Consider the following 108,397-nt stretch of genomic DNA (forward strand, 5'->3'; position numbering starts at 1 on the left):
ACGCGCGGACATGGTCCTAAAGGTCAAGGAGCCGGTCGCCGCGGAGTACCACCGCTTCCGCAAGGGCCTCATCCTCTTCACCTACCTCCACCTCGCGGCGGAACCCGAGCTGACCCGCGCCCTGGTGGACGCCGGCGTCACCGCGATCGCCTACGAGACCGTCCAAGACGGGCGCGCCCTGCCCCTGCTCGCCCCGATGTCCGAGGTGGCCGGGCGCCTGTCAGTCCAGGTCGGCGCCCAGGTCATGACCGCGCCTGCCGGCGGCCCCGGCCTGCTGCTCGGCGGCGTGGCCGGGGTCCGCCCCGCCAAGGTCGTTGTCCTCGGGGCCGGCGTCGCGGGCACCAATGCGACGGCGATGGCGGTCGGAACAGGAGCCGAGGTCACCATCCTCGACATCAACATCGCCCGGCTGCGGGAGATCGACGCCCTGTACGCCGGGCGCGTCAAGACCGTCGCCTCGAACTCCCTGGAGATCGAGACCTCGGTCCTCGAGGCGGACCTGGTGATCGGATCCGTCCTGATCCCCGGCGCCCGGGCCCCGAAGCTCGTCACGAACGATCTCGTCGCCCGGATGAAGCCGGGCAGCGTCCTCGTGGACATCGCGGTGGACCAGGGCGGGTGCTTCGAGGACTCCCGCGTCACCACGCACGAGGACCCCACCTTCACGGTGCACGGATCACTTTTCTACTGCGTGGGCAACATGCCCGGCGCCGTCCCGAACACGTCGACCTACGCGCTGACCAATGTGACGCTGCGGTACGCCGTGGCGCTGGCCGACCGCGGCGTCCGCGCCGCCTTCGACGCCGATCCGTCCCTGGCCCGCGGGCTGAATGTCGCGTCGGGGCGGGTCGCACACCACTCGGTGTCCGAGGCGCACGGCCTGGAGCTGGCGAAGGACTGGTCGGCGCTCGTCTAGTGCTGCAGGGCACCCGGCCCGCCCGGTCAGGTGCCCTGCGGCCGGGACGGGTACGCGGCGTGGACCTGTTCGATCAACCGCACGACGTCGAGGGCGTCGTCCACCTGGACGGGCGGCGGCCCGTCGCCGTGGATCGCCGCGACGAGCCCCGAGTAGAAGTCCGGGTACCGGCCGGGGCCGACGGCGAGCACCTCGGTGTCGCCGTCGCGCCCCATCAGAGCCCGGGGCGGCACCATCAGGGCACCGGCTGCGTCGGCGAGGCCGTCCGGCCTCACCCCCGCCGTGAGCAGTGCCTCCTGCGGGTCCGAGCCCGTGATCGTCAGTCCGCTCCGCGCGCCGGTGAGGTGGAAGCGGGGTCGGGCGAGCGGTGCGAGGGTCCCGGCGTGCAGCCGGCTGGTGACTCCGCCGTCGTGGCGCAGGACGAGGAACGCCGAGTCCTCGGCCGCGCCCCCGCGGTCGTTGCGTAGTTCGGCATACACGGGGGCGGCCGGTCCGAAGAGGGTGAGCGCCTGATCGATCAGGTGTGAGCCGAGGTCGTAGAGCACTCCCCCGCCGTCCGTCGGGCCGGCGTCGCGCTTCCACGGCTTGCTGATGGACGGCTTCCACGATTCCATCGCCGATTCGAAGATCCGCACTCCGCCCAGGGATCCCGACCGGACCACGGTCTGCACCGTCAGGAAGTCCCCGTCCCACCGTCGGTTGTGGAACGGGACGAGGAGCTTGCCGACCGCGCGTGCTGCGTCGATGAGTCGCTTGCCGTCGTCCACGTGCACCACGAAGGGCTTGTCGACGACGACGTGCAGGCCCCGCCCGAGGGCTGCGGCGGCCAGCGGCGCGTGCGAGGCGTGAGGGGTGGCGATGACGGCGAGGCCGAGGTCCGGCACGGCCCGGAGCGCGTCGTCGAGGGTGGCAGCCACCTGCGCGGCCGGATAGGCGGTCCGTGCGGCGTCCCGACGTCCGGGGCTCGGCGTGACGACGACGGCGAGGTCCAATCCGGGATCGTGCTGGATCAGCGGTGCATGGAAGACGCTGCCGCCGTGGCCGAAGCCGATCAGCACCGTCCGGATGGGCCGGTGCGGCATCGGACCCACGGGCGTCAGGAGGGCTCGAAGTGGGCGCGGGGAACGGTGCCGTTCAACCCGGCGACCATGCCCGCGGCGAGCACCCGGAGCTTCACGTTGCGGGAGTTGGAGGCCCGGCGCATCTTGTCGAACGCATCCTTCTGCGAGCAGTTGTCCTGGCCCATGATGATCCCGACGGCGAGGTCTATCTCGGTGCGGGTCTGCAGCACGGCGTGGAGGTCCTCCGCCGTGGCGGCATGCTGCGCGACGCGCACGGCGAGCTTCAGGGCCTGCGACGCCTGCACCGTGAAGGCGCGGGCGACCCGCCGGTAGTCCTCGCTGAAGACGGAGACGTCCTCGGCGTAGAGGTTGAGGGCCGCACGCGCCGAGCCCTCGAGGTCCAGGGGAAGGCAGAACATGGCGCCGACGCCGTTCCGCGTGATGTGTTCCATGAACTCGGGCCAACGGGCTTCGGTACGGGCATCCGCGATGAACACCTCGTCGTGCACACGCAGGGCGTGCAGGCATGGGCCGTCATCGTGCTCGTACTGCACCTCGTCCATGGCTTTGGCCTTCTCCCCGCTGCTGCCCACGGTGAGCTGCTCGTGGACCGAACGCTGCAGGGTGATGCCGCAGTAGGTATCGCCCTCGGTGCCGAGCGTCTCGGCGGTGAACTCGGCCAGTTCCTGCAGGAAGGTCTGCACGTCGGGGTGGTCCACCAGGAGGTCCTGGAGCCGCGCGGCGGCGGTCTCGGGGGAAGGGAGGTCGACGTCGTCGGCCACGAGGTGGAGGCGCGGGCCGCCCATTGCCTCGTCCTCGACTGCTTCATGGGAGTCGGACATCTGCTCGGGTACCTCCTCCACGCTCCACCAACTTCACTCGACGGCCGGCAGGGCGCCGGCGCCTGCCAGTCTACAAGGGCCCGCGCTCGGTATGGCTGCGGTCGGCTTCCGACGCGAGGGCGGAGACCAGGGCGCACCATGCCCCGGCCAGGCGGGCGTTCGACATGCCGCGGTGCTCCTGCAGGTGCAGCAGCAGTCCCGCGTTCAGGAACGCCGACAACTGGTAGGCGCCCAGTTCCGGATCGGGAACGTGCAGGCCGCGCAGCAGCATGGCCAGGTGCAGCCGTGTGAGCTGCTGCGTCGGGTGTTCGAGGTCCGGCCCGCCCTGCTGCTCGGCCGCCCGGAGGATCTGCCCGTCGAACCGCATGCGCTCGATACTCGCCTCGCCGAAGGCGATCAGCCGTTCGAGGGGTGGCGCCCCCGGCCCCAGGGGAGGAGGGCCTGCCATGAAGGCGTGCTGGAAGGAGCGCCCTGCCTCGTCCGCGAGCGCGTGCATGAGGCCTGCCCTGTTGCCGAACCTCCGAAAGACCGTGCCCTTGCCCACTCCCGCGCGCCGCGCGACGGCGTCCGTGGTCAGCCGTTCGGGACCGCAGGTCGCGACGATCTCGGCCGCGGCGTCGAGGATGAGGCGGCGGTTGCGCGCCGCATCGGTCCGCTCTCCGTCGTCGCCCGTGACCCGGAGCAATTCCTCGCCCTGCATGCCGCAACTATAGCGGCGGAATAAAGCGGACTGTAGTCCGCTTGTAGGAGGGGATGCATCTGTCGCAGTACCGAACACCCGGGCCGTACGGCCCCACAGCCTTGGAGGAAACCATGTCCACCACGATCCTCACCCTCGTCGGAAGCCTGCGCGAGGGTTCCATCAATCGCCAGCTCGCGGAAGCGGCCGCTACCCATGCCCCCGAGGCCGTCGACGTCGTCACGTTCGATGCGCTGAACGACGTGCCGTTCTACAACGAGGACATCGACAACGACACCGACCGCCCCCAGTCCGTCGATGCCCTCCGGGCCGCGGCAGCCGATGCGGATGCCGTCCTGCTCATCTCCCCCGAGTACAACGGCAGCATGCCGGCGGTGCTGAAGAACGCCATCGACTGGCTCTCCCGTCCCTACGGCGCCGGCGCGCTCTCGAGCAAGCCCGCAGCCGTCATCGGTTCGGCGTTCGGCCAGTACGGCGGGGTGTGGGCCCATGACGAGGCCCGCCGCTCCCTCGGCGTCGCAGGCGCCACGGTGCTCGATGAGGCCCGGCTCTCCATCGGCAGCTCGATCACGCGCTTCGCGGAGCTGCACCCGAAGGACGACGCCGAGGTCTCCGGCCTGGTCACCGGGGTACTGATGGCCCTCGCCGGGGCGGCCACCCCGATCGCGGCCTGATCCCCAGCATCCGCCCACGCAGCACCGATAGCAGCGCGGGGACGACAGGACGCCGGCGCATTCCGCGCCGGCGTCCTGTCGTTCGGCTGCGTTCGAGGTCCCCTCAGTGCCAGAGGTTGTCTGCCCAGGCGGCATCCCTCAAATAGTCCCGCGCCGGGCCGATCTCCCAGAGCTGGCCCTGCGGTGCGAGGACGCCGTCGTTCTGCATCGACTCGACTTCCTCCGACGAACAGCCGAGGGCCTCGGAGAGGTCGGCGTCGTCCATGGCCAGCACGATGGTGGTCCTCGCGTTCATGGTGCAGTCCTTCGGTCGATGGGTGGGCCGGTCTGTGGGGCGGTGCGTGAGGCTCGGGCCGGGGCGGCCAGCGGCTTCCAGCTCCGCGCGTACAACCCCAGTGCCGCCTCCTCCCGGGCGGCGAAACCGAGGCGGTTCAGCGCCATGTGCGCCTGGTACACGGTCAGGTGCTGGGCGCTGCGGCTGACGCGGACCTTGTCCGCCCGGTACAGATAGGTGTCGAGTGCGCGGAACCAGCGCCGCCGCCAGTTCTGCACGGCGGATTCCGCGGCCGTGGCCGCCATGAGCGCATGGAACCCGGGGGCTTTCGCGGCCACCTGCGCGGCCATCGCCTCACGGACCCCCGGGGCGCGCGGGCCGAGGTCGGCGGTGCACGTGCGGAGGTGGCTGTCCCAGTAGAAGTCCCAGGAGAGTCTGCGGCGGTCCGGCCATCCCGCGGAATGGGGGCCGCGCATCATGCTCTGCGCGGAGTCGAAGAGGATCAAAGCCCCGAGCGCCGAGCGGCTCTGCATGCGGGGGAAGCGCTGATAGCCCCAGAGGGCGAGCTCGGAGCCGAGTTCGAAGACCTCTTCCGCGAGGTGCAGGCCCTCGACCCCGCCGTATCTGACGAGGTTGGCCTCGAGCTGTGGATCGGCCATCTCCCGGCCGCCCGAGTAGTAGGTGTTGCTGGCGGGAGCGGTGAAATGCTGGCGGACCACCAGCAGGGGCATGCTCCGTGCACTACGGGCCTGGAGTGCCCGCTCGAAGGTGCGCAGGGGTTCCAGGACGCGGGGGTGGGCGTGGATGCTGAGCTTGACCTGGCCCACGAGGCCCGTCGACGGATCCTCGCACCGGGTGAAGTACCAGCGCTTGGCCCCCAGTGCCCGGGCCTGCGCCACCAGCGGGGTGACCAGTTCTTCGATGATGCCGTCCGCTACATCGAAGCCACCCGTCGAGAGGGAGAGATGCCACCACTGAGTGCTGACGGCTGTCCGTGAGGCGGTACGAACGGCGGTCAGCTGGCTCATGGCTCTCTCCTTCAGGGTCTGTGATCACCCCCGCTGGGGCGGGCTCCGGGGGCGCCCTCCGGACTCCGGTCCGGGGGCACCTGTTACTTCGGCCAGTCCCAGCTCGCCGCTGTGGGCTGACCCTTCGGCCAGTCCCAGCTACCCGCGCTGATGGACTGGCCTGCCGGCAGAACAGCTCCCACCACGATCAACAGGCCTGCAGTTGCGCCGAATACCTTCTTCATGGCGATCCTTCCTTGCCCGTGTCCGGGTGGTCGAGCTGTCCCCACACTGCCGATCGGCAGTGCCCGATCCGTTGCGGGAAGGCCCCCCTCGGGACTTCCACTGGATCGGCTTCATCAGAATGTCCGCCGCCGACAGGTAGTGTCCAGCAGTAGAGGTGGCCGTTTGCGGACATGGCGCGATCAGGACGCGGCGGCGCTCCGTGACGATCCGAGACAGCGGTGTCCCGGGCTCAGAATCGCGGAATCACGCGGATCCCGGCGTTGACGGGACGGCTGGATTGCCACCGTCCCCGCTGTGTCATTAACTGGACATGTCATCTTTTTTGCACGCGATTCGCCGCTGGTACCAGTGGCCGGACAAGGAGCTCTCATGCTGGGTGCGACGTCGATCGAGGTGTACCGGTACGCCGTCGGACACCCGGGCTGGACGCGTTCCGAGGCCTCCGAGGCCCTGGGCCTGACGCTGCGCCGCATCGACGATGCCGTCTTCGAGTTGTCCGAGCGCCGACTCCTCAGCCCGCAGGCCGGCAGCCCGGACGGGCTCGTGGCGGTCTCCCCCGACGTCGCCCTCGCGGACCTCGTCGACGCGGACGAACGCGCCATGCAGGAACTCAAGGCGCGCATCAGCGCCCAGCGGCGCGAACTGTCCAGCCTCCTGCCCACCTTCCTGGACGCGCGCAAACACGTCCTCGCCAGCACGTCGGTGGAGACCCTGGAGGACCCGCACCTCATCCACCGGGTCCTCATCGACTACGGGCGCGACGTCACCGAGAAGGTGTACATCGCGCAGCCCGGTCAGGGCTCGACGGCGGACGTCCACGAGGAGAGCGTCCGCAAGGATCTGGAGCTCCTGGGGAACGGGGTGCGACGGCGGACCCTGTACGACACGAGTACGCGCGACCACGTGCCGACCCGCAAGGCCGTGGAGGCGATCGCTGCGGGTGGCGGGGAGTTCGGCGTCCTCCCGTTCATCCCCCTCCGCATGCTCATCTTCGACGAGAAACTGGCCCTGGTGGGCCGCCAGCTCTCGCGCGACGACAAGGCCGCCCTGGTCATCAGGGACCACAGCCTCATCAACATCTTCACGCACCTGTTCGAGATCGCGTGGGAGATCAGCGAGTCCTTCCTCTCCCCGCAGCAGGTCGGGTCACCCCTGAGCGCGATGCAGCGTTCCATCATCCAGGGCCTCGCGAACGGGCTGTCCGACGAGTCGATCGCGCGGCGCCTGGATATCAATGTGAGGACCTGCCGCCGGCACATCGCCTGGATGCTGGACACGCTGCGGGCGGACAGCCGCTTCCAGGCAGCCCTGAAGGCGCGCGAGGCGGGATGGATCTGAGCAGCACCGCTGGGCAACACCTGTTGCCTGATAGTGAACCCGCGCCTAGACTCTGGGCGTGACGTCCTCCAGCGAGACCCCGACCGACTTCCTGCCCGCCGAGACCGAGGCAGCCCTCGAACGCGCCGTCGATTCCGCCGCGCGCCACGACCGGCTCTTCTCCCTGCGCGCGGCCAACATCAAGCAGTCGGCGGTGCGCGATGTCTTCGACATCTCCATCCGTCCGGGCCTCGTGTCCCTCGCGGGCGGGAGCCCGTACCTGAAATCCCTTCCCCTCGAGGACCTCGGCCGGACCGCCCAGAAGATCATCGCCGAGCGCGGGCTCGAGGCCCTGCAGTACGGCGGCGGTCAGGGCATGGACGAACTCCGGCGGCTCGTCTGCGACGTGATGGCGGCTGAGGGCATCGAGGGCGCGAGCCCCGATGACATCGTGATCACCACCGGCTCGCAATCGGCGCAGGACGTCGCGGCGAAGGTTTTCTGCGATCCCGGGGACGTGATCCTCTGCGAGGACCCCACCTACGTGGGCGCCCTCAACACGTTCGAGGCGTACGAGGTCGACGTCGTCACCATCCCGATGGACGACGCCGGGCTGATCCCCGAGGAGCTCGAACGGGTCATCGCCGAACTCCGGGCGCAAGGCCGCGCGATCAAGCTGCTGTACACGATCCCCAGCTTCAACAACCCGAGCGGCATCACGATGGCCGCCGACCGCCGCCAGCGGGTCGTCGACATCTGCCGTGCCCACAACATCCTCGTCCTGGAGGACAACCCCTACGGCATGCTGCGCTTCGACGGCGAGCCCCTGAAGCCCATGCGCGCGGACAACCCCGACGACGTCATCTACCTCGGCTCCTTCTCGAAGATCTTCGCGCCCGGCGTGCGGCTCGGCTGGGCCCTCGTACCCAGGCACCTCTACCGCCGGTTCTATCTCGCCTGCGAGGCCGTGGTGCTGTGCCCGTCCCCGCTCACGCAGATGCTCGTGAGCGCGTACCTCACCGAGTACGACTGGCGCGGGCACCTGGACTCGATGCGCAGCCTCTACCGCGAGCGATGCGACGCCATGCTCGGCGCCCTCGCCGAGGAATTCCCCGAGGGCGTCCACTGGACCACGCCGGACGGCGGCTTCTTCGTCTGGGTCACCCTGCCGGAGGGCATCGACACCTATCCGCTGCTCTACACGGCGATCGACGCCGGCGTCGTGTTCATCCCCGGCGCTGCCTTCACGCCGTCGGACGAGCCCTCGAACAAGCTCCGGCTGGCCTTCAGCGCCGTCTCACCCGAGGACATCGTCGAGGGCGTCCGGCGCCTCGCGCCGATCCTGCGCGGCGCGATCGAGCAGAACCGGTAGCCCACCGGCCGGGCCACGCCTACTGCGGCGGCCGCTTCTGCTGGCGGAGCGTCACCGCGATGGAGATGAGTGCGGCGACGATCACGAGGATGGACAGCCGCGCCACCGCGCCGAGGTCGGGGAAGACCCACTGGAGGATGGTCGACGCGAGGAAGCCGATGAGCACCACCAGCAGGAGCCTGCTCAGGGGGTAGCGCGGTCGCGGGCTGCGGCTCGTTCCCCCGCCGGGTAGCTGCTGGTCCATGGCCCCACCCTAGTCGAGCAGCAGGGCGGGCTCCTCGAGGATCGAGGCGACGTCGGCCATGAAGCGTGCGCTGAGGTCGCCGTCGACCACCCGGTGGTCGAACGATCCGCCGAGCGTGGTGATCCAGCGCGGGATCACCTCTCCGTCGAGCACCCAGGGCTTCTGCTTGATCGTGCCGAAGGCCACGATCGCCACCTCCCACGGATTGATGATGGGTGTCCCGGTATCGATGCCCAGCGCCCCGATGTTGGTGATGGTGAGCGTGCCGCCCTGCATCTGGGCCGGTTGGGTCCTTCCGGCGCGGGCCGTGGTCGCGAGGTCGTTGAGGGCGAGGGCCAGTTCCTTCAGCGAGAGGTCCTGGGCGTCCTTGATGTTGGGCACCATGAGCCCCCGCGGTGTCGCGGCGGCGATGCCGAGGTTCATGAAGTGCTTGACGAGGATCTCGTCCTCGGCCCAGGTGGCGTTGACCGACGGGTTCCGCGCCGCCGCCCAGATGACGGCCTTCGCCAGAATGAGCAGCGGCGAGACCCGGATACCCTCGAAGTCCCGGGACGCCTTGAGCCGCTTGACGAACTCCATGGTCCGGGAGGCGTCGACGTCCACGAAGATGCTCACGTGGGGTGCCGTGAACGCGCTCTGCACCATGGCCTTCGCCGTCGCCTTGCGGACCCCCTTGACCGGGATGCGTTCGATGCGGCCGCCCCCGAGGAGCTTGCGGTCCGACCAGAAGGAGTCCGCGCCGTCCTGCTCGGCGTCACGCTGGGACTGGTAGCTCATGAGGTCCTGCTTGGTGACCTCGCCCGCGGAGCCGGTGGCCGGGACGTCCGCGAGATCGATACCGAGGTCCCGCGCGGCCTTGCGGACCGGCGGCTTCGCGAGCACGCGGCTGATGAGCTGGTTCAGCGGGTTGGTCCGGACGGGTGTCTCGGCGGGACGGCCCGTGCGCGTCCCCGTCGGAGCGGGTGCCGCCTGTGCGGGAGACGTAGGGACGGGCGACGTAGGGACGGGCGACTCCGGCGCGACGGCCGGTGCGATCGGTGCCGCCTGCGCCGCGGCAGGTGCGGCGGGTGTCCCCTGCGTGGACGGCGTCCTGCGTGGCCGGCGCTTCACGGCGTCGGCCTTCGGTCCGGTGCCCACCAGCGGACCGGGCGTGGGCTCGGGGTCCGCGGCCCCGGGACCGGTGGCATCGACCCCGTCCTGTCGTGCCCCGGCGAGCTCCCCGGGCATCTCGGGCACAGGGACCGGGGCGTCGCCGGTCGGGGCATCGCCCGTCTGAGCAGCCGATCCGCCCGCGGCCGCACCGGGGGCCGCACCATCACCGACATGATCGCCGGCATGATCTGCGCGATCGGTACCGCCCGCAGCCGTGTCCGGGACACTGCCGTCCCCATCCGGGGCGACGCCATCCTCGACCGCGAAGATCGGCGTCCCGACCTCGATGGTCTCGCCCTCCGCGACGAGCAGCTCGGACACGATTCCCGCGTAGGGGGAGGAGAGTTCGACGAGCGACTTGGCGGTCTCGATCTCGCAGATGATGTCGTTGACCGCCACCGGAGCCCCGGGGGCCACCTTCCACTGCACGATCTCCGCCTCGGTGAGGCCTTCACCGACGTCGGGCAGGTTGAACGTCTTGAGCGTCATGATGGTCCTTCAGTATGCGAAGGCACGGTCGAGTGCCTCGAGGATGCGGTCGATGTCCGGCAGGTAATGCTCCTCAACGCGGGCCACGGGGTAGGGCATGTGGAACCCGCCGACGCGGATGACGGGGGCCTCGAGCGACAGGAAGGCGCGTTCGGAGATCCGTGCGGCGATCTCCCCGCCGATACCGCCGAACGTCGGCGCCTCGTGGGCGACGATCAGGCGGCCCGTGCGGGTGACCGATTCGGTGACGGTGTCGAAGTCGATCGGCGAGATGGAGCGCAGGTCGATCACCTCGACGCTGCGGCCATCCTCCGCCGCCGCCGAGGCCGCGGCGAGGGCGACGGGCACGAGCGGGCCGTAGGCGACGATGGTGGCGTCCGTCCCCGCGCGCAGGACGTGGGCGGAGAACGGGTCACCGGCGGGCGCCGAGGTGTCCACCTCGCCCTTGAGCCAGTAGCGGCGCTTCGGTTCGAACACGATCACCGGATCCTCGCAGCTGACGGCCTGCTGGATCATCCAGTAGGCGTCCTGCGGGTTGGACGGCGTGATGATCCGGAGCCCGGCGGTGTGCGCGAAGAGCGCCTCGGGGGACTCCGAGTGGTGCTCGACACTGCCGATGCCGCCACCGTAGGGGATGCGGATCACCACGGGTGCGCTCAGCATACCGTCGCTGCGCGTGCGCAGCTTGGCGAGCTGGGTGGTGATCTGGTTGAACCCGGGGAAGACGAAGCCGTCGAACTGGATCTCGCAGATGGGCCGGTACCCGCGCAGGGCGAGCCCGATCGCGGTGCCGATGATGCCGGATTCGGCGAGCGGGGAGTCGACGACGCGCAGGGCCCCGAAGTCCCTCTTCAGGCCGTCGGTCACACGGTAGACACCCCCGAGCTCACCGATGTCCTCGCCCATCAGCAGGGTCTTCGGGTCCTGGGTCAGGGAGGCGCGGAGGCCCTCGTTGATCGCCTTCGCGATGGTCATCGTCGCCATCAGGCGTGCTTCCCCTCGTCGACGAACCCGGCCTCGTACTGCTGGAAGAAGCGGAGTTCCTCCTGCACCAGCGGGTGCGGCTCGGCATACACGGTCGCGAAACGGCTCTCCATGTCCGGCACCGTCATGGACAGCACGGCATCGCGGAGCGCGGTGGCCATGGCCCGGGCCTCCGCGGCGAGCTCGTCGAAGAACCCGTCATCGGCCAGGCCCTGCGACCGCAGGTGGGCCTCCAGGCGGACCAGCGGGTCGCGCGGCTGCCACTCCTGCTCGTCCCCGGATAACCGGTACTTCGTGGGATCGTCGGCGGTTGTGTGCGCACTCATCCGGTAGGTGTAGGCCTCGATCAGGACCGGTCCCTTCCCGGACCGGGCATGGTCGAGCGCCCAGCGCGTGACGGCTTCCACGGCGACGACGTCGTTGCCGTCCACGCGGACGCCCGGGAACCCGTATCCCTCGGCACGCCGCGCGAGGGGCACCCTGGTCTGGACGGCCGCAGGGACGGAGATGGCCCACTGGTTGTTCTGGCAGAAGAACACCACGGGAGCGTTGAACGACGCCGCGAACACCATGGACTCGTGGATGTCCCCCTCGGAGCTCGCGCCGTCACCGAAGTAGGCGACCGAGGCCGCTTCCGGCAGCGAGGGGTCCGCGAGCTGGTCCCGCTGGATGCCCATCGCGTAGCCGACGGCGTGCAGGGACTGAGCCGCGAGGACGAGCGTGTAGAGGTGGAAGTTCCGCTCGCGGGGATCCCACCCGCCGTTCGTCACCCCCCGGAAGAGGCGGAGGATCTCCGCCGGCTCGACGCCGCGGGTCAGGGCCACGCCGTGCTCCCGGTAGGTCGGGAACGCGTAGTCCTGGGGCTGCAGGGCGCGTCCGGAGCCGATCTGCGCGGCTTCCTGGCCCGTCAGGGGCACCCAGAGCGCCAGTTGGCCCTGGCGTTGCAGGGCCGTGGACTCCTGGTCGAAGCGCCGGACCAGGAACATGTCCCGGTAGAGCGAGCGCAGATGGGCGGCGTCCGCTGCGGCGAGGTAGGGCGAGAAGTCGACGGGCTCGCCGTCGATCTCCGCGGTCAGGCCGCCGGCCATCGTTCCGTCGGGGGCGAGCACCTGCAGCATGTCCACGGCGGCCTCCTGCCGCCCGCCGATCGCGGAGTGGGCGGCGCGCAGGACCTCCTCGACCTCGAACTCCGCTGCAGGCACACGACTGCCGCTCATGATCACTCCTCACGTGACGCACTACATTCCGCTTGAGGAATGTATGCAGTAAGTCATACACGGGACAACATATGTTCCCGGGACGTACTGATCAAGACTAGTCAGCGCCGACCCGAGGGCCTATTTAAGACCGCTTCTCCCCCTGCGGGGCGGTGCGTGTACTCTCCGCACAGCTCGAGGAAACGGGTGTTGGCGGCCTCCTCCCCGATCGACACGCGGACGCCCTCCGACCCGAAGGCCCGGACGGACAGGGCCCGCTCCGCTGCCTTCGCCGCGAAGTCCTGGGTGTGCTCGCCGAGCGCCAGCCAGACGAAGTTCCCCTCGGCCTCCGGGATACGCCAACCCAGCTCGCGCAGCCCTTCGACGACGCGGACGCGCTCGTCGACGATCGACTCGACCCGGGCTTCGACCTCCTCGATGTGCCGGAGCGACGTCACGGCAGCGTGCTCGGCGATCTGCGACACGGCGAACGGGACGGCGCTGACACGCAGGTGCTCGGTGAGCGCCTGCTGGGACACCGAGTAGCCCACCCGGAGGCCGGCGAGGCCGTGGGCCTTGGAGAAGGTCCGCAGCACGATCACGTTCGCATGCTCCCGGTACAGCTCGATGCCGTCGACGGCGTCCGGGCGCCGCACGAACTCCTGGTACGCCTCGTCGATGACGACCACCACGTGCGAGGGCACCTTCGCCAGGAAGCCGACCACCTGGTCCCGCGTGAGGATGGGCCCGGTGGGGTTGTTGGGGGTGCAGAGCAGGACGACGCGCGTGCGGTCGGTGATCGCCGCGGCCATCGCGTCGAGGTCATGCGTGCCGTCCTCCCGGACCGGGACCTGCACACCCGCAGCACCCGCGAGGCCCACGCTGATGGGGTAGGCCTCGAACGAGCGCCAGGCGTAGATCACCTCGTCGGGTGCGTCGAAGTCGTTCTGGCCGGCGAAGGTGGCGAGGATCTGGTTCAGGGCGCCGAGGCTGCCCGCGCCCGTGACGATGTCCGTCGCAGGAACGCCGAGGTAGCCCGCCAGTTCGGTCCGCAGCGCCGTCGTCATGGGATCCGGGTAACGGTTGATCGACGTCTCGGCGGCGATCGCGGCCAGGACCGCGGGCAGGGGCGGCAGCGGGTTCTCGTTCGAGGACAGCTTGAAGCTCTCCAGTCCCTCGACCACCACGGGCGGTTTCCCGGCCGCATAGCGGGGAAGCCTGCCGAGGACCCCACGCGGGCGGATCCCGGCGGCCTCGGAAGCTGCGGCCGCGGGGCCTGGAGATGGTGCCGGACGGTCCTCGATCGATGTCATGGCCATAGCCTAGACCGGCCGTCCGCCTCGCGGCGCCTGCTCCCGGACGGCGGAGTGCGGCCGGTCGGCTCGACGCGTGGCCGCGAAGGAGTAGCGGCGCGCCACGCCGCCGGCGCCGGCGGTGGCCAGGAGCGCGGCCGCGGGGGCGAGCGACGGCGCGTCCCCGGCATCGACGAGACGCGCACCCCGCGCATAGTTCTCGAGTTTGTGGGCCGGACCGAAGCCCCGCGGTTCGGCCGAGCCATCGGGCCCTCGACCCGGCTCCGGCACCGGGGTGGCGAGGGTGACGGTGGTCGTGTGGCGGTCGTCGGCGTTCGGCGAGGAGTCGAGATCGGGGACCACGTCCTCCTCGTGCTCCAGGTGCAGGTACTCCCTGGCGCCGGTCGCGGACCATCCGGTGGGTGACCCGACGGTCAGGACCAGCCGGACGTCGTAGCGGCCGCCCACGCCTGCCGACTCCGCGAGATTGACGGCGTGCAGGCCGCCCTGGCTGTACCCCGCGACGAGGAGTGCGTCCCCCTCCTGCGCGCCGGCCCGATCGAGGGCCCGCAGGACGGCCTCCTCCGTGAAGCGGCTGTCCTCCGCGAGGGCCTCCGCGATGCCCGACGCGTCGAAGGGATTGCTCCCCGCCTGCCCCTCGGGGCTCCCCGCTTGGGTGCCGGGCAGGACGACGACGTAGACGGGCTCGTCGTCGGACCCCGCCCGCAGCACCTCGAAGGTGCCGGGAGCATCACCTTCGACCGCGGCCAACCGCTCCAGCACGCCGCCGACCGTCCCGTCGAACCGCACGGCCGCCCCCGTTTCGGCTGCGGTCAGCTCGACGGGGCCGACGGTCAGGACGCCGTGGTCGATCGCCGCACGCGCGAGGCTCCGGGCCGCATCCTCGGACGCCCGGCGTGCGGCCTCGGTCGCGGCGAGCGCGACGTCGTCGGCCAGGCGGTAGGCGAGTAGACCGGCACGGAGCCGCGCCTCCGCCGAGGCGAGCGCCCGGGCGTTCGCCAGGGCGGCGGTCCACGCTTCGTCGAGCTGTGCCAGGGCCGCCTGGTACTGCGGTCCGGCCACGCCGCCGGGGAGGTGGAGGTGCATGACGCGCCACGGGAGCTCGCTGACGTCGCGATGCAGGAACCCCAAGCCGACGGCGACGTCCCCCGCGTCCGCGGCGAGGAGGGCCAGCACGCGGGCGGCCTCCTCCAGCTCCTCCCACTGGAACCGGATCCCGCCGACGCCTCCGCGCACGGCCATCCGACCGTCGTCGCCCACGACGGGTTGCAGCCCGTCCGTCACGGCCCCACCCCGTGTTGCCGTTCCTCGGCGTCCCGCACCAGGCGGGCGAAGGCGCCCAGGTCCTGTGCGGCGCACTCGAGCAGGTCCATGGTGCGGTTCAATTCCTCGCAGCGGTCCGCCAGATAGGCGCGGAAATTGCTGCCGGCGGGAGATTCCCAGGAGAGCAGGCCGACCGACAGCGCATGCGTGCGGATGTCCCCCAGCTGCCCTGCATGCCACCGGAGCCGGGCAGCCATTCCAGCCACCTCGGAGCTCACGACCGCCCACGGTTCGCCCGACCCTCCGCCGTCCACGCCGGCGTCCATGGCCACTCCTCTCCTCCGCCCGTCCGTCAACGCTAGGAGTGGAGCGGGAGAGTCCGGACGGCGGGGCCGGTATGTGGACAGGGACGACGACGGGTCAAGGGCGCGGGACGCCCCGCGGCGGGTGAGACCCGCCGTCGGCACCGTGAAAGGATGGGGGAATGGCTGACTCCGCGCTCCCCCGGGTTGAATTCGCTGCTCTGTCCAAAGGGGAGGGGACATCCCTGACGCTCGGTCCGCTCGACGGCCGGTATCGCGAGGCCGTCGCCCCGCTCGTCGACTTCCTCTCGGAGGCGGCACTCAACCGGGACCGCGTCCACGTCGAGGTCGAATGGCTGATCCACCTCACACGGCACTCCGTGCTGCCCGGGACCGGTCCCCTCGACGCCGACCATGAGGCACGGCTGCGCGCGATCGTCACGTCCTTCGACGCGGGGGCCGTGGCGGAGCTCGGCGAGATCGAGGCCGTCACGGTGCACGACGTCAAGGCGGTGGAGTACTTCATCGGTCGGAGGCTGGACGGGATCGGGATCGGCCACCTGAAGCCGCTGGTCCACTTCGGCTGCACGTCGGAGGACATCAACAACCTCTCCTACGCCCTCGGCGTGAAGGGTGCCGTCCTGGACGTCTGGTTGCCGGCCGCCCGGGCGCTCGTCGCGTCGATCGCGGACCTGGCGCGCACGTCACGGGACACCCCGATGCTCTCGCGCACACACGGCCAGCCCGCGACCCCCACCACGCTCGGCAAGGAGATGGCCGTCGTCGTGCACCGCCTGACGCGACAGCTCGACCGCATCGCGGCCACGGAGTTCCTCGGGAAGATCAACGGGGCCACCGGCACGTACGCCGCCCACTACGCGTCCGTCCCGCAGGCGGACTGGCAGGACGTCGCGCGGTCCTTCGTGGAGGGCCTCGGCCTGACCTGGAACCCCCTCACCACGCAGATCGAGTCGCACGACTGGCAGGCGGAGCTGTATTCCGACGTCGCCCGCTTCAACCGGATCCTCCACAACTTCTGCACGGACGTGTGGAGCTACATCTCGATCGGGTACTTCGCCCAGATCCCGGTGGCGGGCGCCACGGGATCCTCGACGATGCCGCACAAGGTCAACCCGATCCGTTTCGAGAACGCGGAAGCCAACCTGGAGATCTCCTCCGGCCTGCTCGACGTCCTGGCGTCGACGCTAGTGACCTCCCGGTGGCAGCGCGACCTGACCGACTCGTCGAGCCAGCGCAACATCGGGGTCGCCCTCGGGCATTCGCTGCTGGCCGTCTCGAACGTCGTGAAGGGCCTCGCCCGGCTGGACGTGGCCGAGGACGTCCTCGCGGCGGACCTCGACGGCAACTGGGAGGTCCTCGGAGAAGCGGTGCAGATGGTCATGCGCGCCGAGGCGATCGCCGGCGTGCCGGGCCTCGACGACCCGTACGAGCGGCTCAAGGATCTGACCCGCGGGCACCGCGTGGATGCCGGACGCATGCGCGAGTTCGTCGGCGGCCTCGGCCTCAGCGCGGAGGCCGAGCAGCGGCTCCTCGCCCTGACGCCCGCACGGTACACGGGGATCGCGGCGGACCTGGTGGACCACCTCGGCTGACCGGGCGCCGGCGTAGCGCCGGGCAGCAGCCGCCATGCACGTGCCGCACCGGAAGGGCTCCATGCCACGAACACCCGCAGCATCGCCGTCACCCGCCCTGATCAGGACCGGCCGCCATTCCCTCCACGTGATGAGCTTCAACATCCGGTACGACCGCCCGGCGACGCAGCCCGACGACGTGGACTACTGGCCGGACAGGATCGCACCCCTGCAGGACCTGCTGCGCCGGGAGGTGCCGACGGTCCTCGGGGTGCAGGAGGCCCTCCACCACCAGCTGACGGTGATCGAGGCGGCCCTGCCGCCGCGGTACCGCATGATCGGTGCAGGCAGGGACGGTGGCAGCCGCGGCGAGTACTCGGCGATCTTCTACGACGCCCGGCGCCTGCGGCTCATCGAATGGGACCAGTTCTGGCTGTCGGACACCCCCAAGCTCATCGGCTCGTCCACCTGGGGCAACGGCGTGACGCGCATCGTGACATGGGGCCGCTTCCACGACGGCGGGACCGACCGGGAGATCCTCCTCGTGAACACGCACTTCGACCACGAGTCCGACGACGCGCGGGTCCGCAGCGCCGCCGCGGTGCTCGACCTCGTGCGCTTCTTCCGCCCCGCCCTGCCCGCCATCGTGATGGGCGACTTCAATGCCGACGCCGGACCGTCCTCCGCGTACCGCCGATTCCTCGACTCGGGAGTCCTCGTCGATGCGTGGGCCCGCGCCGACGAGCGCCTGACGCCCGCGTACGGCACCTACCCCCGCTACAGCCGTCCCGTGGACGGCGGTGCGCGGATCGACTGGATCCTCACCACACCCGATGTGCTGGTCCGCCAGGCGGCCGTGAACACCGCCACTCTGGACGGCAGGTACGCGAGCGACCATGCCGCGGTGCAGGCACTCGTCGACCTCCCGCCCCGACGCCGCGAGTCGGGTCCCCCGGAGCCGATCAGCTAGCAGGACGGCAGGATCCGAGGCCGCAGACCTCGGGGTCGAAACGCCCTTGACGCCCCCTCGCCGGGGGCCGGACGCTGAGGGATGGAGTGGGTCGCCGGCGTCCTCGCCGCCGAGGACTACGAGGTGGGGCGGCAGATCGCGCAGCGCGGAGTCGCCGCCGTGTACCTCATCGCGTTCCTGTCCGCCGTCGCCCAGTTCCCGGCCCTCCTCGGCGAGAAGGGCCTGCTGCCGGTCCCCGTGTTCCTCGAACGGGCCGGCACCCGGGCCGGTCCGTCGCTCTTCCGCCGGGGCTACACGGACCGCCGCCTGCGGGCCGTGGCCTGGACCGGCGCGGCCGTCTCCGCCCTGCTCGTCCTCGGCATCCCGCAGGCCGGACCGCCGTGGGTCCCCCTGATGGCCTTCCTCCTGATCTGGTGGCTGTACACGTCGATCGTGAACGTGGGTCAGGCGTTCTACGGTTTCGGCTGGGAGAGCCTCCTGCTGGAGGCGGGGTTCATCGTCGCGTTCCTGGGGTCCACGGAGATCGCACCGCCGTTCCTGGTCCTGCTGATGATCCGCTGGCTCGTGTTCCGGCTCGAATTCGGGGCCGGGATGATCAAGATGCGCGGTGACCGCTCCTGGCGTGACCTGACGGCCCTGAACTACCACCACGAGACCCAGCCCATGCCGAACCCGGCCAGCCGGTTCTTCCACCTGTTGCCGAAACCGCTGCACCGCCTCGAGGTGGCCGGGAACCACGTCACGCAGCTGGCCGTCCCGTTCCTCCTCTTCACGCCGCAGCCGGTGGCGGGCTTCGCGGCGCTGGTCATCATCGTCACGCAGGGCTGGCTCGTGCTCTCCGGCAACTTCGCCTGGCTCAACACCCTGACGATCATCCTGACCTTCGCCGCGGTGCCCGATTCCTTCTACGAGGCGGTGGTCCCGGCCCTCGACGTGTCCGGCGCCTACCGGCCGACGCCGCTGTACGTGACCGTCGTCGTCGTCCCCGCGATGCTCCTGCTCGCCTACCTGAGTTGGCCGGCGCTGCTGAACCTGTTCGCCCGGCGGCAGCTCATGAACGCGAGCTTCAACCGGTGGCACCTCGGCAACGCCTACGGGGCGTTCGGGAGCGTGACGAAGGTGCGGTACGAGGTGATCGTGGAGGGGACGCTCGACGACGTGGGTCCCGGTGCACGCTGGCGTGAGTACGAGTTCAAGGGCAAGCCCGGCGACCCGTCGCGGATGCCGCGCCAGTTCGCGCCGTACCACCTGCGGCTGGACTGGATGATGTGGTTCCTCGCCCTGGGCTCGGAGCGGGGCTGGTTCACCCCGTTCCTGGTGAAGCTCCTCGAGGCGGACCCGCTGATCCTGAAGCTGCTACGGAAGGACCCGTTCGACGGCGCGCGGCCCCGCTACATCCGGGCCCGCATCTTCATCTACCGCTTCTCCACCCGGGAGGAGAAACGGGCCACCGGGCTGTGGTGGATCCGCGAGCCGCAGGGCGTTCTGGTGCACCCGGCCTCACTGCGGGCCGAGGCCTCCTGAGTGCGGGACTGATGCGGCCGTGGTGAGGTCAGCCCATGGTCGCTGCTGCAACATGTCCCGCTTCTGGACCCGGCAGCGACGAGTGCGTCGAGTTGCAGCCGCGCGTCCTCGGTCGGTGCGCTCACGCGGGTGTATCCGAGATGCCTCAGTCGACCAATGTGCCTCAGAAAGTCCTAATGAGACGGCGACTGAGACCGTTTGTGGTAAGACGAATTTCCGAGACAGGACGTGCCCCGGATTTCCGCGGAACTTCTCGAGCTCAGGGGACGCCGGCCGAGTGCCTCAGAAAACTGTAGTTTTAAGAGACACACCAAGCACTCGCTAAGTCAGAACCAGCGTTTCACTTGAGGCAGCCGTGCGCCCGTTCTCATCACCCCGGCTATACGCCCCTCCCCCGTCCGACGGGGCTGACCGACCTTTGAGGCACAGCAGGAAATGAGAACGACCCGCATCAGCACCAAGGCCTCAGGGACTGTGGCGACCTGGCTAGGAGTTTGAAGGACTGAAACCCGCAGCCAATCCTGCCCAATCTGGATAAATTGTTTCCCGAGTGAAACCAAAGTGATTCTTGAGCATGGTGCGTAACATTGGCTTAACAGCTGAGGGAATCCGTATGCCCATTAGGTTTGGGTACTGAATCTGAATTCTTCCCCTCTGCTCGGTGAGCTGCTCGTTGCCCATAGTTCTATTGAGCTTATCCGCTGTCCATTGAGCGGGCCGCGAAACGGGGAATAGCTCGCATTCAGGTGCTTCCTCTTCTGAAAGTGGGGAAGTCGAAAACATGAACTCGCCGCGTTGCGCAGCAATACGAGGGTCAATGGGAGGCGTTGCGATGACCATCGCAGCTAAGGGTTTGTTTAGCATTTTCTCATACGAACCTTCGACCCAAGGCTTGCTGACTGGTGTTAGCGTGTCCCCCCTCACGGCGATGAGTACGCCATCTACCTGATCCGTGCTTTTCTCGGCCACTTCGTCACACAACATGAAAAGCGCGACGAACGGGTCTGTTGTAATGTCGATGAGTCTGGTGGCTGCACCATTATGGCGATAGCGAGCCAAAATCTCCCAATCTCCTGAGTGCTGAGCGTTGGTCACCCCGATGCGCCGAGCCGTGTCAATCATATTTAGTTCGTGTTCTTTAAGGTTGTCACCTAATATCCCTGCCCGTGTCGCGCCGGAATCTAGGCGCCATTCAATATTGGCCTGCCCGCGCCAGCGCACTCCCTTTGGCGGACCCAGGACACTTACACCACCGATAGCGTTGATGACCGACCGGCAGATGTCCTGCTGAACCTTTTTTTGGTGCATATTGGCAGTAGACGGATCGAAAATAAGATCGTCTGCCCATCGCTTCGATGATGTGGCAGGTGGCGGGGAGATTTTCGAACCATTACTTACGAGAGGTTTGCTCATGCACTTGATCCTGCCATGAGACCTTCTGCACGAATAAGTGACTCACCGCTGCTCTCAACACATGTGTCCGCGGATGTGTGTTGCAACCGGTGGGTTGCAAGACGCTAGGACGAGACACTAACCCTCCTCCACCAGTACTGCTTCTCATGTGTCTTGCTACCCTGTCTTATAAGCAGGGGTGATATTTCGTGACAGTGAGGTTGGTTGCGAGACATTCTTCGGGGTGATTCGCGTGGAGGAGTGGCATGGGCAAGTTGATCGGGTATGCGAGGGTGTCGACGCGTGCTCAGGACACGGATCGGCAGATCGCGGACTTGCTTGCCGCCGGTATTCGCCGTGATGATCTGTACGTCGACCATGGAGTCAGCGGTGCTCATGCTCGGCGTCCGCAGTTCGGCAAAGCACTCGAGGCCTTGCATGAGGGTGACACTTTGATTGTCACGACCCTCGACCGGCTCGGTCGCTCGACGTCGAACATGCTCGCCCTGGCTGATGAGCTCCGACTTCGCCAAGTGAATCTCCGGGTGCTGAACCTCGGTGGAGGAAATGTCGACACCGGCACTCCGATGGGATCTATGGTCTTCACGGTCATGGCGTCCCTCGCCCAAATGGAACTTGAGATCAAACGTGAACGCGTTAACGACTCCACCAAACGACGCGAAGCCGGCATGGACCTCGGCGGCCGACGCCCCGTCTTCTCCGATAGCCAGATCGCCAACGCCCGCCAGCTCATCGAACAGGGCCAACCCGCGTCCCATGTTGCCCGGGACCTCGGCATGTCTCGGGCGACCCTCTATCGGCGCATCGCGAACCTTGACGCAAAGCAGTGGATCACCGCCCATTCCGGTTCCACAAATCTCTAGGAAACCAGCGCAACCCGGGTTCATGCGCAAGAAGTAGTTACGCCCTCCGGTCTTCTCCGGGCTCTTCTGGGAGAACGTCGTAGGGGAGGTCTCCGGGAAGCAGCCACCAGTATTGCGTGCCTGATTCGGTTCCTGCTGCTTCTAGGAGGACGTGATTCCGGAACCAGCTTTTCATCCGACTCACCATGCTGCTGCCTTCGTTAGAGGGGCGTTGGTCTGCGGCGGGGTAGTTCATTCTTCGCCGGTGACTGTCGTAGTGGACAGCTAAGCGGCGTCTTCATGGACGCCCTCGTGAACAAGTTCGGAAATCTCCCGCTTGAGCACGTTGAACTCGGAAGAGGTTACGTCCCGGTTCTGGCCGAGGTTGATGTCGATGATCGACTTGATGTGTCCGGGAACGCCATGTGATGCCCCTCCGGCCATGACAACCACTCGGTCAGCCAGGAACACAGCTTCCTCGATGCTGTGGGTGATGAAAAGGACGGTGGTTCCGACCTGGCGGTGGATTCGGGAGAGTTCTGCCTGCAGTTGAGACCGGGTGAGTGCGTCCAGGGCTCCGAAGGGTTCATCCATGAGGAGGACCGATGGCTGGTTCGCCAGGACCCGTGCGATGGCGACCCTTTGCTGCATGCCGCCTGACAGTTCGTGGGGGAACTTGTCGGCAAAGCGTGTGAGCCCAACGACGTCAGTGAATTTGTCGGTTCTTGCCTTGACTGTGGAGGAGGGGTAGCGGTGTTGTTTGGGTCCGTAGGCGATGTTTTCCCTGACCGTCAGCCAGGGGAAGAGACCGTAGTCCTGGAAGACCACCCCCCTGTCTGGGCCGGGACCTTGCACAGGCTGGCTCTCGACGAGCACTTCTCCGGTGGAAGGTTTCTCAAATCCTGCGAGGATCCGAAGCAGAGTACTTTTTCCGCATCCGCTGGCGCCGACGATAGCGACGAATTCACCGGAGGTGATGTCTAGGTTGACGTCTTTCATGGCCGCGATGCTTCTGCCGTAGTTCTTGCTCAGCCCGGTGATCGAGATGGATCCCGCTCGTGCCGCATGGGGGAAGGGTTCGATTCGCATGTTCGTTCCTTGGGTCGGTGCGCTCATGGTCAGGCGTGTGTGGCGAAGATGGGTCGTCTGCCGGAGAAGATTTTGACGAGTCCTACGAGGATCCTGTCGGTGAGGAATCCCATGAAGCCGATGAAGATCATCCCGGCGACGATGAGGTCGGTCTTTGATACTTCCTGGGCTTCATTGATCATTGCGCCCAGGCCGATGCGAATACCGGTGGTTTCGCCGACTACGAGGATGACCCAGGACAGTCCAAGCGCGATCCGCAGGCCGCTGATGATGCCTGGGGCGGCGGCCGGGATCACGATTCTGTACAGTTCGTGGCCAGGGCGAGTGCCGAGCATGGCGGCCGCTTCGAGGAGCCGGTTTGGGACCTGATGGACGGCTGCGATGGTGTTGAGCAGGGTGGGAAAGAACGCGGCAAGGAAGACCAGGAAGATTGTCGACCTATCTCCGATTCCGATGATGATCAGGGCCAAGGGGACCCATGCTGTCACCGGGATGGGGCGAACAAGGTTGATGGTGGGATCGAGCAGCGAAGAGAGCAGTTTCGACCTGCCCATGAGAACACCTACGGGGATCGCGACTGCGGCTGCGATGGCGAACCCTGTCAGCACTCGCACCGTGCTTGCCCACGTGTGCCTTGCCAGTTGCCCGGAGAAGGGGTCGTTGATGATGCCGCCAAAGGCGATATCTATGAGCCGGCGGCCTACTTCCAGTGGCGCCGGCACCTGGGACATCCTGATGTCGAAGGGCAGGGTCCACCCCTGGCGAACGCCCAGGTCCCAGAACAGGATGATCAGAAGGGGCACCGGGAGGCCGAGGAGGAACTTGCGAGTGATCCCCGACATCCTCTCCCTCCTGGCGGTTAAAGGTCCGTGGGCGGTGTTGGTGCTGCGGAGGGCGCCCTTGCTCTTGCTTTGCTTTGGGATACTTTGCGAGGTGACGGCCATGGTTACTGCTCGCTGGCTTCGATGAAGGTGGTGTCGAAGATCTTGTCTGCGTCCGGTTCCACCTCGAGGGTTCCGAGGTCGAGCATCTGACCGCCGAGTTCGGTGACCTGACTTGTGTAGTCCTCGCCGATTTCGGTGCGTAACCAGATGTTGTTCAGGGCCTGGGCCAGCACCTCGTCGTCGAAGCTGAAGTTGGCCTGGACACCGGACGCCCACGCTTCCTTGTCTTCGAGGAGGTGAGTAGTTGCCTGAACGTGGGTGTCGACGATGCGCTGTACGAGTTCGGGATCGGATTCGATCAGAGCGCTGGTGGTGGCCAGACCGATATTGACCTTTCCGATCGGAGTCTCATAGGGGGAGACGATGCTGTGGGCGCCGTTGAGGATGGCGATGGATGGTCCTACCTCGGCGCTGGAGAATGCGTCGATGTCTCCTCGCTCGAGTGCATCGGGCATGTCGGCGAATCCGATGTTCACCAGTTCGATGTCGGTGTCGGCGTCCATCCCTGCCTGCGCGAGTGTCTGGCGCAGCAGGATCTCCTGGGAAGACCCGGGCACGTAGCCAATCTTTTTTCCTGCCAGTCCTTCGACACCTTGGATATCTTCGCTGCCGACGATCCCGGTTCCCCCGTCTGCCGCTGACGCGATGATCTTGATGTCCTCGTCCTGGGAGATACCTGCCAGGACCGAAGGCACACCGAGGACACCGAATTCGACGTCGCCGTTCACGACGGCGTTCTTGATCGCGGTCGAGTCGGCCATGGGTACCACCTCGATGGTCGTTCCTTCCGGGACGAAGTCCTGGTACACGTACGGGGCGAAGAGGTGCGGTTGACGGAGAGTGGCGATCTGGATGATCTCGCCCTCCTCTGCCTGCGCAGATGTTTCGCCGGTGCAGCCGGTGAGTGCGAGGGCGAGGCCGACTGACGAAACGGCTAGAGCCTGCTTGAGAAAACGTACCTGTGGCATGACGGTGTTCCTTTCGAGTGCGGTTCTAGTTGTGGATCAGGCGGGAGCCGGCGAAGGCTCTCCACCCGCCGAAATCGGTGATGTCGGTAGCTGCAGCGGCCACCGTGCTGTCGCAGAGGAACGCGGGTATCTCGACGCCGTCGTCGGTGAGGACTTTGCCCAGGGACTGCGGTCGTTGCACGGCGTCCAATAGCTTTCCCAGACCCGCCGCGCTCAGGCGCCACAGTTCACCGTCGAGTGCTCGCCCGTCCTCCGAAGGGGTAAGTGCCATTTTGGTCACCGCGGTTTCCGTGGTGAGCGCTAGCAGGCGATATGCGGGGGCGGTCCTGATATCTCTCGTGTAGGTGGCGCCAAACCCGAGTAGTTGCCCGTTGAGCGGCTCACCGCGCATGTGGGCTCCGAAGACTGCGATGTCGTAGCTGGGATACACGGGCAGGGAGGGGGCAGCCTGCCCTGTGAACCGGCTGGTGAGATCAACAAGCACCTCATCCTCGAAAGCACGTCCGATGAAGGACAACCCGAAGGTTTCCTCATCCGGTGAGGGGAAGGCGATGGCGGCCATATCCAGAACATTCAGGAACGTCGTGAAGACACCCAACTGGCTATTGACGCCCATCGGATCGGAGCTGACTGCGGTGATGCTGGGATGGAAAGGAGCTGTAGGCAGGAGCAGAGCGTCCGTACCGGCGAGCAACTCCGCTGCGCGCGCCCGGTACTCCAGAACCTTTGCCTGGTCCGAGACCAACGCTGAAGCACTGTGCTTGCCTGCGTTCACGATGATGTCCGCGACTGTCGGATCAAGGTCGAGGCCGCCGCCCTCAACGAAGGCACCCACCGCTGCGTGTCTTTCTGCCACGAGTGCCCCCGTATAGAGCAGCGCGCCGGCATCAAGGAAATCCGTGATGTCCACGGTCCGCGTCGTCCAGCCCAAAGCTTCGATCCGGGCGACCGCGGTGCTGTATGCGTCCCTCCAGCGTGACTGGAGCTGAGGCATCTGGTCGAGGGATGCGACAGCGATGACCGGGGCAGGACGTGCCGCAAGAGGATAAGTGGCAGGCAAGGCTCGGGCGTTCCCGGAACCTGAGGCTCCCATCACCGCGGTGATGTCGCCGGCAAGGCTGAGGGTCTGGGCGAACACGTTGAGACAGTCATAGGACGCACAGGCGGGCACCACACCGGTCAGGGACGCGTAGCCGACCGTGGCCTTGACACTGTAGAGCCTGTTGAACGCGGCCGGGATCCGTCCGGAGCCGGCGGTGTCGGTTCCCAGCGCCGCGTCCACCAGTCCCAGGGCAACCGCTACAGCCGACCCGGAACTGGACCCCCCAGACACCAGCGCGGGGTCATGAGCGTTGCGGACGGCGCCATGCGGGCTTCGGGTACCCACTAGGCCGGTCGCGAACTGGTCGAGATTCGTCTTGCCGACCACGATGGCTCCGGCATCCAGCAGAAGCTGAACGGCGGGGGCACTGGAGCGAGGTTCATAGGAGTAGCTGGGGCACCCCGCCGTGGTGGGCATTCCGGCGATGTCGATATTGTCCTTGACGGCGACAAGCACCCCGAACAACGGTGGTGTGGGCCGGCCTTCGAAGGCTTTCTTCACCGATTGGGCTTCAGCGATGACCGCTGACTCCGGGCGTAAATAGATCCATACTTCTGGTCGGTTCGCGGCGTTGATGTTGCGGTAGGCCTGTCGGACGCGTTCAACCGGATCGATCGTGAGCGGGGGAAGCTGGAAAGTCATCGATTGTCCTCTCGTGACATGGTGATGAGGGTGAGATTGGCGAGAGCCTGGGAGGCGCGCTCCATCACTACGTCCTGGGAAGCACCGATGTGGTCCCGCAGGGCCACGTAGGCCGGGACCAGCTTGCGTTGCAAAAGGAGCTCCAGGATGTGGAGGTGTTCCTGGATGGTGGAGGTGATCCTGTCGGCCGTCAGGTAGTCGTACATCCGCAGCGCCCGGATCTTGTCATTGACCGTCACCAGCGCCGCCGTCAATGCCGGATTGCCTGCGGCTCCGAGAAGCACCACATGGAATTGCTCGTCCTGTGCGACGAATCGCGGAGTAGGTTTCGGGTTCGCTTCCGCCAGGCCGGACCAGCGCTGGAGCTCGTCCTCGAGGATGGTCGCATCGTGCCCATTGGAGCGCTCATCGATGGCCCGCTGGATGCCGCGAAGCTCCAACGTCACCCTCAGCTCATACAGGCCCGCCAGCTCTTCAAAGCTCGGCAGCGCCATATAGATACCGCCATTGCGCCGCTCCAGGATTCCTTCCGAGACCAACCGGGTCAAAGCCTCACGCACCGGTGTACGTGAAACCCCGAACCTCTGGGCCAGTGGTTCCTCTGAGAGGCGGTCCCAACCCGTCACACGACCAGAGCGCAACTCTGCCTGCAGAGCGTTGTACACCTCGACACCGGAACGACGGGAAGACGGGGCACCTTTAGTGTGGACCGCCCCTCCCGTATCCACCGGTGTATACATTCCTGTGTGCATGAGAGAGACCCTACGAGGCCCATGTTTCAGGCCATCGCAGGATTCGCGTCAGTAATTTCGGGGATGTAAAACGAACAAAGCCGGCATGTTTCGTGCCGCCGAGCCCCCATCAACAACCCCCTATTTGCCTCGCCCGCTTCGCCCCAACCAGGCCCGCGCATACTGATTCTTGATGAGGGTCGCCGACCATCTGGCGGACAGATCCGGGTGTCCCCGTCAGGTTTCTTGCTGCGGAACCGGGTTCCAACGCTCCTGAGATAGGCGCTTCACACGGTGATGTCATGACACGTAGCCCGCAGCTTCAATCCTTGGCCGATAGTGCGCGGTGACGTTATATCAAGGTGACCGATAATCGAATATTCATCAGTTTGTTCAAGGCACGTCGAACTGGTTCCGATCTGGGGCCGGTGGCGAGGGATGGAACAGGCAAAGGGGAGGGACGCGTATGGCTGCTTGGTACCCGAATGAGGTTCGTCTGGCCGGCCGGGAGAACCTGGATGTGGAACATGTCGCCCGGTACGACGCCAAGATGGACTCCCGGGCGGAGGACGAGGTCGCGCTGCTCCGGCAGTACGGGCTGACCGTCGGGTCGCGGATCGTCGAGTTCGGGGCGGGGACCGGACAGTTCACGGCAGCGGCTTCACGAGCGGGCGCGCATGTCACCGCGGTGGATGTCTCGGAACCGATGCTCGAGCACCTACGCCGGAAAATCGAACACGGGCATCTGGAGAACGTCGAGCTGGTCCACGCTGGGTTCCTCAGCTTCGTCCCTAATGGGCAACCGGCCGATGTCGTGTACTCGCGGTACGCGCTGCATCACCTTCCCGATTTCTGGAAAGCAATCGCCCTCGTGCGCATGGGGCAACTCCTGCGGCCGGGCGGCATCCTTCGCCTCTGGGACGTCGTCTACGACTTCGACCCGATCGATGCGGACCAGCGCATCGAAGCCTGGTGCGCCCACGGCGGAACCGACGTCGACGGTCAGTGGAGCCGGTCCGAGTTCGAGGAGCACGTCCGCGACGAGCACTCCACGTTCCGCTGGATCCTGGAGCCCATGATCCTGAAAGCAGGATTCACGATTCTGAACTACACCTACTCGCCGGAAACCTTCGATGCGCAGTACGTCCTGCAGCGGACGGCTCCCTAAGCCTCAGTCAGTATGCGCGTCTGATTGAGCGATCTGGTGGTGCAGGGCGAACTTCACGGTGGGCCATTCGTCGTCGATGATCGAATACACGACGGTGTCGCGGATCGTGCCGTTTTCGAAGACGGTGTGCTTGCGCAGCACCCCGTCCTGCTTGGCGCCGAGGCGTTCGATGGCAGCCCGTGATTGCCGATTGTGCCAGTGTGCCCGGAACTCGACCGCGATGCAGCCGAGCTCCTCGAACGCACGCGTAAGCAGGAGCAGTTTCGTTCCCGTGTTGATCCCCGTCCGCTGCGCATCTTTCCCCAACCAGGTCGATCCGACCTCCAGCCGCCGATTGGCCGGGTCGAGATTGCAGTACGTCGTCATACCGACGGCCCGGCCCGATCGGGCGTCGATGATGGCCCACGGCGCCATCCGTCCCTCGTGCTGCAGGGCAAGCCGACGGTCGATCTCATCGCTCATCGTTTCCGGAGAGGGTACGTGTGTGTACCAGGTGCGCCACAAATCTTGAACCGATACCGCTTCAGCAAGATCATTCCGGTGGTCACAGTGGAGCGGCTCCAAGACCACGTCACTACCCTTCAATACCGGAGTTGTCGCAAAGTCCATCCGGCAACACTACGTCCCACCCATTGTCCAAGCCGACCCGAGAAACTTATCGGGATCGCACCAACTCGCTCTTGTGCCACTCGCCCCTGGTCGGTGACGACCCAAACGCAGCCCGCTGTGCGGGGCGCTGCAGGCCGCAGGTCGCAGACACTTCCCGTCCCGATGCCCTCAAGTCCCATCAAAGGCCCACTCTCCCCTTGTTGGGAACAGTCGATCTGAGACACGTTGCTAAGACACGACACCGACGCGAAACACTCCGCCGATGCTGAGGTTCGGTGACCCGCTGTCGACCCTGCCCGTCGTCCTGTCAAAGGATCCCTCGACAAGACCTCCTTCGTTGCCCATAAACCTCGAGGGGTGGTGCGGAATCGGCTTGGGGGCGAGGAGGACTACGAGGGTGCACTGAGACCCTTTGTCCGCGGCGTCATCGACTATGTTGCTTCGGCCAGTTAGGGCCGGGGTTGTCAGCACTGCCGGCTGTGACCTGTTGCCGGAACGAGATGAAGAAGTCCTCATCCGATCTTCATGAATGCCTCACGTGCGCACGTCACAGTAGATAGTGATCGTTCCTGATCATGACTCGCACCGGATCACCGCTAGGAAAAACGTTATGGCTCTCGCGTCTCGTATCATCGCCGCAGCAGGTCTGCTCGCGGTTCCCGCACTCCTCGCGGTTGGTAGCCAGGCCCTGAGTCGCCCCGCGGACATCCCGCTGGTAGAACCTCAGACTGTCGTAGTGGACCTCGCACCGGCAGGGACCGCCGAGGTCGGCACGGCCGAAAACCGCGTCACTATCGACCCGTCCCCGCCTGCTGTACCCGGGCATTCGGTGCACCCGGTGGGCGTCGGGTGGCAAACAGGTTCGTGGACGGCCGACGATGGGATCCGCCCGATCGACGACGGTCACTACGAGCTTTCCTGGGGGCTGGGAGGGGGCGCACTGTTGGTGCATGGGGGCGGTCATAATCCTGTTTATCCGGGCTTGCACGAAGTCACCTGTTACTAGACTCGGTTCCAACCCGGCTCCCACACAGGTTTTCAAGCCGAATTGCACTGCATACCTGCCGCCATCCTTAAGCGCCGATGATTTCATTGGGACAGGCTCGTCCATGGAGTAGTGAAGGCTGTTCGGCCTGCTTCACCCCATTCGATGTCAGGAGTACTCATCATGGCTGCACCCCTTGTTTACATCAGCTTCCCCGGAACCGCGAGGGAAGCGCTCGAGTTCTACGCCGATGTTTTCGGAGGCGACTTGTCCCTGCATTCCTACGACGATCATGGGAGGACCGACGGCCCACCGGACGCCGTCGCTCATGGGGTCCTGGACGGTGTCGTCTCCCTCGCCGGCTCTGACACGCCGGAAGGAGAGCCGTCCGTGCGGCGCGAAGGTTTGATGCTCTCACTGCTGGGAACCGCGGAGCCGGCGGTCCTGCATGAGTGGTTCGACAGGCTCTGCGTCGGCGGATCAGCAATCTATCCCCTGGTCCAACGGCCGTGGGACGGCGCGGACGGACAGGTCACCGACCGTCACGGGCTTCGCTGGCTCATCGGCTACGAGTCCAAGGCGTGAGCGATGCCCAGTTGCTCGCCCAACTGGCGATCGAGCGTGCCCACGTACTGAGCGCCGTCGAGGGACTCACCGAAGCGCAGATCAGCACAGCACATGTCCCGTCGGGCTGGACCGTGACGGGCCTGCTGAACCACCTCGCCTTCGACGACGAAATGTTCTGGATCTCGGCCGTCCTCGGCGGAAACCAGGCCGCAATCGAAGCCCTCCACGACGGATGGCACTCCACACCGATGACCGGTGCCGATGCGGTGAACATCTATAGGGAGCAGATCACCAGCAGCGACAAGGTACTCGCCGAGGCCGACCTGGATGCCCCTCCCCGCTGGTGGCCCCCGGCCAGTGAGTTCGTCCACCCTCCCATGGCAACTGCGCGTGAGGTCGTGTTCCGGGTGCTCATCGAGACATCGGTCCATGCCGGCCACCTCGACATCGTGCGTGAACTCATCGACGGACACCAAAACCTCGTCGTGGACTAACCAAGACCCCACCTGCACCTGCAAGGACTGATCACCCCACCGAAAGGCCAACTGATGCCCGACTTCGCCATCCTCATCTACGCGGACGAGTCCCTCCATGCCCTCGAAGCGGCTGACGCCGACCTGGAGGAAAACGACCAATACGCTCGAGACCTCGAAGCCTCCGGGTCGATGTCCCTGGCTTACGCCCTGACACCCAGGGCCAGTGCAGTTTCTGTCCGACACGACGACACGACGGTGGGCCCTTTTGTGCAGGCCGACCAGTTCGTCGCAGGCTTCTACGTCATCGAAGCCCGAGATCTCGACGCCGCTATCGCCGTCGCCCGCCTGAATCCAGCAGTCCGCACAGGCACAGGCGGAGTCGAAGTTCGACCCGTACATAGCGGAGGAATCATCGCCAAGAACCAGTAGAGCGGCACACGAATAAGGATTCTGTTCCGAGCCATCACCGACCCGTCATCAGATGTTGCTGGCGATCCGGTCAAAGGATTCTTTGCTTGGACCGCCTTGCGGGCACCGCAAGGACGAGACAAGCACTACATTCGGTGAGTGTCTCTCATCATGTTTCCCGTAGTCGCGGCGGTTCTGTTGTCAATACTGATCCCCGCGATCGTCGGGGCTGCCGTCCGCCGAGGTGACCGGAACGGTAGTCCGGTGGCTGGCCCTAACGCAGGCACGGGGGCACTGTTCGTCGTGAAGAATCGTCGCTGGCAGTCCGTCCTTTTCCGTGTGGTGGGCATCGTCTTCCTGGTTATCGGCGGTTTTTTCACGCTCGTCGCGGTCGTGGAATCCGAGGAGATGGATGGGCCGGGTCTCCTTATCGCTGCGGGCGGGATCTCGGTGGGCGGAGCGCTCTTCGTCGTCCTCGCCATGGGGATCCGTCGGTTCCGGGTCGACGCGTTCGACAGCCACCTGACGGTCCGCCCCTGGTTTCGAGAGACGCGGGTCGTCGCACTGGCGGAGATCGGGTCGGTCCGTCCGTCGCTCAACCGGTACGGCGGAGTCGATGTGAGAGACGTGAACGGCAGAAAGCTCTTCACTGCGACCACGATCAGCATCGGCTACGACGACATCGTCGCCTATCTGCAGGAGCGATTCCCCCGGCAGCAGACCATCACCCCCGCCGTGCCTGGCGACGTCGCGTCCTGGCAGGGCGCGACCCTTCGAGCCGAGTGGTCCCCGCTTCCACGCGGGCGCAAAGGCACCTTGGAGTCGGGAGTTCTCCTCACTGCCGGAAAAGTAGCCGGGCATATGTATACGAGCGAGGTCATCAACCTGCTCAATCACCGCGTCGGCATCGTGGAGTCCACCAACTCGGACCCCCTCGTCTTCCTGTGCTGGCCCGACGCGGGATCGCCTACGTCGATCGTTTGGGAGTCCACGAAGGATCTACCGGCCGAATCGCTGGCCCTCCTCGCCGACCCCATGGACAGCGGCGCCGCCGCCGTGCTAACCAGGACCGAGCTCACCGACTTCTCGGCCTGGATCACGACCCTTCCCCGCCAGCCCGCAGCGGGTGGGACGCGGTCCATTCGATGAGACGCGGCTCGGTGGCTCAGGGAGGTTGGTCTGCGTCGGCTTGCATATGCCAGAAAGCCCTCGGCATTAGCACGCAGCACTAAGCGCAATTGAGAGAACACACGGCGGGTGTTGCCTGCACACAAGGCCTGGATCTGCCACTCGGTTGATCAGGATGAGGATGCGGCAGGGCTGGATGGCAGGGCTGCTTTGCGGGGCCACATGGTGTAGCTGATCGCCCAGATGAACTCGACGGTGACGACGATTCCGAGGATGCGATTCCATCCAGTGAGTGCTTCGGTGCGGTTCGGGTCGTCGATCCACCAGATCATGGCGGCGAGAATTCCTGCCGCGATAAGTGCAGCGCCAAGCGTCCTTACGAAGTCACCCCAGCACCGCTGAGTGTACTGCCGCCCTGTTGCTTTCGATGGCGCCGGTCCGCCGGCGAATCGGTGGGCGAACCGCGTGTCCGCCCAGGCGATCATTCGGTGACCGTAGGTCACCGAGAACCCGATATAGAGCGCCGCCAGGCCGTGGTGCCAGGAGGCCGTGGCCCCGGTCGCCAGATGGGCGGTGACTGCGATCAGGAGCACGACATCGATCAGCGGGGCGCACAGGAGCAGGACCGCGCCGAGGCGCTTGGCTTGGAGAATGTACCGGGCCCCTAGCCCGGCAAGGATGGCCACCCAGAAACCGATCTCACACGCGATGATCAGACCCAGGATCACGACGCCCCCTTAATAGTACGACTGTGTTACAAAGTGATCATACAGCCGTGTCAAGATATGTCCATGCCTAAGTTGATCGACAAGCGCGCCCGAGAACGATTGATCGGTGAAGCGGCGTGGCGGGTCGTCGTGCGCGACGGAATCACCAAGCTCTCAGTCCGTAACGTCGCCGCGGAGGCCGGCATAGCCGCCGGATCACTGCGCTACCTCTTCCCGACACAGGAATCCCTGCGCGCCTACGTGCTCGACCTCGTTCGTCAGAGAGTCATCGACCGCATCGCCGCACTCCAGCCCCAGGAATCGACCCGACGGACCGTGGAGGACTATCTTTCCCAGCTCCTACCGCTGGACGCCGAACGGCGGGTCGAGATGGAAGTCTTCCTGTCCGTAGGAGTCCTTGCCTTCACCGATCCCGCGCTTCAGCCCGCCTACGATCGGGCCCACCAAGACCTCCAGAAGGGGTGCCACCAAGCACTCAGGCTACTTACCACCGACCCGGAATACCGCGGCCTCGACCCAGCAGCCGAAACCGCACGCACCCACGCCGTCATCGACGGTCTGGCACTTCACCTCCTCCGCCAGCGCCAGGACGACGACACCAGCTGGGCGATAAAAGAACTCGCCCGCCACATCGATTCTCTAGCGACAGGCAGCAACGCCCCGACTGAGAACACAACACGGTGAAGATCCGGGCACGGGACGACAGGCGCCATGAGCGCTGCAAACCAGCAGCGCATACCGCCGCGATCCACACTTGGACTTCGCCGACCCCACGCCGTCTATCGGACAGTCCCGACCCTGCATGCCGTCCGATCAAAGGATCCTTCAGTGACCCTTAGTGATCAATCGAACCTCGGAAATCAGCGTGAGCGACTGACTAAGTTCAGTTGGCGCCAGTAGCCGACCAGCGGGAGGAGGGTGTAGACGACCGGCAGCATGAACATCACCAAAAGAATTAGTTCCACCCCTTCATTCCATGAGACGGCACGGAGCCCCAGAGTGACGAGCAGGAAGGCGATCAATGCGATTGCACTGTAGCGAAGGTATTGTTTCCGATTCCGGCTGAGTTCATCGCGCCGTGACTCGGCGCCGCTGTGGATCGGCACCGTTCCCGGAGCGGCTTTGAAGATGTGAGTATCCCCGAGTGAGAGCACAGAAGCCCAGCCGGCTGCGTGAAAGATATCGAAGTAGTCCGCGGACGGGTTGCTCTCGTACGCGAGGTCGAAGATCGCCTCTTCCGGGGCCCCCTCGACGAAACGCCATCCGTGACCGAGCTTCGCGACACCGTTCAGGTGTCTGCCCTGCCGGGCCATGTCCGCGAACATGGCCAAATCCCTCTCAGGGCTGATGGCCAGCCCGTTGCCCATCCTGCTGGTGGTGCTCATGCTTCCTCCATGATGTGATCTGCCATAGCCAGCAACTGGCGACGACGTTCGATGTTGCGGACGAGGACCTCGCGGCCCTCCGCGGTAAGGTGATAGACCCGCCGGGCATCATCACCGTCGAGCTCCTCGATGAGGCCGGCCCCGACGAGCTTCTTCAGCGTCGTGTAGAGCGAGGCCGGTCCGAGCACGATGGTGCCAGCGCTCTCCTGCTCAAGGAACTGCATCACGGCATAGCCATGCCGTGGGCGCGCCAGGGCGAGCAGGACGTGCAGTGCGGCGTCGGCCAGGTCTCCGCTCTGAAAGCCTGAACTACGCCCCATCCGGCCCACCCGAAAGAAAAGTATCACTAAACGATGTATCCATAAGTGATATACAAGCATAGAAGTCCGCCCCAGGCCACCCAGAAGAACACCTCATTGCTCTTCGCATCTCACCATGGAGCCCACGAACCAGTCACTGGATCGATGTTCCGTCCTGGACCGGCAATCCAATCAAGGGATTCTTGAGCGACCCTTGGATGGTCCGGGTCGGACCCGGGCCTGACGGAATAGGCCGAGTGCCAGGGGTTATTCGTTTTCCCAAGACAGGATCTCGCGGGGTTGGCAGTCGAGCACGCGGCAGATCGCCTCGAGGGTGGAGAACCGGACAGCTCTGGCCCGCCCATTCTTGAGGACGGCTACGTTCGCGGGAGTGATCCCCACTCTGTCTGCAAACTCACCCACTGACAGCCCACGCTCGACCAGGAGAACGTCGATCGTTACCCGGATAGGCATCAGATGACCCCGTCGAGTTCCGTCCGCATAGACGCTGTCTTGCGCAACGAGGAGCGAAGGGTGAGCAGGACCAGAGTCAGCGTTACTCCGACGAGTGCGCCACCGATCAGCAGGAGTCCGAGTGCCGGCGGCCCGGGAATGAGCAACAGTGTTCCCACCACGATGACAGTCGCGATAGCGAGAGTGACCGCCATGATGTCAACGAGCCTCAGTGATGACGCGGCGAAGATGCGGCTGTCCCAGATGTATCCGACAAGAATCCCGGTGATCACGAGAACGACTTGAACACATATCCCGAAGAGGATCGCAGCACCGACCAGGGGAGCCTGCAGATCGGCGAACTCCGGATAGTCCACCGCCATCGATCGGCCAGCGAGCACGACGATGATCTGTCCAACGATGACCGTCATGAAAAGCAGGGCGAGTGCCGCCCGCGTCACGAGCGCCATCGTGGGTCCAACAGATTTTCCCAGGTTCTCCATGCGCCAGTATCGATTTTCGATCGATTGAATGTCAATAGATGGGTGGACGGCGCCGTGGCGCATCCGAAAACCGATCGGCTTGCCGACGCACGCAGGGTAACTCGATCTTTGATTGGCTGGTCTCAGCTCGAGCTGTCGCTCGTCATGTCGCTGCGTTTCAGGCTCTGGCGTCGTCGCCGAGGTGCCGGTAGATCGTGCCCCGGGACACCCCGAAGGTCTCGGCGATCTGCTGCACCGTATACGTCTTCTCGTCATACATTGCCCGCGCCTGCCGGGCCCTATTCGGGGTCATCTTCACCCGGCCCCCGCCCGTCCGTCCGCGGGCCCTCGCCGCAGCTAACCCGTCCTTCGTCCGCTCAACGATCAGGTCGTGTTCGAACTCGGCGATCGCCGCGAGCATGTGGAAGAACAACCGCCCACCCGGAGTCGTCGTATCAATGCCCTGGGAGAGTGCCTTCAACCCGACACCCTACCGTTCGAGCCCGTCGACGACTTCCTTCAGGTTCCGCACCGACCGGCCCAACCAGTCGAGTTTCGTCACGACCAGGGTGTCCCCCGCCCGCAGATACTCCAACGCGTCATCAAGGGCGGGCCGCTTCGCCAACACACCCGAGGCGTGTTCGATGAAGACCTTCTCGCACTCAGCGGCCTCTAGCGCGTCGGTCTGACCATCCAGATTCTGCTCCCTCGTCGAGACCCGCGCATACCCAACAGCTGCCATGACCCAAACTGCATCGTGAACGTGCCTTACAGCACGTAGCTCTCGGACACGGCCCACGAAACACGACACGCCGTTCTCAGCGATCCTGCTCGGAGGTGTCCTATGGACGGTCGTTCACGCAAGTGGGCAGCGGTTCCCGCCGGCTGATGAACTAGAGCCGACGTGGTGGCGTGAACGCATCACCGAAGGAGATCGACAGCGTCCTGGGCAGGAGCGGAAACGGATCCGGAGCGTGCTGAGTAGGGCAGTCACTGAAGAGAGCTACCGAGGCCTTGTCACAGGTTGTGGATTAGGCCACCGCAGCTCTCATCACTCGCGAGGGGGTTGGCTGTGGGTGTGGTTAGTGGGGTGTGCCGAGTTCGATGAGAAGGACGCCGCCGATGATGAGGGTGATGCCGAGGCTCATGAGCCAGGTGAGGGGATCCTTGAACATGAATTTTGAGAGGACGGCGGTGAGTGCGACGCCTGCTGCGGCCCAGATGCCGAAGGCGATGCCGATGGGCATTCCTTGGGCGAGGGAGAGTCCGAGCAGGGTGAAGGACACCAGGTATCCGATTGCGACTGCCGTGTACCAGCGCTTGTTGTCGAGGGCGAGGCGGAGGCTGATGGTGCCGGAGACCTCGAAGAGGATGGCGCCGATGAGGACGAGGTAGGCCATCAGAGGGCCTCAGCCTTCTTGTGGGCGGCTTGGGCGCCGAGTTCTACGCAGAGGACGCCGGCGATGATGACGATGATGCCGATGCCCATGAGGGTGGTGATCGGTTCCCCGAAAATCAGGAGGGAGCCGACGGCGGTGAGGGCGATGCCGGTCGCTCCCCAGATCCCGTAGGCGACGCCGAGGGCCATGCCCGTGCGCAGAATCGCGGAGAGCAGGACGAACCCGCTGAGGTAGCCGATGACGACGACGACGAAGAGGGCGGGGTGCTCGAGTGCACCTTTGAGAGCGAGGGAGGCTGTCACTTCGACGAGGACGGCGGGGATCAGGAGTAGCCAGGCTCTGGGGTTGGTCATGAATGGATCCCTTTTAGATGGATGGCCTGGGTCCCACCCGAGCGGATAGCCACCGTCGGGACGTATCCGCACGGTCCGCGGGTGGGTCGGCGACAATCCGTCGACGAGCCCGCTACCAGCGCGGCGTGCTGTGCGCGGCTGGTAGCGGGCTCGTGGATGGTCCGAATATCCCGGGTGGGACAGGAAGAACCGCTGGGTGTTTCTAGCGTGTACCGCGGCCCTGGGTGGCGGAGGTTACGAGGTCGCTCTTGGTCAGCGTCGCGCTCGTGCGCACTGCTGTTGCCCAGGCCGCGGTGTCGGTGACGGCCGCCCAGTTCGAGTGCAGCAGGGTCATGAGGGTTTCGTGGACCTGGCGCGCGGGTACGGTACCTGCCTCGTTCGCCAGGTCGATTGCCCCGGTCGCGTCGGAGAGGACCTCGACGGCGAAGCCGAGGGGCTCGGCGGCTGCAGCGGAGGCGATCACGCAGTTGTTGGTCATGTAGCCAACGAGGGTGATCGTGTCGATGTTCTGCTCACGCAACCAGGCCTCGAGGTCCGTGTTCGCGAAGACGCTGCCGAACTGCTTGCTGACGCGCTTGGCTGCGGCGTCCTCGTAGGCGGCCACCTCGGGGTGATTCTGGAAGGTCGACGATCCGGCGCCGAACACGGGGGCCTCTGCCGGGAGTTCGTGCTGGACGAGCACCACGGACATCTCGGCCTGCTGGGCCGCGTCGATCGCTGTCCGGATGTTGGCGACGGAGTCCTCGCGTGCCGGGAACTGAATGGGGAGCAGTCCGTCGAAGTATTCGTTCTGGGCGTCGATGACGATGAGGGCTCTGCGTGGTGCCGACATGGGTTTCTCCTTCAGAGAGGGTTGTGGGTAGAGCGGAGTGAATTCGGAATGGGGGGTCTAGTGCGCCATGGCCGGGAGCGATGTCTCGAGACGGGGCATCGTGTAGTGATCGGCGATCAGCCTGATCCCCTGCAAATCCAGGGAAGTGGAGTGCCCGCCGATGACGAGCATCATCTCGTCGACGCCGGTGCGCTCCTTGAGGGCTTCGAGGCGGTCGGCGACCGTCTCGGGCGTGCCATGGAAACTGCGGTCGGTATAGGCGTCGATGATGTGGCGCTCCTGCACGGTGGGGCGGTAGGCCGCCACCTCGTCCGCGGGCAGCAGCAGGTATCCCTCGCCCTTGAACATGCGCAGCATCGCCATGGCCGACGTCGCCGCCTGCCGCCTGGCCTCTACCGGGTCGTCGCCGATCGCCACGGGCACACTGGCGAGGCTGTGGGGCTCGGCAAGCACGTCGGAGGGTTGGAAGCTCTTACGGTAAAGCCGCATGGCAGTGTCGACGTCGGCATCGCCGAACTGCAGCGCGAACGCGTACGGCCGGCCGAGCTGCCCAGCCAATTGAGCCGAGTACGGCGAGGAGCCCAGCACCCAGATCTCCGGAGCGGTCGACGGCGCGCTCACGCGGTTCTCCTTCGCCTGCCAAGGCCCTGGTACGGCGTGGACCTGCTGATAAACATGCCCGGGCGGGAACTTGTCACCCAGGAAGCCGAGCAGTTCCAGGACCTGCTGCGGGAATCCGTCATTGGCGTCCGCTCCCCGACGTAACGCGGCGGCAGTGGCCCCGTCGGTGCCCGGGGCGCGACCTAGCCCAAGATCGATCCGGCCCGGGGCGAGTGCCTCCAGCATCCCGAATTGCTCGGCGATCAGCAGCGGGGAATGGTTGGGCAGCATCACTCCACCGGCCCCGAGGCGGATGCGCCTAGTCTCTGCGATGAGGCGGGCGATCATCAGTGGCGGTGAGGACACGGAGGTTGCTCCCATGCCGTGATGCTCGGACATCCAGAACCTGTGAAAGCCGAACTGATCAGCGGTCCGCGCGAGCGAGATGGCGCTCTCCAACCCTTCACCGGCGGTCATCCCGACTCCGGTGCCGCCGGCGGACAGCACGGACAAGGCAAATGGCGCCGTTCCGGATGGTCGACTCAGCTCCTCATGGGAAAACATGATTTTTGACATGATGCGAGCCTAACATCAGTCTCATGGATAAAGAACGCTGATAGCATGAGAACCATGTTTGAAACACAACTGGCCGCCGCGCCGGGCGCTCAGGATCATCCGAGTCTCGCTCTGGTTAACAGCGCGGGTTACCTGGTAGGCGGCAGGGGCTACGACGAGCTGAGCACTCCGGCGGCCGCGACGGCGTGGCTGATGGCACGGGATCTCGTGGGACCGGAAGCCGAGCTGCTCGAGCAGTGCCAGGGCCGGCTCGTGGCGCTGCGCGCGAATCTGCGCGTCCTCTTCGATGCCCACACCACCGGCTCCGCCCCCGCAACGTCCGCGGTGCACGCCCTGAACGCCGCCCTGACCTGCGCCCCCGGCGCTCTGCTGCTGCGGTTCGACATACAGTCCGGCTTCAGCCGTCGCGCCGAACATCCCGTGACCCAGGTCGTGGAACACGTCATGGCCGTGATTGCCGACGACGCCGCCTCGCTGCTCACCGGCGACCAGGCCCCGCAGCTCGCACCCTGCGAAGCGGACCCCTGCCAGCGGTTCTTCGTCCGCACTCACGCCCGACGGCAATGGTGCTCCACCCGCTGCGGCGACCGGGTCCGCGCCGCACGCGCCTACACACGCAAACGCTCACTCCATAACGCGCAAACCGTATGAAACACCCCGGCACGCGGCCGCCACATCCCAGTTCCCCGCTCGTAACCGTGTCGGACGGTTCTGCGGAATCAAGCGATCGGCCATAAAGCATTGCGACCTTCGCGCCACTTACCGCTGCGACTCACAGCTGGAGTTCGCCAACCCGGTGGCAGGCCTCGCCGCCGGTCCAGTCAAAGGATCCCTTGCTGAGACTTCGCTCGCAACAGACATGCTCTCTGAACGTCGATAGCAGCGCATGCGTCGGACTTGGAACGGCCCAGGGAGATTGGAGGGTTACTTCAGGGCGTCCTGGTATTAGATTTAATGCTGCAAACAGCGGCGATGGGTGGATTGGAGGTCTCACGACCGACAGATGGCAACATTTTCTACGTGGAACCGTTTTTCTCCATCTATTGTTGTGAACAGGAATGAGGAGGTACACGCCGTAGTCGAAACGGTTCACTTTGGCCTGTCTTTGGTCAAAGCCCGGCCATGGTCGAGAACAAATCAATGAGGAGGAAGCAACAATGTCAGATATTGTGATGGTGGGAGTCGACGGCAGCAACACTGCGTTCAAAGCGGCTTCGCGGGCGGCCCAGATTGCTGAGGGCCTCAATGCTGAACTCGCAGTGCTCAGTGCTCACGTTAAGGAGAATACCGAGGTCATTAAGATCGGGAATGACACCTGGATACTTGACGACGTCAAAAAAGCGCAGAAAATGGCGGAACGAGTTGCGGCCAAACTGCGCGAGGAACATCCTGGCCTGAGCATCCGCGCCGTCGCCGTTCGCGGGAAGCCGCAGGAGGCATTGGTCGAAGAAGCAGCGCGTGTGGGGGCCGGGTTGCTGGTTGTGGGCAACGTCGGATTGAGGGGCATTGGCCGCGTGTTGGGTAGTGTCGCGAACAGCGTGGCCCGCAATGCACCCTGCGACGTGTTGATCGTAAAAACGGACCGATGATATCCACTGGCACTACAGGCAATATGTACGGCACCCGATAGGTTCCGTCTTGCTGCCTCTCTCAGAGGTTTTCACTTCCCCGATCTGCGTCCATCGCGGCGAGCAGAAGTGGCTATCGCCCGGGAGGTATTGGGGATTATGAAACACGACGATAGATCCCTGTGAGACCCGGGGCGTCGGCAGAAGCAATATGACATTAGACGCAACCCCACGATGTTAGAACTCCTTCAGGCCTTACCGCTGAAATCCGCTTTATAGCATCCGCATTCAGCGGCCAAGCAAAACACTTCCCGTTGTCGAACTTCCTCGCGGATCGTGCTCGCGCCGTACTATCAATTTGCTTGGCAGGCTAAGCGCCCCCACGCCCATGCCCCTTCCAAACGTCCACCGGTGAGTCCCAGAACTGTGCCCGCTCGTTGACTCCCTGTTGGAGTCCCGGGTGCACGACTTTCTGACGTTGGATTATGTCCTTCAGAGCCTTGACACTGCCGGACGGCCAGTATGAACTGAGCCCACCGGATTGAAGCACATCAACGAGCTCCGGAGTAGGACCGGTGTCATCTTCGCGGGAACCTGCGGTGTCCGTGTTGATACCGCCGTTAGCCTCGTCGTCGACGCCGAACAGCGGCGACCAAGAAGTGCCAGAGTGGGGGTCGATGTGGACACGGTATCGAATGGCTTCGTCCTTGCCCGTACCGGTGGGGGCAGGCCATGATCGTCCTTCATACCGCGATAGCCATCGTCGTCATCATCCTGCTGATCATCAAGGTCAAGGTCGACCCGGTGATCTCGCTGATCATCGGCTCGCTCTACCTGGGCCTCGCGACTGGTGTCGGTTTCACTGCAACGATCACGGCGATCGCCACTGGTTTCGGCGAGATCATGGGCGAGGTCGGTTTGCTCATCGGTTTCGGCGTGCTCATTGGAGCGATGCTCCATGCGGTCGGCGCTTTCCAGAAAATGGTGATGATGCTCGTCAACGGCGTCGGTGCGCGCCGGCTCCCGTACGCGTTGACCGCTGCGATGGCGACGATCTTCCCCTCGATCTACGTGGACGTGCAGGTCGTACTGGCCTCTCCGGTTGCGCGCTCAAGCGGGCCCTTCATCGGCCGGACCGGTTTGCCGCACATGGCCGGCGCCCTCGGGACCGGGATCTTCGCCGGTTACGTCTTCGTGATCCCAGGGCTGGCCGCGGTCTCCATCGCGGGCCTGCTGGGTATCCCCCTGGGCATCTGGCTGATTTATGGCCTCGTGCTCGGGCCCTTGACCGCGATCGCGACGACGCTGATCTTCCGATTGATCCTGCGCGGCTCCTACTGGAAAGCGGACAGGGACGAAGAAGTCGACGAGGCGATGGTCGAACTGGAGACCACCGAACTCGTCGAGAAGGACACCGCTACCCCTCCGCTGTTCGTCTGCCTGTTGCCCATCCTCGTACCCCTGGTAATGATCGCCTTCGGTGCATTCGCAGAGCTGTTCGACTTCTCCAACGACTTCATCACTTTCCTCGGCAACGCCAACTTCGCGCTCTTCGTCGGCCTACTGGGCGCCTACGTACTGTGCCGGCGTACCCTGGGCTCAAAGGGCACAGATACGGCAATGAGCGAGGGCTTTCACACCACCGGTGAGATTTTGCTCATCACCGGTATCGGCGGGTCCCTGGGTGCGGTCATCGGGGAAACCGGGCTTGACACGATTCTGGCCGGCCTCTTCACCGCCGATGCGGGGGCGCCGGTCATTCTCAGTATCCTGCTCGCGTGGGTCATCGCCGCGGTACTGCACCTGGCAATCGGATCGGTATCCGTGGCAGCCATCGCGGCCGCAGGGATCATCGGTCCGGTCCTCGGGTCGATCGACGTCTCACCGCTCGTCATCGGTTTGGCCATCGCCTCGGGCGCGATGTTCGCTCTTCAGGTCAACAGCAACTTCTTCTGGATGTTCAAATCACTGCTTGGGCTCTCGACCCAAGGGACCTTCAAGACGCTGACGATGGTCACCTCCATCGCCTCTGTAATCTCGCTGCCGATGGTCATGGCGGTCGCGCTCTTCGCGTAGGGCCAAGTCGTGAACAGTCCCCGATGCAAAAAAGAGACGCTGTCATTTTTAGAAGTCGTCTGCTTTAACGAAATGCCGACGGGGACCGCCTGGGAGTATCAGCGGTGAATGGCGCGGTTTTCGCAGTGTTTGATGGCCATGTGACGGCTCCCGCAAGCGGCTTGGTTTATTGGCGGGTGAGCTGAGCGTCGGCGGCTTTAGCGGTTTTAGATTGTGAGTGTGGCCGGCTTGAGGAAGGCGAATGCTTCATCAAGCAGCTGCCCGTTTCCTACAGCACCGTCGCGTCGGACCCATTCTGCTGAGGTGACGTCGAGGCAGGTGAGCGCAGCGAGGGTGATCGCGCGTGCCTGGAAGATCCTGGTGTCGTCCGAGCCCGTGAGTGCGTCTGCGACGAGGGGCTCCAGGACGGTCATCCAGGCCAGATGCTTCTCTCAGCCGGCGACAACCGGAGCACCTGGGCGATGTCGTCCCAGGATCCACCCTTATGGCGGGCGAGTTCGACGGCGGCCGCCATCTCCCGCTCCGCGCGCTGCAGCTACTCCTGGTGGCCTACCAACAAATCCCGCCAGCCCTCCATCAGCCAGCCCCGCCCAAACAGGTCCTCGTCGTCGGAGAGCTCGAAACAGTCCCCGAGCAGCCGGTACAAGTGCAGCATCTTCGCCGCCTCATCCGGGCCGAGATCATCGAAGTCATTGGTATCACGGGGCCCGGCGTACGGCGGCTTCCTCATCAACTGGACTCCTCCATCATCGGGATTATGGGGACAGCTGTCTCCCGGCGTACAACGGCAGTGAAGGCCCCGCACGTCTCCCTGACCGCCTGTGCACAGCCCAAGCTCCCCCCGATCCGCCGCTTAGCCCACACACACCTGGACAGCAGGAACCAACCTGACGCTTTGGGGCCTCCCCCATTTACGGCGGAACCGTGACCCTGCATGCCTTGCATCAGAGACTCCCCTGTATGGCCTAGTCAGGCCTGCGCGATGGGAATGCGCATCTGGGGCGTTGCACGATTGTCAGGCGGTACCCGCGTTCTGGCGATGGCACCAAGACCAGCAACCGAAGTAGTCCCTACGCGTTCAAGGATCCCTTCAGGTAACGGTGCTGTTGCGCTTCCGGACGCGCATCAGATGTAACTACGTCCATTGGTAGCGTCGTCACCAGGTAATGCTTTTGACGGCTATCGAGAGGGACGATCGTGCGCTTCAAGCAGATGGCAACAGCAACAGCACTGATCTCAACGCTGACCTTAGTCAGCGGTTGCAGCAGCGCTGAATACGGCATCGCTGCTTTGGACCGAGAGGCAACTGCTCAGGACCGGCTGCCTGATGTCGTGGTTGATGAAAGCGTGAACATCAACTCGGTCAGGAAGGTCGCGGAGCAGGATCAAGTCGCGTACTTCATAGGGACAATGAACGACGGGGAGGGCTACTGTGCGTACGCCGTCGTGGACTCTGACTTCATTGGAGGCTGCGGCAGAGGTAACGGTCAACTAATTACTGTCACTCCGGGTGGAAACACAGAGCTGCCTCAGATGACGCTGGTAAGCGACTCCTACGACAGCGAGAATCTACAGCGCGACAACTGGGCCGAAGTACAGACCAACATCCTCATCCGGTAGAACCGCGCCGATCTGTACGTGGAGGGATCCCTGACTGGGCACATGTAGGCATGGTCTCCTGCAAGCCCATATGCCCAGTCCACGCCTTGCACACGTGCGACTATGCCGCCCGAACGGGGATGCTCCCGAGCTCCCGGACCGCCTCGACGTCGATGACCGGCGGCAGTGAGGGCAGCATCAGGACCGGGGCGGAACGGCGCTCACGCAGGGCTACCTGGATCGGCAGGGGCGGCATCAGCCGGCCCCGCTCGATGAGCTCGAGGGTCCGCCGGGACTGCGGGACGGGTGTCTTCGAGTCTGCGTCGTGGTATTCGCCGGGGTGGGTGATCATGGCTGGCTTCTCTTGCTGGTGATGATTCCGTCCATAGGCTATTCGTCGCCGGTGACAGTTGAGCGGGGTGCTCCCGCGGTGAGAATCGTCATCACGGCGGCGATCACTGGCTGCTGCTGGGACCCCAGGCAGGCTTGGTGACGTCGGTAGTCATCCGGTTGAGGTCGGCGCCGAGGAAGCCGCGGACGATGCCGCCGATAGGCTGGCCTGACGGTTCTTACGGAAGTCATTCGAGGCGCGGCGCTGGACAAGGTGAGCGCCGAGGGCGTGACCTATGAGGACGCGAAAGCTCAGATGCTTTCGAGGGCGCCCGAAGAGTTTCCCTGATCGCGATTCACACGGACCGGGCCTCGTAAGTCTTTGATGTGGGGGGAGGTCGGTACGGTGTGCCGGTAACTCCCGCTCCTCGCCCTGGTTGGCATGGCATACCGCCGAGCGCGGACCGCTATGTGCCTCCGCTGCAGCTCGACCCACCCCCTTACATCTGGTTGGACGAGGTGTACCGGATCCACGGCTACGAACGCGGCGACGTGGTCCCCACCCTGGAACTCGGCATGTCCCACGTCGACCCCGCGGACCGGGACGCCGTCCAGGCGTTCTGGACCAAGGTCACCACCAGCGGCGGACCATCCTCGGTGTACGCGTCCCTCAGGGACCTCCACGGCACCACCCGCAAACTCCTCATCTCCGCCGATCTGATCGTCGAGGACACCGAGCCCGTCGGGGTCTGGGCGCTGGTCGTGGACCTCACCCGCTCCATCCACATCGACCGGGCCCTGACGCCCACCCGCCAGGACCACCAACAGAATCAGGACCTGGCCCGCGATCGGGCTCTGCAGGAACTCCTCCGGGCCCCCTGATCACCCCGGCTCTCGAGCAGGCGCCCATGATCGGGCCCAATCACAGCCGATGAGCCCTCAGTCGTGGGCGGACATCGACCGGTTCTGGTGAGCCTGTGCGCGAGCCGTGAGTTCCGCGCACAGAGTCTCATACTCGTCTCGGGCACCCCATGCCGGGGAATCAGAGTCGAGCGCGGTGAACGCCTCATCACACAATCGGCGCAACCGCTGGGTGGACATGGTGGAACACTCAGCCGCGGTGAACCTCGGCTCCTCCAACTCCCATACCTGCTCGAGCGCTTCGAGCCTACGATCGGAGACCACCACCGCAACCGCGCGGCTTGGGTCGGGGAGTTGACGCTGCGGACCGGCATGCATCTCAGGGGGCTCTGCGGTGAGACCGGCACTGGACGCGACGGGGTGAAGATCGGAAGTTTTCATGGGGGCCTAACATGAGCGCTACCCGAGGCCGCTTTCTGAACCCTGAGTCTCTCGAAGCCTAGGCCCCTCCGTCTGGAATAGATAGTTGGCACCGGTCTCGTAGCACTGTCATTGAAGTGGTGATGGAGCTGCGCTTGGATGCCCTCTCAAGTTACAAGGCTCACCCCTGGTCGCGTCCCCCCACGATCACATCACGGGTCTGCTGCACGGATAGGTGACATCTGATCTGGCTTGCCGGAAGGCTGGCCTGGAAGGATGTTGCTGTGCCCACGCCTTACCCTGAGGAATTCCGCGACGATGTGGTGCGCGTTGCGAGGAACCGTGAGCCCGGAGTGACGATCGAGCAGATCGCGAAGGACTTCGGCGTGCACCCGATGACGCTCACGAAGTGGCTGCGTCACGCCGAGACCGACGAGAGCGTCAAGCCTGGTCAGGGTCGCAGCGAGACGGTGGAGAACCGCGAACTGCGCAAGCGGGTCCGGTTGTTGGAGCAGGAGAATGAAGTGCTGCGGCGGGCGGCAGCGTACCTGTCGCAGGCGAACCTGCCGGGAAAAGGATCTACCCGCTCGTGAGAGAGCTCGCCGCTGACGGGGTACCCGTGACGGTGACGTGCCGGGTTTTGAAGCTCTCCCGCCAGCCCTACTACCGGTGGCTGGCCGCGCCCGTCACCACGAGCGAGGTCGTTGAGGCGTATCGCGCGAACGCTCTCTTCAATGCCCACACGGACGACCCCGAGTTCGGCCACCGGCTCCTGGCGGATGAGGCCCGCGACGCGGGCGAGGCGATGGTTGACCGGACCGCGTGGCGGATCTGCGCAACGAATGAGTGGTGGAGCTCGTTCGGGAAGAAGCGTGGGAAGAACGGGAAGAAGCCCGGACCGCCGGTCCACGACGACCTCTGCACGGTCACGGACGGGAAGGGTCGGGTCCGGCACGAGTTCACCGCTGAGAAGCCGAATCAGTTGTGGCTCACGGACATCACAGAGCACAAAACCGCCGAAGGGAAGCTTTACCTCTGCGCGATCAAAGACGTGTGCTCGAACCGGATCGTGGGCTACTCCATTGACTCGAGGATGAAATCCCAGCTCGCCGTCACCGCGCTGGAAAACGCTGCCGCTCGTCGTGGTGATATCGCCGGCTGCGTGATTCACAGCGACCGAGGATCGCAATTTCGGAGCAGAGAGTTCCTGCGTGCCTTGACCCACCACCGCATAGTCGGCTCGATGGGCAGAATCGCGTCCTGCGGCGACAACGCCGCCATGGAGAGCTTCTTCAGTTTGCTGCAGAAGAACGTGCTCGACCGCCGGTCCTGGACCACCCGCGAACAACTGCGCATCGCTATCGTGACCTGGATCGAGCGGACCTACCACCGGCGCCGACGGCAGCACCGACTGGGACGGTTGACGCCCATCGAGTTCGAGACCATCATGAACACGCCAGCTGCCCTGGCTGCGTGACTACGAACTGTCGCCTAACGGTGCAGCAGACCCGACCGGTGCACCTTCAGGTCGGCGGGGACAAACCCCTTACGAGACGGACACCCTTGCATCCTCGCCTCGGTGGAGGCTTAGAAGGTGATGAATGCGGTACGAACCATATCTACATAGTCGTCCTTGACCTCGAGGGTGGGGAAATGGCCCCCTGCTTCGCGGGTCTCCCAGCGATACAGATCCCGGTATCGTTCCCGGACCCAGGAGGCAGGAAGCTTCTCAATGTCCTTCGGGTAGACGGAGACAGCCGTGGGTACCAGAACCGGTCGAAGTTCCCGGGATCGCTGATACGACTCCCAGTAGAGTCGGGCAGCAGAGGCTCCAGAGCCACTGAACCAGTACAGACAAATGTTATCGAGCAATCGGTCGCGGGACATCGGAGCAAGCGCTGGGTCCCGCCATGACTCGAACTTGTCCAAGATCCACGCTGCGAGACCGATAGGTGAGTCGACCAACGCATAGCCGATTGTTTGCGGGCGGGTGGCTTGTTGATGAGCATAGGCAGAGGCGGCGCCGGCGAACTGCCTTGAGTCCATAAGCCATTGCCTCTCTCGGGGTGAGAGTTTTTGCTCCTCCTCAGTGTTCCACCACTGTGGTTCGGAAGCTTGCGGAAGCGTCGTGTGGAGAGCGACCAGCTGTGTGGGGTGCTGAACTGCGAGTTCGGTGAGGATCACCCCACCCCAATCTCCGCCTTGGGCGAAGTAGCGTTCGTATCCGAGGCCACTCATCAGCGCTGCCAGGAGATCCGCGATTCGCTCGACTCCTATGCCCTCCTCGGTGGGTTTGCTGCTGAAGCCGTAGCCTGGCAGCGATGGTATGACGAGGTGGAAAGCGGGCTGCTGGTCGTCAGCCGGTTCGGCAAGGTCCCGAGCTACGTCCAAGAACTCCACGATACTTCCGGGCCAGCCATGGCACAGCAGCAAGGGCTTTGCATCAGGCCGTGGGGAGCGCACGTGCAGGAAGTGGAGGGTTACTCCGTCCACGACCGCCGTATATTGGCCGAGGCCCCCCAGCTCACGCTCGAGGCGGGACCAGTCGTAGTCGGTGCGCCAATAATGGATAAGGTCCTGCATCACATTGACTGGGACGCCTTGCCCCCAGACGTCCGACCCAGCGCGTTCGGTCGGAGATGGTTCAGGGAGTCGCGCCTCTTCGAGCCTCTTGAGAAGGGTGAGGACGTCTTCTGGTGTTACCGGCAAGCTGAACGGATGAATTGAGCCTGCTTTGACAGAGAGGGCTTGTTCGCGTGATTCGATCGTCAATGGGGCTCTTCGCATTTCGTGGGGAAGCGGCTTGTACCGCGGGGTGCAAAGGGCTCGCAGCCCTACTGCGATGAGTACGTCTAAGCGTTCACCCGAAAAAGGAACCATGAGCCGCACCTAAGCCTACGTCGCAACGGTCGCTCCTCGTCGGGCAGTGTACGTCTCCCCCGCGATGAAGTTGCACGCACAGGTGCCACCTACGTACCTCGACCCCGACTCGGGCCCATCTCAGTGCGTCTCAAGAACCTTACGGTTCCTGAGATGCCACGACGCCCTCCAGGTAATCGCCCCGGTTCTGCGTCGCGATAAAGACATCAATGTCTCACCTACGAGTCTCACCGAGAGAACGTCTCACGCCCCCGTGAGGGCAACTCGGCTTCGTGCGGTGCACCAGTACCACGACCACCAGGTCCTGACGGAACCGAACGCGTGCATATGGCTGGGACTGGTTGGGCCTTGGACACACATGAGTTCGTAGGGGCATCCACCTGTCGGCGGGTAGAGCTCAAGCCGTCCGCCTGCGGGTGAGCATTCAGCCCCCGATAAACAACCTCAGCTGCCCTCCGCGCGGCGGTAGGACGCGACGGGCCGATCGAGACCCGCTGAATCCCGGACTATCCGCCGCCGAGCAGCACGAGGCGCTTTTCCTTCGCGTCCCAGCGCCGGACGATCCCCGCATCGAGCCGCTCCGGCGGTCGGTGCCGCAGGAGGTCGAGCGCGGACGCCAGCTGGTCCGCGGTGAGGCCGTGGCCGAGCGTGATGTGCGGCGTCCACGCACCGGGCACGGTGGTGGGCACGGCGTCCGGCACGCCGTCGAGGGCATGCCAGATGCGGAGGTGAAGGTCCGTCAGGGCGGCGTCGGCCACCACCTGGCGGGCGAGCACGAATTTCCGCCGCGTCGGGAACACGAGGAAGCCCGCCGTCACCAGCTCCAGCGCGTCCCCCTCCGCGGCGGATGCGAGGTCGACGTCGTAGCGGTCGTCGATGCGCGCCGCAGCCGCGAGCGTGATGTGCGGGGCGTTGCTGAAGGACTGGTGCTGCGACTGGTTGGGCAGGCCTGCGGCCTCCAGCGCAGCCCAGTCCTCCAGCAGGAACGCCTCCGACGCCGGTGCCAACAGGAGTTCGACGTCATCGGCCACGCCGCACGCGCCTTCCTGCTGGTAGCCGGGTCAGCGCGGCCGCCGTCGGAAGTCGCCGACGCCGGCGGAGCCGTCCACCTCGGTGACACCGGTCCGCGGATTGCGCTGCGGGCGCTGGTAGGCGAGTTCGCCACCGCTGCGGCCGCCGAACGGCCGCCCGTGGTCCGCGTACTCCTCGCGGAAGAACGCGAGCGCCCACTCCCCGAACTGGATGCGCGCCCCGGTGCGGAGCACGGACGGTTCCCTGCCGTTGACACTGCCCGTGATGACGCCATGCGGCACCAGCACGTACTCGTCGTCCTCCGTGTGGAGCACCTCCGCATGCAGGTCGTCGAGGCCGGTGAGGGTGAGCATCGTGTCCTCGCCGCTGCCGATCGTGGTGCGCTCGGCGACCAACTCGAACTCGCGCGGCACCTGGCCGGTCCATGTAGCGGAGTTCTGCACGAAGATGAGGCGGGGACGCCCCCCTCCCCGCAGGTAGTGCGTCGTCGTGATGGTCCGTCGGATCCGGCGGTTGACCGTCGGGACGAGCGGGAACGGCGTGGAGGGTGGGATGAGCGACGGCGCATCGCCCGTCTCGAGTGCGCGCCGGCCGATCCCGAGGAGGGGCGCGAGGGTACCCGGCGAGCCGAGGCGGATATGGGGAGAGCGCGTGATGAGCCGCTGCGCCAGGGAGGACTCCACGGCACCGATGCTCACCAGCAGGCCCTTGGGCCCGGAGACCGAGACCGACAGTCCGCGCTCCGCCAGCTGCCGGGCGACGCTCCGCACCTGCCCGAGGCCGGGGAGGTTGTTCCCGCGGAAGGAGCCGGGGTCGTCGACGAAGATCTCGACGGCGGAGCCGGCCGCCTTCACGGTGCCGGACAGCCGTGCTTCCGGCTTGCCGTCGAGGGCCGGCTCCCCCAGCGAGAAATCGATGTCGATGTCGAACCTGAGTGATGACGCCATGATGCGTGCGGCGGATCAGGTGGCGTGCGGGTCGGAGCCGCCGGCTGCGTTGTCGCTGGTCGTGATCCGCAGCGTGCCGTCGAACTTCCAGGTGGCGCGCGGGGCGTCGGGGCCGATATCACGCGGGACCTCGATGGTCATGTCCTGCAGCGTGTAGTTGATCGCGGCACCGCGGCCCGTCAGATAGGACCACATCTCTTCCGCGAGGTCCGTCCAGTCACGGATGGTGTGCGACTCGCCCGCGCTGGCGCCTGAGGTGTTTTCAGTCATGTCGATTCCTTCGTCGGTGATTCAACAATGACAGACGTCCTCTAACTCCGCCTGACGTGATACTGCCCACCATAGCCGAGCGTCCGGCCGTGCGGAACCCGCCCGTGGTACGGGCGGGTTCCCGGCCGGCGGATCACCATCGCGGGTGCACGGCGTCCCTGAAACGGCGGTCGTAGATGTCGACGACGGCGGTGTTCAACTGCGCGCCGAGGCCCGTGTACCCGGGCGCCGCCGCGTTGGTCCTGGCCTGCTCGGGGTTGCGGGCACCCGGGATGACAGTGCTCACGCCCTCCTGGGCGATGATCCAGGCGAGGGCTGCCTGGGCGGTCGTGACGCCGTCGGGCACCAACCCCGCGAACTCGCGGGCGGCCTCGACGCCGGTCGCGTAGTCGACGCCCGAGAAGGTCTCCCCGACATCGAACGCGGCGCCGTTCCGGTTGTAGGTGCGGTGGTCGTCCTCGGCGAAGGCGGTGTCCTTCGTGTACTTGCCGGACAGGAGTCCGGAGGCCAGGGGGACCCGCGCGATGATCCCGACGCCCGCGGCCTGCGCCGCGGGCAGGACGTCGTCGAGCGGTTTGAGGCGGAACGCGTTCAGGATGATCTGCACGCTGGCGGTGTTGCCTCGCGCGATGGCCTCGAGCGCCTCGTCGGTGCGTTCCACGCTGACGCCGTAGTTCCTGATGACGCCGTCACTGACGAGGGTGTCGAGCGCGTCGTAGACCTCGTCGGAGCTGTAGACGGCGGTCGGCGGGCAGTGGAGTTGGACGAGGTCCAGGGCGTCGACGCCGAGGTTGGTCCGCGACCTGTCGATCCACTGGCGGAAATTGGCCAGCGTGTAGTTCTCGGGGGTCTGATCGACACGGCGGCCCATTTTCGTGCCGACGAGGACGTCCAGGCCCGGGTTGTCCTTGAGGAAGGCCCCGATGGTCGATTCGCTGCGCCCGTCGCCGTAGACGTCCGCGGTGTCGAAGAAGGTCACGCCGGCGTCGACGGCCGCCTCGAGGACGGCGACGGCGTCCTTGTCCTCCACCTCGCCCCAGTCCGCGCCGAGCTGCCAGGTGCCGAGGCCGACGACGGAGACGGGACGGCCGGTTCTTCCAAGGGTTCTCTGTTCCATGATTCCGACTATAGGCCGGGAAGCGTGGCCGCCGTCGCCCCACCGGCCGGTGACACGTCCGCGGGCGGCACGGCCGTCGTCGCCCCGTCGCCCGGGAGCCACCGCGCCGCCTCCTCCCGCAGGGACGCCCGCCGCTCGGGATCCATGCGGTCGAGGAGCACCACCACCATGTTCGACCGCGGGTTGCGGGCGAACAGCTCCCGGTGGTCGCCGACGAACTCCCAGTAGAGCGCGTCCCAGCTGAACCGCCAGGGGCCGTCCTTGAAGTCGCTCATCTTCTTGATGTAGTTGCTGCCGCTGACGTACGGCTTGGTGGTGATCATGGTCCCGGCCGCGAACTGGCTCATCGCGTAGACGTTGGGCACCATCACCCAGTCGTAGGCGTCGATGAACATCTCCATGAACCACTCGTAGACGGCGTCCGGCTTGGCCCGCATCAGCAGGGCCGCGTTGCCCAGCACCATGAGCCGCTCGATGTGGTGCGCGTAGGCGGTGTCGAGGACGCGGGTGATGACGGAGTCCACCGGCGCGAGGCCCGTGTCCCCGGTCCACCAGCCCTCGTGGAGGTCCGCCGTGAACCCGAGCGTGTTGCCGGTACGCATCTCCCGCCCGCGGAGTACGTAGGACGCCCGGATGTACTCCCGCCATCCGATGACCTGGCGGACGAAGCCCTCGACGCTGGCGATCGGCGTGTCGTGGCGGTCGGCGAAGTCCAGGGCGAGGTCCACCACCTCGGCAGGGCTGAGGAGGCCGGTGTTCATGCTGGAGCTCAGCGCCGAGTGGAAGAGGTAGGTCTGGCCCTCCGCGATCGAGTCCTCGTACGGCCCGAACAGCTCGAAGCGCTCGGTGAGGAACGCCTCGAGGGCATCGGAGGCTTGCCGGTGCGTGACGGGCCAGTTGAAGGACTCCGCGGTGCCGGGGTTGTCCGGGAACGCGCCCTGCACCCAGCGGATGGCGTCCTCGACCTCCGGCGGCCGCTCGAACCGGGGCAGGTCCGGCAGGTCGATCTTCTTCGGCAGCTTCTTGCGGTTATCCGCGTCGAAACTCCACTTCCCGCCCGTCGGGGAGCCGCCGGCCTCCACCATGATGCCGAGCCGCTTGCGCTGCCACTCGTAGAAGGTCTGCATGCGCCAGTTGTGCGAGGAGAAGTAGGTCCCGAGGACGTCGCGCGACGTGAGGAACTGCGGGGTCTCGAGGACCCGCGCCGCCACGCCGGCATCCGCGAGGGTCCGCGTGAGTCGCCGGTCCAGCCAGTCGTCGACGACGTCGTAGTAGGTCACGTGCGTGGCGTCGCGGTCCGCGAGCGCGGCCGCCAGCCGCTCCTGGCTGGTGGCCTCCGCGGAGGTCTCGACGTAGTCGACACCGTAGCCCGCGTCCCGGAGCCGCCGCGCCAGGATGGTCATGGCCGCACGGTGCAGGACGAGCTTCTGCTGGTGGAACCGCAGGCTGCGGAACATCAGGTCGTCCTCGAGGAGGACGAAGTGCGTGTCCGGGGATGCCTCGAGATGCTCCTCGAAGAGCTGGTGCGGAAGGACGAGCTGGACGTGCACGGAGGTGCCTTCCTGCAGGGGACGGTCGTCGGGCAACCCTAGCGCCCGCCACCGACGGGCCCGGACCCTTGACTGTAAGCAGGCTTAGTGGTTCGGTGGGGACCACCGACCGGATCCGGAAGGGACCACCATGAGATCGCTCTGGCTCGATACCGCTCCGCACATCCCGGCGGACACCCTGCCGGCCGGCGCCGCCTACGACTCGGTCGTCGTCGGGGCAGGACTGACAGGGCTGACGACGGCGCTCCTGCTGTCCCGGGCGGGGCACCGGGTGGCGGTCCTGGAGGCCCGGACCACCGGAGCGGTGACCACGGGCAACACCACCGCGAAGCTCTCGCTCCTGCAGGGGACGAGCATCTCGGCGATCCTGAAGCACCACGACGTCGGGCTCGCCCGGGCCTACGTCCTCGGGAACCGCGAGGGGCAGAGCTGGCTGCTGCGCTTCTGCGACGAGCACGGCATCGACTATCAGACCCGGGACGCCGTCCAGTACGCCACCACGGACACCGGAGCACGGAAGCTGACGGACGAGCACGAGGCGTGCGTCGCGGCCGGCCTCGCCACCGAGCTCGGCAGCGCGGCCGCCCTGCCCTTCCCCGTGCGGAGGACGCTGCGTCTGGAGGGCCAGGCCCAGTTCCATCCGCTGGAGGTGCTGGCCGGGCTGGCCGCCGAGTTCAGGCGGCACGGCGGCACGCTGGTCGAGGGCGTCCGCGTGCAGGGCGTCGCGAAGGCTCGCGAGGGGGCGGACGGCGTGGAGCTGAGGACCAGCGCGGGCCCGGTGGCGGCGTCGACCGTCGTCCTCGCCACGGGCATCCCCATCCTCGACCGCGGGGGCTACTTCGCCGTGCTGCAGCCCATGCGCTCGTACTGCGTGGCCCTGACCGTGGACGGCGACGTCCCGGAGGACATGTACCTCAGCGCGGACTCCCCCACCCGGTCCCTGCGCACCGCCGTCGTCGAGGGCACCACGTACCTGATCGTCGGGGGCAACGGCCACAAGGTGGGCCACAGCTCCAACACCCGGGCCAGGGTGGACGGCCTCACGCGGTGGGCACGGGAGTACTTCCCGACGGCACGCCCCGCCTACGCCTGGTCGGCCCAGGACTACACGCCGGCCGCGGCGGTCCCCTACGTGGGCAAGGTGCCCGCCGGAGGCGGCCACCTCTACGCGGCCACCGGCTACAACAAGTGGGGCATGACCAACGCGGTGACGGCGTCACTGGCCCTCGCGGGCGAGATCCTCGGCGGCAACATGCCGTGGGCCGAGACGCTGTACCGCACGCGGGTCAGCCCGGCGGACGCACTCCAGACGGCTCAGGCGAACGCCGTCGTCGGCATGGAGATGGTCACCGGGTGGCTGGGCGGCCTCGCGCGATCCTCGTCCTCCACGCCCGGCGAAGGGGAGGGTCGGGTGATCCGCGAGGGTGCGCGCCCCATCGGGGTGTGCACGGTCGACGGCGTGCAGCACCGCGTGTCGGCCGTCTGCCCGCATCTGAAGGGGATCCTCTCCTGGAACGACGCCGAGCGGTCCTGGGACTGCCCGCTCCACGGGTCTCGCTTCACGGCGGACGGGAAGCTGCTCGAGGGGCCGTCGACGTCGGACCTCGCCACGACGAGGCGCTAGCGCGCCACCACCCGGACGGCCGCGCAGAGCGGCGGGGCCTGCGGGCGGAGAGTGCGAAGACCCGCAGGCGCCCCGGTCACCGCCGGGTCTCCCTGGAGGCCAGATCCTTCAGCAGGTCGCGCATCTCCGTGAGGAGTGCGGTGTCGACCGGGATCGGCGCCTCTTCGGGGTCCTCCGGCGCGGCGAGCGCACGCAGCCGCTCACGGGCGCGGTTCATGGGTACGACGAACAGGAAGTAGACCACGGCCGCCGTGATGAGGAACGTGATGACGGCCGTGAGTACGGCGCCCACGTCGACGAAGGTGGCGTCATTGCCCGGTCGGATCCGGAAGCCGAGGCCGGCCGCGTCGATCCCGCCGGCGGAGGCGATGACCGGATTGATGATGTTCGCCGTGAAGGCGCTGACGAGGGCGGTGAACGCGCTGCCGATGACGACGGCGATCGCCAGTTCGATCACGTTACCGCGCAGAACGAAGTCCCTGAAACCCTTGATCATCCACTGTCCCCTCGCTGAGTGCCCGGGCCGCTCGGCCCGGTCGGTCCTGTCTGCAGGCCTCACTCCAGTGAGGCCTTCCTCCCTCGGAACCGTCCCGGCGCCGGAGGACGGGACGGGGCTCGTCAGGGCGCGGTGGCGCCGCGTCCGCTCCGACTGACGATGAGATCCACGACGCCGAGGAGCTCGTCGATCTCCGCGCCACTGGTGCTGCCGGTCCCGGCCGAGGCGAAGAAGGCCGCGTCGTAGTAGAGGCCGTCGCCGAGGAGCTTGACGGCGTGCGCCGTGGTGCGGTCGCCGAGTTGAGCATCGAGCGCGTCGAGCCATTGTTCCTGGATGTCGGCGAGGGAGGCCTTCGCCGTCGGGTGCCCCTGCTGGGCGAGGCGCGCCATGGACACGAGCGCGCGGTCGAGCGGGCTGTCCTCGAAGACGGACGTCCGGACGTAGTAGCGGGCCGCCCCGTCCGGTGCCGCCGTCATCATCTCGCGGTCCTTGTCGGCGAGGCCGCGGAGGCGGTCGGCCAGGCCGTCGACGAGCGCCTCCTTGGAGGGGAAGTGATAGAGCAGTCCGCCCTTGGAGACGTCGGCGGCCGCGGCCACCGCTTCCATGGTGGCGGCCCTCTCGCCATCGCGGATCAGGGCGTTCTCGAAGCTGTCGAGGATGCGCTCGCGGGAACTGGACACCTACTGATGATACCGGTCACGATTGTTGTACTGTACCGGCTGGACGGTATAGCTTAGATGGATGACCATGACACCTTCCTCCTCCGCACGTGCATCCGGGGTGAACCCGCGTGCCGTTCACTCCCCCGATCCCCTGGCCGGCCGCCGCGAATGGTTCGCCCTCGCCGTGCTGATGCTGCCGGTGCTGCTGGTCTCGGTGGACAACACCGTGCTGAGCTTCGCCCTGCCCGAGATCTCCCGCCACTTCGCGACGAGCGGGACCACACTGCTCTGGATCGTCGACAGCTATCCCCTGGTGCTCGCCGGCCTGCTGGTGGCGATGGGCAGCTTCGGCGATCGCTTCGGCCGCCGCCGCCTGCTCATCATCGGCGCGGTGGGGTTCGCCGTCTTCTCGGTGGTCGCGGCGTTCGCCCCGACGGCGGCGTTCCTCGTCGCCGCACGCGTGGGTCTCGGCGTCTTCGGCGCCATGCTCATGCCCTCGACCCTCTCGCTCATCCGCAACATCTTCCTGGACCGGAACCAGCGTCGGATCGCCATCGCGGTCTGGGCCGCGGGCTTCTCGGCCGGCGCAGCGCTCGGCCCCCTGCTCGGCGGCGCCCTGCTCGAGCACTTCTGGTGGGGCTCCGTCTTCCTCCTGGCGGTTCCCGTGCTGGTGCTCATGCTCGCGCTGACCCCCGTCCTGGTGCCCGAATCGAAGGACTCCCATCCGGGGCTCGTGGACTACGCGAGCATCGTACTGTCGATCGGCACCATGCTGCCGGTGGTCTACGCCATCAAGAACCTCGCAAAGGGAGGCCCGTTGCTCATCTCCGTGACGGCAGCCTTCATCGGCATCGCGGCCGGCACCGTCTTCGTCGCCCGCCAGCTGCAACGCCGCAACCCCATGCTCGATGTCCGCCTCTTCACGGTGCGCGCGTTCAGCGGCGCCGTCCTGGTGAACCTCTTCGCGATCTTCTCGCTCGTGGGCTTCCTGTTCTTCGTCTCGCAGCACCTCCAGCTGGTGCTCGGGCTCAGCCCGCTCGACGCCGGACTGGTCCTGCTGCCGGGCCTCCTCGTGACGATCATCGCCGGCCTCGCCGTCGTGCCGCTGGCCCGCCGGGGTCGGCCGCACCTCGTCGTCTCGGTCGCCCTGATGTTCTCTGCCGTCGCCTACGCGATGATCGCCCTGCTCGGCGAAGGCGGGTCCGCGGGCTTCCTCATGGCCGCCTTCGTGATCCTCGGGATCGGCGTGGGCGCATCCGAGACCGTCTCCAACGACCTCATCCTGTCCTCCGTCCCCGCAGCCAAGGCGGGCGCGGCATCCGCCGTGTCCGAGACCGCCTACGAGGTCGGCTCCGTCCTGGGGACCGCCGTCCTCGGCAGCATCCTGCTGGCGTCCTACCAGCGGAACCTGCTGCTCCCCACGGGACTCAGCAGCGGCCAGGCGGGGACGTCCACCGAGACCCTCGGCGGCGCGGTCGAGGTGGCGACCCAGCTCGGTCCGACCAGCGCGGCCCTGCTCCGGGACTCGGCGTTCCACGCCTTCGACAGCGGCGTCACCCTGACAGCCGGCATCGCGGCGCTGCTCATGGTCGGGGCGTCCGTCCTGGCCGCGTGGAGTCTGCGGAACACCACGGCGGAGCGCGTCGACCACTAGGCGCCCCCGGGAACACCATGAGGGCCCATTCCGGAAGGAATGGGCCCTCATGTCATCGGGCGGCCCTACGCTGCGGGCCGGCCGGGTGCCGGAACCTAGTGTCCGGTGCGGTTCGGGTCGTTGACGCTCGAGGCGCCGTTGGCACGGTGGTCGACGTGCTCCTTCTTGTTCTTCTTCAGCAGGCCGGCCAGGCCGAGGAGGCCGAGGAGGCCCCACAGGCCGTTGTCGCCGCTGTCGTCGCTCTCCTGGGTCTGGGTGGTGGGCGCCGGCTCTTCAGAGGCGATGGAAGGGGCTGCCATTCCCGTCAGGATGGCGAGGGAGAGGGCTGCGGTAGCTGCGGTCTTGCGAATCATGGCGCTCCTTAGGTTGGGAAGGGACCCTGCTTGGGACTCCTTTCATCAGCCTACTTAGCATTTGCCGACCCGTGGCCTTGGAATGAGTCTCGAAAGGGCTTGCCAGGCGCGGGACCCACGAGGTACGCGGGCACCCTCCCGCGGCACCGTGGCCGTTGTCCGGCCGGGGCGCAGGTGGAACAGTGGGGTCATGGTGATCGAGGTGCGCCCGGCGACGACGTTCGAGGATGTGGCGACGATGGTGGGACCCCGACGCGTGGACGCGAATGTCTGCTGGTGCCTCAGCTACCGGCTCCCGGCCAAGCAGAATGCCGCACTGACAGGGCAGGATCGCGGCGACCTCGTGCAGCGCCTGTGCCATCAGGATCCGCCGCCCGGGGTGCTCGCCTACGACGGCGACGACGTCGTCGGGTGGGCCGCGGTCCACCCGCGCGCCGACACGGCATTCGCCCGCAGCCGCACGATTCCCCGCGTCGACGACGCCGACGTGTGGTCGGCGTGGTGCATCCGGGTGCGGCCGGGCCACCGCGGCCAGGGGATCTCGCATCGGCTCCTTGCCGGCGCTGTGGACTTCGCGGTCAGTCACGGAGCGCCGGCCGTCGAAGGGTATCCCGTGGACAACGCGGGCGGGAAGGTGGACACCACCATGGCCTATGTGGGCACGCGTCGGCTCTTCGAGGCCGCGGGCTTCAGGAAGGCGGCGGACACCGCGTCGGTGGTGAACGGGTTCCCGCGGATCCTCATGCGGCTCGAGCTGCCCTGACGCCGGGAACTCCGTCGGGATCCGCCGCCACAGGCCGTCCAGGGCGCCCGCACCCATGCGGACAGCGAACAGGTGCCTCCTCCGACGGGCTTCCCGCCGGCATCGGGGACAATGGAAGGGTGGCCCTGCTAACCGAATCCCCCGTCCTCGACGCCGACGCCGTCCGCCGCGAGGCCGGCCGCCGTCGTACCTTCGCCGTCATCTCGCACCCCGACGCCGGGAAGTCGACGCTCACGGAGGCGCTGGCGCTCCTCGCCCGGGCCATCCAGGACGCCGGCGTCACGCACGGCAAGTCGAGCCGTCACGCCACCGTCTCGGACTGGATGGGCATCGAGCAGGAGCGCGGCATCTCGATCAGCTCCGCGGCCCTCCAGCTGACCTACCGTGACACCATCCTCAACGTCGTCGACACCCCGGGCCACGCGGACTTCTCGGAGGACACCTACCGCGTCCTCGCCGCCGTCGACTCCGCGGTGATGCTGATCGACGCCGCCAAGGGCTTCGAACCGCAGACCGTCAAGCTGCTCGCCGTGTGCAAGGCCCGGAACATCCCGATCATCACCGTCATCAACAAGTGGGACCGGCCGGGCCTCGACGCCCTCGGCCTGATCGACGACGTCGGGGAGCGCACCGGGATGACCCCGGTCCCGCTCACCTGGCCGGCCGGGATCGCCGGGGAGTTCAAGGGACTCATCGACCTCCGGGCCGAGCGCGCGATCGCACTGACGGCCGTGGAGGCCGGCGCCCAGGCCGCCACGGAGACCGAGGTGGACATCGACGCGCTCGATCCGCGTGACTCCGGCGCCTGGCTCGATGCGCGCGAGGAGTCGGGTCTCGTCGAATCCTCGAACGGCTCCTTCGACCGCGAGGAGTTCGAGGCGGCCCGGCAGACGCCCGTCCTCTTCGCGGCCGCGGCCAAGAACTTCGGCGTCTCCCAGCTCCTCGACATCCTGGTGGACGTGGCCCCCTCCCCCTCCCCGCGGCCCTCCAAGGAGGACGAGCCGCGCCCCATCGACGCGCCGATGTCCGGCTTCGTGTTCAAGGTGCAGGCCGGCCAGGACAGCGCCCACCGCGACCACATCGCCTACCTGCGTATCTGCTCCGGCACGTTCGAGCGCGGCATGGTCATCACCAACCAGCGCACCGGGAAGCCCTTCGCCACCAAGTACGCGCACCGCGTCCTCGGACGCAGCCGCGAGGTGGTGGACACGGCGTGGCCGGGCGACGTCGTCGGGCTCGTGAACGCGACGAGCCTCCGCGTCGGCGACAGCCTGTTCGCCGAGGAGCCCGTGCAGTTCCCCGACATCCCGCGCTTCTCCCCCGAGCTGTTCGCCGTCGCCCGCGCCAAGGATCCTGGACGGTACAAGCAGTTCCGCCGCGGGATCGAACAGCTCGAGCACGAGGGCGTGGTGCAGGTGCTGCGCTCGGACCTCCGCGGCGACCAGGCGCCCGTGCTCGCCGCCGTCGGGGCACTGCAGTTCGAGGTCGCCGCCGAGCGGCTCGGCACCGAGTTCAACGCGCCGACGTCGCTGGACAATCTCTCCTACACGCTCGCGATGCGGGTGGCGCCGGAGAGCGAGGGCGTCCCGGGGACCTTCCGCGGCGGCGAGATCCTCTTCCGGTCCGACGGCGAGATCGTGGCGGTGTTCGGGGACAAGTGGAAGGTGGGGCACTTCCGGAAGGACTTCCCCGATGTCGTGCTCGAACCGATCGGCGCAGCCGTCGATCAGTAGGGCCGGCGCGTCCCCCTGCGGTCAGTAGCTGCCCGACGCCCCGCCGCCGCTGAACCCGCCGCCTCCGTTGAAGGAGGACCCCGAGGTGTCGCCCCCGCTGCCCCCGGAGTAGAGCGCAGGGTTGGCGAGATAGAGGGGGAGCCAGACGGCCGGGTTGCTCACGGCGTCGTCGTTCCGGTGGCCGTACCGGTATTTCCGGTAGGCGTCGCGCTGCTGCTCGGTGAGGCGGAGGTCCGGGTCGGCGTCCTCCGCTGCCCGCAGCTCCTCGTTCGCGATGGAACGACGGCGGCGGGAGTCCGCGGCGAACAGCCACACGATGCCGCCGAGGAGGACGGCGAGGCCGCCCGCGACCCAGCCGAGGAGCACCCAGTCGAACGGCTCCTTCACCGGCTCCTGGCCCTGCGCGTAGGTGTAGATCCGGCCGACGGCCTCCGTCAGCCCCGCAGCGTACTCCTCGTCGGCGAATGCCGGTTCGAGGACGTCCCCGATGACCTGCGCGGCGTCGTCGTCGGAGAACGCCTCGCGTACGCCGTCGGCGGTCTCGATACGCAGTTCCCGCTCCCCGGTGTCCGCGACGACGAGCACGCCGTTGTCGGCGCCGGCGTCCCCCACGCCCCAGGCGGTCGCGACGGAGCGGGCGTAGTCCTCGATGGACCCGCCGGCGTCCTCCACCGTCAGGACGGCCACGCGCGCGGCGTCGGTCCGGCCGTTGTGCCCGTCGATGAGCGCGTCGAGCTCCTGCTCCTCGGCGGACGTCAGGACATCGGCGGCGTCGAGCACGTTGCCCTCCGCCGGCGGTTCCGGCGCGGCGGCGGGTCCGGTCCCGTCGCAGCCCGTGAGGACGAGGAGCACCAGGGACGCCGTCGCCGCAATGACGCCCGGTCGACGATTCGTCATGATCCTCCCCCCTGTCTCGACGGTGCGGCGCTCTCCGCGGGGCCGCGGGCGGAATCCCACCAGTGGAGCACCCGCGCCGCGTGGAACGTCACCCAGGGGGACGGTACCCCCGCCGGCACGTCCACGTCGAACCAGGCCTCGCCGGGGTGGCGGCGCTGCTGCAGCCAGGAGCCGTCCGGCTGCCGGGCCGTGCGGACGAGCTCGACGGCGTCCTCGAGCCGGTGATCCGGCGCCGCGCCGTCATGCTCCGCTGCACGACGGAAGTAGTCCAGGGCGCGCAGTGCGCTGTAGTAGGACCGGAACGGGTAAGCGAATGCGCCGACCCAGGCCGCCACGGGTTCGCCCGTGCCCAGCCGGTACAGCAGCCGCCGGCGCAGCAGGTACTCCTCGGCCGCATGCCGGGCGGTGGTGAGCCGTCGGCTCCCGCCGGTGAGGATCTCGTAATCGAGCACTCCATCCAGAGCACTGAGGGTGGACGGGAAGGACGCCCTCCGTGAGCCCTCCACCCCCGCGCAGTTCCAGCCGCCCTCGTCGACCTGGTGCTCCACGAACCACTCCGCCAGCGCACCCATGTCCAGGCCGAGCCACGCTCCGTTGGCGAGCGTCATACCGTTGATGCAGGCGTCCACCTCGCCACCCCAGTAGGGCAGGTCGTCGTACTCCCAGCGGCTGTTGACCCGGAGCCGCTCCGCGGTGTCCCCCAGGGCGCCGGCGTCCAGACCCCATTGCCGCAGGCTCGTCAGGGACCAGGTGGTCGCCGTCCAGGGCTGTCCGTCCGACGCGGCGGCTTCGCGACCCTCCAGGTCGAACCCGGCGGGGAAGAACGCGCCACCGGCCCACTGCCCATCGGCGTCCTGATGGGCCAGGAGCAGTGCGCCGAAACCCTCCGTGGCGACAAGGTCCCGCGTGTGCATCCAGGCCTCCTCCGGCGCACCGGCGAGGTCCCGCTCCACCTGCCATCGGAGCGAGGGATCCGAGGTCAGGAGCCAATCGATCAGGGAGCCGTCCAGCGCCATGGACCGCAGAGTACGGCGCCTCCGCACGCGCCACAAGACCCGAACCTGTCAGGGATGCACTTGTGACGCGCCTGCGGTGACGTCAGTCGCGTCGGTCGCGGCGATCCTCGCGCCGGTCCCCGCGGTCGTCCCGTCGATCCTCCCTGCGGTCTCCGCGACGGTTGATCCCGTGGGCGACGACGATGGCGCCACCGACGGCGGCAGCGGTCCTGCGCCTGCGTCGTGCTGCGAGTGGCATGTCAGACTCCTTCCTTCATTCCTTCGGCTGACCGGGATTCGGCCTCATCGGCCTGGAAGGCGGCGATGACGGCCTGGGTCGGGATCCGGCCGCTGGCCACGAGCTGGCCGCCGGCCTTCCGGACGGCCGCACCGAACGGGGCCGCCCACTGGTTCTCCCAGACGAGTACAGCGGCGGAATGGCCGGGCTCGATCGTCTCGGCCAGGTCCAGGATGTCCTGCTCGGAGAGCACCATGGCGAGCTCTGCCTCGGCCATGCGCACCCCGCCGAGCTCTGTCTCGTCGAGGTCGGAGATCTCCGCCGTCTCGAGGGCGCCGTCCGCGTTCTTCCGCAGGAACGCCATGTCGAGGACCCTGACGAGTTCACGGTTGACCAGGTCATCCAGGAACGGGGCGATCTGGCCTCTACCGAAGTCCGGTCCGGGGAACTCCACGACGAGCCAATCCACCGGCCCTAGTTCATCCAATGTCTCAGCCATGCTGAAGACCTCCGTTTCTCAGTGTCACGGGCGGTCCGACGGGCCACCGCAGTCTCATCCTGTGCGCCGGTCACAGGCGGCGCGTCACCCGCCCGGGGTGACCTCCCGGCGGGCGCCATCACGTCCGGCGGACGGATGCCGGAGATGTGTCAGACAGCTGCGGCGACCGGAAGCGCAGGGGCGAACGGGTACAGCTCCTGCTCGCCTCCGTGAACGACGACGCAGGTGGCGTCCGGCACTTCCCGCCATGCGCCACGGAGATCGCCCAATGGCTCGGAGACCACCAGCCGCGCATCGTCCGAGAGTTCGTGGATCAGGGGGTTGTCCGGGTACTGGGCGCGGAGGGTCGCGATGTCGTTGCTGTGGAACAGTGATCGCGAGTTGCCCTCGCTCGAGTACCGGAAGGCCCAGGTGGTGTCGCCGTCGGTGGTGGCGACCGTCATCTGGATGGGGTAGTCGATGCCGTGGCGCCGCCCGGTGTCCTCGATCAGGCCCACGGCCTCCGCGACCGCTGCGCGGGGGTTCCGCTCAAGCCCGAAGGTCAGGGCGAGGTAGAAGAACAGCTCCGAGTCCGTCGACCCTTCGATCTCGGGGTAGAGGCTGGGCTCGACCGCCATGGCCAGATCGCGCTTCACCTTCGGGAAGTCCAGGAGCACCCCATTGTGCATCCAGAGCCACCGGCCGTGACGGAACGGGTGGCAGTTCGTCTGCTGGACTGCTGTGCCGGTCGTGGCACGGATGTGGGCGAAGACGCGGCCTGCCGAGGCGTGCCCTGCGAGCTCGCGCAGGTTGCGGTCATGCCAGGCAGGCTCCGTGCTGTGGTAGACCCCGGGGGTCGGCCCGGTCCCGTACCACCCGACGCCGAACCCGTCCCCGTTGGTGGTCTCGACGCCCATCCGTGAGTGCTTGCTCTGCATGACGAGGGAGTTGACGGGTCTGTAGAGGAGGTCGTCCAATCGCACGGGGGAACCTGAGTACGCTAGCCAACGACACATGTCGTCTCCTTCGGGTCGGGCCGGATCTGCACACCGGGCCGGAGCCAGTCCGCCGGCCCTCCTGGCCGTCTCAGCCATGCTGAAGACGTCCGTACTCATCCTGCGCACCGGCGATACGCGACACGTCACCCGCGCGGGGTGACCTCGTGCCTCGGGCCGGGAGCAACCACCCGATCGGCCCGGGGTGCCCGGAAGCGCGACGATGGGGCTCCGCGCGGTCAGGGGACGAAGTGCGTCTCGGGGAGCTGCTGGCCGATCGAGGTGACCACGGCGGCGGCGACGTCCGCCAGCTTCATGTTCCGTCCGCTGGACGCGGCCTTGAGGATGGTGATGGCCGCCTCGTGGCTGCACCGGTTCTGACCCATGATGATGCCCGCCGCCACGTCGATCGTGGTCCGCGAGTTCATCGCGGCCCGCAGGTGCTCGCCCGTGTCGGTGAGGTGGGCCACCCGGACCGCCAGGCGGAGGAACTTCGAGGCCTCGGTGGCCAGTTGCACGGCCTCGGCGATGGACTCGTCGTCGAAGGCGCGGGGCTGCGGCGAGTACAGGTTCAGGCCGGCCGCCGCGAGGCCGTCCAACGGGATGGGCACGCCGACGGCGGAGCGCATCCCGTGCTCCACGATGGCTGCCGTGTAGTCGCCGAAGCGCTTCTCCTCGAGGAAGTCCTCCACGTGGTAGACCTGACCGTCCCGGGCAGCCCGGATGCACGGTCCGTCGTCGAACGCGTACTGGACCTCGTCCATGAGTTTCGCCTGCTCGCTGCTGCTGGCCACCGTCCCCGTGGACCGGCGCCGCAGGAGCGTGACTCCGGACATCACTTCCCGGTCCGGGGTCGAGAGGGTGTCCGCGGCCAGTCTCGCGAGCCCGTCGAGGAACTCGTTGATGTCCGTGCTGTCCAGGACCAGGTCCTGCAGCATCCCGGGAAGGGACAGTTCTCCGAGAATCCGGTCGTCGGTCACGACGGGCACCTTCCGATCATCAGGGGCCGCCGATGTGCAGCCCTGACTAGCCACGGTACCGAAGTGTTCGTCCGGGGAGACAACGGAGGCGCCGGGGACGGCGCCACGGCGGGTGGACGACGGCGCGCGGCAGCCCAGGGTGGGTCCTGCCGCGCCGTCGTCGGGATCGCCTAGGAGGCGAGGCCCGCGGGCGTGATGCCACCGGAGCAGGCCGCACCCGGTTCGCGGGTCTGCTCGCCCTGGATGTACTTGGTGAGGAAGGTGGCGAGGCGGGGGTCGTCTGCGGAGTCCACCGTGAGCTGGATGCCCCAGGCGCTGGCGGCGACGGGTGACTCGAGGTCCGGGTAGGGGCTGAGCAGCACGTAGGAGCGCTTACCCACGAGCTCGGTCAGCGTGTCGATCTCCGCCTGGCCGATGTCCGGGTTGTACGCGATCCAGACGGCACCGTGCTCCAGCGAGTGGACGGAGTTCTCGTTCGGGATGGGTTCGGTGTAGACGCCGCAGTTGGTCCAGACGGGGTTGTGATCGCCCCCGACGGGCGGCGACTGCTCGTACTCCACGGGGCCGTCCACGTGCTCGAACGTCACGTCGGGGTATTCCTGGACACCCTCGATGGGCTGGGACGCCTGGGCCTCGCGCTCCCGGTTGTCCTGCACCTGGCTGACGATGACCAGGGTCACCGCGATGATGATCGCCAGGATGACGGCGCCGATCCCGCCGAAGATGAGGGCGTTGCGCTTGCGTTCACCCGCCCGCTGCTGGGCTTGGATGGCGGCCAGGCGCGCTTGGCGGTCCTGGTTCTCCTGAGACCGTTTCTTGTTCAACGAGGTGTCCTTCGGTGCTGGGGTGGCTGCGGCGGTCGCCGCGGTTCGGTTAGCGCCGGAACCCAATGTACCGGCGGGGGCCGTCCGACCCTGAACCGCCCCGCGGGGCGGCGGCAGGGCAGGGCGGCGCTACAGGGCGTCGAGCATGGTCTGCATGAGGGTGATCTCGGCCTGCTGGCCGGACTGGATCTTCGTGGACAGCGTGCGGACCTGCTCCGTCTCCGCGAGCTCGGCCCCGGCCGCGGCCATGTCCACGCCCGCCTCATGATGGTCGATCATGAGCGTCAGGTACAGCCGCTCGGCGTCCTCGCCGCGCGCAGCGCGCAGCTCGTCGAGCTGCGCTGGGGTCGCCATGCCGGGCATGAGCCCGTCCGGCATGAGCATGGACCCGGCATCGGCCCCCGCCCCCATGTCCATCCCTGCGTGGTCACCCGAGGCCGCCATCCATTCCATGCGTGGCTGCGCGTCGCTCTGCGGCAGCCCCCACTCCTCGAGCCAGGCGTACATCTGCCCCGCCTGCTGCTGCTGGGTCAGTGCGATGTCGTACGCGATGGTACGGAGGGTCTCGTCGTCCACGTTGTCGCGCACGATCATGGACATCTCCACGGCCTGGTTGTGGTGCACCTGCATGTCCCGGGCGAACCCCGCATCAGCGCTGCCGGCGTCGGGGTAGGAGGGACCGGCGGAGACGCGGCCGGCGGTGAAGGCGAGAGCGAACAACGCGACGACGGCGATTGCGGCGAGGATCAGGAGGACTCGCTTCTGCCAGCCCGACAGCGAGAGGGTCATGGACGTCCTTGGGTCGAGAGTGTGCCGGTTAGCCAACGTACGGCATTCCGCTGGGTGTTCCCTCCACGCAGGAATAACCGTAGGGCTTGGCGGTTATACCCCCCAAGGGTATCGTGGACCGTATGCGAGGAGCCAAGTCATGACCACCGGGACCAATGCGGAGACCACCGTGCAGCACGGCTACACGGCGGACAAGGACGCCTATCTCAAACGGCTGCGGCGGGTCGAGGGCCAGGTCCGCGGCATTGCGCGGATGGTCGAGGAGGACAAGTACTGCATCGACATCCTGACGCAGGTCGCGGCCGTCAACAAGGCACTGCACGCCGTCTCGATGGGATTGCTCGAGGAGCACATCGCGCACTGCGTCGTCGGAGCCGCACAGGACGCACAGACCTCCGGCGACAGCGATGCCGTGCAGGAGAAGGTCCAGGAAGCCACCGCCGCGATCGGCCGCCTCCTGCGCTAGCAGCAGACCCCGTCAGCACCCAGCCCGTCCCCCATCCCCGTACTGATCCATCCACCGAGGAGACCACCATGAGCACCACCACCGTCAACATCACCGGCATGACCTGCGGCCACTGCGTCAGCGCGGTCAAGAGTGAACTGTCGGAACTTCCCGGCGTCGAGACCGTCGACGTCGAACTCGTGAACGGCGGCACCTCCACCGCCACCATCTCCTCCTCCACGCCACTGGACGCCGCCTCGATCGACGGCGCCGTCGCCGAGGCCGGCTACACCGTGGTGCCCGCCGGGTCCTGACGTGGCCACCCAGCAGGTCCCAGTCCGGAGGACCGAGCAGGAGCACCGCGTCGTCCAACTCTCGATCCAGGGCATGACCTGCGCGTCGTGCGTCGGGCGGGTCGAGCGGAAGCTCGGCAAGCTCGACGGCGTCGAGGCGAGCGTCAACCTGCCGCTGGAGAGCGCCGTCGTCCGGGTGCCGGCCACCGTCAGCGACCAGGACCTGATCGACACCGTGGTGGCCACCGGCTACGGCGCCCATGTGGTGCACCCCGAGCACCCCGAGGACGGCGGGCACGACCACGCGCCGTCGCTCCTCCGGGCGCGCCTCATCCTCGCGGCCGTCCTGTCCGTGCCGGTGCTGCTGATCTCGATGGTGCCCGGCCTCCAGTTCGCGAACTGGGGCTGGGTGGTCTTCGCGCTGTCCGTCCCGGTGGTGACGTGGTCCGCGTGGCCGTTCCACCGTGCGGCGGCCATCAATGCACGCCACCTGTCCTCCACCATGGACACGCTCGTCTCCATCGGCGTCACGGCCGCCTTCCTGTTCTCGGCCGGGCAGCTTCTCGCCGATCCCGCCCTGACCCAGCACGCCGGGATGGCCGGCATGGACATGACGGAGCACTCCCTCTACTTCGAGGTGGCCGCCGTCGTCGTCACCTTCCTCCTGCTCGGCCGCTTCCTCGAGGCGTCCGCGAAACAGCGCGCCGGCGACGCCCTGAAGTCCCTCCTGAGCCTCGGCGCGAAGGAGGCGCGTGTGCTGCGCACCGTCGACGGCGAGCGCACCGAGGTCACGCTGCCCGCCGATGCGCTGATCCCCGGGGACGCGTTCGTCGTCCGTCCGGGCGAGAAGATCGCGACCGACGGCACGGTCACCGAAGGGCACAGTGCCGTGGACACCGCCCTGCTCACGGGCGAGAGCATCCCCGTCGAGGTGGGCCCCGGCGACACCGTGACGGGTGCGACCATCAACACGTCGGGCCGCCTCGTGGTGCAGGCCACCCGCGTCGGGTCGGACACCGTACTGTCCCAGATGGGCCGCCTCGTCAGCCAGGCGCAGAGCGGGAAGGCGCGCATCGCTCGGCTCGCCGACCGCATCAGCGCCGTCTTCGTCCCGGTGGTCCTCGTGCTCGCGATCCTGACGTTCGTGCTGTGGCTCGTGCTGACGGGCGACCTCGACGCGGCCTTCACGGCATCCGTGACGGTGCTGGTGATCGCCTGCCCGTGCGCGCTCGGCCTCGCCACGCCCACCGCACTCCTGACCGGCACCGGCCGCGGCGCCCAGCTGGGCATCCTCATCCGCGGCCCCCAGGTCCTCGAGGACACCCGCACCGTGGACACCATCGTGCTGGACAAGACCGGCACCGTCACCACGGGCACCATGGCCGTGGACGACGTCGTCGCGCTCGCCGCCGTTCCGGCACCCGACCTGCTTCGCCTCGCCGGAGCCGTGGAGGCCGCGAGCGAGCACCCCATCGCGCAGGCCATCGCGCAGCACGCCGCCGCCGCCGGCCGGCTGCCCGGGGCGCACGCCTTCTCGAGCGCACCCGGGGGCGGCGTACGCGGGGAGGTCGACGGCGTCGTGGTCACCGTGGGGCGGGCCGGTTGGCTCGAGCGCCACGGGATCCGGCCGACCGACGGACAGGCGGCCACGTTCACGGCGGCCGAGGACGCCGGGCGGACGGCCATCTGGGTGGCGATCGGGGACGACGTCGCAGGCCTCGTCACGCTCTCCGACACCGTCAAGGACGGCTCGGCGGCCGCCGTCCGGCGGCTGCGCGGCCTCGGGCTGCGGCCCGTCCTGCTCACCGGCGACAACCGGGCGGTCGCCCTGCAGGTGGCCGCCGTCGTCGGGATCGACGCCGCCGATGTGCGCGCCGGGGTCACACCCGAGGGCAAGGTGGATGCCATCCGGGAGCTGCAGGCCGCCGGGGCGACCGTCGCCATGGCGGGCGACGGCGTCAACGACGCCGCGGCGCTCGCGCAGGCGGACCTCGGGATCGCCATGGGTTCCGGCACTGACGTCGCCATCGAGGCAGCGGACCTCACCGTGATGGGCAACAGCCTGGAGCAGGTGGCGCAGGCCATCGAGCTGTCCCGCCGCACGCTCGGCACCATCAAGGGGAACCTGTTCTGGGCGTTCTTCTACAACGCCGTCGGCATCCCCGTCGCCGCGCTGGGCCTGCTCAACCCGATGCTGGCGGGGGCGGCGATGGCCGCGAGCTCGGTGCTCGTCGTCGCGAACTCGCTGCGCCTGCGGCGCTTCGGGCGGTGACCCTCCGGGCCGGTCGCGGCTCGGCAGGGACTGCCGGTCATGGTGCTTCGGCCGCCGGCGCTTCCTCCGCAGCCGCGCGGGCATAGGACGCCGAGACCCGGCGATAGACGGGCGTCAGGAAGGCCAGGACGGCGGCCACGATGATGACGATGCCCGCCACCAGGAACACGAGGGCGATGCCACGGGAGGTGCCCTCCCCCAGCAGCGGGGCCAGCTGGGCCGCGCCCTCCACCGAGCGCGCGTACGGGATGATCCAGAACTGCGCGATCGGCGCGATGAGGAACGCGGTGATCGGCGCGGCCGCGGACTCGAACGCCATGGCGAAGCCGAAGACACGCCCCTGCCGGGGCAAGGGGACCACCCGCTGGATGACGGTCTGCTCGGCGGCCTCGACGAACGGCACCAGGACCAGGTAGAGCCAGATACCGAGGACGTACAGCCACCCCCATTCCCGGAGGGTGAATGCCGCGCCGACGACCCCCATCATGATCACCGCGATGAGCATGGTACGGAGGGGATTCGGGCCGAGGCCGAATTTGCCGATCAGGGCGCCGCCGACGATGAACCCGCTGGCGCCGAGGGCGAAGTAGGTCCCCCACAGTTCCACCGGGAACAGCTCGAGGCCGTAGGGGTCCATCAGCGCCATGTAGACGCCGCCCACGAAGTTGTTGAACGTGGAGAACAGGATGAGCGCGAACAGCCCGGAGATCGCGAGGACCGCGGCGACGGAACCGCGCAGGTCGAACCCGCCCTGCGCATCGGTTGCCGCTGCGCGCACCTCCTCGGGCATGCGCAGCGTCAGCAGGTGCGCGAAGGCGAGCGCCGTCAGCACCAGGGCGACGACGATCGTCCAGCCCATGCCGATCAACCCGATCGACAGCCCGGAGAGCACCGACGTGATGATGAACATCAGTCCCTGCACCATGCCGACCAGCCCGTTGGCATTGGCTCTCCGGTCCGGCTCGATGAGGATGGTCACGGTGGTGGACAGCGCGATGTTCCGCATGTTCTCCACGACGGCACCGATCAGGATGATCAGGGTGAAGACCCAGAACCACGGCTGCTGCAGATCGAGGAGACCGGCGGCGGGCGTCACCAGGAACATGACCCCGGCCAGCACGAACATCACCAGCGTGAAACCGGCCGCGAAGCGCATGACGGAGAGCTTGCGGTAACGGTCCACGAACGTGCCGAAGCTGATGCTGGAGAGGGCGATCAACAGCATGTACGCGCCCCCGATCACGCCGGTGGCGATCACGTTGCGCGTCTGCAGGTAGGCCCAGAAGGTCAGGGCGAACCAGAGGTAGCTGGTGGTGATGTTCGCAAGCCCGGTGTTCACGAGGATGCCGAGGAAGGTGCGGTTCCGCTCGGCCGGGGTGCGGAAGGAGGTTGCCTGCGGCGAGCGGCCGGCCGGGTCCCCGGAGGGAAGTGCGCCGCCCTGGGGAGCCGTGACGGCCCCGGGTGGGGCCGGATCCTGCCCGGTCATGCGCACCAGTGTAATGGGGGTCGGCGCCCGCCTGAAGGGGTGGCCGGCCCGCGTCCCGCGGGACTGCCTGACCCTTCGTGACGGGGTTGACAGACCACTGCAGGGCGCCCGCGCACTCCGTCAGGTGCCTCCGCGCAGCACGTCGACGTGCACGTGATCGAGGTGGCGCAGGATCTCGTTGGCCGGCTCGGGCGCCTCGTAGTCGCCCCACTGCGCCCTGGAGGAGTGGTCGCTCCAGAAACGGTCGTCGAAGATGACGTACTGGACGTCGAGGTCCTCGGCGTGCGCGACGAGCCAGTGGGCCACCAGCCACCCGGCGCGTCGGTTCTCCTCCGTCACGGGGCGGAAGAAGACATCGATGCCCCGACCGTCGTAGTGCGTGGACTCCGCACCGTGTCCCTGCCCTACTCCGCCCGGAGCGAACCCGCCCAGGCTCTGGTCGCCGAACACCTCTGCCATCGCCAGGCGGACCTGCTCGGCGCGCGGGGTCAGGCCGGTGGCCGTCAGGTCCTCCACCGGGAGGCCGTCGGCGGCAGAACCACGGCAGGCCAGGCCGGGACCGGCATCATCGGCCGGTCCCTCCGCGAGCCGCTGCAGGACCGCGTCGTCGATCCCGGCGGTGTCCGGAGCCGGTACCCCGCGGGCCGTGAGCGCCACCGCCGTCGTGGCCTGCTTCGCCTCGCTCCGGGTGAGTCCGATCTCCCCCTCGGAGGTCCGGACGGTGCACTCCGCACCCCCGAGCACCGGACCACCTGCGGTCCGCAAGCCGCTCAGCAGGCCGGCTCCGAGGAGCACGAGCACGGACGCGAGCATGCCGATCACGAGCAGACCCAGGAGCAGACGACGAAGCCGGCCCGGGCGTCCTCGCGAGTGCCCGGTGATGCTGTCCATGGTTCGCGTGCCTTCCTGTCGGGGTGGCAGGGCCCGGAAGAGACGACGCTGCTGAAGGTTCAACCGATCACGGCGGGGTGGGAGTTCCCGTCGCCGACCTCAGGGACGTGGCAGCGGCTCCACGGGGTTGGGCTGGTCGAGCGCCGCCTCGAGGTCGCCGTCGGGCGTGGACCGCAGTTCGTCCACCCGGACGCACACCACGCCGGCCACGATCAGCAGCCCGCCGAGCAGCTGCACGGGACCTGGCAACTCGCCGAGGATCAGCCACGCCGCGAGCACGGCGAACATCACCTCGGTGAGGGCCACGAAACTCGCCACCTTCGAGCCGAGGCGCTGCGCGGCGAGGATGCCCGTCACGTAGGCGGCGACCGTCGCGACCAGGACGAGGACGGCCACCGGGACGATCCAGCTGTAGGTGCCCCCGGCCAGGCGGACGTCCGAGAACACGAACCGGAACGGCATGATGTTCGTCAGACCGAGGACCGAGATGGTCACCGCCGCCACCACCATGCCCCCGCCGGCCATGACGATCGGCGGTAGGGTCTCGTCCACCCGCGCGGACATGAGGAAGAAGACCACGAGGCAGACGGCGGCCGCGAGACCGAACAGCACGCCGACGGGATCGAGCCGGGCGTCACCCGTCAGGTCCAGGACCAGCAGGAGCCCGAGGATCGCCGTGACGGACCCGATGATCGTCAGCGTGTGCGGGGCAGTGCGCGAGCGCAGCCAGAGGAATCCTACGAGCAGCACGGGCGCCAGGTATTCGAGCAGCAACGACACCCCCACGGACATGCGCTGCACAGCGTTGAAGTAGAAGAGCTGGCAGAGCGCGATCGCCGTCGTCCCGTAGATCACGATGGTCAGCGCGTTGCCGCGCAGGGTGGACCAGCGGCCGCGGAGGGCGATCAGCGCCGGGACGAGCAGGACGACGGCGGCGCCCCCGATGCGCAGCCCGACGGCGGCGCCGGGGCTCCAGCCGATCTCGAGCAGGGACTTCGCGAACGGGCCGGAGACGCCGAACGTCGCGGCGGAGACGAGCGCTATCCAGAGGCCGGCGGTGGGGCGCAGGGACACGACCTCTCCCTTCGGATCGATGCTTGGTGTCAGGGGTGACAAATGGTTATGGTCGTGACACTAGACCGGCGCGATGTCAGGAGTCAACATGTCTTTCACCTATGACACAGAGGTGGCACTCTCGACCGTGGCAGCGCTGATCAACACCGCGAAGGATGACCTGGACCCCCTGACGACGCCGGAGGGGCTCGACCGCTTCCTCGAGGAGCAGCGGTTCAGCGGCTCCCGCACCCGCACCGACGCCGAGCTACGATCCGTGCGCGCGTTACGCACCGAACTGGAGTGCATCTGGTTCGCGGAGGAGGACACCGCCGTCGGGCTCGTCAATGCGATCCTCCGCCGCGCGAACGCACTCCCACAACTGGTCCGCCATGACGAGTGGGACTGGCACTTCCACGCCACCGCACCCGAGGCTCCGCTCGGGGAACGGATGGCCACGGAGGCGGCCATGGCCCTCGCCGACGTCATCCGTGGACATGAGCTGGACCGCCTCCGCTCCTGCGCGGCCGACGACTGCGACGGGGTGGTGCTCGACCTCACCCGCAACCGCTCGAAGCGCTTCTGCGATACCGGCAACTGCGCGAACCGGACGCACGTGAAGGCGTACCGTGCCCGGAAGGCCCGGAGCGCCTGACCGGCACCCGGTGTGTTGCCTCCCGTCGCTACGGCCGGCCCCCGACGCCGCCGATTCCCTCCACGCCGTCATCCGGGAAGCCGTCCTCCGAGTAGCCACCGTCGGCGAAACCGGGGCCCGGGCCCTGCGCGGGTGAGTAGCCGGCGGAGTACGCCACCGCTCCGGGGCCCCACCCGAACGATGCCGCGGGTACCGCCGGGAGGTCGGCGGGCTCGGGACCGTTGCTGCCGAGCAGGCTCCGGGTCAGGGACGCGTCGTCGGCCATCAGCTCGTCCGCGGCGCCGAGCAGATGGGCGTCCGCCACCGGGACGCCCTCCAGCGCGGCGGCGAGGACGGCCCGCCGGACCAGCTCCCGCGTGAAGGACGCCGTGGTGCCGGCGGTGCTGCCCGCGGCGGTCCCGAGGGCGTCCGCGCCGAACGGCAGGCCCCGCGCGTACAGCCGCAGCAGTTCGGCGCGTTCGTGCTCGGCCGGCAGGGGCACCTCGACGGCCAGATCCACGCGACCGGGACGCTGCGCGAGAGCCCGTTCCAGCATGTCCACGCGGTTGGTGGTCAGGACGAACGTGACGTCGGCGTCGTCGTCGAGCCCGTCCATCGCATCGAGCACCTCGAACAGCAGGGGCTGCGGCCCGTGGCCGAAGCTGCGGTCCTCGGCGATGAGGTCGCAGTCCTCGAGGACGACGATCGACGGCTGCAGGGCGCGGGCCATCCGCGCCGCCTCCGCGATGTGGGCGAGGGTGCCGCCGGACAGGATGATCGCCGTGGTGCCCTCGCTCGCACTCAGCAGGTATCGGACCGTGTGGGTCTTGCCGGTACCCGGCGGGCCGTACAGCAGGATGCCGCGCTTGAGGTGCTGGCCGGCCCGCTGGAGCGCCTCCCGGTGCGATGCGATGCCGAGCGCGTGCTCACTGACGCGCTCCAGCAGGCCGTCGGGGAGGATGACGTCGGCAGCCTCCAGCGTGGGCCGCCGATGGAAGGTGACGCCCGCGGCGCTCGGCCCGAAATCCTCGGTGGTCAGCGAGAGGACCTGCCCCTTCATCACGCTCTCGCGCTGCATCCGCCGTCGGAACTCCGCCAGGAGACCGGCGACGGCGTCGGCATCCGCGCACAGGACCTCGAGGGATGCGACCTGCCGTCCGTAGCGCGGCTCGGCCCTGCGCTGCAGGAGGGCGACGGGGACGCCGTCCCGGTGGAACAGGTGGAGGCCGAGCGCGACCGCCTGCCGCTGCTCGTCCGGGCCGACGGGCAGGTTCGCGTAGTCCGGCTGCGACAGGGGGAAGTTCGGGTACAGCTCCGACTGCTGGATCATGTCGCCGAGGGACATGTGGTGTCGCTGGTCGCCACCGCCGACCCCCACGCACCGTCCCTCCCGGGTCAGCGATGCGAGGAGGATGTCGGCGTCCACGAAGCGGTGGGCCGGGACGTCCTCGACCACCACCGGGAGGCTGCCCGGGTCCACACCGAGGTGCGCTGCAAGGGTCTCGACGAGTTCCCTACCGCGGGCGGAGTGCGGCTGCGCTTCCTGCGCGAGGCGCACCATCGTGCCGAAGTCCCTGATGAATGCCCGTAGCTCGTCGCCCATGGGGGCAGGCTAACAGCGCCGTCAAGGAGGCGAGGGGCGCATACCCGTCAGGAATCCTGCTCCGGGAGTCGCTCCCCGTAGCGGGGCTGGTCGCCGTGCTCGGAAGCGGTCGGCGACGGCGCGGACGGACCCTGCGCGGTCGGACCCGATGCGGTGGAACCCTGCGCGGCCGGTCCCTTCGGGTCCGGCTTCGCCGAGGACCGGTTGATGCCGGATCCCTTGCTGAGGTGCTCGGCGTTCGGCGTCTCCGCCATCATGAGCATCGCGCAGATCACGAGGGAGACGATGAAGGCGATCCCCGCCGCGGTCAGGCCCAGATCGATGCGCAGCACCCTGGATCCGCCGCCCGTCGCGAAGATCGACGTCGCGACCCCGGCCACCACGGCCAGGACCGCCGAGAAGACCAGGGGCGCCTTGATGCCGTAGCGGAACCGTCCCTGGGTGGGTTTCCCCGGCTGGCGCTTGGCCACGGGCACTCCTTCCGGTGATGCGAATCTTCTACGAGGCGTAGAGCCTCTAGTTTACGGGGTCCGGATCGCCCGCAGCGCCGGACCCCCAGGGTGCGCTGAGCGCTGAATCATGCCGATAGCTCAGGGCTGCGATGCCGAGCACGACGGCGGTGAGCAGCGCGCCGCCGCCCGTCACGCCGAGCAGCGCGTGGGCGCCGAGCGGCTCGACGAACGGCAGGATGGCCCCCGTGGCGATGCCGACGACGCCGACGACGACGAGGTCCCGCGCCGCCACGTGCCCTCGCGCCGCGAACCCACGGATCAGTTCGGCGGCTCCCGCGACGACGAGCGCGACGGCACCGGCGAACGCGAACGCGGCATCGGTCCCGACGGCGAGGCCTGCGACGCCGGCCCCGAGCAGCAGGCCACCGCCGATATCCGTGACCACCCTCGCCCCGGCGCTCCAGTGCGTCATGCGGTGCGTCCAGAGATACGTGGCACCGACCAGCAGGAGGTACAGCCCCCCGACGATGGACAGCACGAGGGTGGAGGGCTCGCGCCAGAAGATCGTGACGAGGCCGAAGACGCCGCTGACGACGGCGCGGAGCAGGAACGGCTTCCACACCGTGAACTCGGCGAGGTCGGGCCCGGCGCCGGGGTCAGACGATGCGGCAGCCATCAAGGGCCTCTCTGGAAGGGTGCGCGGCCGGGCGATCTCCGGCAGGTCCAGTTTAGTCCGGCACGGTGCCGGCCCTCGTCTCACACGGGGGCCGGGCCCCGGCACGGGCTCCCGGGCGGCGCCCGTACCAGTTTCCCCGGGCGATGGACACAGCTGATCTTCCGGGGTGTACGGGGCCATGCCGCTCGTCGGGGGCCCATACTGAGACCACCCCAGAAGATGTCCCGGATTCGTCCGCGGACTCAGCCGGATACACCGACGAGCCTCGTGCACGAACGTGGGAGTCCCTCCGGCGGTCAAGCAGCCGGCCACCGGAGGGACACCGGCAGTCCAGTCCCGAACCCAATCCCGGGGGCAGACCGCGTGGTGATCGACGATTCGGCGCCTCTTGTTATTCTGCTCCTTTGAGGTCCGGGTTAAGACGCCAGCCCGGATCAGAGCGCGTCGAACGGCTCTTCCATGACCTCCGCCCTTGATCCCGCTGTTCCCTTGCCCGAAGCCGTGTCCAGTGTCGAGTACTTCATCGACTGCCCCACCGGCACTGTGGAGCACTACTTCGCCGACGACACCTACAACTGGTCGGACGAGGTGTACCGGATCCACGGCTACGAACGCGGCGACGTGGTCCCCACCCTGGAACTCGGGATGTCCCACTTCGACCCCGCGGACCGGGCCGCCGTCCAGGCGTTCTGGACGAAAGTCACCACGACCGGTGGACCGTCCTCGGTGTACGCGTCCCTGCGCGACCTCCACGGCACCACCCGCAAACTCCTCATCTCCGCGGACCTGATCGTCGAGGACACCGAGCCCGTCGGAGTGTGGGCGCTGGTCGTGGACCTCACCCGCTCCATCCACATCGACCGACACCAGCTCGCCAACGAGGCGGTCGCCGCATCCGCCCTCCGCCGGGCCGTCATCGAGCAGGCCAAAGGGATCCTCATGGGCCGCGCCGGCCTCACCGCGACGGAAGCCTTCGCCCAGCTCAGCTCCCACAGCCAGCGGGTCAACCGCAAGGTCGTCGTCATCTCCCAGGAGATCATCGACCGGGCCCTGACACCCACCCGCCAGGACCATCAACACGATCAGGACCGGGCCCGCGATCGGGCTCTGCAGGAACTCTTCCGGGGACTCTGACCCGCTCACGTCACCGCCCACCCGCCTCCGGCGCTCATCGCCCGAGCCGAGGGAGCCCGTCAGTCCCCTAGACCCAGTCATCCGCTTCTGGCAACTCCTGCCGTCGGAGAGCGAGCAGGGTTGTACGGACGGCTTTTCCGGAGAAGTGTGAGAGGCGGTGGCCTGTCGCCGCCCCTTTAGGAGGCTCTATGTTCTTCCATGTCCAGCAACTCATCAACGAGATCATTCCCGACGAGCCGGATCCGGCTGCGGCCAACGCCCTGCAGGAAGGCCTCGGCGGGCAGTTCGGCGAGATGCGCACCATGATGCAGTACCTGTTCCAGAGCATGAACTTCCGAGGCGCGGCCGCCAAGCCCTACCGTGACCTGATCCAGGGCATCGGCACCGAGGAGATCAGCCACGTCGAGCTGATCGGCACCACCATCTCCCGGCTCCTCGACGGCTCGCCCCGCTACCAGGGCAAGGTCGACGATCCGCTGGACACCCCCGGCGCCGGTGGTTCGATCCCCCTCAATCTCGCCCTGTCCGAGGGCAACATCCACCACTACCTCGTGGGCGCGCAAGGAGCCATGCCGGTCGATTCGGCCGGCAACCCGTGGAGCGGCAGCTATGTCTACAACTCCGGCAACCTCCCACTGGACCTGCTGTACAACCTCATGCTCGAAGCCACAGGCCGCCTGCAGAAGTGTCGCATGTACGAGATGACGGACAACAAGACCGCGCGCTCCACCATCTCCTACCTGATCGTCCGCGACCAGGCCCACGAGAACGGATACGCCAAGGCCCTCGAGACCCTCGGGGTGAACTGGAAGTCACTCCTGCCCATCCCGAAGACCAATGCCGAGCAGTTCCCGGAGGTCAAGAAGCTCCTCGACCTCGGGCTGCAGAGCAAGCAGTACACCTTCGACCTCAAGGGCCAGTCGGAGGCCGGCAAGATCTACCAGGGGCTGTCGCCGTCGAAGGACGGCACCACGCTCGACGCCAGTGAGCAGGCCCCCGAGGGCGTGCCGTCGGTGATCGCGCCGGAACGCCTGGAGGAGTTCGCGCCCGGACTGGATCCCGAGTTGCTCGAACTGATCCAGGCGACCGCTGACATGGAGATGGCGGATATCGACGCCATGTTCGGTCCGGTCGGGAAGTAGCGTCCCCACCCGGGATGCACAGCAAGGGCGCCCGCTGCTGCGGGCGCCCTTGCTGTCTCACAGTGGCGCGTACGCCGGGAGGCGGGTGGTCCTAGTCGGTGTCGCCGACCCAGATCTCGACTTCGAGATCCAGCGCCATGCGCTGGAGGTCCAGCGCGTCGGCGTCACTGAAGGAACGCGGACGGTCATCGATGATGCACAGCGTCCCGATCCGCCATCCGTCGGCGGTCGTGATCGGGTAGCCGGCATAGAAACGGATGTGAGGGCCACCGACGACGAGGGGGTGGTCGCTGTACTCGGGGTCGGTCCTGGCGTCCGTGATGACCAGCACCCGGGAGGCTTCGATCGTGCGTGAACAGAGGGCCGTGTCACGGGGGAGGTCCTGCCCGATCGGGCCCACCACCGACTTGATGACCTGCCGGTCCTCGGTGATCAGGGCGATCGAGGACGAGCTCACCCCGAAACGCTCGCGGGCCCGCTTCGTGTAGCGGTCGAAGCGGTCCTCCGCTCCCGTGTCCAGCAGTCCGGTCTCGTAGAGGGCGTGGCAGCGCCTGTACTCGGCGTCCTCCTCCTGCTCCGTGGCACCATCGATCTCCTGGCCGTCAGCGGCGATCCCGTAGGGCGCCGTCGCGGCGGGCCTGTCGAAGCGGTGCCCGTCGGGGTCCAGGACCAGGACGCGGAGGTTGTCCCCGAAACCGGATCCGTCCGCGACGTCATCGGTGCTGTAGTGGGCGCCGTCCACCGGGAGCCCGCTGTCCTCGATCATCTCGTTCAGCGCGTGCGCGACCAGATCCCGATCCAGGGCAGGCAGAGTGCCCCGACCCTCGAGGTAGGTGATGACCTCGCGGTCGTCGCACGAGCCACCGAGACTCGCATACGTGGCCCACACCGACGACGCATCGAAGTTCGTGATCCGAAGAGTCTGGACGGCCATCCACTGCTGCACGTCCTGACTGATCATGATGCCGCTTCCTGGAAACCCGTGTGATGACTGAATCGGCCGACGGATGTCAGCCCACCAATCACGTTACCTCGTGCAACCAACCGCCGCGTGTAACGCTCGTCCTCCAGCCCGGGATGGACAAATGGGGAGAGTCGGGGATGGGCAGACGGAGAATCCCTCGGTCAACCCCTCAGCCACGGGAATCGGAGTCCCAGAACGACGGGCACCACGGGCACCACGGCGGCCCTGTAGCGGCTGCGCTGATCCAGCCTCACCGCTCTGCCTCCCGCACCACCGCGTTGCGCGTCGCCCCGGTCACCATCCACCGATCATCCCGGATCCGCCACCCCAGAGTTGCCGCGCGCGCCAGCATGTAACCGCCGCCGAAAGCCAGCCACAGCCAGACGATCCCCTCGCCGCCCGTCAGGTCAGCCATCCCGACAAGGCCCAGCAGCGGGAGATACACAGCCAGGTTCACCACGCCGGCGATCGCCAGGTAGCGCGCGTCGCCCGCCCCGATCAGCACGCCGTCGAGCACGAAGACGAGACCGCAGATCGGCTGGAACGCGGCCAGGACCCACAGGCCGGCCGCGAACGCCGCCTGGACCGTCGGATCCGGGGTGAAGATCCACCCGACGAAGGGCGCCGCCGCGGCCAGCACGCAGCCGGTGACTACACCGAACGCCACGCCCCAGGTGATCATGCGCCGTGTGAGCGCCGCCGCGAGCGGGCGGTTCCCGGACCCGAGTTCCTTGCCGATCAGGGCCTGCGCGGCGATGGCGAGGGCGTCGAGGGCGAAGGCGAGGAACGTGAAGACCGTCATGACGAGCTGGTGCGAAGCGAGGCTGAGGGGGCCCTGCGCGGTCGCGACGAAGACGGTCGCGAGGATCGCCACACGCAGCGACAGCGTGCGCAGCATGAGCCAGGAGCCGACGCCGGCCGTGCGCCGGATGCCGCGCAGGGACGGCCTCAGGGGAACCCGCTGGCCCCTGGACGCGCGGACGATCATCACGAGGTAGACGGCCGCCATGCCGCACTGGGCGAGGCTCGTCCCGAGCGCGGATCCGGCCACGGACATCCCGGCGCCGTAGACAAGCAGGTAGTTGAGCACGATGTTGACACCGAACCCCGCACCCGCGACGATCAGCGGCGTACGCGTGTCCTGCAGCCCGCGCAGCACGCCGGTCGCCGCGAGCACCACCAGCATCGCGGTCAGCCCCGGCATCGACCAGCGCAGGTAGTCCACCGCGAAGGCGTGCACCGCCCCCTCGGCACCCATCAGCGACGCCAGCTGCGGAGCGGTAACCCACCCCAGGACGGACAGGAGGACCCCGAGCACGACGGCGAGGCCCACGCCGTCGCGCCCTGCCGCGAGCGCCTCGGGCAGGCGACCCGCACCGAGGAGGCGCGCGACGGCCGGCGTCGTGGAGTAGGCGAGGAAGACCATGAGCCCGACGGCGGTCTGCAGCACCGTGGACGCGAGCCCCACCCCGGCGAGCTCCTCGACACCGAGGTGTCCCACGATCGCCGAGTCGGCGAGCAGGAAGAGCGGCTCCGCGATCAGGGCGCCCAGGGCCGGGACGGCGAGCCGGAGGATACTGCGGCTGAGCCGGCGGTTGCTGGGCAGTGATTCACGCACCAGTCCAGCGTAGAGGTGCGGCGCCAGGGCCTAAGCTGGGATGAACCCCGAACCGACCGCAAGGACACCCAGGGAAGTCATGAAACTCGGCGTCAAGCAGTACCTGGCAGGTCTCGCCCTGCTGTTCGTCAGCACCCTCTTCGTTCCGCAGGCGGTGTCGGACTTCGCCCGGGCCGAGTCCACGGGCACGCCGGCGCCCGCGGAGGCACCGCTCCTCCTTGCCATCGGGTTGCTGATCATCCTCACCGCCGCGGCCTGCATCGGCTGGGGGTACTGGCTCACCCACCGCACGGGCGCACCCCGCGGGCCGCACCCCGAGGACGATCCCGACGAGCCGCTGCTGCGCCCCGGCTACGGCCCGGACACCTCCGACCGCCAGGACTGGCGTGAGAACCCGCTCCGCCGACGCGACCAGGGCACCGACGGCCGCTTCTGACGCGGCAGGGTGCAGAGAGGACCTCCTCATGACGCGGAACACCGGGACCCGCGCACCGCTGATCGCCCTGATGTGCGCCCTCCTGCCGGCCGTCACCGGCTGCACGGGTACGGGAGGGGATGCCGCCGCGCCGCCGCAGGTGCCGGGCGGCACCGGCTCTCCCTCCCCCAGCGCCGGCGTCGGCACCGGTGCGGCCGCATCGGGCGCCGAAGAGGACATGGGCATCCCGGACATCGTCGAGGCCGTGCAGCCCTCCGTTGTCACCATCTTCACCGAGGAGGGGCTCGGCAGCGGCGTGATCTACACGGAGGACGGGCTGATCCTCACCAACGAGCACGTGATCCGCGGCAACGATGACGTCGAAGTGGCCTTCGCGGACGGCCGGCGGGTGTCCGGGACGGTCCAGGCTGCGGACACCGTGTCCGACCTCGCCCTCGTACAGGCGGACCGGCGTGACCTCCCGGCCGCGACGTTCCAGCCGGACCTGCCCCGCATCGGCGAGCTCGCCGTCGTCATCGGGTCCCCGCTCGGCTTCGAGAACACCGCGACCTCGGGCATCGTCTCGGGCCTGCACCGGGAGATCCCCGGCTCGGCGGCCACGAGCCAGTCCCTGGTGGACCTCATCCAGACGGATGCGGCCATCAGCCCCGGCAACTCCGGCGGCGCCGTCGTGAACGGTCAGGGCGAGATCATGGGCATCAGCGAGGCCTACATCCCGCCCTCGCAGGGCGCCGTCGCCCTCGGTTTCGCCATCCCCGCCTCCATCGCCACGGAAGTGGCCGAGGAGCTCCGGGAGGACGCCACCGCGGACCACGCGTTCATGGGACTGGCTCCCGGCCCGATCACCCCCCAGATCGCCGAGCAGCTGAACCTCGAGGACGCCACGGGAGTGGTGGTCCTGTCCGTATCGCAGGGCGGGCCGGCGGACGACGCCGGCATCCGCCCCGGGGACATTATCACCAGCATCGGGGACGAGGAGATCGTTACCCCGGAGGATCTCCTGTCAGCACTGCGCCGGTACGATCCGGGCGAGACGGTCCCGGTCGGGATCCGACGGGGCTCGGAGACACGGACGGCGGACGTGACGCTCGCGGACCGTCCGGTGGAGCGCTGAGGGCCTCGTCCGCGCGGCTCAGTAGAGGCTCCAGGCTTTCCAGTCCGGATAGACCTCGTGCTGCATCTCCTGCGCGAGAGCCTCGAGGTCCTGGTGATCCGAAGGGGTGAACGGGCGGGGCGAGAGGGACATGACGCAGATCGTGCCGACCAGCCAGCCGCCGGGACCGCGCAGCGGAGCGCCGGCATAGAAGCGGATGTGCGGCGCGCCGGCCACGAAGGGGTGGTCCCGGAAACGCCCGTCCTCGAGGGTGTCGGGCAGGACCAGTGGACCGGAGGACCGGATGGTCGCGTTGCAGAACACCCGCGTCCGATCGAGGTCCTGGTGCGCCTCGCCCACCGCGGACTTGATGAACTGCCGGTTCCGGGCGATCAGGGCCAGCGTCGCGATCTCGCAACCGAACCGCTCCGCTGCCCGGCGGGTGATCGCATCGAACCGCTCCTCGGGGGGCGTGTCGAGGAGGTGCAGCTGCTCCAGCGAATCGAGGCGACCGCGTTCTGCCGCCTCCGCGTCGAGGAAGGCGGAGCCGGCCGCGCCCAGGAGCCGGATGAAGTCCGGGGTCACGCCGCCGGCCCGGTGATCGGCCAGGGGCGGGTCGAGGTCCACGGCCTCCCGCGCCGCCTCGGGGCCGGACAGACCCGATCGACGCACGGCGTCGACGACGGGTTCCCGCTGGTTCCGCTCGTTCACGTTCTTCCTCCCCTACCGTTGGCCGTACCGCCTACTGGAAGTGCAACTTCACCGGCCCCTGACCCAGGGACTCCAGGACGGACGCGGCGACGTCGCGCAGCTTGATGTTCCTGGCGCTGGACGCGGCCTTGAGGATGGACATCGCGGCATCCTGGGAGCACCGGTTCTGCCCCATGATCACGCCGACGGCGAGGTCGATCGTGGTCCGGCTCTGCATCGCGGCCCGCATGTCGGCGCTGGACTCGGTCAGTTCCGCGATGCGCACCGCGAGGCGGAGCGACGTCGAGACCTCCTCGGCGAAGTGGCGCGCCGCCGCCACGGAGTCCTCATCGAAGGCGTCCACCAGGGGCGAATAGAAGTTGAGCGCCGCCGTCGCCTCGCCCTCGAGCGGGATGGGCACGCCCAGCGCGGACCTGATCCCGTGCCCGGCGATCGCCCGGCTGTACTCGGGGAAGCGTTCCTCGGCGTCGAAGTCGCAGACGTACTGGACGGAGCCCTCTCGTGCGGCGCGCAGGCACGGACCGTCGTCGTACTCGTACTGGACCTCGTCCAGTTTCTGGGCGTCCGGACCGTTGCTCGCGACCGTGGTCTTGGTCCGGGCCCGCAGCAGGGTGACGCCGCACAGGACCTCGTCGTCGGCCGACAGGCTGCGCCCGGCGACGGTGACGAGCTTCGTCAGGAACTCCTCGACGTCGTCGCTGTCCAGGACCATGTCCTGCAGCATGCCCGATACTCCCGGACCGTTCTCTTTCTGGTAACCAACCAACAGGCAGACCTTTGCATCAACCCCCTGCCGGTCGCCGTGCTGCGGGCAGGGGGGAGGTGAGGGGCCGCCTGCTGCTAAACGACCAAGAGAATAGTACCCACAGAAATCGGGGCCGGGCGCCTGCCGCAACCGTGGGCGATGTCGAGGTACGGGAGGGGCGATCCCGGTCGACGCGGACCCCGAGGAGCGCTGGCGCCCTGGAGCTACGCAGCGGACGTCGAATACAGGTGCATGCAGGACCGGGGCGGCAACAAGGTTCCCTGACCGGCGTGGCCGAGGACCAGGAGCTGCAGTGCCCCCGGCTCCTCGAGAGGGCGGGCTTCCGGGTCCGGCCCCGCCGCGTCCATGGGATCGTCGCGACCGTCGTGGTGGGCAGGCGCCGTCAGCGGTCCCGACGGAGGGGCGGTAGCGGCGACAGCCCCTGGGGCCGACGCCCGGCGGGCGCGGCGGGTCGGCCCGGCGTGGTGATCGGCCGTCCCCATCGACCGCGTCCCGTGACCGTGCACGACGGGTAGGCCAGGGCGCCCCGCGCCGTCGTGTCGGGGTCGACGGCGCTGTAGGGCGCTCGGCAGCAGGCGTGGTGGCCCGTCGCCTCCAGGTCGTCGAGCAGCTCGTTCACGGCCTGCGTCACGTCGTTGCGATCAGCGAGCGGCAGGGCCATCAGGCCGTGGAGGTAGGCGTCGACCTCGAGACGATCGATGCCGCCTCCCAGGTTCTGGAGGTGGTCCCAGACCAGAGGCAGGGGGAGATCCGCGTGTCTCATCGCAGTATGGGTGTGCAGACCTTGCATTGGCAGATTCCTTCGGGTGGCCCGGACGGGGGCTGGAAGCCGGTCGACCGCCACCGCCGGGACGGCGATGCGACGAGGCTCCCCGACGGCCGGCTTCCTGACTGCCCGGGAAGGTGCCGACGTGCGATGCCGGCCATCCTCGATCTCCTCATGGTGGCATCGGCCGTGCGGCCCGGGGAAGCAGTTTCCTCCCGTCGGGGCGGGGTTGCGTGACGGATCGGAGCCCTGCTACGAGCCGGCGATCTCGAGGCTCCGGAGGCGGACGATCTCCCGGACCAGGTCCTCCGGGAGCGGATGGTCGGCCGTGAAGCGGATGGTCCCCTTCGACCGGGAGAAGCCCTCGAGCCGCGGCGCCACGGCGTCGATCACCCCCGAGGAGAATGGATACAGCGACAGATGCCCCGCGGTGGCGGCCACGGCAAGCAGGGGCTTCCCGGCGAGGACAAGTGCCGGCATGCCGTAGCTCACGCCGTCGACGGCGTCGGGCCGGGCGCCCCGGGCCGTGGCGACCACGGCACGCAGGCACGCCTGGTCAGGTTCCTCCAGCGCGGCGAGTGCGTCCTCCACGGATCCCATAGGGCGATCGTAGGGGTCACGCCGGGCGCCGGACAGGGCCCATGGACCGGGTCACAACGACTCGAGTTCCTGGGCCAGGTTGCTGCGCGCCCGTCCCGCCCATTCGGCCTGCGCCGTGGTCGTCCGATACAGCGGGTCGAGTCCGAGGAGGCGCTGCAGGACGGCACGCCTCCCGTCGGTGAATGCCCGCCGGGGAACATGCCGGTACTCCGCGCGGATCGCTGCCACGTAGCGGGCATAGTCCTCCGGGGCGCCGGCGAGCACCGCGAGGTCCGCGTCGCACAGGAGGTGGCCGGCCCGGTCCTCGGGTGCCGGCTCGTGCGTCGCCGTGAGAAGGACCAGGCGCTCGACGTCCCGGACGACGGCGTCGGGCACGATGCCGTGAAGGCGCTGCACGGCGAGCGACGCGGACGCGCGCTCGTCCTGGCCGGCAACGCCCTCGTACACGGCGTCGTGGAACCAGGCCGCCAGGAGCACGGCGCCCCGCACGGGTTCATCGGCCGGTTCCAGCAGCACGTCCAGCGCCTCGAGGACCGCCAGCAGATGGGCAGGATTGTGGTACTCGCGGTGCCCCTCGGCCCAGCGGTCGAGCAGTTCCCGGCCGAGGCCGGGGACTGCCGGCAGGAGAGCCTCCCAGCGGGTCAACAGCGCGGCACGGAGCTTCGGCGCCCGACGTCGGGCCGGGACCCTGAGGCCGCTGGCGATCAGGGCACGCACCAGCTCCGCCCCGGCCACCTCCTGCGCACCCTGCGCCACGAGGTCGCGGTACCGCCGTTCCGGGACGTCATAGTGGTCCTCGTCGAAGGCGCGTCGCGGGATGCCCGCGGCCGCCGCGAAGGCATGGAGTTCCTCGAGGGACGACGTCGAGACCAGATGGGAGAACACGGTGCCGTGCGCGGGCCAGGTCGGTGGATCGATCAGGACGGCCATGGCCAGCAGTCTAGGCGCGTCCGGACGTCGTCAGGGGGAGGCCGCCTCCGGTTTCGTCGCCTTCCCGTCCAGCCACAGTTCGGTGGATCCGTCGCTGTGGGATCCACCGGTCGCCACGTGCCTGTCGCTGATGGTGGGCCCGTTCTTCAGGACGTGGACCAGCGCCATCGCGTGGCCGCGGCCGAGGCCGTAGTCCTCCTTGAGCCAGGCCACGACCTGCCCGGCCTTCGTCCCGGGCCCGTCGAGACCGCGCTCTTTCGCCTGATCGACCAGTTGCCTGGGCGTCAGACCGGTCGTGGCTTCGATGGCATCGAGATATGCCTGAAACGACATGACTATCCCTTCCTAGTCGTTGCGGAGGCCGTAGGACGCGAGGACATTGCCCTTGCTGGTGATCGTGGTGTCCTGCAGCTCCAGCCGCGTGACGGGGTCCGACGGTTCGAACAGGCGGCGACCGGCACCGGCGACCACAGGGTGGGTCATGAGCATCAGCGAGTCCAGCAGCCCTGCGAACAGGAGCTGCCGGACCAGGGAGATGCTGGCGCAGACAGCGATATCCGCGCCGTCGGTCTCCTTCAGGTCGGCAACGAACTCCTCGAGGGGCGCGGTCATGAGGGAGGTATTGGTCCATCCCAGCTCGCCGCTGAGGGTGCGCGACGCCACGAACTTCTGCACCGGGGTGATGAAGCTGCCGAACGGGTCGGTCGCCTCGGCCTGCGGCCAGTAGGCCGCCCACTCCTCGTAGCCCCGCCGTCCCAGCAGCACGGTGTCCACCCGCTCGATCATCGCGTTCATGCCGGCGCCGAGTTCCGGGTCGAAGCTGTCGAACTGCCACAGGTGGGGGGATTCGACGACGCCGTCGACGGAGGAGAAAAGGCCTGCTGTGAGTCTGCGCATGGGTGCTCCCGATCTGAGGTTCACGGTGACGTTTCCACAGAGTAGACGCTGCGACCGGTCCGGACTCATCGGTCCGCGGAAGAATCCGGGGCCGCTCCCTCCCGCCCGTGGACCAGCGTGACTAGGCTCGGGGGATGCAGCAACCCACTTCTCCTGCCTTGCAGGATGCCGCCCCCGGAACGGCCTCGTTCGAGGAGCTCCTGGAATCCTCGCGACGCGACCTGACCGGATACTGCTACCGGATGCTCGGGGCGGCGTCCGAGGCCGAGGACGCCGTGCAGGAGACGATGCTCAAGGCCTGGTCGAAGAAGGATTCCTTCGCCGGGCAGTCGGCCCTGCGCACATGGCTCTTCCGGATCGCGCACAACGTCTGCGTCGACATGCTGCGCAGCCCGCAGCGCCGAGCCCGCCCCATGGACCTCGGCCCATCCACGCGCACGGCAGACGCCGTCCTCGGTGCTCCCCTCACGGAGGGCGTGTTCGTGCAGCCGATCCCCGACGAACGGGTGATCGACACCTCGGGTGATCCCGCCGCCGTCGCCGAGCTCCGCGACACCGTGCGCCTGGCCTTCGTGGCGGCCCTGCAGCACCTTCCACCCCTCCAGCGCAGCGCCCTGATCCTGTGCGAGGTGCTGCGGTGGTCGGCGGCCGAGGTCGCGGCTCTGCTCGAGGTCACCCCCGCGTCCGTCAACAGCGCCCTGCAGCGTGCGCGCAGGACGATGGCGGCCCAGGCGCCCGCCCCGCACATGCCCCTGGAGAATCCGGATCACAAGGTGCTGCTCGCCCGGTACCTGCGGGCCTTCGAGGCATACGACATGGACCTGCTCGTCTCACTGCTGCGGGAGGACGTGGTCCTCTCCATGCCGCCGTTCGACCTGTGGCTCTCCGGACCGGCGGACGTCCGCGCCTGGTTCGTCGGAAAGGGCAGCGTCTGCGAGGGCGGTCGCCTGATCCCCGTCGATGTCAACGGCGCCGGCGGATTCGCCAACTACCACGTCGTGGAACCCGGCCTGTGGAAGCCGTGGGCCATCCAGGTCATCGAGACCGACGGCGGGCGCATCGTCGGCCACCACAACTTCCTCTACCCGGAGCTGTTCGAAGCCTTCGGACTGCCGGCGGTCATCGACGAGCGCCCGGCTGCGGAGCAGTAGCCGGGCACCGGAGGACGATCACGGCATCCTGGATCAGGCGGAGCGCCGTCGGACTCCACACCATCTCCTATTCCAGCGGGTGATCAGCCGGTCGGCGTGCGGGGCGTGGTACCGGTCGAGAGGGTCCCGGATGCCTGCTGGAGCGAGTGCCGCTTGAGCCGCTCGTATTCCTCCTGGGTGATGGCGCCCTGTCGCAGGAGTTCGTTCGCGGAGGCGACCTGCGCCGTCGGATCGCGGGGTGCGGGAACCGCTGCGGCTCCGGCATCGGGTCCGGATCCCCGGGCCGTACGCAATGCCATGGTCTGCCCGTGGGCGAACAGGTAGGCGAGGGAGGCCAGGAAGGGGAGCAGTACCAGCAGGACCACCCAGAGGGCGCGCGACCAGCCGGAGAAGGACTCGTTCCTGAAGATGTCGATGAGGACGATGAACAGGAAGGCCAGATAGGCGGCGAACAGGGCGGCGGCGAACACCACCCACACGATCTCCCAGAGGTTGATGTCCACGGCACGTCCTGTCCTCGGCCCCCGATGTCCCAGCATGGTATGCAGGGTCTCACCCGGCGTACCGGGTCTCCCGACGGGCTCACCCCGCAGGGGTGAGGCCGGCGGTTCCACGCGCCGACGCGCTCCGCAGGACGCGCAGCGGCGCAGGGGTGGGCGCGAGGAGTCCGAGCCTGTCGGCCGCCGCGATGGCCTCCCTCCGCGTCCCGACCCCCAGCTTGCGATAGATGCCGCGCAGGTGTGTCTTGACCGTGTTCGTGGAGATCTGCAGATCCAGGGCCAGTTCGTCGACGGTCGCGAAGGTGGGGAGGAGTGCCACCAGTTCGATCTCCCGCGGCGTGAGCGGGGGGCCGGCGATCTCCCGGACCGGCCGGCGCCGCTGGTTCACGAGCAGGTCCACCTCCCGGGTGAAGCGCGGGTAGTGGTGCCGGTCCCTCTCGAGCGCGTTCCTCACGGTCTCGCCGGCGAATCCGATCCCCCGCACCGACCCCCGCTCGGCAGCCAGGGCGAGGGCGCGGTCCAGCGCCTCCCTGGCCTTGAACGGGCGGTTCTCGAGCAGCTCGAGGCGCGCGAGCATCGCAAGGGCCGTCGTCATCCCGACCTTGCTCTGGCACTTCACGTACTCGGAGGTCACCTGGGTCAGCAGCTGCCGTGAGCGGTTCAGCTGGCCGGCCAGCAGGTGCTCCCAGACCGAGATCACCTGCAGCTCCCCGCTGATGCCCTGGTACCTGCGCAGGTCCACCTTCAGCATCGTCAGGTCGTCCACCCGGCGGAGGGACAGCATCATCTCGGCCACCTGCAGCGAGCACACGGCGATATCCCGCGGCTGCGCGCCGTGCGCGAGATCGAAGCGGATCCTGTCCAGGAGCGCCTCGGCCACCTCGACCGGTCGTTCCGAGGAGGCGAAGGACAGCATGAGCCGGAGCTTCGACGCGGAGTGCGCCACCATGGGCGGGGTCGACGTCGCCCTGAACACGAACGCGTTGTGGAACCGCGCGGCGGCGTCGTCGAGCTGGTGGTACGCGCCCCAGGCGATGACGAGGTGGGCAGGCCGGAGCCGCGGGCTGTAACGCAGCCGTTGCTGCTCCCCTACCCGGATGGCGGCCCAGGCATCGCGTGCCGCGGGCGCGAAGTCCTCCATCGCCGCGGCGAGCACAGCACGGGTGGTGTGGGCGTCGACCCGGGCACCGGGGTTGTCCCGCTCGTCGGCGGTCGCGACGCAGGCCCTCGCGGCGTCGACGGCCTCGTCGAGGCGCGCGGCTGCGATCAGCGCGGCCGAGAGGACATTGGACACGAAGAGTCCGACGTCGGGCGGCAGTTCCGCGACGCGCACGCCCCGGAGATGCTCCAGCGCTTCCTCCGGGCGGCCCCGGCCGAGCATGAGATGCGCCTCGAGCCCGCTCCGCAGAGCGCTGAAGGGCATGTCGAGGCCGCCCTGGTCCTCTCCGTGGTCGACGTGCTCGAGCCTGAGGCGGGCGCCACCCGGGTCACCGTTGGCGAGGGAGAGGAGGCTGTCGAGCAGCCCGAGCTCCGCCGACTCGACGGATGCGAGGTCGCGCAGGATCCAGTCCAGGGCGGCGAGGTCGTTGCTCCACAGCAGGTGCAGTCCCGAGACGGCGGCGACGTCACGCAGCAGGCCGGCGTCGCCGGCCCTCCCGGCATGGGCGAGCGCCTCCGCGTGCCGCGCCTGGCGGAGGCGACGGCGTGCCATCCGGGCGTGCACCACAGGACGGTCGATCGCGGCGGCGCCCGATCCCCCGCCCAGAAGCCACCGGGACAGCAGGCGATGCAGCCGGAAGGACCCGGGGGTGTCCGTGGGGAGGACGAGGCCCGAGGCCCGGACCGCAGCGTCGAACACGCGCGGCGCGTCCGTGCTGGCGAGCGCCGTGCACAGATCATCCACCGTGAAGGGTTCGATCAAGGCCATGACGGCGAGGGCGGTGCGGACCTCCTCGGGGAAGGACGGGAAGAGCTGCCCGCACAGCCGGTCGAGGTAGGCCGTCCCCCCCGTCACCGCGGCGGCCGGAGCGTCCCCCTCCCCCATCGCGTGCGCGAGGACGACGGCGGCGGGCCACCCTTCGGTCACCTCGAGAAGCAGGTCCATGTCGGAGCGCACAGGAGCGAACAGTCGTGCGATCTCCCGCCGCCGCAGCATCAACTCCTCCTGCCCTACCCGCCCCAGGGCGCCGTCGAGGTCCAGCCGGTAGAACGAGGGCAGCTCCGGCAGCTGCCTGCCGCAGAAGACCACAGTGAACCCCTGCGGCGCACGCTGCACCGCGTAGTCCACCTCGAGGAGCAATCCGGCGTCACGCAGGTGCTCGCAGTTGTCGAGGACCAGCACGGAGTTCACGGTTCCCCTGCCCGCATGATCCAGAAGGGCATCGAGCCACCCGATCCGCGCCGCCGCCGCCGCCGGCGAGGGTGAGGTCCACCGGTCCGATGGCATGCCGTCCGACGGCTCCAGCGCTTCCGTCACGAGGCCCCAGAAACGCCCCGGGGCGTTGTCCGAGGGATCCAGGGAGACCCACGCGACGTGGTCCCCGGACGCCCGCCGTCTCCGTGCCCACTGGGCGGCGAGCGTCGTCTTCCCCGAGCCGGCAGCAGCGCCGATGGTGACGGCGCGGCACCCGGCCTGCTTGAGCGCGTCGAGGCGCGCCATCAGCCGGGGCCGGTCGAGTTCGTGCGCACCGATCCCCGGAACGGTCGTCTTCGCCCTGATGATGCTGTTCATGCCTACCACCTGTCCGGCGTTGCTCTCCTGCCGCGCACCCACCCGTGCAGGAGGTGAGGCATCGTCGACCTGATGGCGCCTTCCTCCAAGAGTTCACCCCGGGATTGATTCCGGCCTGAGTCCAAAGTCCCCCGTCTGGCCGGACGGTCACCCCACGCGGGTGACGATCCGCCACCCGCCCCGGCGGACGATTGCACCGTCTGCAGCAGCGACGAGCAGGAAACGGCCGGGCGGGAGGGGAGTCATGAGGGTTGGCCCCGTGGACGTCCTGGTCTTCTCGACACCCACCCTCGACGGCGGCTCCCGGGTGGTGGACGCCCTGCATGAAGCCCTCGACAGCGGCGCAGTGGCCCTGATCGACATCGTGCTGATCGCCCGCGCGACCGACGGCACCGTGTCCTTCGCCGACGTCGACGACGGCCTGCCTGCATCCCTGCAGAACCTGCTGGCCCACCCGTCGCCGATGACCCTGCTCAGCGACCGGGACGTCGCCTTCGCCTCCGCCTCCGTCGGCAACGGGGAGGTGGGCCTCCTGCTCGTCCTCGAGCACCGCTGGGCGCGCCGATTGGCCGAGCGTATCCAGGACGAGGGTGGCGTGACCCGGCTTCACGAACGGGTACCGCACGACGCGGTGGTCCGCGCGTTCGAGGCCGACGGCGCCGCAGCCACCTGATCCGCCCGGGTGAATAGCACACCGACGTCCGGGAGCCGTAATTCGCATTCCGCATTCGCGCCGGAATGGACAATGGGGAGATTTTTTCCGCCCGCACTGCTCACCGGGATAGAGTCGTATCAATGGGGCTGATTATTCGGACTTCGGACGTTACAGGAGAAAATGATGGCCCAGCGGGTACAGGTGCAATTGGTCGACGACCTCAGCGGCGAGGAAGCACAGGAGACCGTGCGGTTCGCCCTCGACGGCACCGATTACGAGATAGATCTCACGGCGCAGAATGCGGAGTCATTGCGTACGACTTTGTCCGCCTACGTGGACAAGGGGCGCAAGGCTTCGTCCGGCAGGCAACAGTCCGCCGGCCAGAAATCGTCGTCCTCCCGCTCGAAGCGCGAGGACACGCAGCAGATCCGCAAGTGGGCCCAGGAGCACGGGTTCAATCCCAGCTCGCGTGGGCGGATCACGCAGTCCATCATCGACGCCTATAACGAGAGCCGCTGAGGTAGTTACCCGGGTGATGCCGCCGGGCTGACCCGGGATATATTCGTCCCGCTCGGGACGCTATCGGCGGATGTCCGTCCTTCCTCCTGATTCAAGGAAAAGAAGCCGACTAAGGCGACATCCCCGTCGCGGGCGATATGCGACGGGCCCAGGCTTCCGCGTCGGAGGCGCTCTCGAAGTAGTGCGTCTCCGACCGCGCGTATGCCAGGAAAGCGGCGATGACCTGATCCACCGGACCGGTGCCGACGAACGCGATGCGTGAGGTCAGGGAGCCCTCGAGGATGGCCATCCGGGCGGCGGGCGCGATCCCGCCCAGGCCCTGCAGATGCACGACCAGTGGCAGGACGTAGCCGTCGGACAGACTGCGGATCCCCTCATAGGCGGCCAGGACGTCCGCGAGGGTCAGGCGCGAGCCGGGTGCCCACCACAGAACGAGCAACCCGTCGCGTACGTCGATGCAGTGCTTGCCGACGCAGTGCCGCCGTGCGCGGGGTGCATGCCCGGGACCGGGACACAACCGCGACGGCGCGGTGTTCCCGAGTTCGGTCTGACGCAACGATGCCTCCAGGTGGACGTGATGTCCGCTCCCCAGCGATCGCACCGTCCCACTCTGGCACAGCGCTCCGGCCCATTCCGGGGATGCGGACAAAAGGGGGTAGCGGGCCCTGTACAAAACGAGTGGCCGGTGGCAGGGTCCCAAGTGATATGCATCACACGCGCGGCTCCTCGGCCGCTCCCATGCACGGGGGAAGACATGCCAACTCCAGCAACGACACTCCTGGCCATCGGCACGAAGAAGGGTCTGTGGCTCGCGTCGAGCGCCGATCGGCAGGAGTGGACCCTCTCCGGCCCGAAGTTCCTCATGGAGGAGATCCCGAGTGTCGGGATCGACACCCGGGGTGGGCGTACCCGCCTGTTCGCGGGTCGGATGTCGTGGCACTTCGGTCCCTGCATCGCCCACTCCGACGACCTGGGTGAGACCTGGGCGGAACCCCGGGAGGGCGGGATCCGGTTCGGCACGGACGACGGCGCCGCGCTGGAGCGGATCTGGCAGATCCAGCCCGACGCAGAGGACCGCCCCGGTGTGGTCTGGGCCGGATGCCAGCCGATCTCCGTGTGGAGGTCCACCGACCACGGTGAGACGTTCACCCTCAACCGCGGCCTGTGGGACCACCCCCATCGCGGCGAATGGGGCGCGGGCTTCGGTGGTGCGGCCGCCCACACCGTCCTGCCGAGCCCGGCCGACGACACCGTCCACGTGGCGATGAGCACGGGCGGCGTCTACCGGTCCGACGACGGCGGGGCGTCCTGGGAACCCCGCAACAAGGGCATCAGCGCGTATTTCATGCCGGATCCGGACCCGGAGTTCGGCCAGTGCGTGCACAAGGTGGCCCGCGACGCCGTGGACCCCGACCGCCTGTTCGCCCAGAACCACCATGGCGTCTACGCGAGCACCGACCGCGGTGATTCCTGGCAGTCCATCGCCGAGGGCCTTCCGGCCGACTTCGGCTTCGTCATGCTCACGCACCCGCACCGCAGCGGCACGGCGTGGGTCATCCCCCTGAAGGCCGACGGCGAGCGCATCCCGCCCGACGGGCACCTCCAGGTGCACCGGACCGACGACGGCGGAGCCACCTGGGAGGGCAGCGGCGCCGGACTCCCGCAGGCGGAGTACAACGCGGTGCTGCGCGACGCCGCCTGCGTCGACACGGCGGAGGTCCCGGGCGTCTACTTCGGGACGCGCGGCGGGTCCGTCTATGCGAGCGCGGACGAGGGGCGGACCTTCCAGGAAGTGGCAAGCCACCTGCCGGACGTGCTCTCCGTGCGTGCCGCCGTCGTGCCCGGCTGAGCAGGTGGTCACCGTGCCCGAGACCTCGCCGCTGCCCTCGGTGATCGTCCTGATCCCCACGCTCTTGCGCCAGTACGTGGACGGACGCAGCGCGATCCGCCTGAGCATCGCCGACGGCGCCGACGTGGCGTCGGTGCTCGACGGGCTGGGCGAGGGACGCCCCCTGCTGGACCAGCGGATCCGCGAGGAGACCGGCGTGCTGAGGCGGTACGTGAACATCTATGTCGACGGCGAGGACGTGCGCCGGCTGGACGGCCTGGCCACGGCTGTTCCCGCGGGTGCGACGATCATGATCATGCAGTCCGTCGCCGGTGGCTAGGGGTGGGACTCGGCGTTACCCAGAGTTCATCGGACCCGCCGGGACCTGAAACCTCGCACTGCCTACCATGACTCAGCGCGGCGTGCCATCCCGGGTCGACGCACACCAGCAGTGCGATCCGGGCCCAGTCCCGTCCGGTACGCCCAGGCGCTGTCACGGAAAGGACTCCCCATGGATTCTGGAAACGTCGCTTGGATTCTCGCCAGCACCGCGCTCGTCTGCCTGATGATCCCGGCCCTGGCCCTGTTCTACGGAGGAATGGTGGGGTCCCGCCGCATCCTCAACATGATGATGATGTGCTTCGGCGGGGCGAGCCTCGTCGCCGTGCTGTGGGCCCTGTTCGGCTACTCCATGGCCTTCGGCGACTCGATCGGAGGACTGGGGCTCATCGGGGACGTCACGGAGTACGCCGGACTGGGCCAGCTGCTCGCCGAGGACCCCTCCGCGCCCATCCCCCCGATCCTGTTCGCGGCCTTCCAGCTCTTCTTCGCCTGCGTGACGACGGCGCTGGTCGCCGGTGCGGCCGCCGGCCGCATGAAGTTCGGCGCCTGGATGATCTTCGCCGGCGTGTGGGCCACGCTGGTGTACTTCCCGATCGCCCACTGGGTCTTCGCCTTCAGCTCCGAGGACGGCTCGGTCGTGGGCGGGTGGATCGCGAACGGCCTCGGTGCGATCGACTTCGCCGGCGGCCTGGCCGTGCACATGAACGCCGGGATCGCAGCCCTCGCCCTGTCGATGGTGCTGGGCCGCAGCCACGGCTGGCCGACGGTGGATCATGCCAGGCCGCACAGCCGCCCGCTCGTCCTCGTGGGCGCGGGCCTGCTGTGGGTCGGCTGGTTCGGTTTCAACGCGGGCTCCGCCCTCTCCGCCGGACAGTCCGCGTCGGTGGTCTTCCTGAATACCGCCGTCGCGGCGTCGGCCGGCCTGCTGGCCTGGGCCACCGTCGAGCGGGTCCGCAACGGTGCGGCGACCAGCATGGGGGCCGCCTCCGGCCTGGTCTCCGCGCTGGTCGCCATCACCCCCGCGTGCGGTGCGGTCAGCCCGATGGGCGCCCTCGCCATCGGTGCGATCGCCGGCGCGGTCTGCTCCCTCGCGATCGAGCTGAAGTTCCGCCTCGGCTTCGATGATTCGCTCGACGTCGTCGGTGTGCACCTGGTGGGTGGCGTCCTGGGAACGCTGCTGATCGGCCTGTTCGCGACGGCGGATGCCCCCAACGGCGTCTCGGGCCTGTTCTACGGCGGTGGCTTCGAGCTGCTGGGCGTCCAGGCGCTCGCGACCGTGGCGGTGTTGGCCTACTCCTTCGCCGTCACGTGGGTGATCGCCCAGGTCCTGCAGCGCACCATCGGCCTGCGGATCGAGGAGGCCGACGAACTGCGCGGCATCGACCTCACCGCGCACTCCGAGTTCGCCTACCTGACGGATGAGGATCCCGTGGATCTGGGCGCACCGCGCAAGTAGCCGTCGCAGGACCGAGCAGAGGGGGTGCGCCCGATGGCCGCACCCCCTCTGCTCGGTGATCCCCTAGAGGCGCAGAATTCCTGGCCGTGTGAGGGAGCCCTCGGGACGGACGCCGTGCTCCAGCGCCCAGGAGGCCAGTGCCTCGGTGATGGCGTAGGACACTCCTGACCAACGCGCGTACGGGAGCACGTAGAGGTGCTCGACACCCGTGCTTCCATCAGCGCCCCGCCGCAGGCCGCCGCAGCCGACCGGCGCTCCGGTGGCCCGTTCGTAAACGATCAGGAAGACGACGACACCCGCGCCGTCGTCCTCCGTCCCTGCGGAGGCGGATGGCACCCGCCCGCGGTCGGTCTCCGCGCGTAAGGCCTCCCGCAGCCCCCGACCGACGGGATTGCTCCAGGGAACCTGTCTGATCCTCAGCGTCTGCACGGCGGCCTCCTGTGGAAGTGGTGTGCGGTCCAACGCTACGGGCCGGGGGTGTCACCTGGATTTCGTTCAGCGAAACTCCATGTGCAGGGGATTCCGTCAGTGGAACCTCCGGAAGCGGACCGGGGATCCCGGAGGGAGCTGCACAGCCCGGTCCAGGTCCTCGGGGACGACGACGGCGATCACCGGGTAGCCGCCCGTGACCGGGTGGTCGGCGAGGAACAGCACCGGCAGCCCCGACGGCGGCACCTGCAGCGCACCCCGCACGGTGCCCTCGCTCGGCAGCTCCCCCCCGAGACGCCGCGTCAGCGCGGGCCCGTCGAGGCGCAGGCCTATCCTGTTGGACCGGGCCGTCACCGTCCACGACGGGGCGCACAGGCCCGCGAGGCCGGCGTCGAACCAGTCGTCCCGCGGGCCGGGCACCACCCGCAGGATCTCCGGTGTGACCGATCGGCGGGGAACCTCCGGATCCCCGACCGTCGACCCTGGCACGGGAATGTCCACCGGCAACCGCGTGCCCCGCGCGAGCGCGGGCGGCCCGAGGCCCGACATCGAGTCGGTCGACCGGCTGCCGAGGACCGCCTCGGCCCCGAACCCGCCCCGCACGGCGGTGTAGGCGTACAGGCCGGTCGCGGGCGCGGACTGCCGGAGCACCTCGCCCGCCCGCAGGAGGAAGGGCGCGCACAGGGCCGGCTCGCGCTCCCGTCCGTCCGGCGAGGAAATGAGCAGGCCGACGTCGGCGCCCGTGACGGCGAGCACGTGGTCCTCCCCCGCCTCGACCGCGAGTCCCCCATGGAGCGTCTCGACCCCGGCCGCTCCCGCCGGATTGCCCACCAGCCTGTTCGCCTGGCGGAGCGCGGCGCGGTCCAGCGCTCCGGCCCCGGCGATCCCGAGGCGCATCAGCCCGGGCCGTCCCAGGTCCTGCAGCGTGCTGGAAAGGCCGGGGTCGACGACGGTCAGCCCCGCGGGCGCCTCCGCGCGGGGACGCGGGCGCTCCTCCGCCGGCACCCGACGCCCCTGACTCCTGGCTCCGCCGGCCCTGCGGACGGCGCCCAGCTCGACCACTTCCCGGACCGCCGTGAAGCGGACCCGCGTGCCCTGGTTGAGGAGTGCGGGAGGGTCCCGATGCGTGTCCCACAGCACGGCGTCCGTGCGGCCGATCAGCTGCCAGCCGCCGGGGGACTCCCGCGGGTACACGGCCGAGAACGTTCCGGCGAGCGCGACCGCGCCGGCCGGCACCACCGTCCGCGGCACGTCCCGGCGCGGGACCTCCAGCCGGGAGTCGCCTCCGGTGAGGTACGCGAAGCCCGGTGCGAAACCCCCGAACGCCGCGAACCACGGCGTCCCCGTGTGGGCGGTGATCAGCGCGTCGACGCTCAAACCCGTCAGGGCAGCGACGCCGGCGAGGTCGGCGCCGTCGTACTGGACCTCGATGGTGACGAGCCCATCCTCCCGGGTGGCCGGAACGGCCGGGCCGGGCGTGCGGAGCCGGGTCGTAAGGGCGTCCAGCTGCCGGGCCTCGCGCACGGTGACGAGCACGGTGCGCGCCGCGGCGACCACGTCCACCTGGCCCTCGACCGGGTGGTCCCGCAGGTGGGCCTGCAGGCTGAGGACCTCCGGCAGGCCCGGCAGTTCGGCGAGCACGGCGCGGTCGCCCACGGGCCTCAGGGTCAGGTCGGCCGGCCATCCGGGGCCGGCGGTGTCAGGCGAACGCACCGACCGTCACGCCGGCGGCATCAAGGGCCCGCCGGACCGCAGCGGCCATACTGGCGGCGCCCGGGGTGTCCCCGTGCACGCAGATGCTCTCCACGGTGATCGCGATCCGGCTGCCGTCCACGGCCACGGCCTCGCCGTCGGTGGCCAGGCGCAGGACATGCGCGACGACGTCGGCCTCCTCGTGCAGCACCGCTCCCGGTTCGCGCCGCGGCACCAGCTTGCCGTCGGGCGTGTAGGCGCGGTCCGCGAACGCCTCGGCGACCGTGCGGAGCCCTGCCGCGCGTGCCTCGGCCTCGATCACGCTGTTCGGCAGGACCAGCAGCGGCAGGGTGTCGTCGACGTCACGGACGGCCCGGACCACGGCGCGGGCCTGGCGCTCGTGGACGGCGATCGTGGTGTAGAGGGCACCGTGGGGTTTGACGTAGCGCACGCTCGTCCCGGCGGCCCGTGCGAGGGCCTGCAGGGCCCCGATCTGGTAGACGACGTCGTCGGTCAGTTCACGAGGGTCGACGTCCATGAAGCGGCGGCCGAAGCCGGCGAGATCCCGGTAGCCGGGGTGCGCGCCCACCGTCACCCCGGCCCCGGCCGCCGACGCGCAGGTGGCACGGATCCCGATGGGGTCCCCGGCGTGAAAACCGCAGGCCACGTTCACGCTCGAGACCGACTGGATGATGCGCGCGTCGTCGCCCGACGACCAGTTGCCGAAGGATTCTCCGACGTCGCTGTTCAGGTCGATCGCCATGCCTGGCCCCTCTCGGTGTTCCCACCAGCATGCCGCACATGTCGGGATCGTCCATCCGCGGCGGCGCGCGGGACGGACGCGCATCAGGGCTCGGAGCGGAAGCCGATCAGCTTGTGGGAGCCGTCGCAGTAGGGTTTGAGCACGGAAGCACCGCACCGGCAGAGGGCCACGGTGCGCCGGGTCCGGGGCAGTTCCTCCCCGTCGGCGCCGAGGAGCGTGAAGTCGCCGCGGACGAGCAGCGGTCCGTCGGGACACGCCACGACGGACACGGGCGCGGCGGACCCCGAGTTCAGCGGGTGGCCGGCGCGTGCTTCCTGGGCGCCCTCGGTATCCTGCTGGTCCGCGACCCTGTCCACGCCCATCAGGCGGCCACTCCCGAGCCACGCAGCGAGGATCGCCCGGATTCCCAGGACTCCATGATGTGCACCGTCATGAGGGTGTCGATCGCGAGACCGGCGGCAGCCCCGAACAGGACGTCCTCGAGCAGGAGCGGATCGGACTCGACGAGCCCGCCGGCCATGTCCCGCCCGGCGATCTGCTCGTGGACGGCGTCGGCCTCGACGTGCTCGTCGAAGTATTCCGTGACGTCGGGGCCGTACCCGTGGCGCTTGAAGCCCCGTGAGTACAGGCGGTTGGGCTGGGACGAGGTCATCTCGTAGGCGGCGAGGTGCCCCACGATCGCACCCCGGAGGCGGCGGTGGAGGCCGAACAGCGACATCAGGTTGTTGACGGCCAGCGTGATCGCCGGGACGGCGTCGAGGTAGCCACCGTAGGCGTCCTCCATGCCGAGTTCGCGCATCGTCCGGGCGTAGAGCGCGGAGTGCATCCGGGCCGGCAGTCCGTTGCCGTACTCGTCCGCCTGGATCTCCACCATCGCGGCTTTCGAGCGTCCGGACAGCCGCGGGATCGCGAAGGTGTGCGGATCTGCTTCCCTCAGCTGGTTGACGGACTTGTGCACGAGGAACTCCCGCAGCTGGTCGTCCGTCGCGGACTTCGCGACGAAACGGGACATGCTGGGCCCACCGTCCTCGCCGGTCAGCCGGAACAGCTCCGCGCAGACCGCTTCGCTCGTGGGCTCGGGCAAGGCGGGGACGACGGTCTCGTCGCGGACCCTCTGTTCGAAGGCGGCCTCGATGCGGTGCCGGATCCGCAGGAGGTCCGGGTCCCACTCCCAGTCGTCACCCGCCCCGTCGATGCCGCTGTAGTGCAGCTCGTACAGGCAGAAGAGTGCGAGCTGGAGGTCGTCGTCGTGCAGGATGTCCGGCGTCCGGGAGATCGACTCCCCGGTGAGCGCGTCGAGTCGGGGAAGGGCATCCTGTGCGGACGCCACGGATCCTGCGATGACGGACAGGAGGAGGGCGCTGAGTTCTCCGCGCGGGGAGGGCTGCTTCATGAAGGACCTCTTCTGTGGGCGGACGCGCCCACTGATCCGGGCCGCGATACTAAGCATACTTCGCGTCTGCGGTCGGGGGCACCCGCGGCACGTGCCACCGCACGACGACGCCGGGCCGGCCGGCGCCCGTGGGCACCCGCCGACCCGGTGTCGTCGGTCATTCATTCAGCGCGTGGGGCTCCTCCCCGTGGAAGAACCCGGTCAGGCGCGGTTCGCGCTCCTCGAGGTGTCGCGGCTGAGGATCAGCCCGAGGGCGATCATGCCGATCGCGAGCACGAGGTGGAGCCAGTTGTCGGCATCGTTCACCGGAACGAAGTTCGCTGCCGACTGCTGGTCGATGATCAGTCCGTAGATCCACAGGATCGCGTAGATCACGCCACCACCCAGCAGGTAGGCGCGGGCGCCCGAGACGGTCTTCGCCATCGCCAGGCCGGCGACACCGAAGAGCAGGTGGACGATGTTGTGGAGGATCGACACCTGGAAGATGCCGAGCAGCAGCGCCTCGGACTGGTGTCCTGCGAACGCCATGCTGCTGTAGTTGGAGGTGATCCCAGGGATGAAGCCCAGGATTCCGACCAACAGGAAGACGACGCCCACCGCCTGGGCGGCGCGCTGCAGGGTGGTACGACCACCATCCACCGTGCGGTTGTTCGTGTTCGTCATGAGACTGCCCTCTCTCGGTAGCCCGCGAAAGGCTATTCGCGGTTCAGTTTGTCCTGCAGGGTGCCCGCCATCTTCTCGACGGTATTCGGGATCTCGGTGGTCCCGTAGAACCGCGCATCGGGGTGGGTGGCCGGCGGCATGGGAGCACTCGTCGTCGGGCCGTCGTGGTAGGTGAACTCACCTTTGCCGTCCGGCGTGGGGCCGGAGGCCCAGCTGCCCGTGGATGCCGCCTTGCCGTCGGAGAAATTCAGGTACTGGTAGGCGACGCTCCGCTCTTCCTTCTTGAGGGGGAAGTTGCTCGGCACGGGCAGTTCCTCCATCTTGGACTCCTGCAGTTCCCGGGCCGCAGCCAGCCACTGGTTCTGGTGCATGGTGTCGCGGGCGAGCAGGAAGGACAGCATGTCCCGGATCCCGTGGTCGTCGGTCATGTGATAGAGGCGGGCCACCTGGAGCCGGCCCTGCATCTCGGCGTTCGCGTTGGCCGTGAAATCGGCGAGCAGATTGCCGCTGGCGGTCACATAGCTCCCCTGCCACGGGTTGCCCATGCTGTCCACCGGCCGTGCCCCGGCGCCTGCAACGATGGCGTGCTGCATGTCCGTGCCACCGAGAACGGCCGCGACGGCCGGGTCGGACTGAACGGCGTCCTCGGTGATTCCGAGCGGCGCCTTCTCGAGGAGCTGGGCGATCATCGTGGCGAGCATCTCGACATGACCGAACTCCTCCGCGCCGATCCCGAACAGGAGGTCGCGGTACTTACCGGGGATGTGCGCGTTCCAGGCCTGGAAGCTGTACTGCAGGGCCACGGTGATCTCGCCGTACTGGCCCCCGAGAACCTCCTGGAGCTTGCGGGCGTAGACCGCGTCGGGCTTGTCGGGGGTGGCTTTGTACTGGAGCTCTTGCTTGTGGAAGAACACTGGTGCTTTCCTCTCCGCGTCGGGACCCCTGGGGATTCCGCTCCTTCTGGAAGCGGCCGCTGGAGATCCTGTCGTGTCGACGCTAGCGGCAGGCCTGCTCGTTCCGTAAGATGCTAAGTCTACTTGTTTTTATCTTGCAGTTTCTGGAGAAAGAGCTTGCGAGATTGAAGCTAAGCATGCTTAGCTTTGGGAACAAGTCCAGCACGAACTGCCGGACCATCGCATCGAGAACACGATGGAGCATCCGCTTTAACGGCAATATCAACGTAAGGAACAACCATGACTACGCAGAATTGGCCGCAGGATCCCCTGGTTCCCTCCACCACCGGGCCTGAGTCGTCCACCGCGGACCTCAGCACCCATGAGCTCGGCAGCACAGAATTCTCCGGTGGCACCACCGGTTCCGACGACTCCAAGAAGTCTGCGGCCAAGGACCAGGCCAAGAAAGTAGGCCAGGACGGCAAGGAAGCGGCGAAGAACGTCGCAGGCACCGCCGCGGCCGACGCCAAGGATGTCGCCGGCACCGCCGCCACCGAAGCGAAGAACGTCGCGGCCGAGGTCGGCTCGCAGGCGAAGAACCTCCTCGGTACCGTGACCTCCGAGGTCAAGTCCCAGGCCGGGACCCAGCAGCAGAAGATCACCGAGGGCATTCGCGGCGTCTCGGACGAACTGCAGTCCATGGCCGACAAGTCGGACAACCACTTCGTGTCGGACCTCGTCAAGCAGGCATCGCAGCGCACGGGATCGGCGGCGAGCTGGCTCGAGAACCGCGACGCCTCCGACATCCTCGAGGACGTCAAGGCGTTCGCACGGCGCAAGCCGGGGACCTTCCTCGCCATCGCGGCAGGCACCGGCCTCGTCGTCGGTCGTCTGACCCGCGGCGCCAAGGGCAACAGCGATTCGGCCGGCACCTCCGGCCGGGACTCTTCGTCCGCCGGTACCGCCACGACGGGTACGTACTCCGGGTACACGCAGGTCGGCTCCGACGCCTACAGCGGCACCCCCGCCTCCGCGGGCTTCGGCGAGACCACGGGCGGACAGCACGTCGCCGGCTCCAACCCGGCCTTCGTGGACCCGACGGACGACTACCCCACCATCGCGCCCGGCACCCCTCCCGTGGGCACCCGGCCGAATGACGGGGGCCTGCGCTGATGAGTGAGGCATACACCGGTGGCGCCCATCAGGCCGCCGCACCCCTGCCGACCGAGGCCGAGCAGCGCTCCGCCAGTGCGTCGGTAGGAGAGCTGCTCGGGGAGGTGACGAAGGATCTCTCCAAGCTCATGCGCCAGGAGGTGGCCCTGGCCAAGGCCGAGGCCACCGAGTCGGCCAAGAAGGCCGGCAAGGGCGCAGGCATGTTCGCCGGCGCAGCCGTCGGAGGCCACTTCGTCCTCCTGTTCCTGTCCCTCGCCCTCATGTGGGGCCTCGGTGCCTTCATGCCGCTGGGCTGGGCCGCCGTGATCGTGGCCGTCCTCTGGGGCATCGTCGCCGCGGTGCTCGCCATGAAGGGCAAGAAGGAAATGCAGCAGGTCAAGGGTCTCCCCCAGACAGCGGAGACCGTCAAAGAGATTCCGCCGACACTGAAACCAGGTGAGCACACCCCATGAGCCAGACGCCAGATGAGATCCGCGCAGATATCGAACGCACCCGCCAGGAATTGGGGACGGACGTCGACGCCATCGCCGACAAGGTGAACCCCGCGAACATCGCGCAGCGCCAGACCGACAAGGTCAAGCACAGCTTCAGCAACGTGAAGGAGACCGTCATGGGCAAGGCCGAAGACGTCAAGGATTCCGTGCTCGGCAAGGCCGAGGACGTGACGGGGGCGGTCAAGGACAAGGCCGGACACGCCAAGGACAAGACCGGCAGCGGCTTCGACAGCGGACTCGGCAGCGCCCACTCAGCAGCCGGTTCCGCCCGGGACAAGCTCCAGCACGCCGGCCACACGGTCCAGGGAGCACCCGCCCAGATCTCGAACAAGGCAGCGGGCAACCCGCTCGCCGCGGGGCTGATCGCCTTCGGCGCCGGGCTCCTCGTGGGCTCGCTCATCCCTGCCAGCCAGAAGGAGCAGCAGGCCGCCGCCCAGCTCAAGGAGCAGGTGGCGCCCCTGAAGGAGAAGGTCACCGAGGCAGCCAAGCACGTCGTCGAGGAGGTCCGGGAGCCGGCGCAGGAAGCGGTCCAGTCCGTGAAGGACTCGGCTGCCGATTCCGTGCAGACCGTCAAGGACGAGGGCCAGCACGCCGTCAAGGACGTCAAGGGTGAGGGCCAGCGGGCCGCCAGTGACGTCAAGGGCAGCGCGCAGGATGCCAAGTCGAACGTCCAGCAGCGCTGATCCATCACGCACTGATGGCGGTCACCGGAGCTTCTCCGGTGACCGCCGTCGTCGTTCCACTCCGATGCCGCAGCTCGCGCATCACGTGAACAGCGACTCCGCCTCGACTCGGCCGAGGACGGACTGACGGTACCCCACGGAGATGATCTCCAGCATCGCGTCGGCGTACTGCTCGTTCGTGCTGCCGATCGCGTCGAGGGCGTAGCTGACCTGGAAGTCGTGGGCGAAGGCGTCGGCCCCCGTCTGCGCGATGCAACTGTGCGTCGAGACACCGGCGAGGACGAGGTGGTCCACGCCCAGGGCGCGGAGCCGCAGCGCAAGATCGGTGCCGAAGAAGGCGCTGTCACGGGACTTCGTCACGACCTCGAGTCCGTCCACGCGCAGCCCTGCAACGGCGTCCGCCTGATGACTGCCGCGGAAAATGAAGCCCTGACCGTCGTCGAGCATCGACCGCGTCCACGTCGAGCCGTCCCGCAGGTGTTCGGTGCGCACCACGAGCGCGGGGGCCCCTCCGCGCTGCGCGGCGCCGATCAGCCCGTTGCAGGCCGCGACAAGGCCCTCCTGCTGCCTGGCGAGGGTCTCGTCCTCGAAGAAGGCGTTCTGCATGTCGATGACCAGCAGGGCGATTCTGCCCTCGCCTCTTGCGGCTCCGGGACCCGCGTCAGCTGGCGGCATCCGGCCCCCCGGCCGCGCCCGCCGTCAGGTCGATGAACGCCCGTCCGCCGTCGTGGCGCAGCCCGCGTACGAGCGACGGGTCGAGGCTGATCAGCGAGGCTTCCTGGGCCTGGGCGGACCGGGCCGAGCCGGCCACGCCTCCGAGGACGTCAGGACCGTAGCCAGGAGCCTCCGCGAGGCGCCTGACCTCCACCTCCGGCAGATTGGCCGCCAGCCCTATCTCGGCGTGCGTGAGGCCGGTGGCCAGAGCCTGCCGGATCGCCTCGCCGCAGGCGATCACCAGGCGGTCGCGCTCGAACTCGGCGTTCTCGAGATCCGCGGCGGCGATCATGACCTCGTGGATGTACGGGGGACGTGGTGCTGACATGAGTACCCTTTCACGGGAGCTCGGCGAGTCGGCCGGCCGCGTGGCGATGGGGGCTCCGGATTCCGCCCTGTCGTCCGGCGTCCCCGAGTGACCTACCGGCGCTCGAATCTGACGACTGTAGCGGATCCTTCGCATCAAGCGCACGCGTGGGGCGATTCGAAGGGTTTCAGGCCGGTGGCTGGACCTTCTGCCCATCATACGGACGCGACCGGTGCCGCGAAAGTTGCTGCGCCGCGACCACCGCGCATGAACGCCCGCGGTGCGGCTCGATCCGAGGAAAACGCTAAGCCTGCTTCCCATCCGGTACTAAGTATGCTTACTCTAGAGGCCGGTGGTCTCGGGGGCTCTAGCCCCCGGTGGAACCTCCCGGTGGAACACAGCCGAGAAATCCATACCCTCACAGTGAGATTACTCAGAAGGAGAAGGAAATGATTACTCAGGACAACATCGACACCATGCTCGGCAACGGCGGCAACGTGCTCGGTTCGGACGGAGAGAAGATCGGCTCGATCGGCCAGGTCTACCTCGACGACCAGACCGGCGAGCCCAGCTGGGTCACGGCGAAGACGGGCCTGTTCGGCACCTCCGAGTCCTTCATCCCGCTCCAGGGCGCCGACGTCGAAGGTCATGACGTCCGGGTTCCCTACAGCAAGCACCAGGTGAAGGATGCCCCGCGCATCGAGTCCGACGGCAACCTCAGCCCGGAGGAAGAGGATCGCCTCTACCGCCACTACGAGATCGGCGGCGGCACCAGCAACTACACGGACACGACCCGCACGACGACCGGGACCGGCACCGCCGGCCTGAACGACCGCGATGTCGACCTCGACACGAGCGGCCGCCGCGCGGACCTGACGGACACGGACCGCGGGACCGTGGGCCACGACACCTCCGGCCCCACCACGGACGATGCGATGACCCGCTCCGAGGAGCAGCTGCGCGTCGGAACGGAAAGCCGCGAGGCCGGCCGTGCCCGCATGCGCAAGTACGTCGTCACCGAGAACGTGACGAAGACCGTCCCCGTCAGCCGCGAGGAAGTCCGCGTGGAGCGCGAGCCCATCACGGACGCCAACCGTGGCGACGCGCTCGACGGCCCGGCCATCAGCGAGGAGGAGCACGAAGTGACCCTCCACGCCGAGCGCCCGGTCGTCGAGAAGGAAGCGGTCCCCGTCGAGCGCGTGCGCCTCGACAAGGAGACCGTCACCACCAACGAGACCGTCAGCGAAGAAGTCCGCAAGGAGCAGATCGACGTCGACGGCGACGAAGGCACGCGCCGGGGCAACAACCTCTAGCATGTGCTGATCCAGGAGGACCCGGGGCATCGCCCCGGGTCCTCCTGCCGTTGGAGGGGCAGCACCTACCGCCTCACCGGAAGATGT

Annotated in this window: 119 protein-coding genes and 1 pseudogene (1 of these 120 only partly in view); 42 read left to right on the forward strand and 78 right to left on the reverse strand. The window is 67.9% G+C overall.

All coding sequences use genetic code 11. The features are described from left to right. A protein-coding gene (ald, locus tag AC4D2F_RS09750) for an alanine dehydrogenase (protein ID WP_490910544.1) crosses the window boundary here: on the forward strand, window positions 1-916 show its 3' portion. Its footprint begins 197 nt before the window's first position; the window shows 916 of its 1,113 coding nt (coding positions 198-1,113); its start codon lies off the left edge, out of view; the stop codon is at window positions 914-916. A 26-nt stretch (window positions 917-942) separates the two neighbouring features. On the opposite strand, the gene AC4D2F_RS09755 is transcribed toward ald, so the two are convergent. Genes AC4D2F_RS09755 through AC4D2F_RS09765 form a run of 3 tightly spaced genes read right to left on the reverse strand, consistent with a single transcriptional unit; the run spans window position 943 to window position 3,519 of the window. Beyond that, a complete protein-coding gene (locus AC4D2F_RS09755; RefSeq protein ID WP_490910357.1) occupies window positions 943-1,998 on the reverse strand; it encodes a Gfo/Idh/MocA family protein in 1,056 nt (351 codons plus the stop codon). Window positions 1,999-2,012: 14 nt separating this feature from the next. Beyond that, window positions 2,013-2,840 (reverse strand): GAF and ANTAR domain-containing protein, encoded by an 828-nt coding sequence (locus AC4D2F_RS09760; RefSeq protein WP_490910358.1) that lies wholly within the window; start codon window positions 2,838-2,840, stop codon window positions 2,013-2,015. 49 nt (window positions 2,841-2,889) lie between these two features. Continuing rightward, window positions 2,890-3,519 carry a TetR/AcrR family transcriptional regulator gene (locus AC4D2F_RS09765; protein ID WP_490910359.1) on the reverse strand — a complete coding sequence of 210 codons (630 nt, stop codon included), beginning with the start codon at window positions 3,517-3,519 and terminating at the stop codon, window positions 2,890-2,892. A 113-nt stretch (window positions 3,520-3,632) separates the two neighbouring features. Between AC4D2F_RS09765 and AC4D2F_RS09770 the strand changes: the two genes are divergently transcribed. Continuing rightward, window positions 3,633-4,193, forward strand: coding sequence for an NADPH-dependent FMN reductase (locus AC4D2F_RS09770; protein ID WP_490910360.1), 561 nt, complete (start codon window positions 3,633-3,635; stop codon window positions 4,191-4,193). A 103-nt stretch (window positions 4,194-4,296) separates the two neighbouring features. Here the strand turns inward: AC4D2F_RS09770 and AC4D2F_RS09775 are convergent, their stop codons facing one another. The 3 genes from AC4D2F_RS09775 to AC4D2F_RS09785 all read right to left on the reverse strand — a co-directional run bounded on the left by AC4D2F_RS09775 (window position 4,297) and on the right by AC4D2F_RS09785 (window position 5,719). Continuing rightward, window positions 4,297-4,488, reverse strand: a complete 192-nt coding sequence (locus AC4D2F_RS09775) for a hypothetical protein (protein WP_104167720.1) — start codon at window positions 4,486-4,488, stop codon at window positions 4,297-4,299. Then, a complete protein-coding gene (locus tag AC4D2F_RS09780; RefSeq protein ID WP_490910361.1) occupies window positions 4,485-5,495 on the reverse strand; it encodes a lantibiotic dehydratase C-terminal domain-containing protein in 1,011 nt (336 codons plus the stop codon). Before AC4D2F_RS09780 ends, AC4D2F_RS09775 begins: the two co-directional genes overlap by 4 nt. Before the next feature lie 83 nt (window positions 5,496-5,578). Beyond that, entirely contained in the window at window positions 5,579-5,719 is a 141-nt protein-coding gene (locus tag AC4D2F_RS09785) for a hypothetical protein (protein ID WP_490910362.1), read from the reverse strand. Between the two features lie 370 nt (window positions 5,720-6,089). Here AC4D2F_RS09785 and AC4D2F_RS09790 point away from each other — a divergent pair, with 370 nt between their 5' ends. Both AC4D2F_RS09790 and AC4D2F_RS09795 read left to right on the forward strand, forming a co-directional pair. Beyond that, complete coding sequence (locus AC4D2F_RS09790) at window positions 6,090-7,058, forward strand: helix-turn-helix transcriptional regulator (protein ID WP_490910363.1); 969 nt, start codon at window positions 6,090-6,092, stop codon at window positions 7,056-7,058. A 58-nt stretch (window positions 7,059-7,116) separates the two neighbouring features. After that, window positions 7,117-8,409 carry an aminotransferase-like domain-containing protein gene (locus AC4D2F_RS09795; RefSeq protein WP_490910364.1) on the forward strand — a complete coding sequence of 431 codons (1,293 nt, stop codon included), beginning with the start codon at window positions 7,117-7,119 and terminating at the stop codon, window positions 8,407-8,409. Between the two features lie 19 nt (window positions 8,410-8,428). Here the strand turns inward: AC4D2F_RS09795 and AC4D2F_RS09800 are convergent, their stop codons facing one another. From AC4D2F_RS09800 to AC4D2F_RS09830, 7 genes are all read right to left on the reverse strand, one after another. Next, window positions 8,429-8,653, reverse strand: a complete 225-nt coding sequence (locus AC4D2F_RS09800; protein ID WP_490910365.1) for a hypothetical protein — start codon at window positions 8,651-8,653, stop codon at window positions 8,429-8,431. 9 nt (window positions 8,654-8,662) lie between these two features. Beyond that, window positions 8,663-10,294 (reverse strand): dihydrolipoamide acetyltransferase family protein, encoded by a 1,632-nt coding sequence (locus tag AC4D2F_RS09805; protein ID WP_490910366.1) that lies wholly within the window; start codon window positions 10,292-10,294, stop codon window positions 8,663-8,665. Between the two features lie 9 nt (window positions 10,295-10,303). After that, a complete protein-coding gene (locus AC4D2F_RS09810) occupies window positions 10,304-11,278 on the reverse strand; it encodes an alpha-ketoacid dehydrogenase subunit beta (protein WP_104167715.1) in 975 nt (324 codons plus the stop codon). After that, a complete protein-coding gene (pdhA, locus tag AC4D2F_RS09815) occupies window positions 11,278-12,495 on the reverse strand; it encodes a pyruvate dehydrogenase (acetyl-transferring) E1 component subunit alpha (protein WP_490910367.1) in 1,218 nt (405 codons plus the stop codon). Before pdhA ends, AC4D2F_RS09810 begins: the two co-directional genes overlap by 1 nt. A gap of 101 nt (window positions 12,496-12,596) precedes the next feature. Beyond that, window positions 12,597-13,787 (reverse strand): histidinol-phosphate transaminase, encoded by a 1,191-nt coding sequence (locus tag AC4D2F_RS09820; protein ID WP_490910368.1) that lies wholly within the window; start codon window positions 13,785-13,787, stop codon window positions 12,597-12,599. Between the two features lie 9 nt (window positions 13,788-13,796). After that, the gene (locus AC4D2F_RS09825) at window positions 13,797-15,071 is read right to left on the reverse strand and encodes a hypothetical protein (protein WP_490910369.1); all 1,275 of its coding nucleotides are present in this window, start codon (window positions 15,069-15,071) and stop codon (window positions 13,797-13,799) included. After that, on the reverse strand, window positions 15,068-15,376 hold the full coding sequence (locus AC4D2F_RS09830; RefSeq protein WP_490910370.1) for a hypothetical protein: 309 nt from the start codon (window positions 15,374-15,376) through the stop codon (window positions 15,068-15,070). Before AC4D2F_RS09830 ends, AC4D2F_RS09825 begins: the two co-directional genes overlap by 4 nt. A gap of 158 nt (window positions 15,377-15,534) precedes the next feature. On the opposite strand from AC4D2F_RS09830, the gene purB reads away from it, so the two are divergent. The 3 genes from purB to AC4D2F_RS09845 all read left to right on the forward strand — a co-directional run bounded on the left by purB (window position 15,535) and on the right by AC4D2F_RS09845 (window position 19,438). Then, window positions 15,535-16,965: an adenylosuccinate lyase gene (purB, locus tag AC4D2F_RS09835; RefSeq protein ID WP_490910371.1), complete on the forward strand. Its 1,431-nt coding sequence runs from the start codon at window positions 15,535-15,537 to the stop codon at window positions 16,963-16,965. A 61-nt stretch (window positions 16,966-17,026) separates the two neighbouring features. Then, window positions 17,027-17,914 carry an endonuclease/exonuclease/phosphatase family protein gene (locus AC4D2F_RS09840; RefSeq protein WP_490910372.1) on the forward strand — a complete coding sequence of 296 codons (888 nt, stop codon included), beginning with the start codon at window positions 17,027-17,029 and terminating at the stop codon, window positions 17,912-17,914. 81 nt (window positions 17,915-17,995) lie between these two features. Further along, entirely contained in the window at window positions 17,996-19,438 is a 1,443-nt protein-coding gene (locus AC4D2F_RS09845) for a lipase maturation factor family protein (RefSeq protein WP_490910373.1), read from the forward strand. A gap of 486 nt (window positions 19,439-19,924) precedes the next feature. Here the strand turns inward: AC4D2F_RS09845 and AC4D2F_RS09850 are convergent, their stop codons facing one another. Then, window positions 19,925-20,851, reverse strand: coding sequence for an FRG domain-containing protein (locus AC4D2F_RS09850; RefSeq protein WP_490910374.1), 927 nt, complete (start codon window positions 20,849-20,851; stop codon window positions 19,925-19,927). A 245-nt stretch (window positions 20,852-21,096) separates the two neighbouring features. Here AC4D2F_RS09850 and AC4D2F_RS09855 point away from each other — a divergent pair, with 245 nt between their 5' ends. Beyond that, a complete protein-coding gene (locus AC4D2F_RS09855) occupies window positions 21,097-21,714 on the forward strand; it encodes a recombinase family protein (RefSeq protein ID WP_490910375.1) in 618 nt (205 codons plus the stop codon). Window positions 21,715-21,978: 264 nt separating this feature from the next. Here the strand turns inward: AC4D2F_RS09855 and AC4D2F_RS09860 are convergent, their stop codons facing one another. The 5 genes from AC4D2F_RS09860 to AC4D2F_RS09880 form a co-directional block, all read right to left on the reverse strand. Then, window positions 21,979-22,782: an ABC transporter ATP-binding protein gene (locus AC4D2F_RS09860; protein WP_490910376.1), complete on the reverse strand. Its 804-nt coding sequence runs from the start codon at window positions 22,780-22,782 to the stop codon at window positions 21,979-21,981. A 29-nt stretch (window positions 22,783-22,811) separates the two neighbouring features. Beyond that, window positions 22,812-23,624, reverse strand: coding sequence for an ABC transporter permease (locus AC4D2F_RS09865; RefSeq protein WP_490910377.1), 813 nt, complete (start codon window positions 23,622-23,624; stop codon window positions 22,812-22,814). Window positions 23,625-23,728: 104 nt separating this feature from the next. Continuing rightward, complete coding sequence (locus AC4D2F_RS09870) at window positions 23,729-24,694, reverse strand: ABC transporter substrate-binding protein (protein WP_490910378.1); 966 nt, start codon at window positions 24,692-24,694, stop codon at window positions 23,729-23,731. 25 nt (window positions 24,695-24,719) lie between these two features. After that, window positions 24,720-26,438: an allophanate hydrolase gene (gene atzF, locus AC4D2F_RS09875; protein ID WP_490910379.1), complete on the reverse strand. Its 1,719-nt coding sequence runs from the start codon at window positions 26,436-26,438 to the stop codon at window positions 24,720-24,722. Continuing rightward, the gene (locus AC4D2F_RS09880) at window positions 26,435-27,103 is read right to left on the reverse strand and encodes a GntR family transcriptional regulator (RefSeq protein ID WP_490910380.1); all 669 of its coding nucleotides are present in this window, start codon (window positions 27,101-27,103) and stop codon (window positions 26,435-26,437) included. Before AC4D2F_RS09880 ends, atzF begins: the two co-directional genes overlap by 4 nt. Window positions 27,104-27,689: 586 nt before the next feature. Here AC4D2F_RS09880 and AC4D2F_RS09885 point away from each other — a divergent pair. Next, the gene (locus tag AC4D2F_RS09885) at window positions 27,690-28,337 is read left to right on the forward strand and encodes a class I SAM-dependent methyltransferase (protein WP_490910381.1); all 648 of its coding nucleotides are present in this window, start codon (window positions 27,690-27,692) and stop codon (window positions 28,335-28,337) included. A 3-nt stretch (window positions 28,338-28,340) separates the two neighbouring features. On the opposite strand, the gene AC4D2F_RS09890 is transcribed toward AC4D2F_RS09885, so the two are convergent. Beyond that, complete coding sequence (locus AC4D2F_RS09890; RefSeq protein WP_490910382.1) at window positions 28,341-28,946, reverse strand: GNAT family N-acetyltransferase; 606 nt, start codon at window positions 28,944-28,946, stop codon at window positions 28,341-28,343. 1,168 nt (window positions 28,947-30,114) lie between these two features. Here AC4D2F_RS09890 and AC4D2F_RS09895 point away from each other — a divergent pair. The 4 genes from AC4D2F_RS09895 (at window position 30,115) to AC4D2F_RS09910 (ending at window position 32,531) form a co-directional block, all read left to right on the forward strand. Continuing rightward, window positions 30,115-30,516, forward strand: coding sequence for a VOC family protein (locus AC4D2F_RS09895; RefSeq protein WP_490910383.1), 402 nt, complete (start codon window positions 30,115-30,117; stop codon window positions 30,514-30,516). After that, window positions 30,513-30,992 (forward strand): mycothiol transferase, encoded by a 480-nt coding sequence (locus AC4D2F_RS09900; protein ID WP_490910384.1) that lies wholly within the window; start codon window positions 30,513-30,515, stop codon window positions 30,990-30,992. The genes AC4D2F_RS09895 and AC4D2F_RS09900 overlap by 4 nt, the downstream gene beginning before the upstream one ends. 54 nt (window positions 30,993-31,046) lie before the next feature. Beyond that, window positions 31,047-31,403 carry a YciI family protein gene (locus AC4D2F_RS09905; RefSeq protein ID WP_490910385.1) on the forward strand — a complete coding sequence of 119 codons (357 nt, stop codon included), beginning with the start codon at window positions 31,047-31,049 and terminating at the stop codon, window positions 31,401-31,403. 243 nt (window positions 31,404-31,646) lie between these two features. Next, on the forward strand, window positions 31,647-32,531 hold the full coding sequence (locus AC4D2F_RS09910) for a hypothetical protein (protein WP_490910386.1): 885 nt from the start codon (window positions 31,647-31,649) through the stop codon (window positions 32,529-32,531). A 149-nt stretch (window positions 32,532-32,680) separates the two neighbouring features. Here AC4D2F_RS09910 and AC4D2F_RS09915 read toward each other — a convergent pair whose 3' ends face one another. After that, the gene (locus AC4D2F_RS09915; protein WP_490910387.1) at window positions 32,681-33,238 is read right to left on the reverse strand and encodes a hypothetical protein; all 558 of its coding nucleotides are present in this window, start codon (window positions 33,236-33,238) and stop codon (window positions 32,681-32,683) included. Between the two features lie 63 nt (window positions 33,239-33,301). On the opposite strand from AC4D2F_RS09915, the gene AC4D2F_RS09920 reads away from it, so the two are divergent. After that, window positions 33,302-33,922, forward strand: a complete 621-nt coding sequence (locus tag AC4D2F_RS09920; protein ID WP_490910388.1) for a TetR/AcrR family transcriptional regulator — start codon at window positions 33,302-33,304, stop codon at window positions 33,920-33,922. A gap of 176 nt (window positions 33,923-34,098) precedes the next feature. Here AC4D2F_RS09920 and AC4D2F_RS09925 read toward each other — a convergent pair whose 3' ends face one another. The 10 genes and pseudogenes from AC4D2F_RS09925 to AC4D2F_RS09970 form a co-directional block, all read right to left on the reverse strand. Further along, a complete protein-coding gene (locus AC4D2F_RS09925) occupies window positions 34,099-34,623 on the reverse strand; it encodes a DUF2812 domain-containing protein (RefSeq protein WP_490910389.1) in 525 nt (174 codons plus the stop codon). Then, window positions 34,620-34,943 carry a PadR family transcriptional regulator gene (locus AC4D2F_RS09930; protein WP_490910390.1) on the reverse strand — a complete coding sequence of 108 codons (324 nt, stop codon included), beginning with the start codon at window positions 34,941-34,943 and terminating at the stop codon, window positions 34,620-34,622. Before AC4D2F_RS09930 ends, AC4D2F_RS09925 begins: the two co-directional genes overlap by 4 nt. Window positions 34,944-35,189: 246 nt before the next feature. Next, a complete protein-coding gene (locus tag AC4D2F_RS09935) occupies window positions 35,190-35,396 on the reverse strand; it encodes a helix-turn-helix domain-containing protein (RefSeq protein ID WP_490910391.1) in 207 nt (68 codons plus the stop codon). Next, on the reverse strand, window positions 35,396-35,878 hold the full coding sequence (locus tag AC4D2F_RS09940; RefSeq protein ID WP_490910392.1) for a DUF2975 domain-containing protein: 483 nt from the start codon (window positions 35,876-35,878) through the stop codon (window positions 35,396-35,398). Before AC4D2F_RS09940 ends, AC4D2F_RS09935 begins: the two co-directional genes overlap by 1 nt. A gap of 157 nt (window positions 35,879-36,035) precedes the next feature. Further along, a complete protein-coding gene (locus AC4D2F_RS09945) occupies window positions 36,036-36,170 on the reverse strand; it encodes a helix-turn-helix domain-containing protein (RefSeq protein WP_490910546.1) in 135 nt (44 codons plus the stop codon). A 33-nt stretch (window positions 36,171-36,203) separates the two neighbouring features. Further along, window positions 36,204-36,599, reverse strand: a pseudogene (locus AC4D2F_RS09950) (recombinase family protein); the annotation flags it as partial. 340 nt (window positions 36,600-36,939) lie between these two features. Further along, window positions 36,940-37,257, reverse strand: coding sequence for a DMT family transporter (locus tag AC4D2F_RS09955; protein WP_490910393.1), 318 nt, complete (start codon window positions 37,255-37,257; stop codon window positions 36,940-36,942). Beyond that, on the reverse strand, window positions 37,257-37,610 hold the full coding sequence (locus tag AC4D2F_RS09960) for a DMT family transporter (protein ID WP_490910394.1): 354 nt from the start codon (window positions 37,608-37,610) through the stop codon (window positions 37,257-37,259). The genes AC4D2F_RS09955 and AC4D2F_RS09960 overlap by 1 nt, the downstream gene beginning before the upstream one ends. Before the next feature lie 202 nt (window positions 37,611-37,812). Next, window positions 37,813-38,442, reverse strand: a complete 630-nt coding sequence (locus AC4D2F_RS09965) for an isochorismatase family protein (protein ID WP_490910395.1) — start codon at window positions 38,440-38,442, stop codon at window positions 37,813-37,815. A gap of 57 nt (window positions 38,443-38,499) precedes the next feature. Further along, entirely contained in the window at window positions 38,500-39,618 is a 1,119-nt protein-coding gene (locus AC4D2F_RS09970; RefSeq protein WP_490910396.1) for an LLM class flavin-dependent oxidoreductase, read from the reverse strand. 54 nt (window positions 39,619-39,672) lie between these two features. Here AC4D2F_RS09970 and AC4D2F_RS09975 point away from each other — a divergent pair, with 54 nt between their 5' ends. From AC4D2F_RS09975 to AC4D2F_RS09985, 3 genes are all read left to right on the forward strand, one after another. Further along, entirely contained in the window at window positions 39,673-40,269 is a 597-nt protein-coding gene (locus AC4D2F_RS09975; protein WP_490910397.1) for a CGNR zinc finger domain-containing protein, read from the forward strand. Between the two features lie 506 nt (window positions 40,270-40,775). After that, entirely contained in the window at window positions 40,776-41,207 is a 432-nt protein-coding gene (locus AC4D2F_RS09980) for a universal stress protein (RefSeq protein WP_490910398.1), read from the forward strand. Between the two features lie 711 nt (window positions 41,208-41,918). Continuing rightward, window positions 41,919-43,262: a GntP family permease gene (locus AC4D2F_RS09985; RefSeq protein WP_490910399.1), complete on the forward strand. Its 1,344-nt coding sequence runs from the start codon at window positions 41,919-41,921 to the stop codon at window positions 43,260-43,262. Window positions 43,263-43,468: 206 nt separating this feature from the next. Here the strand turns inward: AC4D2F_RS09985 and AC4D2F_RS09990 are convergent, their stop codons facing one another. Both AC4D2F_RS09990 and AC4D2F_RS09995 read right to left on the reverse strand, forming a co-directional pair. Further along, window positions 43,469-43,675, reverse strand: coding sequence for a hypothetical protein (locus tag AC4D2F_RS09990; RefSeq protein WP_490910400.1), 207 nt, complete (start codon window positions 43,673-43,675; stop codon window positions 43,469-43,471). A 122-nt stretch (window positions 43,676-43,797) separates the two neighbouring features. Beyond that, window positions 43,798-43,992 carry a hypothetical protein gene (locus AC4D2F_RS09995; protein ID WP_490910401.1) on the reverse strand — a complete coding sequence of 65 codons (195 nt, stop codon included), beginning with the start codon at window positions 43,990-43,992 and terminating at the stop codon, window positions 43,798-43,800. Window positions 43,993-44,459: 467 nt separating this feature from the next. Between AC4D2F_RS09995 and AC4D2F_RS10000 the strand changes: the two genes are divergently transcribed. After that, entirely contained in the window at window positions 44,460-44,882 is a 423-nt protein-coding gene (locus AC4D2F_RS10000; protein WP_490910402.1) for a hypothetical protein, read from the forward strand. A gap of 100 nt (window positions 44,883-44,982) precedes the next feature. Here the strand turns inward: AC4D2F_RS10000 and AC4D2F_RS10005 are convergent, their stop codons facing one another. Further along, entirely contained in the window at window positions 44,983-45,213 is a 231-nt protein-coding gene (locus AC4D2F_RS10005; protein WP_490910403.1) for a hypothetical protein, read from the reverse strand. A 449-nt stretch (window positions 45,214-45,662) separates the two neighbouring features. On the opposite strand from AC4D2F_RS10005, the gene AC4D2F_RS10010 reads away from it, so the two are divergent. Beyond that, window positions 45,663-46,073, forward strand: coding sequence for a PAS domain-containing protein (locus tag AC4D2F_RS10010; protein ID WP_490910404.1), 411 nt, complete (start codon window positions 45,663-45,665; stop codon window positions 46,071-46,073). A 683-nt stretch (window positions 46,074-46,756) separates the two neighbouring features. Further along, window positions 46,757-47,949 (forward strand): IS3 family transposase gene (locus AC4D2F_RS10015; protein WP_490910405.1). Its coding sequence is split into 2 segments (ribosomal slippage): window positions 46,757-47,041 and window positions 47,044-47,949, totalling 1,191 coding nucleotides; the frame shifts between segments, so codons are not numbered across the junction. Window positions 47,950-48,059: 110 nt separating this feature from the next. Here AC4D2F_RS10015 and AC4D2F_RS10020 read toward each other — a convergent pair. The 6 genes from AC4D2F_RS10020 to AC4D2F_RS10045 all read right to left on the reverse strand — a co-directional run bounded on the left by AC4D2F_RS10020 (window position 48,060) and on the right by AC4D2F_RS10045 (window position 54,304). Beyond that, window positions 48,060-49,244 (reverse strand): epoxide hydrolase family protein, encoded by a 1,185-nt coding sequence (locus AC4D2F_RS10020; RefSeq protein ID WP_490910406.1) that lies wholly within the window; start codon window positions 49,242-49,244, stop codon window positions 48,060-48,062. Between the two features lie 614 nt (window positions 49,245-49,858). After that, entirely contained in the window at window positions 49,859-50,383 is a 525-nt protein-coding gene (locus AC4D2F_RS10025; RefSeq protein WP_490910407.1) for a 2'-5' RNA ligase family protein, read from the reverse strand. 30 nt (window positions 50,384-50,413) lie between these two features. Continuing rightward, complete coding sequence (locus AC4D2F_RS10030; protein WP_490910409.1) at window positions 50,414-51,331, reverse strand: FHA domain-containing protein; 918 nt, start codon at window positions 51,329-51,331, stop codon at window positions 50,414-50,416. Between the two features lie 15 nt (window positions 51,332-51,346). Next, window positions 51,347-51,601 carry a hypothetical protein gene (locus AC4D2F_RS10035; RefSeq protein WP_181033619.1) on the reverse strand — a complete coding sequence of 85 codons (255 nt, stop codon included), beginning with the start codon at window positions 51,599-51,601 and terminating at the stop codon, window positions 51,347-51,349. Between the two features lie 133 nt (window positions 51,602-51,734). After that, window positions 51,735-52,718, reverse strand: a complete 984-nt coding sequence (locus tag AC4D2F_RS10040) for an aldo/keto reductase (RefSeq protein WP_490910410.1) — start codon at window positions 52,716-52,718, stop codon at window positions 51,735-51,737. Window positions 52,719-52,726: 8 nt separating this feature from the next. Beyond that, window positions 52,727-54,304 carry a cryptochrome/photolyase family protein gene (locus AC4D2F_RS10045; protein ID WP_490910411.1) on the reverse strand — a complete coding sequence of 526 codons (1,578 nt, stop codon included), beginning with the start codon at window positions 54,302-54,304 and terminating at the stop codon, window positions 52,727-52,729. Between the two features lie 94 nt (window positions 54,305-54,398). Between AC4D2F_RS10045 and AC4D2F_RS10050 the strand changes: the two genes are divergently transcribed. Beyond that, window positions 54,399-55,892: an FAD-dependent oxidoreductase gene (locus AC4D2F_RS10050; protein ID WP_490910412.1), complete on the forward strand. Its 1,494-nt coding sequence runs from the start codon at window positions 54,399-54,401 to the stop codon at window positions 55,890-55,892. Between the two features lie 76 nt (window positions 55,893-55,968). Here AC4D2F_RS10050 and mscL read toward each other — a convergent pair whose 3' ends face one another. Beyond that, on the reverse strand, window positions 55,969-56,388 hold the full coding sequence (mscL, locus tag AC4D2F_RS10055) for a large conductance mechanosensitive channel protein MscL (RefSeq protein WP_490910413.1): 420 nt from the start codon (window positions 56,386-56,388) through the stop codon (window positions 55,969-55,971). A 122-nt stretch (window positions 56,389-56,510) separates the two neighbouring features. Beyond that, window positions 56,511-57,068 (reverse strand): TetR/AcrR family transcriptional regulator, encoded by a 558-nt coding sequence (locus AC4D2F_RS10060; protein ID WP_104167662.1) that lies wholly within the window; start codon window positions 57,066-57,068, stop codon window positions 56,511-56,513. A 67-nt stretch (window positions 57,069-57,135) separates the two neighbouring features. Here AC4D2F_RS10060 and AC4D2F_RS10065 point away from each other — a divergent pair, with 67 nt between their 5' ends. After that, on the forward strand, window positions 57,136-58,704 hold the full coding sequence (locus AC4D2F_RS10065; protein WP_490910547.1) for an MFS transporter: 1,569 nt from the start codon (window positions 57,136-57,138) through the stop codon (window positions 58,702-58,704). Between the two features lie 95 nt (window positions 58,705-58,799). Here AC4D2F_RS10065 and AC4D2F_RS10070 read toward each other — a convergent pair whose 3' ends face one another. Then, window positions 58,800-59,057 carry a WGxxGxxG family protein gene (locus AC4D2F_RS10070; protein ID WP_104167660.1) on the reverse strand — a complete coding sequence of 86 codons (258 nt, stop codon included), beginning with the start codon at window positions 59,055-59,057 and terminating at the stop codon, window positions 58,800-58,802. Between the two features lie 190 nt (window positions 59,058-59,247). Here AC4D2F_RS10070 and AC4D2F_RS10075 point away from each other — a divergent pair, with 190 nt between their 5' ends. After that, window positions 59,248-59,820, forward strand: a complete 573-nt coding sequence (locus tag AC4D2F_RS10075; protein WP_490910414.1) for a GNAT family N-acetyltransferase — start codon at window positions 59,248-59,250, stop codon at window positions 59,818-59,820. A 119-nt stretch (window positions 59,821-59,939) separates the two neighbouring features. Beyond that, window positions 59,940-61,553, forward strand: coding sequence for a peptide chain release factor 3 (locus AC4D2F_RS10080; protein ID WP_490910415.1), 1,614 nt, complete (start codon window positions 59,940-59,942; stop codon window positions 61,551-61,553). A gap of 21 nt (window positions 61,554-61,574) precedes the next feature. Here AC4D2F_RS10080 and AC4D2F_RS10085 read toward each other — a convergent pair whose 3' ends face one another. The 8 genes from AC4D2F_RS10085 to AC4D2F_RS10120 all read right to left on the reverse strand — a co-directional run bounded on the left by AC4D2F_RS10085 (window position 61,575) and on the right by AC4D2F_RS10120 (window position 67,749). Next, window positions 61,575-62,450, reverse strand: coding sequence for a TPM domain-containing protein (locus tag AC4D2F_RS10085; RefSeq protein WP_490910416.1), 876 nt, complete (start codon window positions 62,448-62,450; stop codon window positions 61,575-61,577). After that, window positions 62,447-63,466 carry a squalene cyclase gene (locus AC4D2F_RS10090; protein ID WP_490910417.1) on the reverse strand — a complete coding sequence of 340 codons (1,020 nt, stop codon included), beginning with the start codon at window positions 63,464-63,466 and terminating at the stop codon, window positions 62,447-62,449. The genes AC4D2F_RS10085 and AC4D2F_RS10090 overlap by 4 nt, the downstream gene beginning before the upstream one ends. An 82-nt stretch (window positions 63,467-63,548) precedes the next feature. Next, complete coding sequence (locus AC4D2F_RS10095) at window positions 63,549-63,704, reverse strand: hypothetical protein (RefSeq protein WP_156135027.1); 156 nt, start codon at window positions 63,702-63,704, stop codon at window positions 63,549-63,551. A gap of 1 nt (window position 63,705) precedes the next feature. Next, window positions 63,706-64,182: a DUF6325 family protein gene (locus AC4D2F_RS10100; protein ID WP_104167656.1), complete on the reverse strand. Its 477-nt coding sequence runs from the start codon at window positions 64,180-64,182 to the stop codon at window positions 63,706-63,708. 149 nt (window positions 64,183-64,331) lie between these two features. After that, window positions 64,332-65,177, reverse strand: coding sequence for a class II glutamine amidotransferase (locus AC4D2F_RS10105; RefSeq protein ID WP_490910418.1), 846 nt, complete (start codon window positions 65,175-65,177; stop codon window positions 64,332-64,334). Window positions 65,178-65,395: 218 nt separating this feature from the next. Then, window positions 65,396-66,136 carry an ANTAR domain-containing protein gene (locus AC4D2F_RS10110; RefSeq protein WP_490910419.1) on the reverse strand — a complete coding sequence of 247 codons (741 nt, stop codon included), beginning with the start codon at window positions 66,134-66,136 and terminating at the stop codon, window positions 65,396-65,398. A 170-nt stretch (window positions 66,137-66,306) separates the two neighbouring features. Further along, a complete protein-coding gene (locus AC4D2F_RS10115; protein ID WP_490910420.1) occupies window positions 66,307-66,960 on the reverse strand; it encodes a thioredoxin-like domain-containing protein in 654 nt (217 codons plus the stop codon). 129 nt (window positions 66,961-67,089) lie between these two features. Continuing rightward, window positions 67,090-67,749: a DUF305 domain-containing protein gene (locus AC4D2F_RS10120; RefSeq protein ID WP_490910421.1), complete on the reverse strand. Its 660-nt coding sequence runs from the start codon at window positions 67,747-67,749 to the stop codon at window positions 67,090-67,092. A gap of 139 nt (window positions 67,750-67,888) precedes the next feature. Between AC4D2F_RS10120 and AC4D2F_RS10125 the strand changes: the two genes are divergently transcribed. The 3 genes from AC4D2F_RS10125 to AC4D2F_RS10135 all read left to right on the forward strand — a co-directional run bounded on the left by AC4D2F_RS10125 (window position 67,889) and on the right by AC4D2F_RS10135 (window position 70,759). Further along, window positions 67,889-68,215: a metal-sensitive transcriptional regulator gene (locus tag AC4D2F_RS10125; protein WP_104167653.1), complete on the forward strand. Its 327-nt coding sequence runs from the start codon at window positions 67,889-67,891 to the stop codon at window positions 68,213-68,215. 68 nt (window positions 68,216-68,283) lie between these two features. After that, window positions 68,284-68,508, forward strand: coding sequence for a heavy-metal-associated domain-containing protein (locus AC4D2F_RS10130; protein ID WP_104167652.1), 225 nt, complete (start codon window positions 68,284-68,286; stop codon window positions 68,506-68,508). Window position 68,509: 1 nt separating this feature from the next. Next, window positions 68,510-70,759: a heavy metal translocating P-type ATPase gene (locus tag AC4D2F_RS10135; protein WP_490910422.1), complete on the forward strand. Its 2,250-nt coding sequence runs from the start codon at window positions 68,510-68,512 to the stop codon at window positions 70,757-70,759. A gap of 37 nt (window positions 70,760-70,796) precedes the next feature. Here AC4D2F_RS10135 and AC4D2F_RS10140 read toward each other — a convergent pair whose 3' ends face one another. From AC4D2F_RS10140 to AC4D2F_RS10150, 3 genes are all read right to left on the reverse strand, one after another. Then, the gene (locus tag AC4D2F_RS10140; protein WP_490910423.1) at window positions 70,797-72,245 is read right to left on the reverse strand and encodes an MFS transporter; all 1,449 of its coding nucleotides are present in this window, start codon (window positions 72,243-72,245) and stop codon (window positions 70,797-70,799) included. Between the two features lie 120 nt (window positions 72,246-72,365). Next, window positions 72,366-73,136: a VldE C-terminal domain-containing protein gene (locus AC4D2F_RS10145; protein WP_490910424.1), complete on the reverse strand. Its 771-nt coding sequence runs from the start codon at window positions 73,134-73,136 to the stop codon at window positions 72,366-72,368. Window positions 73,137-73,235: 99 nt separating this feature from the next. Then, window positions 73,236-74,210, reverse strand: coding sequence for an EamA family transporter (locus tag AC4D2F_RS10150; RefSeq protein WP_490910425.1), 975 nt, complete (start codon window positions 74,208-74,210; stop codon window positions 73,236-73,238). Window positions 74,211-74,298: 88 nt separating this feature from the next. Between AC4D2F_RS10150 and AC4D2F_RS10155 the strand changes: the two genes are divergently transcribed. Continuing rightward, entirely contained in the window at window positions 74,299-74,844 is a 546-nt protein-coding gene (locus AC4D2F_RS10155; protein ID WP_104167649.1) for a CGNR zinc finger domain-containing protein, read from the forward strand. Window positions 74,845-74,872: 28 nt separating this feature from the next. On the opposite strand, the gene AC4D2F_RS10160 is transcribed toward AC4D2F_RS10155, so the two are convergent. From AC4D2F_RS10160 to AC4D2F_RS10170, 3 genes are read right to left on the reverse strand one after another with little or no spacing between them, the layout of a single operon-like run. Continuing rightward, window positions 74,873-76,426 (reverse strand): AAA family ATPase, encoded by a 1,554-nt coding sequence (locus AC4D2F_RS10160; protein WP_104167648.1) that lies wholly within the window; start codon window positions 76,424-76,426, stop codon window positions 74,873-74,875. 47 nt (window positions 76,427-76,473) lie between these two features. Next, window positions 76,474-76,896 (reverse strand): hypothetical protein, encoded by a 423-nt coding sequence (locus AC4D2F_RS10165; RefSeq protein ID WP_490910426.1) that lies wholly within the window; start codon window positions 76,894-76,896, stop codon window positions 76,474-76,476. Window positions 76,897-76,942: 46 nt separating this feature from the next. Continuing rightward, a complete protein-coding gene (locus AC4D2F_RS10170; protein WP_490910427.1) occupies window positions 76,943-77,554 on the reverse strand; it encodes a hypothetical protein in 612 nt (203 codons plus the stop codon). Window positions 77,555-78,013: 459 nt separating this feature from the next. Between AC4D2F_RS10170 and AC4D2F_RS10175 the strand changes: the two genes are divergently transcribed. Together AC4D2F_RS10175 and AC4D2F_RS10180 are read left to right on the forward strand one after the other, a co-directional pair. Next, window positions 78,014-78,688: an ANTAR domain-containing protein gene (locus AC4D2F_RS10175; RefSeq protein ID WP_490910428.1), complete on the forward strand. Its 675-nt coding sequence runs from the start codon at window positions 78,014-78,016 to the stop codon at window positions 78,686-78,688. A gap of 188 nt (window positions 78,689-78,876) precedes the next feature. Next, complete coding sequence (locus tag AC4D2F_RS10180) at window positions 78,877-79,830, forward strand: manganese catalase family protein (protein WP_490910429.1); 954 nt, start codon at window positions 78,877-78,879, stop codon at window positions 79,828-79,830. Between the two features lie 91 nt (window positions 79,831-79,921). On the opposite strand, the gene AC4D2F_RS10185 is transcribed toward AC4D2F_RS10180, so the two are convergent. Together AC4D2F_RS10185 and AC4D2F_RS10190 are read right to left on the reverse strand one after the other, a co-directional pair. Next, window positions 79,922-80,791, reverse strand: a complete 870-nt coding sequence (locus AC4D2F_RS10185; RefSeq protein ID WP_490910430.1) for a GAF domain-containing protein — start codon at window positions 80,789-80,791, stop codon at window positions 79,922-79,924. 253 nt (window positions 80,792-81,044) lie between these two features. Beyond that, window positions 81,045-82,412, reverse strand: coding sequence for an MATE family efflux transporter (locus tag AC4D2F_RS10190; protein ID WP_490910431.1), 1,368 nt, complete (start codon window positions 82,410-82,412; stop codon window positions 81,045-81,047). Window positions 82,413-82,491: 79 nt separating this feature from the next. Here AC4D2F_RS10190 and AC4D2F_RS10195 point away from each other — a divergent pair, with 79 nt between their 5' ends. Both AC4D2F_RS10195 and AC4D2F_RS10200 read left to right on the forward strand, forming a co-directional pair. Then, complete coding sequence (locus AC4D2F_RS10195; RefSeq protein WP_104167641.1) at window positions 82,492-82,848, forward strand: hypothetical protein; 357 nt, start codon at window positions 82,492-82,494, stop codon at window positions 82,846-82,848. Window positions 82,849-82,876: 28 nt separating this feature from the next. Continuing rightward, window positions 82,877-83,962 carry a S1C family serine protease gene (locus tag AC4D2F_RS10200; protein WP_490910432.1) on the forward strand — a complete coding sequence of 362 codons (1,086 nt, stop codon included), beginning with the start codon at window positions 82,877-82,879 and terminating at the stop codon, window positions 83,960-83,962. 18 nt (window positions 83,963-83,980) lie between these two features. On the opposite strand, the gene AC4D2F_RS10205 is transcribed toward AC4D2F_RS10200, so the two are convergent. The 7 genes from AC4D2F_RS10205 to AC4D2F_RS10235 all read right to left on the reverse strand — a co-directional run bounded on the left by AC4D2F_RS10205 (window position 83,981) and on the right by AC4D2F_RS10235 (window position 88,611). Continuing rightward, the gene (locus AC4D2F_RS10205; protein ID WP_490910433.1) at window positions 83,981-84,652 is read right to left on the reverse strand and encodes a GAF domain-containing protein; all 672 of its coding nucleotides are present in this window, start codon (window positions 84,650-84,652) and stop codon (window positions 83,981-83,983) included. Window positions 84,653-84,683: 31 nt separating this feature from the next. Further along, window positions 84,684-85,376: an ANTAR domain-containing protein gene (locus AC4D2F_RS10210; RefSeq protein WP_490910434.1), complete on the reverse strand. Its 693-nt coding sequence runs from the start codon at window positions 85,374-85,376 to the stop codon at window positions 84,684-84,686. Window positions 85,377-85,800: 424 nt separating this feature from the next. After that, window positions 85,801-86,181, reverse strand: a complete 381-nt coding sequence (locus AC4D2F_RS10215) for a hypothetical protein (RefSeq protein WP_490910435.1) — start codon at window positions 86,179-86,181, stop codon at window positions 85,801-85,803. 255 nt (window positions 86,182-86,436) lie between these two features. Then, a complete protein-coding gene (locus AC4D2F_RS10220) occupies window positions 86,437-86,784 on the reverse strand; it encodes an iron chaperone (RefSeq protein ID WP_490910436.1) in 348 nt (115 codons plus the stop codon). Between the two features lie 51 nt (window positions 86,785-86,835). Beyond that, window positions 86,836-87,714 carry a DUF4031 domain-containing protein gene (locus tag AC4D2F_RS10225; protein WP_490910437.1) on the reverse strand — a complete coding sequence of 293 codons (879 nt, stop codon included), beginning with the start codon at window positions 87,712-87,714 and terminating at the stop codon, window positions 86,836-86,838. A 30-nt stretch (window positions 87,715-87,744) separates the two neighbouring features. Continuing rightward, window positions 87,745-88,047 (reverse strand): DUF4287 domain-containing protein, encoded by a 303-nt coding sequence (locus tag AC4D2F_RS10230; RefSeq protein ID WP_490910438.1) that lies wholly within the window; start codon window positions 88,045-88,047, stop codon window positions 87,745-87,747. A 12-nt stretch (window positions 88,048-88,059) separates the two neighbouring features. Further along, window positions 88,060-88,611, reverse strand: a complete 552-nt coding sequence (locus AC4D2F_RS10235) for a dihydrofolate reductase family protein (RefSeq protein ID WP_490910439.1) — start codon at window positions 88,609-88,611, stop codon at window positions 88,060-88,062. Window positions 88,612-88,745: 134 nt separating this feature from the next. On the opposite strand from AC4D2F_RS10235, the gene AC4D2F_RS10240 reads away from it, so the two are divergent. Then, on the forward strand, window positions 88,746-89,762 hold the full coding sequence (locus tag AC4D2F_RS10240; protein ID WP_490910440.1) for a sigma-70 family RNA polymerase sigma factor: 1,017 nt from the start codon (window positions 88,746-88,748) through the stop codon (window positions 89,760-89,762). Window positions 89,763-89,845: 83 nt separating this feature from the next. Here the strand turns inward: AC4D2F_RS10240 and AC4D2F_RS10245 are convergent, their stop codons facing one another. Beyond that, window positions 89,846-90,265 (reverse strand): SHOCT domain-containing protein, encoded by a 420-nt coding sequence (locus AC4D2F_RS10245; RefSeq protein WP_490910441.1) that lies wholly within the window; start codon window positions 90,263-90,265, stop codon window positions 89,846-89,848. Between the two features lie 79 nt (window positions 90,266-90,344). Further along, window positions 90,345-92,993, reverse strand: a complete 2,649-nt coding sequence (locus AC4D2F_RS10250) for a LuxR C-terminal-related transcriptional regulator (protein WP_490910442.1) — start codon at window positions 92,991-92,993, stop codon at window positions 90,345-90,347. A gap of 244 nt (window positions 92,994-93,237) precedes the next feature. On the opposite strand from AC4D2F_RS10250, the gene AC4D2F_RS10255 reads away from it, so the two are divergent. Beyond that, complete coding sequence (locus tag AC4D2F_RS10255) at window positions 93,238-93,666, forward strand: DUF6325 family protein (RefSeq protein WP_146067437.1); 429 nt, start codon at window positions 93,238-93,240, stop codon at window positions 93,664-93,666. A gap of 165 nt (window positions 93,667-93,831) precedes the next feature. Next, window positions 93,832-94,167, forward strand: a complete 336-nt coding sequence (locus AC4D2F_RS10260) for a histone-like nucleoid-structuring protein Lsr2 (RefSeq protein ID WP_104168192.1) — start codon at window positions 93,832-93,834, stop codon at window positions 94,165-94,167. Between the two features lie 109 nt (window positions 94,168-94,276). Here AC4D2F_RS10260 and AC4D2F_RS10265 read toward each other — a convergent pair whose 3' ends face one another. Next, window positions 94,277-94,723, reverse strand: coding sequence for a hypothetical protein (locus AC4D2F_RS10265; RefSeq protein WP_490910443.1), 447 nt, complete (start codon window positions 94,721-94,723; stop codon window positions 94,277-94,279). 198 nt (window positions 94,724-94,921) lie between these two features. Between AC4D2F_RS10265 and AC4D2F_RS10270 the strand changes: the two genes are divergently transcribed. The 3 genes from AC4D2F_RS10270 to AC4D2F_RS10280 all read left to right on the forward strand — a co-directional run bounded on the left by AC4D2F_RS10270 (window position 94,922) and on the right by AC4D2F_RS10280 (window position 97,793). After that, window positions 94,922-96,016: a sialidase family protein gene (locus AC4D2F_RS10270; RefSeq protein ID WP_490910444.1), complete on the forward strand. Its 1,095-nt coding sequence runs from the start codon at window positions 94,922-94,924 to the stop codon at window positions 96,014-96,016. Between the two features lie 13 nt (window positions 96,017-96,029). After that, a complete protein-coding gene (locus tag AC4D2F_RS10275) occupies window positions 96,030-96,335 on the forward strand; it encodes a MoaD/ThiS family protein (RefSeq protein ID WP_490910445.1) in 306 nt (101 codons plus the stop codon). Window positions 96,336-96,506: 171 nt separating this feature from the next. After that, entirely contained in the window at window positions 96,507-97,793 is a 1,287-nt protein-coding gene (locus AC4D2F_RS10280) for an ammonium transporter (RefSeq protein ID WP_490910446.1), read from the forward strand. Window positions 97,794-97,856: 63 nt separating this feature from the next. Here the strand turns inward: AC4D2F_RS10280 and AC4D2F_RS10285 are convergent, their stop codons facing one another. The 7 genes from AC4D2F_RS10285 to AC4D2F_RS10315 form a co-directional block, all read right to left on the reverse strand. Beyond that, on the reverse strand, window positions 97,857-98,129 hold the full coding sequence (locus AC4D2F_RS10285) for a hypothetical protein (protein ID WP_490910447.1): 273 nt from the start codon (window positions 98,127-98,129) through the stop codon (window positions 97,857-97,859). Between the two features lie 189 nt (window positions 98,130-98,318). Continuing rightward, on the reverse strand, window positions 98,319-99,878 hold the full coding sequence (locus AC4D2F_RS10290) for a 5-oxoprolinase subunit B/C family protein (protein ID WP_490910448.1): 1,560 nt from the start codon (window positions 99,876-99,878) through the stop codon (window positions 98,319-98,321). A 43-nt stretch (window positions 99,879-99,921) separates the two neighbouring features. Next, window positions 99,922-100,677: a LamB/YcsF family protein gene (locus tag AC4D2F_RS10295; RefSeq protein ID WP_490910449.1), complete on the reverse strand. Its 756-nt coding sequence runs from the start codon at window positions 100,675-100,677 to the stop codon at window positions 99,922-99,924. 83 nt (window positions 100,678-100,760) lie between these two features. Next, window positions 100,761-101,039, reverse strand: a complete 279-nt coding sequence (locus tag AC4D2F_RS10300; protein ID WP_104167622.1) for a CDGSH iron-sulfur domain-containing protein — start codon at window positions 101,037-101,039, stop codon at window positions 100,761-100,763. Then, window positions 101,039-102,070, reverse strand: a complete 1,032-nt coding sequence (locus AC4D2F_RS10305; RefSeq protein ID WP_490910451.1) for an iron-containing redox enzyme family protein — start codon at window positions 102,068-102,070, stop codon at window positions 101,039-101,041. The genes AC4D2F_RS10300 and AC4D2F_RS10305 overlap by 1 nt, the downstream gene beginning before the upstream one ends. 201 nt (window positions 102,071-102,271) lie before the next feature. Continuing rightward, the gene (locus AC4D2F_RS10310) at window positions 102,272-102,733 is read right to left on the reverse strand and encodes a DUF4383 domain-containing protein (protein WP_104167620.1); all 462 of its coding nucleotides are present in this window, start codon (window positions 102,731-102,733) and stop codon (window positions 102,272-102,274) included. Window positions 102,734-102,765: 32 nt separating this feature from the next. Beyond that, complete coding sequence (locus tag AC4D2F_RS10315; RefSeq protein ID WP_104167619.1) at window positions 102,766-103,647, reverse strand: manganese catalase; 882 nt, start codon at window positions 103,645-103,647, stop codon at window positions 102,766-102,768. A 279-nt stretch (window positions 103,648-103,926) separates the two neighbouring features. Between AC4D2F_RS10315 and AC4D2F_RS10320 the strand changes: the two genes are divergently transcribed. From AC4D2F_RS10320 to AC4D2F_RS10330, 3 genes are read left to right on the forward strand one after another with little or no spacing between them, the layout of a single operon-like run. After that, entirely contained in the window at window positions 103,927-104,799 is an 873-nt protein-coding gene (locus AC4D2F_RS10320; RefSeq protein ID WP_490910452.1) for a hypothetical protein, read from the forward strand. Beyond that, entirely contained in the window at window positions 104,799-105,251 is a 453-nt protein-coding gene (locus tag AC4D2F_RS10325; RefSeq protein ID WP_104167617.1) for a phage holin family protein, read from the forward strand. The genes AC4D2F_RS10320 and AC4D2F_RS10325 overlap by 1 nt, the downstream gene beginning before the upstream one ends. Continuing rightward, window positions 105,248-105,976 (forward strand): DUF3618 domain-containing protein, encoded by a 729-nt coding sequence (locus tag AC4D2F_RS10330; RefSeq protein WP_490910453.1) that lies wholly within the window; start codon window positions 105,248-105,250, stop codon window positions 105,974-105,976. Before AC4D2F_RS10325 ends, AC4D2F_RS10330 begins: the two co-directional genes overlap by 4 nt. Window positions 105,977-106,057: 81 nt before the next feature. On the opposite strand, the gene AC4D2F_RS10335 is transcribed toward AC4D2F_RS10330, so the two are convergent. Next, a complete protein-coding gene (locus tag AC4D2F_RS10335) occupies window positions 106,058-106,651 on the reverse strand; it encodes a cysteine hydrolase family protein (RefSeq protein ID WP_490910454.1) in 594 nt (197 codons plus the stop codon). After that, window positions 106,638-107,018 (reverse strand): hypothetical protein, encoded by a 381-nt coding sequence (locus AC4D2F_RS10340; protein WP_490910455.1) that lies wholly within the window; start codon window positions 107,016-107,018, stop codon window positions 106,638-106,640. Before AC4D2F_RS10340 ends, AC4D2F_RS10335 begins: the two co-directional genes overlap by 14 nt. Window positions 107,019-107,446: 428 nt before the next feature. On the opposite strand from AC4D2F_RS10340, the gene AC4D2F_RS10345 reads away from it, so the two are divergent. Then, window positions 107,447-108,310, forward strand: a complete 864-nt coding sequence (locus AC4D2F_RS10345; RefSeq protein ID WP_104167613.1) for a DUF2382 domain-containing protein — start codon at window positions 107,447-107,449, stop codon at window positions 108,308-108,310. Window positions 108,311-108,397: the final 87 nt, after the last annotated feature.

The sequence above is a fragment of the Arthrobacter sp. TJ-263 genome (assembly GCF_058269155.1).

What these genes read in the sequence shown, in the direction of transcription:
- AC4D2F_RS09755 (WP_490910357.1), bottom strand. Translation starts at nt 1,998, where the DNA reads ATGCCGCACCGGCCCATCCGGACGGTGCTGATCGGCTTCGGCCACGGC.
- AC4D2F_RS09765 (WP_490910359.1), bottom strand. Translation starts at nt 3,519, where the DNA reads ATGCAGGGCGAGGAATTGCTCCGGGTCACGGGCGACGACGGAGAGCGG.
- AC4D2F_RS09770 (WP_490910360.1), top strand. Translation starts at nt 3,633, where the DNA reads ATGTCCACCACGATCCTCACCCTCGTCGGAAGCCTGCGCGAGGGTTCC.
- AC4D2F_RS09775 (WP_104167720.1), bottom strand. Translation starts at nt 4,488, where the DNA reads ATGAACGCGAGGACCACCATCGTGCTGGCCATGGACGACGCCGACCTC.
- AC4D2F_RS09780 (WP_490910361.1), bottom strand. Translation starts at nt 5,495, where the DNA reads ATGAGCCAGCTGACCGCCGTTCGTACCGCCTCACGGACAGCCGTCAGC.
- AC4D2F_RS09785 (WP_490910362.1), bottom strand. Translation starts at nt 5,719, where the DNA reads ATGAAGAAGGTATTCGGCGCAACTGCAGGCCTGTTGATCGTGGTGGGA.
- AC4D2F_RS09790 (WP_490910363.1), top strand. Translation starts at nt 6,090, where the DNA reads ATGCTGGGTGCGACGTCGATCGAGGTGTACCGGTACGCCGTCGGACAC.
- AC4D2F_RS09800 (WP_490910365.1), bottom strand. Translation starts at nt 8,653, where the DNA reads ATGGACCAGCAGCTACCCGGCGGGGGAACGAGCCGCAGCCCGCGACCG.
- AC4D2F_RS09805 (WP_490910366.1), bottom strand. Translation starts at nt 10,294, where the DNA reads ATGACGCTCAAGACGTTCAACCTGCCCGACGTCGGTGAAGGCCTCACC.
- AC4D2F_RS09810 (WP_104167715.1), bottom strand. Translation starts at nt 11,278, where the DNA reads ATGGCGACGATGACCATCGCGAAGGCGATCAACGAGGGCCTCCGCGCC.
- pdhA (WP_490910367.1), bottom strand. Translation starts at nt 12,495, where the DNA reads ATGAGCGGCAGTCGTGTGCCTGCAGCGGAGTTCGAGGTCGAGGAGGTC.
- AC4D2F_RS09820 (WP_490910368.1), bottom strand. Translation starts at nt 13,787, where the DNA reads ATGACATCGATCGAGGACCGTCCGGCACCATCTCCAGGCCCCGCGGCC.
- AC4D2F_RS09830 (WP_490910370.1), bottom strand. Translation starts at nt 15,376, where the DNA reads ATGGACGCCGGCGTGGACGGCGGAGGGTCGGGCGAACCGTGGGCGGTC.
- purB (WP_490910371.1), top strand. Translation starts at nt 15,535, where the DNA reads ATGGCTGACTCCGCGCTCCCCCGGGTTGAATTCGCTGCTCTGTCCAAA.
- AC4D2F_RS09840 (WP_490910372.1), top strand. Translation starts at nt 17,027, where the DNA reads ATGCCACGAACACCCGCAGCATCGCCGTCACCCGCCCTGATCAGGACC.
- AC4D2F_RS09845 (WP_490910373.1), top strand. Translation starts at nt 17,996, where the DNA reads ATGGAGTGGGTCGCCGGCGTCCTCGCCGCCGAGGACTACGAGGTGGGG.
- AC4D2F_RS09850 (WP_490910374.1), bottom strand. Translation starts at nt 20,851, where the DNA reads ATGAGCAAACCTCTCGTAAGTAATGGTTCGAAAATCTCCCCGCCACCT.
- AC4D2F_RS09855 (WP_490910375.1), top strand. Translation starts at nt 21,097, where the DNA reads ATGGGCAAGTTGATCGGGTATGCGAGGGTGTCGACGCGTGCTCAGGAC.
- AC4D2F_RS09860 (WP_490910376.1), bottom strand. Translation starts at nt 22,782, where the DNA reads ATGCGAATCGAACCCTTCCCCCATGCGGCACGAGCGGGATCCATCTCG.
- AC4D2F_RS09865 (WP_490910377.1), bottom strand. Translation starts at nt 23,624, where the DNA reads ATGTCGGGGATCACTCGCAAGTTCCTCCTCGGCCTCCCGGTGCCCCTT.
- AC4D2F_RS09870 (WP_490910378.1), bottom strand. Translation starts at nt 24,694, where the DNA reads ATGCCACAGGTACGTTTTCTCAAGCAGGCTCTAGCCGTTTCGTCAGTC.
- atzF (WP_490910379.1), bottom strand. Translation starts at nt 26,438, where the DNA reads ATGACTTTCCAGCTTCCCCCGCTCACGATCGATCCGGTTGAACGCGTC.
- AC4D2F_RS09890 (WP_490910382.1), bottom strand. Translation starts at nt 28,946, where the DNA reads ATGGACTTTGCGACAACTCCGGTATTGAAGGGTAGTGACGTGGTCTTG.
- AC4D2F_RS09895 (WP_490910383.1), top strand. Translation starts at nt 30,115, where the DNA reads ATGGCTGCACCCCTTGTTTACATCAGCTTCCCCGGAACCGCGAGGGAA.
- AC4D2F_RS09905 (WP_490910385.1), top strand. Translation starts at nt 31,047, where the DNA reads ATGCCCGACTTCGCCATCCTCATCTACGCGGACGAGTCCCTCCATGCC.
- AC4D2F_RS09920 (WP_490910388.1), top strand. Translation starts at nt 33,302, where the DNA reads ATGCCTAAGTTGATCGACAAGCGCGCCCGAGAACGATTGATCGGTGAA.
- AC4D2F_RS09925 (WP_490910389.1), bottom strand. Translation starts at nt 34,623, where the DNA reads ATGAGCACCACCAGCAGGATGGGCAACGGGCTGGCCATCAGCCCTGAG.
- AC4D2F_RS09930 (WP_490910390.1), bottom strand. Translation starts at nt 34,943, where the DNA reads ATGGGGCGTAGTTCAGGCTTTCAGAGCGGAGACCTGGCCGACGCCGCA.
- AC4D2F_RS09935 (WP_490910391.1), bottom strand. Translation starts at nt 35,396, where the DNA reads ATGCCTATCCGGGTAACGATCGACGTTCTCCTGGTCGAGCGTGGGCTG.
- AC4D2F_RS09940 (WP_490910392.1), bottom strand. Translation starts at nt 35,878, where the DNA reads ATGGAGAACCTGGGAAAATCTGTTGGACCCACGATGGCGCTCGTGACG.
- AC4D2F_RS09945 (WP_490910546.1), bottom strand. Translation starts at nt 36,170, where the DNA reads ATGACCCCGAATAGGGCCCGGCAGGCGCGGGCAATGTATGACGAGAAG.
- AC4D2F_RS09955 (WP_490910393.1), bottom strand. Translation starts at nt 37,257, where the DNA reads ATGGCCTACCTCGTCCTCATCGGCGCCATCCTCTTCGAGGTCTCCGGC.
- AC4D2F_RS09960 (WP_490910394.1), bottom strand. Translation starts at nt 37,610, where the DNA reads ATGACCAACCCCAGAGCCTGGCTACTCCTGATCCCCGCCGTCCTCGTC.
- AC4D2F_RS09965 (WP_490910395.1), bottom strand. Translation starts at nt 38,442, where the DNA reads ATGTCGGCACCACGCAGAGCCCTCATCGTCATCGACGCCCAGAACGAA.
- AC4D2F_RS09970 (WP_490910396.1), bottom strand. Translation starts at nt 39,618, where the DNA reads ATGTCAAAAATCATGTTTTCCCATGAGGAGCTGAGTCGACCATCCGGA.
- AC4D2F_RS09975 (WP_490910397.1), top strand. Translation starts at nt 39,673, where the DNA reads ATGTTTGAAACACAACTGGCCGCCGCGCCGGGCGCTCAGGATCATCCG.
- AC4D2F_RS09980 (WP_490910398.1), top strand. Translation starts at nt 40,776, where the DNA reads ATGTCAGATATTGTGATGGTGGGAGTCGACGGCAGCAACACTGCGTTC.
- AC4D2F_RS09985 (WP_490910399.1), top strand. Translation starts at nt 41,919, where the DNA reads ATGATCGTCCTTCATACCGCGATAGCCATCGTCGTCATCATCCTGCTG.
- AC4D2F_RS09990 (WP_490910400.1), bottom strand. Translation starts at nt 43,675, where the DNA reads ATGACCGTCCTGGAGCCCCTCGTCGCAGACGCACTCACGGGCTCGGAC.
- AC4D2F_RS09995 (WP_490910401.1), bottom strand. Translation starts at nt 43,992, where the DNA reads ATGAGGAAGCCGCCGTACGCCGGGCCCCGTGATACCAATGACTTCGAT.
- AC4D2F_RS10005 (WP_490910403.1), bottom strand. Translation starts at nt 45,213, where the DNA reads ATGATCACCCACCCCGGCGAATACCACGACGCAGACTCGAAGACACCC.
- AC4D2F_RS10030 (WP_490910409.1), bottom strand. Translation starts at nt 51,331, where the DNA reads ATGGCGTCATCACTCAGGTTCGACATCGACATCGATTTCTCGCTGGGG.
- AC4D2F_RS10035 (WP_181033619.1), bottom strand. Translation starts at nt 51,601, where the DNA reads ATGACTGAAAACACCTCAGGCGCCAGCGCGGGCGAGTCGCACACCATC.
- AC4D2F_RS10040 (WP_490910410.1), bottom strand. Translation starts at nt 52,718, where the DNA reads ATGGAACAGAGAACCCTTGGAAGAACCGGCCGTCCCGTCTCCGTCGTC.
- AC4D2F_RS10050 (WP_490910412.1), top strand. Translation starts at nt 54,399, where the DNA reads ATGAGATCGCTCTGGCTCGATACCGCTCCGCACATCCCGGCGGACACC.
- mscL (WP_490910413.1), bottom strand. Translation starts at nt 56,388, where the DNA reads ATGATCAAGGGTTTCAGGGACTTCGTTCTGCGCGGTAACGTGATCGAA.
- AC4D2F_RS10065 (WP_490910547.1), top strand. Translation starts at nt 57,136, where the DNA reads ATGACACCTTCCTCCTCCGCACGTGCATCCGGGGTGAACCCGCGTGCC.
- AC4D2F_RS10070 (WP_104167660.1), bottom strand. Translation starts at nt 59,057, where the DNA reads ATGATTCGCAAGACCGCAGCTACCGCAGCCCTCTCCCTCGCCATCCTG.
- AC4D2F_RS10075 (WP_490910414.1), top strand. Translation starts at nt 59,248, where the DNA reads ATGGTGATCGAGGTGCGCCCGGCGACGACGTTCGAGGATGTGGCGACG.
- AC4D2F_RS10085 (WP_490910416.1), bottom strand. Translation starts at nt 62,450, where the DNA reads ATGACGAATCGTCGACCGGGCGTCATTGCGGCGACGGCGTCCCTGGTG.
- AC4D2F_RS10090 (WP_490910417.1), bottom strand. Translation starts at nt 63,466, where the DNA reads ATGGCGCTGGACGGCTCCCTGATCGATTGGCTCCTGACCTCGGATCCC.
- AC4D2F_RS10095 (WP_156135027.1), bottom strand. Translation starts at nt 63,704, where the DNA reads ATGCCACTCGCAGCACGACGCAGGCGCAGGACCGCTGCCGCCGTCGGT.
- AC4D2F_RS10100 (WP_104167656.1), bottom strand. Translation starts at nt 64,182, where the DNA reads ATGGCTGAGACATTGGATGAACTAGGGCCGGTGGATTGGCTCGTCGTG.
- AC4D2F_RS10105 (WP_490910418.1), bottom strand. Translation starts at nt 65,177, where the DNA reads ATGTGTCGTTGGCTAGCGTACTCAGGTTCCCCCGTGCGATTGGACGAC.
- AC4D2F_RS10120 (WP_490910421.1), bottom strand. Translation starts at nt 67,749, where the DNA reads ATGACCCTCTCGCTGTCGGGCTGGCAGAAGCGAGTCCTCCTGATCCTC.
- AC4D2F_RS10125 (WP_104167653.1), top strand. Translation starts at nt 67,889, where the DNA reads ATGACCACCGGGACCAATGCGGAGACCACCGTGCAGCACGGCTACACG.
- AC4D2F_RS10130 (WP_104167652.1), top strand. Translation starts at nt 68,284, where the DNA reads ATGAGCACCACCACCGTCAACATCACCGGCATGACCTGCGGCCACTGC.
- AC4D2F_RS10140 (WP_490910423.1), bottom strand. Translation starts at nt 72,245, where the DNA reads ATGACCGGGCAGGATCCGGCCCCACCCGGGGCCGTCACGGCTCCCCAG.
- AC4D2F_RS10145 (WP_490910424.1), bottom strand. Translation starts at nt 73,136, where the DNA reads ATGGACAGCATCACCGGGCACTCGCGAGGACGCCCGGGCCGGCTTCGT.
- AC4D2F_RS10155 (WP_104167649.1), top strand. Translation starts at nt 74,299, where the DNA reads ATGTCTTTCACCTATGACACAGAGGTGGCACTCTCGACCGTGGCAGCG.
- AC4D2F_RS10160 (WP_104167648.1), bottom strand. Translation starts at nt 76,426, where the DNA reads ATGGGCGACGAGCTACGGGCATTCATCAGGGACTTCGGCACGATGGTG.
- AC4D2F_RS10170 (WP_490910427.1), bottom strand. Translation starts at nt 77,554, where the DNA reads ATGGCTGCCGCATCGTCTGACCCCGGCGCCGGGCCCGACCTCGCCGAG.
- AC4D2F_RS10175 (WP_490910428.1), top strand. Translation starts at nt 78,014, where the DNA reads ATGACCTCCGCCCTTGATCCCGCTGTTCCCTTGCCCGAAGCCGTGTCC.
- AC4D2F_RS10180 (WP_490910429.1), top strand. Translation starts at nt 78,877, where the DNA reads ATGTTCTTCCATGTCCAGCAACTCATCAACGAGATCATTCCCGACGAG.
- AC4D2F_RS10185 (WP_490910430.1), bottom strand. Translation starts at nt 80,791, where the DNA reads ATGATCAGTCAGGACGTGCAGCAGTGGATGGCCGTCCAGACTCTTCGG.
- AC4D2F_RS10195 (WP_104167641.1), top strand. Translation starts at nt 82,492, where the DNA reads ATGAAACTCGGCGTCAAGCAGTACCTGGCAGGTCTCGCCCTGCTGTTC.
- AC4D2F_RS10200 (WP_490910432.1), top strand. Translation starts at nt 82,877, where the DNA reads ATGACGCGGAACACCGGGACCCGCGCACCGCTGATCGCCCTGATGTGC.
- AC4D2F_RS10210 (WP_490910434.1), bottom strand. Translation starts at nt 85,376, where the DNA reads ATGCTGCAGGACATGGTCCTGGACAGCGACGACGTCGAGGAGTTCCTG.
- AC4D2F_RS10215 (WP_490910435.1), bottom strand. Translation starts at nt 86,181, where the DNA reads ATGAGACACGCGGATCTCCCCCTGCCTCTGGTCTGGGACCACCTCCAG.
- AC4D2F_RS10220 (WP_490910436.1), bottom strand. Translation starts at nt 86,784, where the DNA reads ATGGGATCCGTGGAGGACGCACTCGCCGCGCTGGAGGAACCTGACCAG.
- AC4D2F_RS10225 (WP_490910437.1), bottom strand. Translation starts at nt 87,714, where the DNA reads ATGGCCGTCCTGATCGATCCACCGACCTGGCCCGCGCACGGCACCGTG.
- AC4D2F_RS10230 (WP_490910438.1), bottom strand. Translation starts at nt 88,047, where the DNA reads ATGTCGTTTCAGGCATATCTCGATGCCATCGAAGCCACGACCGGTCTG.
- AC4D2F_RS10235 (WP_490910439.1), bottom strand. Translation starts at nt 88,611, where the DNA reads ATGCGCAGACTCACAGCAGGCCTTTTCTCCTCCGTCGACGGCGTCGTC.
- AC4D2F_RS10240 (WP_490910440.1), top strand. Translation starts at nt 88,746, where the DNA reads ATGCAGCAACCCACTTCTCCTGCCTTGCAGGATGCCGCCCCCGGAACG.
- AC4D2F_RS10250 (WP_490910442.1), bottom strand. Translation starts at nt 92,993, where the DNA reads ATGAACAGCATCATCAGGGCGAAGACGACCGTTCCGGGGATCGGTGCG.
- AC4D2F_RS10255 (WP_146067437.1), top strand. Translation starts at nt 93,238, where the DNA reads ATGAGGGTTGGCCCCGTGGACGTCCTGGTCTTCTCGACACCCACCCTC.
- AC4D2F_RS10260 (WP_104168192.1), top strand. Translation starts at nt 93,832, where the DNA reads ATGGCCCAGCGGGTACAGGTGCAATTGGTCGACGACCTCAGCGGCGAG.
- AC4D2F_RS10270 (WP_490910444.1), top strand. Translation starts at nt 94,922, where the DNA reads ATGCCAACTCCAGCAACGACACTCCTGGCCATCGGCACGAAGAAGGGT.
- AC4D2F_RS10280 (WP_490910446.1), top strand. Translation starts at nt 96,507, where the DNA reads ATGGATTCTGGAAACGTCGCTTGGATTCTCGCCAGCACCGCGCTCGTC.
- AC4D2F_RS10295 (WP_490910449.1), bottom strand. Translation starts at nt 100,677, where the DNA reads ATGGCGATCGACCTGAACAGCGACGTCGGAGAATCCTTCGGCAACTGG.
- AC4D2F_RS10300 (WP_104167622.1), bottom strand. Translation starts at nt 101,039, where the DNA reads ATGGGCGTGGACAGGGTCGCGGACCAGCAGGATACCGAGGGCGCCCAG.
- AC4D2F_RS10305 (WP_490910451.1), bottom strand. Translation starts at nt 102,070, where the DNA reads ATGAAGCAGCCCTCCCCGCGCGGAGAACTCAGCGCCCTCCTCCTGTCC.
- AC4D2F_RS10310 (WP_104167620.1), bottom strand. Translation starts at nt 102,733, where the DNA reads ATGACGAACACGAACAACCGCACGGTGGATGGTGGTCGTACCACCCTG.
- AC4D2F_RS10320 (WP_490910452.1), top strand. Translation starts at nt 103,927, where the DNA reads ATGACTACGCAGAATTGGCCGCAGGATCCCCTGGTTCCCTCCACCACC.
- AC4D2F_RS10325 (WP_104167617.1), top strand. Translation starts at nt 104,799, where the DNA reads ATGAGTGAGGCATACACCGGTGGCGCCCATCAGGCCGCCGCACCCCTG.
- AC4D2F_RS10330 (WP_490910453.1), top strand. Translation starts at nt 105,248, where the DNA reads ATGAGCCAGACGCCAGATGAGATCCGCGCAGATATCGAACGCACCCGC.
- AC4D2F_RS10335 (WP_490910454.1), bottom strand. Translation starts at nt 106,651, where the DNA reads ATGCCGCCAGCTGACGCGGGTCCCGGAGCCGCAAGAGGCGAGGGCAGA.
- AC4D2F_RS10340 (WP_490910455.1), bottom strand. Translation starts at nt 107,018, where the DNA reads ATGTCAGCACCACGTCCCCCGTACATCCACGAGGTCATGATCGCCGCC.
- AC4D2F_RS10345 (WP_104167613.1), top strand. Translation starts at nt 107,447, where the DNA reads ATGATTACTCAGGACAACATCGACACCATGCTCGGCAACGGCGGCAAC.